Below are 114,102 nucleotides of genomic sequence, written 5' to 3' on the forward strand. Positions count from 1 at the left end.
CCATCCCACAGACCAGCCCCGCGGCACCCGCCGCCGACAACACGACCTTGACCGGCGCCGAGATCAAGCGCATCCAGGACAAGAGCACACCCAAGCCCGCCTGGAAGATCGCACTCAGGTTCGCCATGCACAAACGCGGTATCCCGTACGTCTGGGGCGGGACCAGCGACCGAGGTTACGACTGCTCGGGGCTCATGCTCAGGGCGTACCAGCGAGCCGGCATCAGCCTGCCGCGCGTCACCAACGACCAGTACGCGGCGTTCTCCAGGAAGATCTCCTGGCAGCACCTCAAGCCTGGCGACCTCGTGTTCTTCAGCAACCTGGGCCATGTCGGAATGATCTCCAAGCCCGGGTACATGGTGCACGCGCCGCGATCCGGCGACGTCGTGAAGGAGGAGAAGCTGTCGAGTTGGCGCAGGCAGTCCTTCGTGGGCGCGGTACGGCCCGACGCCAAGGGCGTACGTCAGTGGTCCAAGGTGCTCAAGAAGCGCAACGAACCCGCCGAGACGTCGTTCACCGCGACCCTCTGAAAACCCCGGCCCTTCTGAAACCTCGACCCGCTGTTACCGCGGCCTTTCGAGACCGCGGCCCCTGAAAGCACCGGCCCGCAGCGCGCCGAGTGCCGGAAGACCACGAGCGGGCCCCGCGCGTCCCCTGCGGGGTCCGCTCGTACTCGTCGAGTTCCGGGCGGGCGCTACCGGCCCGGGTACTGCGGGGCGCCGCCGTTGTCGCGGCGGTCCAGCGCGGTCTGCAGCGCCTCGGCCGCCTCGTCCTCGTGCTCCTCGGCGCGGTTCCAGGCATACATGTCGTACATGTGACTCATCTCATTTCGCGGACGTCGTTTCCTGAAGGAAGCCGGACTCCGGTCGCGAATCCGATCGGGGCCGATCTCGCCGGCCCGGGTCACGAACCGGAACGAATGGGACTTACTGGCCGACACGAACGCCGCACTCCGCGGCGGGTCGTCGACCTGCCCTAACAGGCCCCGCCGCGGCAGGCAATGAGTACGAAGACCTGGCGCATCAGCAGCCACAGTACCCGAGCATTCTGCTTGGATGTCCTACTATCTCGCATCGTGAGACACAAAAGGGCCGCCACCCGGACGGGTGACGGCCCCTTCGAACGCTCGGGAGGTCAGTCCTCCAGGTCCACCGAACGGCCGCTCTCGGCGCCGATCTCGGCCCCGATCTGCTCGACGACCTCAGCCGGGATGGCGGAGTCGACGGTCAGCGCGATGAGCGCCTTGCCGCCCTTGACGTCCCGGGCCACCTGCATCGAGGCGATGTTGATGCTGTGCTCGCCGAGCAGGCGGCCCACCACGCCGACGATGCCGGGACGGTCGGCGTAGGTGAAGAAGCACAGGTGGGCCGTCGGCTCGATCTCCATCTCGTAGCCGTTGACCTCGACGATCTTGGTGATCTGGCGGGGGCCGGACAGCGTCCCGGAGACCGAGACGGTGCGGCCGTCGGCGAGCACGCCGCGCACGGTCACCACATTGCGCCAGTCGGGGCTCTCGGAGCTGGTAATCAGCTCGACGGTGATGCCGCGGTCCTTGGCCAGCAGCGGCGCGTTGACGTAGGTGACCTGCTCCTCGACCACGTCGGCGAAGACGCCCTTGAGCGCGGCCAGCTCGACCACGCGCACGTCCTCGGCGGCGATCTCGCCGCGTACCTCGACGTCGAGCTTGGTGGCCACCTCGCCGGCCAGCGCGGTGAACACGCGGCCGAGCTTCTCGGCCAGCGGCAGGCCCGGCTTGACGTCCTCGGCCACCGCGCCGCCCTGGACGTTGACGGCGTCCGGCACGAACTCGCCCGCCAGCGCCAGCTTCACGCTCCGCGCGACCTGCGTGCCGGCCTTCTCCTGGGCCTCGTGCGTGGAGGCGCCCAGGTGCGGCGTGACGACGACCTGGTCCAGCTCGAACAGCGGGCTGTCGGTGCACGGCTCCTTGGCGAACACGTCGAGGCCGGCTCCCGCGACCCGGCCCTCCTTGACGGCCGAGTAGAGCGCGCCCTCGTCCACGATGCCGCCGCGCGCCACGTTGACGATGCGCACGCTCGGCTTGACCTGGTGCAGCTCCCGGTCGCCGATGAGCCCGATCGTCTCCTTGGACTTGGGCAGGTGCACGGTGATGAAGTCGGCCTGCTTGAGCACCTCTTCGAGGCTGAGCAGCTTGACGCCCATCTGGGCGGCCCTGGCCGGCGGCAGGTAGGGGTCGTAGGCGATCAGCTCGACGCCGAACGGCTGCAGCCGCTGCGCCACGAGCTGGCCGATCTTGCCCAGGCCGAGGATGCCGACGACCTTCTCGTCGAGCTCGACGCCGGTGTACTTGGAGCGCTTCCACTCGCCGTTCTTGAGCGCGGCGTGGGCCTGGGCCGTGTTGCGGGCGCTGGCCAGGATGAGGGCGACCGTCTGCTCGGCGGCGCTGGTGATGTTGGAGGTCGGGGCGTTCACGACCATGACACCGGCCTTGGTGGCCGCGTCGACGTCGACGTTGTCGAGACCGACACCCGCGCGGGCGACCACGCGCAGCTTGGGCGCCGCGGCGATGGCCTCGGCGTCGACCTGCGTGGCGGAGCGCACGATCAGCGCGTCCACGTCGGCGAGTGCGGGCAGGAACTGGGAACGGTCGGCGCCGTCGGTGTGGCGGACCTCGAAATCAGCACCGAGTACGGCGAGGCCAGCCTCGGACAGCTCTTCTGCGACCAGAACGACGGGCTTGTTCACGTCTGTGCATCCTTTAGGCACGGCGGGCTTGGGGGGACACCGTCCACGGATCCCCCCGGCGGTCCCACAGAGTGTATCCGCAGCTTGTGAACGCATTCACGAGGGGCCACCATGTGAGACGGCCGCCGTTGTACCCAGCCGACGGCAAACTCATCCAAGCTGGGCCCATCTTTGTCTTGATCGGGGGATTTATTCGCCATTAGCCTGATAAGCCGTGACCGACTACCTATGGTTCGTCATATGAGCATCGGGAATCCTGCGCTTGCCGACGTGCTCGCACAGCATGGCACGCCACATCGCCTGCTGAGCGCTCTAGCCGACGGCGGAGTCCTGGTGGCAGTGCGACCAGACCGTTCCGTCGTCCTCGGGACGACGCAGGCCGGCGACCGCGTCCTGCTCGGATACACGAGCGCGACCACCTACGCCCGGCACCGTGGCAGCCATTCCCTGTCGGCCTGCGACGCCGACACCATCCTGGACATCCAGCGCGTCACCGGGGTGCGCGAAATCGTGATCGACGCGGCCGGACCAGCCGCCGCGGCCGTGCCGATCGACGATCTCCAGCGCTTCATGACCACGACCCGCACCGGGCCGACGCCCGTGCTGTCGGGGACGGTCCCGGCCGCCTACGCGACGGGCGCGATGGCCACCGTGTCGCGCGGCGCCGCGGTGGCCCAGGTGGCGCCCCCGAGCCCGCACGCCCCGTCGCTGCCCTGGGTCCCCGCGCCCCGGCCGCACCTGTCGGGGCCGATGCAGCAGGTGGACCCGGGTTACCGGCGCTGCGCGCATCCCATCCTGCCCGCGCTGCGGCAGGCGATCGGGTACCTGCTCGTGGACTTCCCGCTCGTGCACCACGTCTGGATCTCCGAGGCCGGCACGGCGTCCGGGGCCACCGGGATCATGCTGCACGTCAAGGTGCACATGTCGGCCGCCGAGGACGTCGTGCGCGACCTGCACCGCCTGGTGCGCGCCCGGCTGCCGCAGTTCGCCGCCTCCGGGGCGCCGATCCTCATGGCCCGGGTGGCGGACACCCGTAGCGAGCAGCGGATGATCGAGATCGGCGCGCACGTCGTGTGCGCCAGCGTCTCGGACTGAGCGTGCCGGGAGGGCCCTCCGGGAGCGATCCGGGAAAGTGGGCCCTCCCGCACGGGCCGCCGCTCGGCTGTAATGAGGGGATGATCACATCGGCGGCGAGCATGGCCACCGTTCCCAGAGGCGTGCGCTTCGGCTACGGGGTCGGCTCGTTCTGCACGGCCACCTTCAACGGCGTGCCCGGGCTGCTGCTGCTGTTCTACATGACGAACTTCCTGGCCGTGCCCGCGTGGCTGGCCGGGGTGGTGGTCACCGCGCCGAAGGTCTGGGACCTGTTCGTCAACCCCCTGGTGGGACGCTGGTCCGACCGGACCGTCTCGCGCTGGGGGCCGCGGCGGCCGTGGCTGCTGGCCGGGGCGTGCACGCTGCCGATCACGTTCTTCCTGGTGTTCGCCGGGCCGCCGCTGACCGGGGTGCCGGCCGCGCTGTACGTCGGGGCCTGCTTCCTGGCCGCGGCGACCGCGTACGCGCTGTTCGAGGTGCCGTACAAGGCGATGCCCGGTGAGATGACGCACGACTACCACGAGCGCACGTCGCTGCTGCAGTGGCGGATGGTGTTCGTGGGGGCGGCGACCGCGATCATCGGGGTGCTCGCGCCGATCATCGCCACCAGCGAGGGCGCGGAGGGCACACTCGGCAGCTACCGGCTGATGGCGCTCACGATCGCGGTCATCCTGCTGGTCGCCATGCTCGGCTCGTTCTTCGGCACCGCCCGCGCCCCCATGACCGGCGCCCCCGAGCCGGACCGCGGCGGGTGGCGCGAGCAGTTCGCCGCGATCAAGGGGGACTCGGCGTTCCTGTGGCTGACGGTGCTGGCCTGCGTGCAGATGCTGGCCGTCAGCATGATGCTGGCCGCCGCGCCCTACTTCGCCACGTACACGCTGGGCTCGGCCGCGGCCACGCAGACGCTCTTCGCCGCGCTGGTCGGCCCGATCCTGCTGACGATGCCGGTGTGGGTGCGGGTGGCCAGGCGCTTCGACAAGCGCGGCGCGATGCTCCTCGCGGTGCTGCTGTTCGGGGGCGGCACGACGGCCGCCATGGCCACGCCGCTGTTCGGCCCGGTCTGGGCGCACTGCACGATCCTGCTGGTCGGCGTCGGGTACGCCGGGCTGCAGCTCATGCAGTTCTCCATGCTCGCGGACGTGATCGCGGTGGACGCGGCCAGGACGGGCAAGCGGCGGGCCGGGGTGCTGACCGGCCTGTGGACGGCCATCGAGAGCGGCGTCAGCGCGTTCGGCGCGCTGATCTTCGGGATCATCCTGTCGGTCGGCGGCTTCATCGAGTCCGACCCGAGCAGGATGGTCGAGCAGCCCGACAGCGCCCTGACCGCGGTGCTCATCGGCCAGACCGCGATCCCCGCCGTGATCATCTTCGCCTCGGCGCTGATCACGCTGAAGTATCGGCTCAGCTCACCCGTCGCACCGGATGCCCGTGCCTGATCGCCATGGATGCCGAGTATGCATACCGAGCAGCCCCGGGGCACCCCGATCGCCGTATTCTGGACACGCACCGAGGTTGAGGCCGATACTCGCTCTATGAGCTCCACGCATCCGCCCTTTCGCGCCTCAGATGGGGAACGTGACCGTGCGATCGACGAGCTCAAAGAGCGGGCGGTGGAAGGCCGGATCTCGCACGACACCTTCGTGGGCCGGGTCGACCAGGTGCTGCGCGCCCGCAACCAGAACGAGCTCGACGATCTCGTGGCCGACCTGCCACGACGCCAGTCGCTGCGGCAGCGGCTGACCGACGCCGTCTCCTCGGTCTCCGAGTTCACCACCCGGTTGCAGTCGGCCTGGCGGCGGCCCCGCCTGCCGCGGCTGGCGCTGCCCGCCGACGACCGCCTGCGGTACGTGGTGGGCCGGGGCTCGGCCTGCGACCTCGTCCTGTCGGATCTGACGGTCTCCCGCGTGCACGCCGAGTTGCGCCGGGAGGGCGACGGCGGCTGGATGCTGGTGGACCTGGGCTCGCTCAACGGCACCCGGCTCAACGGGTGGCGGCTGGTGGGGCCGATGCGGGTGAAGTCGGGCGACGAGGTCTCGTTCGGCGACTGCGGGTTCATGGTGACCTCGCAGCAGCCGATCTGAGCCGGCTCTCGCCGGGCCGGTGCGGCCGTTCGGCACGTCTGGCGTGCGACTTCACCGCCCGCTTAGCCCCTATAAATACGGATATTTGCGGATCACAGGCCGACTGTACTGATCCATGCTCTCATGCGATCCCCCAGTCACTTGGAGACCCCATGCGGCGCACCTCAGCCTCCCTCGTCGCGGGCACGCTCGTCGCGGCCCTCGCGTGGGCGTCCGGACCCTCCGCTCCCGCCATCGCACTCGACCCCGCCGTCGGCGTGGCGGACCTGACCCAGGACATCAACCAGATCCTCAGCGACTCACGCCTCACCATCGCCAGAGCGGGCGTCGTGGTCAAGAGCGCCCGGACCGGCGAGGAACTCTACGCCACCGACGCCGGCAAGCTGCTCCTCCCGGCCTCCAACACCAAGCTGTTCACCTCGACGGCGGCGGTCGAGACGCTCGGGCTCGACTACCGCTTCCCTACCACCGTGCTGAACACCGGCCGCAAGGCGGGCTCGGTGCTGGCCGGCGACCTGGTGCTGCGCGGCACCGGCGACCCGACCATGCTGGCCGAGGACTACGACGCGCTGGCCGCCGAGGTGGCCGCGTCCGGCGTCAAGGTCGTCACCGGCAAACTGGTGGCCGACGACACCTGGTTCGACGCCCAGCGGCTCGGCAACGACTGGTCCTGGGACGACGAGACCGCCTACTACGCCGCGCCGATCTCCGCGCTGACCGCCTCGCCCGACCGGGACTACGACGCCGGCTCGGTGATCGTGGCGGTGGCCGCCGACGGGGACAAGGTGAAGGTGTCCACCACGCCGGAGACCGACTATCTGAAGATCGTCAACAAGGCCACGGTGGGCGCCGAGACCGACGTGCTCATCGAGCGGCAGCACGGCACCCGCACGGTGGTGATCACCGGCACGGTCGCGGACCCGTACCAGGAGTGGGTGGCCGTGGACGACCCCACGGCGTACGCCTCCGCGCTGTTCCGCGCGTCGCTGGCCAGGCACGGGGTCAAGGTGCTCGGCCAGACCGTCACGGGGGCGACCCCGTCGGGGGCCAAGGAGCTGGCCGCGCACGAGTCGATGACGCTGGGCGAGCTGCTCGTGCCGTTCATGAAGCTGAGCAACAACATCCACGCCGAGATCCTCACCAAGGCGATGGGGCGCAAGGCGTCGGGCCAGGGCACCTGGTCGGCCGGGCTCAAGGTCAGCACCGACTTCGCCAAGGCCAACGGCGTCCAGGTGATCAACATGCGGGACGGCTCGGGCCTGTCGCGCCGCGACGGCTTCTCGCCGGGCTCGATCGTGCAGCTCCTGTCGGCCGTACGCACCAAGCCGTGGTTCACCACCTGGTACGACGCCCTGCCGATCGCGGGCAACGCCGACCGCTTCACCGGCGGCACCCTGCGCTCCCGGATGCGGGGCACGCCGGCGGAGAACAACGTGCACGCCAAGACCGGCTCGCTCACCGGGGTCACCGCGCTGTCCGGCTACGTCACCGGCGCCGACGGCGAGCCGCTGATCTTCTCCATCATGCTCAACCAGTACCTGTCGGGCTCGCCCAAGGACATCGAGGACAAGATCGCGGTCCGGCTCGCCCAGTTCTCCCGGAACTCGGCCGCGGGCGACGCCGCCCAGCTCCGTGTCCCGGCCGCGGGCGCGACGGGCGACCTGGAGTGCTCCTGGACGAAGCCCGCGGAGTGCTGACCGCCCGCCGATCGTGAGATCGCGGCCCCCTGACGCTCAGGGGGCCGTCACGGTTTACCGAGATGAGCGCGATTGGTATGACGATTCAGCAACTTGGAGCTCCAAGTTCACCTCTCAATTTCCGTACATAGCCGACTTGAGGGGACCAGAATGCGGATTCGACGCACTGTCGAGCCCCTCGACCGGAGGACGGAATGCACGAACAGCCCCAGGCTGTGATCCGCCCCGGACGACCGGGGTCCGCCAGCCGCTGAACAGGACTCCCCCGACCAAGGGAGCGTCGGGCTTTCACCGGCCCCACCCCGAGCCGGTATCCCACCGCACGCCCACACGCTCCCCTCCGGGCGGACCCGGCCGCGCCTCCCCCCGCACACAGGACCGCGGCCGGGTCCGCACACCTCCGGACCCGGACCACGCCGTCAGGTCACCCGGGACGCCGGTCGGAGAACCGGGCCAGGACGAGCGCCTCGACGACGCCGACGGCCGCGTACGCCAGGATGGACACCCCCGTGACCACCACGATGTCCGCCCACACCTCGTCGTAGCGGAAGCCGCCGATCGCCCGCAGGATCTCGGCCCCGATGCCCTCACCGGTGGCCAGCCACTCGGCGATCAGCGCCCCGATGATCGACGCGGGCACGGAGATCCGCGCCGAGGCGAACACCGACGGCATCGCCGTCGGCACCGCCACCTTGCGCAGGACGGTCAGCCGGGTGCCGCCGTACGCCCTGACCAGGTCCGTGGCCTGCGGCGAGGCCGAGCGCAGGCCGAAGGCGATGGTCACCAGCGCGGGGAAGAACACCACGACGCCGCCGATCACCGCCACGCCCAGCAGCTCGCGGCCGAAGACGAGCGTGATCAGCGGCGTCATCACCACGAGCGGCACCGAGCGCAGCAGCATGGCGACCGGCATGAACGTCTGCTCGACGGTCCTGAACAGCACGAACGCGACCGCCACGGCCATCGCGGCGACCATCCCGGAGACGAAGCCGATGGCCGCGTCCCTGATCGTGATGCCCAGCGCGCCGAAGACGGCCTCGCGGTGCGCCTCCGACGACGTCAGGTACTCCCAGACCTGCGGCGGGCGCTTGCCCACCAGCGGGCTGATCCCGAACGCCTCCAGCGCCAGCCACCACGCGGCCACCACGATGACGACCGACGGCACCAGCGGCCCGACGATCCGCGCGACGGTGCGGCCGATCACTGGGCCTCCCCTCTCGACCACGGGGTGACCACGCGGGCGACGAGCGCGACGACGGCGTACCCGAGGCCCGCGATCAGGCCGGACACCAGCGCCAGCCCCCAGGTGCGCGGCACCTGGAACTGCTGCTGGGAGATCATCAGGGACACGCCGAGGCCCTGGTCGTTGCTGCCGAGGTACTCGCCGATGATGGCGCCGAGCAGCGCGGACGGGGCCGAGATCCGCAGGCCGGCGAACGTGCTGGGCAGGGCGGAGACGATCTGCACGTAGCGCAGCCGGGCCAGGCGCCCGCCGCCGTACACGGTGATCAGGTCGAGGCTGGCCCGGTCGGCGGAGCGCAACCCGAGCAGGGCGCCGATGAGCGTGGTGAAGAAGACGGAGATGGCCGCGAGGAACACCACGGTCGCGTCGCCGCCGAAGACGACGAGCACGATCGGCCCGATGGCCAGCAGCGGAATGCAGTAACTGATCACGGCGAGCTGCGTGGCGACGGCTTCGAGCCTGGGCACGAGCAGCACCAGCAGCGCCACGCCGATGGCCAGCCCGTTGCCCCACAGGAAGCCCTGGACGGCGGCGGACAGGGTGGCCGAGGCGTTGGGGCCGTAGAAGGCCCAGCCGTCGCGGCCCATGGAGTCCAGCACCGCGACCGGGGTGGGCACCGCGCCGCCGTCGGCGAACACCGTCACGGCCAGCAGCCACCACAGCGCGACGAGGGCGACGACACCGGCCAGTCCCTGGAGCCGCCTCATGCCCCGTGCCCGAACAGCAGGTCGCTGAGGTGGTCGTGGATGGCGTGGAACTCGGGCGTACGCATCATCTCGGGGGTGCGCGGGCGCGGCAGGCCGATCTCCACCATCTCGACGACCCGTCCGGGACGCGGGCTCATGACCGCCACCAGGTCCGACAGGAAGATCGCCTCGCCGATGCCGTGGGTGACCATGAGGGTCGTGGCGGGCTTCTCCGTCCAGATGCGCAGCAGCTCCAGGTTGAGCCGCTGACGGGTCATGTCGTCCAGCGCCCCGAACGGCTCGTCCAGCAGCAGCACGCTGGGCTTGACCACCAGGGCGCGGGCGATCGAGACGCGCTGGCGCATGCCGCCGGACAGCTCGGCGGGCCGCGCCTTCTCGAAGCCCTCCAGGCCGACCAGCTTGATCAGGTCGTCGATCACGCCGGGCTCCGGCTTGATCCCGGCCACCTCCAGCGGCAGCCGGATGTTGGCCGCGACGCTGCGCCAGGCCAGCAGCGCCGAGTCCTGGAAGGCGATGCCGAGATGGTGGCTCCTGCGCAGTTCCTGCGGCGTCTCACCGTTGACCCGGATCTCGCCCGTCGTGGGCTCCTCCAGGCCGGCGAGGATGCGCAGCACCGTGGACTTGCCGCAGCCGGACGGGCCGAGCAGCGACAGGAACGAGCCCTTCGGCGTCTGGAGGTCCACGCCCTCGACGGCGGTCAGGCCCTTGCCGAAGGTCTTGCTCAGTCCGGAGAGGCTGATCCCGCTCATGAGAGCTTGAGGCTCGGGTCGGCCTGGTAGATCTCGGTCAGGATCGACAGGTCGAAGAGCTGCTCGGCCTTGATGTCCAGGCCGGCCTTGGCCAGCGAGGAGATGTTCTGCTCGATCAGCTCGGGCGTCATCGTGAACAGGCCGTTGGCCTTGGCGTCGTCGGTGACGACGAGCTCGTTCTGCATCTTGGCCTCCTCGGTCTGCTCCTTGACGTCGAGGTTCTGGTCCTTGCCGTAGACGGTGGCGGCCAGTTCGGCGGCCTTGGCCGGGTCGGCGACGGCGTCCCTCCAGCCCTTGATCTCGGCGGTCAGGAACGCCTTGAGCTTGTCGCGCTCGTTGTCGATGGTCTGCTGCGTGACGGTGAACGTCTCGGCGACCAGCGGCAGGCCGGCGTCGGCGAGCAGCAGGTACGCCGGGTCGTGCCCCTTCATGCGCAGGTTGACCGGGCCGCTCGTGACGAAGCCGACGTACCCGTCGAGCTGTCCGGAGGTGAGCATCGACGGGTCGGACTGGAACGGCACCCTGGTCACGTCGGCGGCGTCGATGCCGTTGGCCTTGAGCAGCGCGTTCCAGACCAGCTCGTTGGAGTCCTGGACGCCGATCTTCTTGCCGACCAGGTCCGCGGCCTTCTCGATCGGGTTCTTGCTCAGGGAGATGACGGCGAACGGGTTCTTCTGGAACGTCGCCCCGACGATCTTCAGCGGCGCGCCCTGGAGCACGGCGGGGGCGGTGATGGTCGGCGCCGACAGGCCCGCCCAGCAGCGGCCCGTGGCCAGGCCCGACTCGACGGAGGTGCCGGAGCCGCCGCCGGACAGCAGCTCGACCTGGGTGAACCCGGCCGCCTTGAAGTAGCCGTTGGTGTCGGCGAAGTACTCGCCGGCGAACTCGACGTTCTTCTTCCAGGAGAGCTGGAGCTTGACCGACCCGAACCCGCCGCCGCCACCGCCGCCGCCGGACGCGGACGTGGGTGCGCCGTCGCTCCCGCAGGCGGCCAGACCGAGCGCCAGACCGGCCAAGCCGGAGGTCCGCAGGAACGCGCGACGGTCGAGGGTAGCCATAATTCTCCTTGAACGGCCGTGAAAATGCAGGTCAGGACGGTATCCATCGATTATTACCATCGTGTGACGATGGTTTCGGACAGTGCGACCGGGAGAGGGGGCGCACACCCGAAGACCGGCAAAACCGCTGGCGGCCCCTGTAGGTCCCTACGAGAGGGCCGCGCGAGGACCGTAGATCCCTCCAGCCGCCCAGGGGCTCGGGTAGCGTCGAGCCCGAGATGAGACTTGACGGAATCCCCCTTTGGGACGGTACCGAATTCCGCGGCCCGGTCGATCTGACCTGGGAGCCGGACCGGATCACCGAAGTCAGCCCCGCCGCGACGGCGCGCCACGGTGACCTGTGCGTGCTGCCCGGCCTGGTGGACACGCACGTCCACCTCGTCGGTCACGCCGGTTCCGGCGACCCGCCCGACTTCGCGACCTGGCCGCTCACCACCACCCGCGACGAGCAGGTGCTGCACGGAGCCGCGCACGCCCAGCAGGCCATGCGGCACGGCGTGACCACCCTGCGGGACCTGGCCGGCGACGAGGCGCAGATCGCGCTGCGCCGCGTCTTCGACGCCGGGGTGCTGCCGGGGCCGCGCATCCAGGTGCACGGCGTGGTGGGGATGACGGCCGGGCACAACGACCTGTTCGTGCCGCCGGCCTTCCCCATCAGGAAGCCCACGGCCGACGGGCCGGACGAGTGCCGCAAGCTCGTCCGCACCTGGGCCAGGGCCGGCATGGACGGCATCAAGCTCACGACCAGCGGCGGCGTGCTGTCCATCGGCGACAAGAACGTCTGGCGCAACTACACCCGCGACGAGATCAGGGCGGTCGTGGACGAGGCCCACGCGCTCGGCATGCTCGTCGCCTCCCACGCCCACTCCGAGGACGGCATCCGCGTGGCCGTCGAGGAGGGCGTGGACTCCATCGAGCACGGCACGCTCATGAGCCGGGACCTGGCCGAGACGCTGGCCGCCCGCGGCACGCCCGTCGCGCCGACGCTGCTGATCAACGAGGCCATCGCGCAGGGCCGCGTCCCTGTCACGGCCGAGGCGATGGCCAAGGCCGCCGAGCTGGTCGCCACCCGTGACATGCTGCTGGCCCAGGCCGCGGCGCTGGGCGTGCGGTTCGTGCTGGGCACCGACGCCAACGGCCACCACGTGCGGTTCGGCGACCAGCTCGCCGAGGTCGTGCACATGACCCGGATCCTGGGTCTCGGCGCGGAGGCGGCGCTGCGCGCGGCCACCTCCGACGCGGCCGACTCGATCGGCATGCCCGTGGGCCGGGTGCGGCCGGGGCTGGGCGCCGACCTGGTCGTGCTGCGCGGCCGGCCGTGGGAGCGCATCGAGGACCTGGCCACGGAGAACATCGTGGCCGTCGTCTCACGTGGCCGGGTCGTCGCGGGCCGCCTGCCCTGACCGCAGCGCCAGGTACAGGTCGGTACGGTCGCGCATCGACGACATCCGCCGCCCGGTGAGCTCCTCGATCCGCTGCATCCGGTAGCGCAGGGTGTTGACGTGCACGTACAGCTCGTCGGCCGTGCGCTGCCAGGATCCGCACGTCTCCAGGAAGATGTCCAGGGTGCGCAGCAGCTCCGAGCCGTGCCGCGCGTCGTACTCCTCCACGGGGCCGAGCAGGTGCTCGCGGAAGGAGCGGCGCACGCTCGACGGGAGCGCGGCGAGCAGCAGGTCGAAGCTGTCGATGTCGGCCACCGACATGATCGACACGGGCCCGAGTCCGGTGCGCGCCGACTCCATGCCGCGCCTGGCCGTCTCCAGCGCCTCGCCGAGTTGCGACACGCTGGCCGCCATCTCGCTGATCCCGGCCGCGATGCTGGTGCCCCGCCTGTCCGCGACCAGGCCGCGCAGTTCGTCGGCCAGGCTCTTGCGCGAGGCCCGGCCGTTGACCAGCACGATCGCCTCGCCGGGGGTGCCGCCCACGACCAGGTGGCGGCCCTTCCTGGACAGCCCCTCGTGCAGCAGCTCGGGCAGATCGAGCTCCGGGCCACCGGTCAGGGTGACCGCCATGGCCGCGGTCGGCAGGCCGGGGTCGGCGCCGAGCAGCCGCAGGTGCGCCGAGACCTCGCCGGGCGGGATGCGGCCGAGCACGTCGAGCAGCGTCTGCGCCCTGACCCGCTCGGCCCTGCGCTGCTCGGCGGCGAAACCCTCGGCGGTCACCACCTCGCTGATCGCGCCGAACGCCTGGTCGGGCGCGGCCAGCAGCAGCGGCAGCCGCCTGCGCTCGCACGCCTCGACCAGCTCGCGCGGCAGCTCGCCCAGCACGATCAGGCCGATCACCAGGCCGGCGACGTCGGCCGCCCACAGCGCGTCGGCGAACCGCTCGCAGTCGGACGGGCGGGCGTACCAGACGCCGCTGGTCAGCACGAGGTCGCCGGTGCGCAGGTAGCGCCGGGGGTCGGGCAGGTCCGTCGGGTACGCGCGCCGGACCTCGCGGTCGAGCTCGTCGGCGCCCGTCACCAGCGTCAGCCGTAGGTCCTCGCGGGCCAGCAGATCCGACAGCCTCATGAAATCTGATGTTATGCCAGCTCAGCGGGGGAAGGTTCAGAGGTTCGCACGATACCTCCGTGCTCCGGGGTCCGGTTTACTCGATGCATGCGTCCCAAAGCGGAACTCCACCTGCACATCGAGGGCACTCTGGAGCCCGAGCTCGTCGTCGAGCTGGCCCGGCGGAACCGGATCGACCTGCCCACCTTCGACGTGGAGGCCATCCGCGCGCGGTACTCCTTCGCGAACCTGCAGTCGTTCCTGGACGTGTACTACGAGAACATGGCCGTCCTGCGCACCGAGGAGGACTTCCACGACCTGGCCGCCGCCTACCTGCGGCGAGCCGCCGCGCAGGGGGTGCGGCACGCGGAGATCTTCTTCGATCCGCAGGCCCATCTGAGCCGGGGCGTGCCGCTGGAGACGGTGTTCGACGGGCTGTCGGCGGCGCTGAAGGGCAGCGACGTGTCGGCCGCACTGATCTTGTGTTTCCTCCGTGACAGGGGCGCGGAGGAGGCCGAGCAGGTGCTGCGGGCGGCGTTGCCGTACCGGGAGCGGTTCATCGGGGTGGGGCTGGACTCGGCGGAGGTGGGGTACCCGCCGTCGTTGTTCCGCCGGGTCTTCGAGATCGCCGCCGCCGAGGGGCTGCGCCGGGTGGCGCACGCGGGCGAGGAGGGCGGGCCCGACTACGTGTGGGAGGCGCTGGACGTCCTGCGCGTGGAGCGGGTGGACCACGGCATCAGGGCGATGGAGGATCCGCAGCTCGTGGCCCGGCTGCGGGCCGAGCGCATCCCGCTGACCGTGTGCCCGCTGTCGAACGTGCGGCTGCGGGCGGTGCCGTCCCTGCGTGACCACATCCTGCCCGCGATGCTGGACGAGGGCCTGGTCGTGACCGTCAACTCCGACGACCCCGCCTACTTCGGCGGCTACGTGGAGGACAACTACCAGGCGCTGCGGCGGGAGCTGGGGATGACCGAGGAGCAGCTCGACCGGATCGCGCGCAACTCCTTCGACGCGTCCTTCGCCTACGCGCGCTCCTAGCCCTGCCCGGGTGGTCAGACGAAAAGGGCCCGCCCTCACGGGCGGGCCCCTTTCAACACGTCTCGTCAGCCACTCAGGACCGAGCTCAGCAGCTCGTTCAGGAGGTCGAGGTCGAGGATGTCGTTGTCCTCGCCGAAGTTGTTCCACTTACCGAAGTCCCAGTCCGCGTCGTCGTGACCATGGTTGGGGCCGGGCAGGATGCGCGACTCGGCGGTGACGCTGGGTGCCGCGGCGAGCGCGGTGCCCCCGAACATGACCATCCCGCCGACGAGCCCGGCGAGGACGAGTCCGTTTCTGTACATAGTGATTTCCCCCTGATACTTCTCGACTACTCTCCGTAGCTATCGCAGGAAGATCTCCCCCCCGCCCTTCTTCGACAAACGCTCGCAATTTTGCTCTTGACCTGGGGGAACACCGGGCCTGGACGAACGGATGACCAAGATCGGACGGCTTGACGCGCAGGTGTGCGCGGATGGCCGGCACCCGACCCGATCCTGCCCGTCCCATGACCGCGAATCAGGGCCCCGAAGATCCCCGAGGCCCTCCGGCGGCCTAGGGGAGGGTCAGGATGACCGGGCCGTCCTCGGTGATCGCCACGGTGTGCTCGACGTGTACGCTCCTGCTCCCGTCGGCGGAGCACACCGACCAGCCGTCGTCGGCCATGTGGTAGCCGTCGTCGCCGCCGGCCATCAGGCTGGGCTCGATCGCGATCACCAGCCCCCTGCGCAGCCGCAGGCCCCGCCCGGCGCGGGCCTCGTTCGGCACGAACGGTTCCTCGTGCATGGCCCGGCCGATGCCGTGGCCGCCGAAGTCGTTCTGCATGCCGTAGCCGGCGCCGCGCCCGACCGTGGACATCGCGTGCCCGATGTCCCCCATCCGGCCGCCCGGCACGGCCGCCTCGATGCCCGCCGCGAGCGTCTCCTCCGCGACTCTGATCAGCTTGAGGTCCTCCGCGCGCGGCTGCCCGACGGCGAAGCTGACCGCGCCGTCGGCGTGCCAGCCGTCGACGTGGGCGGCGCAGTCGACGCTGATCAGGTCACCGTCGCGCAGCCGGTACGGCGACGGCAGCCCGTGCAGCATGACCCCGTTCACCGAGGTGCAGATCACGCCCGGATACGGCGTCGCCCCGAACGACGGGTGGTAGCCCAGGAACGACGGCTTCGCGCCGGCCTCCGCGATGACCGTCCTGGCCACCTCGTCCAGCTCCTTGAGTGACACGCCCACGGCCGCCGCCTCCCGCGTGGCGGCGTGGACGGCGGCGACGACCCTGCCGGACTCGCGGATCGCGGCGATCTCCCCGGCTGACTTGTACTCGAACACGGCCCCTCCTCGGCGATAACTATACCGGTATTATTATCACGGATCATGGCGCCGGAGCGACATGGAGGGCCCCGTGCCCGGTTCAGTCCATCCCCCTCCTGCCCGGGGTCCAGAAGGGTTTGGTCCGCACGTCCCCGCGCGACCAGCCGCGCTCCCCGACCAGATGGGCGCGCACCGCCTGGATGGTCCGCGCCTCCCCCGCCAGGTAGGCCACGCCCGGCCCGTCGGGCAGTTCCAGCTCCCTGACCGCGTCCACCAGCACCTGCGACCGCGCGGCGGACGCGCCGCCCCGGCACACCTTGACCAGGCCGCCGGGCAGGTCGAGATGGTCACCAGGCTCGCCCGCCTCCACCACGCCGTGCACGCCCGCCCCCGCGGGCAGGGCCCGCACCATCGCGCCGAACGCCACCGACGCCGTCTCCTCCCCCGCGAACAGGTGGTACGGCGCCTCCTCCCGCACCACGAAGCTCCCCTCGGGGCGGGTGAAGGAGACCTCCTGGCCGGGCCGCGCGTTCCTGATCCACGCGACGCCCGGGGAGTCGCCGCCGTGGTCGTAGCCGATCAGGTCCACGACCCCCCAGGTGGGGTCGTACCACCAGATCGAGTACGTACGCAGCACGCCGCCCAGCGGCCCGCCCGCGCCGACCAGCAACCGGACGTGCTGGCCCGGCGTCCAGCGCAGCTCCCCGAGGTCCTCCCCGGCGATCCGCACCCGGCGCATCCGGGCCGTGATCTGCTCGGCCTCCACCACCTCACCGGTGCGGAACAGCCGATCGAGCAGCCTGCGGGCGATGGTCCGCCGCACCTTTGCCTCCCTATCTCCATCTCTTGGAATCGAGCCGCTCGATCCGCTGACGGGCGTCGACGAAGATCTCCTGGATGCGCTCGACCACCCGGGGGTCGCCGTGGGCGTGGGCGAGCGTCTTCACGGCCGCCTTGACCAGGCGCAGCGCGGGGCCGATGATCTCGGCAGCCTCGGGCTCGCGGAACATGCCCCACTCGCCCCTGCTGGCCGCCCGGCCCCACAGCCGCTCGATCTCGTCGGCGTGCTCCGCGCTCACCCGGCGGCCCTCGTCGGTGATGTGGTGCACCTTGCGCCCGTCGGCGGGCTCGACCCGGACGAGGCCCTCGTCCTCCAGCAGTTGGAGGGTGGGGTAGACGGAGCCGGCGCTCGGCTCGTACGTGCCGTTGAAGCGGTCGGCCAGGCGGCTCATCACCTGGTAGCCGTGGCCGGGCTGCTCGGCGATCAGGGCGAGGATCGCCAGGCGCAGTTCGCCCGGCCCGAAGAAGCGGCCCGTGGGGCCCATCCCGCCCGCGCCCGGGTTGCGGCGTGCGTTCATCATGTGTCGGATGCTATATCGAACGATACACGTAGGTAAAGACGTACTATCGCGTTCTCCGGGCCATACGCCGCCGGAGCACGGGCGGCATCCTCCCTCAGGCACCGTCCGGGCGGCATGACCTCCGTCATGGCCGCATGGGTCTGCGGCCCGATGTGCGCGTGACCGGTCGCCGCCTAGCGTCGGACGGTATGCGAATCCTGGTTGCCATCCTGGTCCCGATCGCGATCCTCCTCGCGGTCCAGTTCGGCGTGAGCGCGGCCATGAGCCCGCTGCCCGAGGCCGCCGCGAACTTCGGGGGCCCGCCCCTGGTCACCCTCGGCGTCCTCGCGCTGCTCTACGCCTACCGGCGGCTGACCGGCCGCCACCCCTGGGCCGGGCTCGGCCTCACGCGTACCTGGTGGGCGCTGCCGCAGGTGCTGCTCGGCGCCCTGGCGGGCCTGGCCGCGCTGTTCGCCGGGTGCGCCGTCACCGTGTGGGCCGGCGCGGCGGCCTGGGGATCCGCCGCCACCTCGCCGGAACCCCCCGCCATGTACGTCCTCGCCTTCACGCTCGTCGTGTTCCAGGCGTGCTTCCCGGAGGAACTGCTGTTCCGCGGGCACCTGTGGGACGTGCTCTCCGACCGGTTCGGGCCGCACGGCGTGCTCGTGGTCACCTCCGTGTCGTTCGGCCTGCTGCACCTGCTCTCGCAGAGCCCGGCGACGGGGGCCGGCGAGCGGACGCTGTTCATGGTGCAGGCCGTCGCGCTCTTCCTGCTGTGCGGGGCCACCAGGCAGCGCACGGGCGCGATCTGGACGGCGGTCGGCGTGCACCTGTCGATCTACCTGGGCACGCTCATCCCGATCACGGCCGCCGACTACGGCGTGCAGCTCGCCTTCCAGACCATCATGCTGGCCCTCGCCGCCGCCCTCGTCCTGTTCGGCCCCACGCTCCGAACGCACCGGCCGGCCCCGCGGGCGGTCCGGGCGGACGCCCCGTCGCCGTCCACGGGGGCGTGAGGCCGGCGGCGGTTCACAGGGTGATCACCACCTTGCCTCTGGCATGGCCGCGTTCCACGTGCGCGATCGCCTCGGGGACCTCGCTCAGCGGGTGGGTCCGCCCGACCACGGGGGCCAGCCTGCCCGCCTCGATCAGCTCACGCAGGGTGACCAGGTCGGCGGCGTTCTCGCGGGTGACGAAGGAGGGCAGGGCGTGGCGGACGACCAGGTTCAGCGCGTTCAGGCGGATGATCCGGCCCATCGGGCCGAACCAGCGGCCTCCTGAGCCGCTGTTGTGCAGGTAGGTCCCGTCAGGGGTGAGCAGGCGGCGGCAGTCGGCGACCGGGCGGTTGCCGACGTTGTCGAGGACGACGTCGTAGCGGCGGCCGGTGCGGGTGAAGTCCTGGCGGGTGTAGTCGATCACGTCGTCGGCCCCGATCGAGCGGACCAACTCGACGTTCCCGCCGCCGCACACGCCGGTGACCTCGGCCCCGTACGCCTTGGCGAGTTGCACCGCGAACGTGCCGATCCCGCCCGCGGCCCCGTTGACCAGCACCTTCTGCCCCTGCGCGAGCCGCCCCTTGTCGCGCAGCGCCTGCAGCGCGGTCAGCGCGGAGGTGGGCACGGCCGCGGCCTGCTCGAACGTCAGCCCGGCCGGTTTCCCGGTCACCGGGCCGCTCTCGGGGACGGTGACGTACTCGGCGAACGAGCCGGGGGCGCAGCCGTACACCTCGTCGCCGGGCGCGAACCGGGTGACCTCCTTGCCGACGGCCTCGACGACGCCCGCGAAGTCGGCCCCCAGCCCGTGGGCCTTCGGCCGGGTCAGCCCCGCCACGGCGCGGAAGACGTACGGGCTGCCGCGCAGCAGGTGCCAGTCGCCCGGGTTGACCGAGGCGGCCCGCACGCGGACGAGCACGCCGTCGTCGCCGGGCTCGGGCCTGCCGGTCTCCTCCAGGGAGATGACCTCAGGCGGGCCGTACGCGTAGTACCGGATGGCCTTCATCGCAGCCTTTCTGACACATGAAAGGTTTTGCTGACACATGAAAACCATACCTCCACGCAACGAAAAACGGGCGGGAGGACGAACCTCCCGCCCGCCACGTGCGGACCCTCAGGGGCGAACTCAGCCCTTGAGCCAGCTCATCATCGGACGAAGCTCGGCGCCGGTCTTCTCGATCGGGTTCTCGGCCAGCTCGTCACGGTAGCGCTGGAACTCCTTCTGGCCGCCGTCGAACTCCTCGACGAGCTGGCGGGCGAAGGTGCCGTCCTGGACCTCGGCGAGAATGCGGCGCATCTCCTGACGCGACTCCTCGTTGATGACGCGCGGGCCACGGGTGTAGCCGCCGTACTCGGCCGTGTCGGAGACCGACCAGTACATCTTCGAGATGCCGCCCTCGTACATGAGGTCGACGATGAGCTTCATCTCGTGCAGGCACTCGAAGTAGGCCACCTCCGGCTGGTAGCCGGCCTCGATCAGAGTCTCGAAGCCCGCCTTGATCAGCTCGGAGACGCCGCCGCACAGCACGGCCTGCTCGCCGAACAGGTCGGTCTCCGTCTCCTCCTTGAACGTGGTGCGCAGCGCGCCGGCGCGGGTGCCGCCGATGCCCTTGGCGTAGGAGAGCGCGAGGTCGAGCGCCTTGCCCGAGGCGTCCTTCTCGACGGCCACGAGACACGGCACGCCGCGGCCCGCCTCGAACTGGCGGCGGACCAGGTGGCCCGGACCCTTGGGAGCGACCATGCAGACGTCGACGCCCTCGGGGGCCTCGATGAGGCCGTAGCGGATGTTCAGGCCGTGGCCGAAGAACAGCGCGTCGCCCTCGACCAGGTTGGGGGCCACGTGCTCGGCGTACAGGTGGCGCTGGATGTGGTCCGGCGCCAGGATCATCGTGAGGTTGGCCTCCTCGACCGCCTCCGACGGGGTCAGCACGCGCAGGCCGTCGTTCTCGGCCTTCTCCCGGCTCTTGGAACCCTCGGGCAGGCCGACGCGCACGTCCACGCCGGAGTCACGCAGGGAGAGAGCATGGGCGTGGCCCTGGCTGCCGTACCCCAGCACGGCCACGTGGCGTCCCTGAATGATCGACAGGTCGGCCTGGTCGTCGTAGAAAATCTCGGTCACTTGCTCAAAACCTTTCAGGCGGTACGGTCCAGTGCCCTGAGGGACCGGTCGGTGATGGAGCGGGCGCCGCGGCCGATGGCCACCATGCCCGACTGGACGAGTTCTTTGATCCCGAACGGCTCGAGGACCTTGACGAAGGCCTCGAGCTTGTCGGGGGTGCCGGTGACCTCGATGGTCACGGCGTCGGACGCCACGTCGACGCAGCGGGCCCGGAAGAGGCTGACGAGTTCCAGCACGTGCGAGCGACTCTCGGCGTCGGCCTTGACCTTGATCAGCATCAGCTCGCGCTGCACCGCCTGCGACGGGTCGAGCTCGACGATCTTGAGCACGTTCACCAGCTTGTTGAGCTGTTTGGTGACCTGCTCGAGCGGCAGCTCCTCGACGCTCACCACGATCGTCATGCGGGAGATGTCGTCGTGCTCGGTGGGCCCGACGGCCAGGGAGTCGATGTTGAACCCCCTGCGGCTGAACAGCGCCGACACCCGCGCGAGCACGCCCGGCCTGTTCTCGACAAGCACAGACAGCGTGTGTCTACTCATCCTCGTTCTCCCACTTCGGCGCCATGTCACGGGCGATCTTGATGTCGTCGTTGCTGGTGCCCGCCGCGACCATGGGCCAGACCATGGCGTCCTGGTGGACGACGAAGTCGACCACCACAGGAACGTCGTTGATCTCCATGGCCTTCTTGATCACGGCGTCCACGTCCTCGGCGCGTTCGCAGCGCAGGCCGACACAACCATAGGCGTCGGCCAGCTTGACGAAGTCCGGGATCCGGCGCGCCGTCTGCAGGTTGGTGTTGGAGTAACGCTCGTCGTAGAAGAGCGTCTGCCACTGCCGGACCATGCCGAGATTACCGTTGTTGATGACCGCCACCTTGACCGGCACACCCTCCAGGGCGCACGTGGCCAGCTCCTGGTTGGTCATCTGGAAGCAGCCGTCGCCGTCGATGGCCCACACGACGGAGTCGGGGCGGCCCATCTTCGCGCCCATCGCGGCCGGGACGGCGAAGCCCATCGTGCCGAGGCCGCCGGAGTTGATGAACGTGCCCGGGTTCTGGTAGCCGATGAACTGCGCGGCCCACATCTGGTGCTGCCCGACCCCGGCCACGTAGTACGTGTCGGGGCCGGCGATGGCGCTCAGCCGCTCCATGACGTACTGCGGGGCCAGCGAGCCGTCCTCGAACGTCTCGTAGCCCAGCGGGTAGGTCTGCTTGTAGCCGTTGAGCACCGTCCACCAGTCGGCGTAGTCGCCCTGCTGGCCGGACGCCTGGATGGCGGCGACGAGGTCGGTGATGACCTCCTTGCAGTCGCCCACGATCGGCACGTCGGCGTGGCGGTTCTTGGAGATCTCCGCCGGGTCGATGTCGGCGTGCACGATCTTCGCGTACGGGGCGAAGGACGACAGGTCGCCGGTCACCCGGTCGTCGAACCGCACGCCCAGCCCGATGATCAGGTCGGACTGCTGCAGCGCGCCCACGGCCGAGACGCTGCCGTGCATGCCGGGCATGCCCATGTGCTGCGGGTGGCTGTCGGGGAACGTGCCGCGCGCCATCAGGGTGGTGATGACGGGGATGTGCGTCAGCTCGGCCAGCCGCAGCAGTTCGGCCGAGGCGCCCGCCTTGTGGACGCCGCCGCCGACGTACAGGACCGGCCGCCTGGCCTCGGCGATCAGCTTGGCGGCCTCGCGGATCTGCTTGGAGTGCGGCCTGGTGACCGGGCGGTAGCCCGGAAGCTGCATCGTGGGCGGCCAGACGAAGGTGGTGTCGGACTGCAGGGCGTCCTTGGAGATGTCCACCAGGACCGGGCCGGGACGACCGGTGGAGGCGATGTGGAACGCCTCCATGATCGTGCGGGGGATGTCCGCCGGATCGGTGATCAGGAAGTTGTGCTTCGTGATCGGCATGGTGATGCCGGAGATGTCGGCTTCCTGGAAGGCGTCCGTGCCGATGGCCTTGCTGGCCACCTGCCCGGTGATCGCCACGATCGGCACCGAGTCCATGTAGGCGTCAGCGATCGGCGTCACCAGGTTCGTGGCCCCCGGGCCGCTGGTCGCCATGCACACGCCCACCTTGCCCGTGGCCTGCGCGTAGCCCTCGGCCGCGTGACCGGCGCCCTGCTCGTGCCGTACAAGCACGTGCCGGACCTTGGTCGAGTCGTAGAGAGGATCGTAGGCCGGCAGAATGGCACCGCCCGGGATCCCGAACACGGTGTCGACTCCAACGTGCTCCAACGCCCTGACCAGGGCCTGTGCACCTGTCATCCGTTCGGTCATCGGCTCGTTCCTTGCGTGGCTACTCGCTTAAGGACATAAAAAATGCCCCGTCCCACCAGGAGGCGGGTCTGGGGCGGCGCGCAGGTCGTCGTGCTTCGCTATCGGCCTGCGCGCCGGCGAAGTACTACGAGAATCTCACTGCGAAGCATGGCCTCCACCATAGCCGCTCGGAAGGCCCTGGTGTCAACTTCGTGGACACTTGTCTCAAACAGTGAGACTCGTACGCATCAGCGAGTCGACCCCGCGGGCCGCCATCGGCCGCGCCACCAGGAACCCCTGCCCCCTCGTGCACCCCATCTGCTTCAGCAGTTCGAGCTGCTCGGGACGCTCGATCCCCTCCGCGACCACGATAAGCCCGAGGTCGTGCCCGAGCCGCACGATCGTGCGGGTGAGCAGGGTCAGCGTGTCGTCGCGGCCGAGCCCCGACACGAACGACGGGTCGATCTTGATCATGTCGACGGGGAGCTGCCGCAGGAACGCCAGCGAGGCGTAGCCGGTGCCGAAGTCGTCGATCGCCAGCCGCACGCCCAGCGCCCGCAGCTCGGACAATCGCTTGATCGTCTCCTCCGCGTCCTCGACCAGCATCTCCTCGATCACTTCGAGGGTGAGCACGGAGGCGGGCAGCCCGCTCTCGGTCAGCGCCTGCTCCACGGTCTCGACGAACCTGGGCGCCATGATCTGGCGCGCCGACAGGTTCAGCGACAACCCGATGTCCCAGGACGAGGCCCGCCAGGCGGCCACCTCGCGGCACGCCTCGCGCAGGATCCACTCGCTCAGCGGCACGATCAGCCCGGTGTCCTCGGCCGCGCCGAGGAACTGCTCCGGCGGCACGAACACGGAGCCCCGCCACCACCGCACCAGCGCCTCCACCGCGGTCACCCGCGACGTGGCGAGGTCCACCACCGGCTGGTACTCGATCGCGAACTGCTGCTCGATCAGCGCCCGCTGCAGGTCGGCGGCCAGCTCCAGGCGGCGCATCACGTCGGCGTGCATCTGCGCGGCGAACACCTCCACCCGCCGCCCGCCCAGCTCCTTGGAGCGCGCCATGGCCACATCGGCGTTACGCATGAGGTCGCCCGCGGGCATGTCGTCCTCGGTGAAGGCGACGCCCACACTCGCGGTCAGCGCCACGTCGCGGTCGGCGACCCGGAACGGCTCCTGCGAGACCGCGCGCACCAGGCGCTCGGCGAGGTCCACCGCGACCTGCGCGTCGCCGCCGGTCTCCACGAGCACCGCGAACTCGTCGCCGCCCCACCGGGCGAGCGTGTCGTCGGCGCGCACCGCGCCGCGCAGCCTGCGGGCCGCCTGCCCGAGCAGGTAGTCGCCGCTGGCGTGCCCGACGGAGTCGTTGACCGAGGTGAAGCCGTCGAGGTCGAGGAAGATCACCGCGACGTTGCCGGTCGTGCGCCCCGGCAGCACCTCGCGGGTGCGCTCCTCGAAGTAGGCGCGGTTGGGCAGCCCGGTGACGCCGTCGTGGAAGGTCAGGTGGGCCACCTGGTTGCGCAGCGCCTCCTCGTCGCTGATGTCGCGGGTCGTCACGAGCATCAGGTCTTCGCCGCCCGCGTGCCGGGTGGCCACGGACTCGGTGGGACGCCAGGTGCCGTCGGCCGCGCGCACCCGGCAGGCGATCAGGCAGGCGCCGGGCGTGACGTCGTCCTCGTCGAGGTTCATCGCGCGCATGGCGGCCTGGATGGCCGGCACGTCCTCCGGGTGGATGTAGTCGAAGATCGAGCCGCCGGTCACGTCGTCGGGACGGTAGCCGTAGGTGACCTCGACCCCGGCGCCGATCTCGTGTACGACGCCCTGGTAATCGCAGGTGAACACCACGTCGCCGGTGCTCTCGGCCAGCTCGCGCAACTGGCGCTCGCCCAGTTTGACCAGGCCGCGCAGGCGCACGTTGGCCGCCCCGGTGGCGAACAGCCGCACGAGCAGCAGCAGCACCACGGAGACGGCGATCACCACGATGCCGGTGACGGGCGGCTCGGCACGGCCACTGGCCTGCTGGACGAGCAGCGTGCACGCGGCCACGGCCACCAGCGCCAGGGGCACGAGCGCGACGACGTGGTTGACCGCGGAGCGGCCCGCCGGCCCGGCCCGCGGCCCCCACACGACCGCCGCCAGCAGCAGGAACGCCACCGGCGCGAGCATGACGCTCCAGAGCTGCGGCTCGCCGTCGAGCAGCCGCGCCACCGCCGCCGCCACCCCGGCCACCGTCATGGCGGCCAGCGTGACCAGCCCGGCCAGGCTCAGCGGCCAGGACGGCGCCCTGCTGATGAGCACCGACGGGATCACCGCGCAGGTCACCAGCAGCACGAGCATCGGCGGCAGCATGACCAGCGTGAAACCGGCCGGATCGGCCGTCTCGGCGTAGACGTGGCGCAGCGCGGTCATCCAGCCGATCAGGAAGAGCGAGGCGGCGCAGAGGTAGGCGTCGGTGAGATGCCGTAATGCCACCCCGGCCGGGAACCTGCGGTCGGCGGCGATCACCGCCCCGCCCGCCGTGATCACGGAACCGAGCAGCATGAACATGTCGGCGAAGCTGACGACGAAACTCTCGGCGAACGGCCGCAGCGCCACCCCCGCCGTCCAGATGACGGCGCCGCCGCCCATCCAGCGGGCGCTCATGGACGTCGGGCGGTGCGTGGCGGCCTGTCGTACCGAGGCGATCAGCAGGGAAGCGGCGGCGACCAGCGCCGCGAGCGCTCCCGCGACCGCTCCGGTGACCAGAGCCGGGCTCTCCAGCAGGAGGGCGGCGGCGAACGCCACCGCTCCGGCCGCCAGCGCGGCGGCCGGCGGCACCCGGGGGTCACGCCAGCGGATCACAGTCGTTGCCCATCCCGTCTCGAACTCTGCACCGATGACCGCCGAAGCCCGGTCGGTCACTTCGCCAGTGTGTGCTGTCGTGGGTGCGCGGGTGGTGACAACGGCGATGTCGTCACCGATCTGATAACCAGACAGACCTTTTGCCGCCAAGAGTTCCTTGACTACCAGTCAGGAACTCCCGGCAAACGTAACCGTACGCACCGAAGGTCACGGACCAGCCACGTTCCGGGATCCTCTCAGTATGAGTCGGTGATGACGTTCGCCAACCGCTCCCCGGCCAGGTACTTCGCCACCTGAGCGCGGACGAGACGGAGCGTGCGCCGCAGCGACGCGGGGGTGCTGCCGGCGATGTGCGGGGTGATCAGCACGCCCGGCGCGCTCCACAGAGGGTGACCATCGGGCAGCGGCTCGGGCGCGGTCACGTCGAGCGCGGCGCGCAGGCGGCCGGTCTTCAGCTCCGCGACCAGCGCGCCGGTGTCGACCACCCCGCCTCTGGCGGCGTTGACCAGCACCGCGCCGTCCTTCATGCGGGCCAGGAAGGCGGCGTCCACCATCCCGGCGGTGGCGGCGGTGGCCGGGACGAGCAGCACCACGACGTCCGCCTCCGGCAGCAGCGCGGGCAACTCGTCCATGGCGTGCACGCCGTCGCGGGCGCTCCTGGCCACGCGGACGACGTCCACCTCGAACCCGGCGAGCCGCCGCTCCAGCGCGGCGCCGATGGAGCCGTGGCCGACGATCAGCACGGTGGAGTCGGCCAGCACGCCGGTGTGGCGGTAGGTCCACGCGCCCGCCCGCTGCGCGTCCACGAACTGCGGGAACTCCCTGAGGACCGCGATCATCGCGCCCACCGCCCATTCGGCGGTCCCCGCGTCGTGCACGCCGCGCGCGTTGCACAACACCGCGCCCTCGGGCATGTGCGGCCGGTACGGCTCCACCCCCGCGGTCACCGTCTGCACCAGCCGCAACGAGCGCATCCTGGCCAGCGTCCCCGGCACGTCGGGCACGGTGACCAGCGGAGGGATCCACACCTCCACCTCGTCCACGCCGTCCGGCATCGAGGACGTGCCGTCGTATACAGCACATTCGACGCCAGGAAGGTCGGACAGCGCATCGGCCACAGAATCGGACGGAACCCAGGTCTTCATGCCGAGAACCTTACGACCGCGAGGGAAGTATGGAACATATGCCGAAGCTCCGGATGATCATGCTCCTGACCGCGCTCACCGCCTGCTCCGTGCTCACCGCCTGCTCCGAACGCGGCGGCGCGGTCGCGCCCACGACGGCCGTGCCCGCGGGGCCCGCGCCGGGCGCTCCGAAGGACGTGGTGACGGGGCTGTCCGTGCCGTGGGGCATCGCGTTCCTGCCCGGCGGCGACGCCCTCGTCACCGAACGCGACACCGCCCGTCTCCTGCGGGTGACCCCGGCGGGCCGGGTGAGCCAGGTGGCCAGGATCGAGGACGCCCGCCCCAAGGGCGAGGGCGGCCTGATGGGCGTGGCCGTCAAGGACGACCTGGTCTTCCTCTACTACACCGCCGAACGCGACAACCGGATCGTCCGTCACCGCCTGACCGGCGGCGGCCTCACCGACCGGCGGATCCTGGTGCGGGACATCCCGAAGGGCGCCGTCCACAACGGCGGGCAACTCGCGATCGGGCCCGACGGCCTCCTGTACGCCGGCACCGGCGAGACCGGCGACCGCCCGCTGGCCCAGCGGCGCGACTCACTCGCGGGCAAGATCCTGCGCGTGACCGTGGACGGGGCTCCCGCGCCCGGCAACCCGTTCGGCACGCCGGTCTACAGCTACGGCCACCGCAACGTCCAGGGCCTGGCCTGGGACCGCTCCGGCCGCCTGTACGCCTCGGAGTTCGGTGCCAGCGCCTACGACGAGATCAACCTGATCAGGCCCGGCGCCAACTACGGCTGGCCCGAGGTCGAGGGCCGCGGGAACGACCGGCGCTTCGTCAACCCGATACTCACCTGGCCCACCGCCGAGGCGTCGCCGTCGGGGATGGCGTACGCGAACGGGTCGCTCTGGGCGGGGGCCCTGCGCGGCGAGCGGCTGTGGCAGGTCCCGCTCGGCGCGGACGGCTCGGCCGGGACACCGGTGGCCCACTTCACCGGCCGCTACGGCCGCCTGCGCGCGGTCGCCGCCGCCCCGGAGGGCACGCTGTGGGTCGGGACCAGCAACAAGGACGGCCGCGGCTCCCCCAGGCCGGGAGACGACCGCATCATGACCGTCACCCCCGCCTGACCGGTCGGCCCACCGCCGCGCCCGCCGGGGGCGCGGCGGGCTCAGCCCGGGACCGCGGCGGTACAGGTCAACTGGGCCTGCGGCCGGTACTCCGTGGTCAGCTTCTCGTCCTTCTTGACGATCTTGCCGTCGTCGTGGAACACCCGGGTCACGTCGATGGTGAACCCGCGCTCCCCCACCGTCGGCAGGCAGTTGGCCGCGGAGCTGGTCTCGCGCCGGAACTCCGTGAAGTCCCGCCGCTCCGACTCCACCGCCTCGATCTTGTCGTAACGCTTGGTGCTCCACAGCACCACGGTCACGGACGTGTCGGTGAAGGCGGTCTTGAGCAGCACCCCGTGCTCGGAGTCGTTGCGCCACTTCAGGTCCACGTCGGGATGCAGCAGGGCCACGTCCCGGCCGGCCGGGTAGCGCGGCGCGTAGTACTCCATCGGCTGGTGCGCGACGTCCTCGAAGCCGCCGAAGTACATCGCGTTGTACAGGGTGGTCGCGAACTGCGAGCCGCCGCCGCCGACGATGCCGACCATCCGCCCGCCGACGATCTGCCCGGCCTCGACGTACCCGTCCTCGACGGTGCGCTCGCCGAGCGTCCCGTTGAGCGAGAACGTCTCGCCGGGCTTGACCACGTGCCCGTCGAGCTCCTGCGCCATGCGCTGGATGTTCTTCACCCGGGTCTGGCAGCAGTCGAACGTCGTGGTCATCTCGGCCACGACCTCCTTGATCCCGAGCCCCTGGACCTGCGAGGTCTGCACGGCCGGCGCGACGGTGCCCAGCCGGACCGGGATCGTGCGCTGCCCGCTCGAGGCGAACACCCGCTCGGCGTCCCTGGCCAGCAGCTTGTCGTTGACCCCGCGACCGGCGCGGGCGGGCACCAGGACGGGGCTGCCGTTCACGATCTCGTACGTGGCGTCGCGCGGCTGCTGCGCCGCGTCCACCAGGCTGCTCTCCACGGGGACCAGCGCCTTCTCGGCGTCGAACGCGGGCGTGAGGCCGCCGTCGCCGTCGGAGACGTACGTCAGGTTCGCCGCGATCAGCGCGGGCGAGAGCTGCGCCTGCCTGGTCCCGAGCGTCAGCGTCAGCGGGGTGGCCACCGCCGCCTTCGCCTTGGCCAGCGCGGCCGTGACGGCCTCCGGGGTGGTGGTGGGCTTGGCCGGCCTGAGGGTCAGGACGACCGAGCCGCCCCCGCCCAGGAAGGCGTCGTTGATCTTGCTTACGGCGTCGTCGCGGTCGAGCAGCACCCCGTCCTCGGGCTGCCGGGCCCTGGGCTGCAGCCCCATGAAGGCCACCCGGCCCTCGACGGCGCGCTTGTCGACGCTCTCCGCCAGCCCTTCGACGGTCCTGGTGAGCTGGGCGGAGTCGACGCTGATCCGGGGCTGGAGCTCGGTGGTGCCGGTCAGCCCGCGCCACACCTCGATCGGGCTGGGGAAGCCGCTGGGCGCCTGCCCGATGGTGCCGACCACGTCGAGATCGAGCCCGGCCTCGTCGGCCTGGATGGTCTCCTTCTCGCCGCCGATGTCGGCCACGACCGGCTTGCTGAGCCTGCTGCCCAGCTCGGTGCGCAGCTTGTCGGCCGCCTGCGTCACGGTCAGCCCGCCGATGTCCACCCCGCCCACGCGCGTGCCCCGCAGGACGGAGCCGGACATGAGCACGGCGGGCACCACGTACGCCAGCGCCGCCAGCGTCAGCACGACCACGACGAGACCGGGCAGCAGACGGCGTCGGCGCGGCGGCTCCGGCTCGTACACCACGGGCCGCTCGGGCATGCCGAACGCGGTGACCGACTGGCCCGACGGCTCTCTCTCCGAGGCCACGGGCCAGGGTTGGGCGGGCTGGGCCACCGGCGGCAGCGCGCCCTTCCCCGACGATCCGCCCTGGTCGCTCGGGCCTTGGTCCTGCCGGGGCTCCTGGCGGTCCGGCGGGCCGAAGATGTCCCGGGAGACCCCCGGGGGCAGTCCTTCGATCCGCGGCCTCCTGGTGACGGCCGACGTCGGTAACGGCACCGAGGCGAACGGGTCGGTCGGTGATTCGATCGGTCCGGCGTTTCGCACGCCTCAATCTCCTCCCGGTCCGCAGCCAATTCTCAGGCAACAGTAAGGCACGCGGATCCGCATATGTCACGGGAAATGGCTACGGAAGTGTGTCAACCTAGCCACCGGTAGCGATGTTCCGGCCTCCCGGCGGTGCCGTACCGGGGCCGGAGTTCGGCCTGCCCCGCCGCGCACAGGTACTCCAGGTAGCGGCGGGCGCTGACCCGCGACAGGCCCGTGAGCTCGGCGGCCTCCGCGGCCGACAGATCGCGGCCGGCCTCCCGCAGGGCGTCGGCGACCAGCGCGCACGTGGCCGCGGACAGCCCCTTCGGCATGGGCGCGGCGGTCCGGGGCGAGACGCCGAAGAGCCGGTCCACGTCGTCCTGGCGGGCCTCGGGGCCGATGGCGGTCAGGCGTCTGCGAGTGTCGGCGTACTGCTGCAGGCGCTCGGTCAGGGCGACGGCGGTGAACGGCTTGATGAGGTAGTTGACCGCGCCGCCGCGCATGGCCTGCCTGACGGTGGGCACGTCGCGGGCCGCGCTGATCATGAGCACGTCCACGTCACGCAGCGCCTTGAGCACCTCCAGGCCCGACATGTCCGGCAGGTAGACGTCGAGCAGCACGAGGTCGGGACGCAGGTCGGCGACCGCCGCGAGCGCGCCCGCCCCGTTGTGCGCGACGGACACGACGTCGAAGCCCGGCACCCGGCTCACGTAGCCGCTGTGGATGCGGGCCACCATGAAGTCGTCGTCCACGACCAGCACCCGGATCATGACCCCGCCTTCGCCGGCAGCAGGGCGGTGAAGACCGCCCCGCCCGCGTTCCGCACCCGTACCCAGCCGCCTCTGCGCAGGCACGCCTGCCGGGTCAGCGCCAGGCCCAGCCCGCGCGGCCCCGCCTTCGCGGCCTTGGTCGTGAACCCCTCCCTGAAGACCTCCTCCACCAGGTCGGGCGCGATGCCGGGGCCGGAGTCGCCGACCCGCACCCGCAGCCCGTCGGCGTCGGCCCGCACCGAGACCTCGATCGTGCCCTGCGCGCCGTCGAGGGCGTCGATGGCGTTGGCGACCAGGTTCCCCACCACCAGGACCGCGTCGCGGGGGTCGCCGAGCAGGCCCTCGGGCACCGAGGAGTCGTCGGCGAGCACCAGTTCGGCCCCGCGTTCGGCCGCCTCGGCGGACTTGGCCAGCAGCAGGGCGGCGAGCGTGGGGTCCTGGATGCGTTCGCGCAGGTCGGTGGCGTAACCGCCGTAGGTGGTGCGGGTGATGAAGCTGACGGCCGCCTCGTGCTCGCCCAGTTCGAGCAGGCCGACGACAGTGTGCATGCGGTTGGCGAACTCGTGCGCCTGGGCCCGCAGCGCCTCGGTGGCGCTGCTGGTGTCGTGCAGCTCGCGGGCCAGCCGGACCAGCTCGGTGCGGTCGCGCAGGGTCACCACCCAGCCGCGGTGGCGTCCGCGTACCCAGACGGGGGTGCGGTTGAGCACCAGCACCCGCTCGCCGTGCAGCACGACGCGGTCCTCGCCCGGGTCGGCGCCGCCGAGCACGTCGCGCATGCGCTCGGAGACCGGCATCTGCGTCAGGTCCGCGCCGACGTCACCGAGCAGCTCGCGGGCGGCGTCGTTGACCAGGGTCACCCTGCCGCCCAGGTCGAGCGCGAGCACGCCCTCCTTGACGCCGTGCAGCACGCCCTCGCGCTGCTCCAGCAGCGCGGCGATCTCGCGCGGCTCCAGCCCGAACGTCTGCCTGCGCACCCGCGCCGTGATCAGCGCGGCCAGGGCCAGCCCGGCCAGCAGCACGGCCAGCGCGGTCCACATCAGCGGCGGCAGGGCCTGGAAGAGCTGGCTCATGACCGTGGTCTCCAGCACGCCGACCGAGACCAGGCCGATGATCTCGCCGTACTCGTCGCGGATCGGGGTCTTGCCCCTGACCGTGGTGCCGATGGTGCCGGTCTCGGTGCCCACCCAGCTCCGGCCCGTACGCAGGACCGCGCTGCCGTCGGTGGACAGCCGCTTGCCGATCAGGGAGGCGTTGGGGTGGGCGTAGCGCGTCTGGTCGGTGTTGGCGATGACGACGTAGTCGGCGCCGGTCTCGTGCTGCACGCTCATGGCCAGCGGCTGCAGCACGCTCTGCGGGCGTTCGAGCGCGAACGCGGCCCTGACCTGCGGCAGCCCGGCCACCGACTGGGCGATCGCGAGCGCGCGCTGCTGGTGCAGCGCGTCGAACTGGTCACGCGTGTGCTCGGCCCACACGCCTCCGGTGCCTCCGACGGCGAGCAGCACGATCACCATCTGGAGGACGAAAAGCTGGGTCCCGAGGGAGGCGTCACGCACCCGTCTCACCCGGCCCATGGAAACAAACCGAGGTCACGTCCAGGTCGCGACCAATACGACCACTACGACGCCAAGCGTGCAAAGCCTCGACGTGCGGCGGCGAGAGGCTCACCATGCCAGTTCGATAACGGTGAAATCCCCCCAATGGAGTGATCATGCGCTTGCGCGTACTCGCCGCCCTCGCGGCACTCTCCCTCGGCGCCCTGACGGCCTGCGGCAGCGGATCAGGCACCTCCGCCAGCGCCTCCTTGCGCATCATGGCCCCGGCCGCGCCCGGCGGCGGCTGGGACCAGACCTCCCGCACGGCCGAGCAGGCGTTCAAGTCGTCCGAGCCGCAGCGCAAGGTCGAGGTGTTCAACGTGCCGGGCGCCGGCGGCACGATCGGCCTGGCGCAACTGGCCGGCGAGAAGGGCAACGGCAACCTGCTGATGACCATGGGCCTGGTCATGGTGGGCGCCATCGAGCAGAACAAGTCGAAGGTGACGCTGGCCGAGACCACGCCCATCGCCAAGCTGACCGAGGAGTACGAGCTGGTCGTGGTGCCGGCCGAGTCCCCGTTCAAGTCGGTGGCCGACCTGGTGGCGGCCTGGAAGGCCGACCCGGCGAAGGTGTCGATCTCCGGCGGCTCGGCGGGCGGCACCGACCACATCGTGGCCGGCCTCATGGCCAAGGCCGCGGGCGTGGACCCCAAGCAGGTCAACTACATCGCCCACTCGGGCGGCGGCGAGGCGCTGAACGAGCTGCTCGGCAACAAGGTCAGCGCGGGCATCTCGGGCGTGGCCGAGTTCGCCGAGCACGTGAAGTCCGGCAAGCTGCGCGCGCTCGGGGTGACCTCCGGCGAGCGGGTGCCCGGCCTGGACGCCCCCACGCTCAAGGAGGCCGGGCTGGCCGTCGAGCTGGCCAACTGGCGCGGCTTCGTCGCCCCCGGCGGGCTCTCCGACGCCGACAAGAAGGCCCTGACCGACGCGGTCACCAAGATGCACGACGCCCAGCCGTGGCAGGACGCGGTGGCCAAGAACGGCTGGATCGACTCCTTCCAGACCGGCCAGGAGTTCGCCGACTTCCTCGCCGCCGAGCAGGAGCGGGTCAAGGGCATCATCGCCGAGATGGGGCTCGTGTCCTGATGATCGGCCGTTGGTGGCGGCCCGAACTCGGGCTGGCGGCCGTGGTGCTGGTGCTGGGCGTGCTCGTCGTGATCGGCACGCTCGACGTGTCGGCGGCGGCCTCCCAGCTCGGCGTCGGGCCGCGCTTCTTCCCCATGCTGGTGGGCGGCGCCATGGTGCTCATCGGCCTGTTCTACGTCGCCGACGTCCTGCGCGGCGGGCGCGGCGACCCTGAGGAGAGCGAGGACGTGGACGCCGAGGCGCCCACCGACTGGCGGGGCGTGCTCCTGGTCAGCGGCGTCTTCCTGGCCTTCGCCGCGCTCCTGGACGTGCTCGGCTGGATCATCGGCGCGAGCCTGCTGTTCTTCGGCGTGTCGGTGGCGCTGGGGGCCGAGCACCGGCTGCGGGCGGCCGTGGTCGCCGTGGTGCTGGGCGTGACGACGTACCTGCTGTTCGTCAACGGCCTCGGCGTGACGCTGCCGGGCGGGGTGCTGGCGCGATGACCTCGTTGCAGCTCCTGCTCGACGGCTTCGCCGCCGCGCTCACCCCGGTCAACCTCATGTACGCGCTCATCGGCGTCACCCTCGGCACGCTCGTCGGCGTGCTGCCCGGCATCGGGCCCGCGATGACCGTGGCGCTGCTGCTGCCGATCACCTTCACGGTGCCGCCGGCCAGCGCGTTCATCATGTTCGCCGGGATCTACTACGGCGGCATGTACGGCGGCTCGACCACGTCCATCCTGCTCAACACGCCCGGCGAGTCGGCGTCGATGATCACGGCGCTGGAGGGCAACAAGATGGCCCGGCGGGGCCGGGCGGCCCAGGCGCTGGCCACGGCCGCGATCGGCTCGTTCGTGGCCGGCACCATCGCCACGGCGCTGCTGGTCGTGGCCGCGCCCGCGGTGGTGGAAGTGGCGATCGCGTTCGGCCCCGAGGACTACTTCGCGCTGGCCGTACTGGCCTTCACGGCGGTGTCGTCGGTGTTGTCGCGCTCGGTCGTGCGCGGGCTGGCCTCGCTCGGGCTCGGCCTGGCGATCGGCCTGATCGGCATCGACCAGCAGACCGGCCAGGCCCGCCTGACGCTCGGGATCCCGCAGTTGCTCGACGGCATCGACGTGGTCATCGTCGCGGTCGGCCTCTTCGCGCTCGGCGAGGCCCTGTACGTGGCCTCCCGCCTGCGGCACGCCGCTCCCGAGGTGGCGCCGGTGGGCCGGGCGTGGATGGGCCGCGCCGACTGGCGGCGCTCCTGGCGGCCCTGGCTGCGCGGCACCGCCCTGGGCTTCCCGTTCGGCGCGCTGCCGGGCGGCGGGGCCGAGATCCCCACGTTCCTGTCGTACGCGGCCGAGCGGCGGCTGGCCCGCGGCGTGGCCCGTGAGGAGTACGGCAAGGGCGCCATCGAGGGCGTGGCGGGCCCCGAGGCGGCCAACAACGCCTCCGCGGCCGGCACCCTGGTCCCGCTGCTCACGCTGGGCCTGCCCACCTCCGCGACGGCGGCGATCCTGCTGGCCGCCTTCCAGCAGTACGGCCTGCAGCCCGGACCGCAGCTCTTCGACCACAACCCGGCGCTGGTGTGGGCGATGATCGCTTCGCTGTTCATCGGCAACACGATGCTGCTGGTGCTGAACCTGCCCATGGCCCCGCTCTGGGCACGCGTGCTGCGCGTCCCCCGCCCGTACCTGTACGCCGGGATCGTGCTGTTCGCCGCCCTCGGCGTCTACGCGCTCAACGGCAGCGTGGTGGACCTGTTCGTGCTGTACGTGCTCGGCCTGCTCGGCTTCGCCATGCGGCGCTTCGGCCTGCCGGTCGCGCCCGCGGTGATCGGGATGATCCTCGGCCCGATGGCGGAGATCCAGCTCCGGCGGGCGCTGGCAATCGGGGCGGGCGACGTGAGCGTGCTCGTCCGCAGCCCGATCGCGGCCGTGCTGCTGGTGCTGTCGGCGCTGGCGCTGCTGGCTCCGTTGGTCAGGAAGCTCCTGGCCCGGCGCGGGCGCGCGGCGGCGCCCGCGCGGGAGGAGTAACGACGGCCCTGGCCGGGAACCTCCATAAGCGGTTCTTGGCCGCGCGGCCCCGCCGGTGTGTCCGGATCGGCGGGGCCCGCCGGGGTCACTCGCTGACGCCGAGCTTGTCCAGGATGAGCTGCCGGGCCCGGCCCGCGTCGGCCTTCCCCTTGCTGGCCCGCATCACGCCGCCGACGAGCGCGCCCGCCGCGGCGATCTTCCCGGACCGCACCTTCTCGGCCGCGTCGGCGTTGTCGGCGAGCACCTGGTCGATGATCGCCGACAGCTCGCCCTCGTCGTTGACGATGCGCAGCCCGCGCCGCTCGACCACCTCGTCGGGCGTGCCCTCGCCGGCGAGCACGCCTTCGAGCACCTCGCGCGCCAGCTTGTCGTTGAGCGCGCCCGAGGCCACCAGTTCGGTCACCCGGGCGATCTGCGCGGGCGTGATGGGCAGGTCGGCCAGCGGCGTGCCGCTCTCGTTGGACTTGCGGGCCAGCTCGCCCATCCACCACTTGCGCGCGTCGGCCGCCGGCGCGCCGGCCGCGACGGTGGCCTCGACCAGGTCGAGCGCGTCGGCGTTGTACATGGCCTGCATGTCGAGGTCGGACAACCCCCACTCGGCCTGCAGCCGCTGGCGCCGGACCGACGGCATCTCGGGCAGGGCCGCCTTCAGCTCGGCCACCCACGCCATGTCGGGCGCGATCGGCACCAGGTCGGGCTCGGGGAAGTAGCGGTAGTCCTGCGCCTCCTCCTTGGAACGGCCGGACGTGGTGCCGCCGGTGTCCTCGTGGAAGTGGCGGGTCTCCTGGATGATCTTCCCGCCCCCGGTGAGGACGGCCGCCTGCCGCTCGATCTCGCTCCGCACGGCCCGCTCGACGCTGCGCAGCGAGTTGACGTTCTTGGTCTCCGTGCGGGTGCCCCACTCGGAGGCGCCCCGCGGCATGAGCGAGACGTTGACGTCGCAGCGCAGCGAGCCCTCCTCCATGCGCACGTCGGAGACGCCCAGCGAGCGCATGATCTCGCGCAGCTCGGTGACGTACGCCTTGGCCACCTCGGGCGCGAGCCGGTCGGTGCCGGGGATGGGCTTGGTCACGATCTCGACCAGCGGGATGCCGGCGCGGTTGTAGTCGACGATCGAGTAGTCGGCCCCCTGGATGCGCCCGGTCGCGCCGCCCACGTGGGTGGACTTGCCGGTGTCTTCTTCCAGGTGCACCCGCTCGATGCCGATCCGCACGGTCTGGCCCTCGATCTCGACGTCGAGGTACCCGTCGAAGCAGAGCGGCTCGTCGTACTGGGAGATCTGGTAGTTCTTCGGCATGTCCGGATAGAAGTAGTTCTTCCGGGCGAAGCGGCACCACTCGGCGATCGAGCAGTTCAGCGCCAGGCCGATGCGGATCGTCGACTCGATGGCCTGGGCGTTGGCCACCGGCAGCGACCCCGGCAGCGCCAGGCAGGTCGGGCAGACCTGCGTGTTGGGCGGGGCCCCGAAGGCCGTCTTGCACCCGCAGAACATCTTCGACCTGGTGCCCAGCTCGACATGCGTCTCGAGACCGAGCACCGGCTCGAACCGCTCGAGCGCTTCGTCGTACGGCATGGTCCCTGCTGTGTCAATCACGGATCAACCTCAGTTCTTTCAAAGCCTCGCGCGTCTCGGCCAGCCAGAGACGATACGAGGGCACGCTTTCCAGGTAATCCAGGCTCATCGACTCGGCGATGAGCGTGAGGTAGTCGCCCGCTTCCCGGCCCGCTCGGCGACGACGCCTGCCACTCGCGACGATGTCCTTCAGTGTCCGCTTCGGATCGGAGAGACACTCCACGCGTGGGAGCCGATCGCCTTCGAAGACGTCCCTGGCACCCCACGCCGACCCGGTGACCTCGCGCAGCACATCCCGGTCACTCAGCGCCCAGCTCTCCATCTCGCGGATCGGGACCACTCTCACCAACGGCCGTCGCAACCTGTGCTCGTTCCACGCCTGTCGTAACGGAGCCCAGTATTTCCGCTCGTCGCGGTCCGGAGCCGCCGAACCGTCATAGTGGTAGAAGAGCAAGGTCATCCCGGCCACCGCCGACCGTGCCGCCCGGCACACCGCCTCATGGCGCGACTCCTGGTCCCGCACGGATACCCGCAGGACCTGAACCTGAGCCACGCCGAGGTCGTACGGAAGGCACATGCGGTTCAGCGCCCTCTCCAGCAACACCGGCAGGAAATCGTAGTCGGAGTTCCCCTCGGCGGTCAGAAAGGCGTTGACCTCGATCACGAGGCCTCCTCCAGCAACTGCCGGGCCTCTTCCTTCGAGATGGCGGAGAAGGCCCGCCGCTCGGGCCCCGAGACGACCAGCCCGACCTCGTCCAGCGGGGGCGTTCCGTGCGGCGTGCTCGGCACCAGACGCCGGGCGCGTGAGACACGGCTGCCGACACCGGACGCACCGCTGTCCGGCACGGTGATCCAGTCCATGACCAGGAGGTCCTTGGAATCCAACGCCACGAGCATCAGGGGCGAGTGGCTGCTCATGATGAGCTGCGCGAGAGGCTCCTCCTCTTCGACGACCCGAGCCGGATCGGTGACGAGCTTGCGGAGGTGCCGTACGAGTTCGCGCAGGCGCTGCGGGTAGATCCCGTTCTCCGGCTCTTCGAAACAGATCAGCCCCCGGTGGGCCGGGTCGTAGAGCGCCGCCAGGAGGGCCAGCACGCGCAACGTGCCGTCGGACGCGACGCGGGCACTCACCCTTCCCTCGTCCCGCGTTCGGAGGTAGATCTCCCACTGCTCCTTGGCGAGGTTCTCCTCCACCTCGATGCCGGCGAACCCGCGGACGACACGCGCCATGTCGGCGGCGATCTCGTTCAGCGAGGAGCCGAACTCGTCCGCGGTCGTCTGCTCGATCCGGCGCAGGACCTTGGCGAGATTCGCGCCGCTCGGGTCAAGCTGCTCCCCTCTTTGGTGACGGGAACTCGGCATTCGCAGTGAGGCCGGGTCGAGCTGCAGGAAACGCCAGGACGCGATCTCCTTCCTGAGCGCGTACAGCAGCGGGAACTCGCCCGCCGACGTGATGCTCGAAAGGACGGTGGCCTCCGCGGCGTGCGCCGCGAGCTCTCGCTTGCGCCCCTGTCTCCCCTCCTGCGCGATCCGGAAGACTCGACGGCCGGCGTCGTCCACGGTCGTCTCCAGGAGAGGGGACTGCCGTTTGTAGCGCAGGAACGAGGCTCGGAAGTCCTTTCCGGCCTGCTGATCACGCACCCAGGCGTCATCGGCCGAACGGATGGGACGTGCTTCCTCCCGCGCCACGTAAGGCCGTACGAAGCCGTCGTCGCTCCGGCGCTGGACGATCTCGAGCTCGTAGCGGATGCGGGTGTGCGACACCTCGAACTCCGCGCCGAACTGATCGACCACCTTCGGGTCGAGAAGGACTTCGATCGCGAAGGTCATGCCACCCACGAAGCTGCCGTCGCCACGCCGCCTGAACAACTCGCCGAGGTCACCCCGCGCCTCGGCGAACGCGTCATAAAGGCTGGGGGTGTCCACGAGCCGGCGAAGTAGCTGAACGCCATCGAAAAGGTTGGACTTCCCGCTGGCGTTCGGACCGATCACCACGAGGAACGGCGGCACGTCCAGCTTGAAGTTCGCGAACGACTTGAAGCCGTCGATCTCGATGTGCGTGAGCATGCCGCCGTCCCTCCTGCAGCCCTACAGTTCCGGCGCCTTGGACAGCAGGCCGGCGCCCCAGCGGGCCTCCAGCGCCTGCTCCACGGCGGCGCCGACGCGGTAGCAGCGGTCGTCGGCCAGCACCGGCGCCATGATCTGCAGGCCCACCGGCAGGCCGTCCTCGTCGGCCAGGCCGCACGGGACCGACATGGCCGCGTTGCCCGACAGGTTGGACGGGATCGTGCACAGGTCGGCGAGGTACATCGCCATCGGGTCGTCGGCCCGCTCGCCGATCGGGAACGCCGTGGTCGGCGTGGTCGGCGAGACGAGCACGTCCACCTGCTGGAAGGCGGCCTCGAACTCCCTGGAGATGACCGTGCGCACCTTCTGGGCCTGGCCGTAGTAGGCGTCGTAGTAGCCGCTCGACAGCGCGTACGTGCCCAGCATGATGCGCCGCTTGACCTCGGGGCCGAAGCCGGCGGCCCGGGTCAGCGCCATGACCTCCTCGGCGCTGCGGGTGCCGTCGTCGCCCACGCGCAGGCCGTACCGCATGGCGTCGAAGCGGGCCAGGTTGGACGAGCACTCCGAGGGCGCGATCAGGTAGTAGGCGGGCAGCGCCGTCGTGAACGACGGGCAGGAGATCTCGACGACCTTGGCCCCGAGCGACTCCAGGAGTTGCACGGCCTCGTGGTAGCGGGCCAGCACGCCCGGCTGGTAGCCGTCGCCGGCGAACTCCTTGACGACGCCGATCCGCAGGCCGGCGACGTCGGGGTTGCGCGCGGCCTCGACCACGGACGGCACGGGGGCGTCGATCGAGGTGGAGTCCATCGGGTCGTAGCCGGAGAACGCCTCGTGCAGCAGCGCCGCGTCGAGCACGTTGCGCGCGAACGGGCCCGGCGTGTCGAGCGAGCTCGCGAACGCGATCAGGCCGTAGCGGGAGGAGCCGCCGTAGGTGGGCTTCATCCCCACGATGCCGGTCACCGAGGCGGGCTGCCGGATCGAGCCGCCGGTGTCGGTGCCGGTGGACAGCGGCGCCTCGTACGCGGCCACGGCCGCGCTGGAGCCGCCCGACGACCCGCCGGGGATCCTCGTCAGGTCCCACGGGTTGTGGGTGGCGTGGAAGGCGGAGTTCTCCGTGGAGGAGCCCATGGCGAACTCGTCGAGGTTGGTCTTGCCCAGGATGACCAGCCCGGCCTCGCGCAGGCGGGCGGTGACCGTCGCGTCGTAAGGGGGCCGCCAGCCTTCGAGGATCTTGGAGGCGGCCGTGGTGGGCATGTCGCGCGTGGCGAAGATGTCCTTGTGCGCGATCGGCACCCCGGCCAGCGGCCCGAGCCGCTCACCGGCCCTGAGCCTGGCGTCGACGGCCCGCGCCTGCTCGAGCGTGGTCTCCTGGTCGACGTGCAGGAACGCCTTCACCTTGGGCTCGACCTCGGCCATGCGGTCGAGATGCGCCTGCGCCACCTCCACGGCCGACACCTCGCCGGCGGCGATCGACGCGCCGAGTTCGGCGGCGGTCTTGCGGATCAAGCTCATGCCTCCTCCCCGAGGATGCGCGGCACCCGGAAGCGGTCGTCCTCGACGGCGGGGGCGCCGGCGAGCGCCTGGTCGGGCGTCAGGGACTGTCGCACCTCGTCGGCACGGAAGACATTGGTCAGCGGAAGCGCGTGCGACGAAGGCGGCACGTCCTCGGCGGCGACCTCGGCCACCTTCGCGACCGACTCGATGATGGCATCGAGCTGGGTGGCGTAGTGATCGAGTTCGTCGTCGGTCAGCGCCAGCCTGGACAACCGGGCCAGGTGTGCGACCTCGTCGCGGGTTATGGCGGACATGAGTCGTTGAACCCGTTTCGTGGATGGAGTCTTTGGACAGTGCCATCCTAGGGGGCTTGACGTCGCAGCCCCGAACCATTAACCCACCGGCAACATCCGCACCTGTCAGGCCGGGCTGCTGACCTCAGGCTGGTACCCGTACTCGGCCGCGCCCCCGGCGCGATCGCGCAGCCACGCGGCGGCCTGCGCGGCGGGCATCGGGTGGCAGAACAGCCAGCCCTGCCCGACGTCGCAGCCCATCTCCGCCAGCCGCATCGCGACGTCGTCCGACTCCACGCCCTCCGCGACCGACCGCAGCCCGAGCGAGCGGACGAGGTCCACGATGGAGCGGACGATGCGGTAGTCGTCCTCGGACTCGGCGATCCGGCGGACGAAGGAGGCGTCGATCTTGACCTCGGACACCGCCAGCCGCTGGAGCCGGATCAGCGAGGAGTAGCCGGTGCCGAAGTCGTCGAGCGCGAGCGGCACGCCGAGCGTGGCCAGGGCCTTGATGGTCTCCTGCGTGTACGCCTGGTCGCCGGTCAGGATGCGCTCGGTGACCTCGAGCTGGATGGCCGCGGGCGGCAGGCCGTACCGGGCCAGGCCCACTTCGAGCTGCTCGGGCAGGGCGGAGGCGAGCAGGTCGCGGGCCGAGATGTTGACCGAGATCTGCACCCGCAGCCCCGAGTGCCACCAGGCGGCGGCCTGCTCCAGCGCCTCCTCGATCACGTACGCGGTGAGTTGCCGCATCAGGTACGACTGCTCGGCCAGCGGCACGAACTCCGACGGCGCGATCATCCCGTGCGCCGGATGCCGCCAGCGCAGCAGCGCCTCGACGCCCTGCACGTCGCCGCCGGCCAGCCCGACCTTGGGCTGGTAGTGCAGGCGCAGCTCGCGGTTGTCGATGGCGCGGCGCAGGTCACCGAGCAGGGACAGGCGCTCGGGCGAGTTGCGGTCCTTGTCGGCCTGGTAGAGCTCGACGCCCGTACGGCCCTCCTTGGCCAGGTACATGGCCACGTCGGCCCGCTGCAGGAGCAGTTCGAAGTCGGGGGCGTGGTCGGGGTAGAGCGCGATGCCGACGGAGGCGTCGAGGTCGAAGGTCATGCCCTCCAGGCGCACGGGCTCGGTGAGCGCCGCCCGCAGCCGGGCGGCGACCTCCCTGGCCGCGTGCGCGTCCCTGATGGAGGGCAGCAGCACCGCGAACTCGTCGCCGCCGAGCCTGGCCACGACGTCGCCGGGCCGTACGGAGTGGGTGAGCCGGTGCGCGATGAGCTGCAGCAGCCGGTCGCCCACCGGGTGCCCGAGCGTGTCGTTGACCTCCTTGAACCGGTCGAGGTCGAGCAGGAACAGCCCGACGCGCTCGTCCTGGCGCGCCTCGGCCAGCGCCTCCTCGGTGCTGACGATGAGCAGCTTGCGGTTGGGCAGGGCGGTCAGCTCGTCGTGCATGGCCTGGTGGTCGCGGCGCATGGAGAGGGTGGCGGTGAAGTAGACGGCGGCCAGCGGCGCGACGAACAGCGGCACGAGGCCGGGCGAGTGGCTCATGACCACCACGACCAGGGGTGCCAGGCCCAGCAGGCCGGTGTAGACGAGGCTCTGGGGGCCCACGGTGGCCCTGAGCACCCGCATGATCGAGCGCCGCTCGTGCAGCGCGACCGCGCCGGTGACCAGGGTGGCCCTGGTGACGAAGTACGCGATCCCGGACAGCGCGATCGCCGCCAGGTCGCCCCCGCCGGGCATCCAGGGCATGGCGGGGCTCGGCACGATGCCGAACGTCCCGAGCACCACGGCCGCGGCGGTGAGCGCGAGGGTGGACTGGGCGATGTTGAACATGACCCGGTGCCACGACCTGCGCGTCACCACGCCGTTCATGACGACGGCGACCGCCTGCATCAGCACCGCCACGGGCAGCCCGAGGTGCAGCAGCACGGCGAATGTGAACATGGTGGACGGGTACGTGCCGCCCACGACCGTCGCGGACGACACCATCACGGGCCTGAGCTCACCCAGGATCACCAGCACCGCGAGCATCCAGAACAGCGGCGTGCGGGCGAGCCCGGCCAGGCCGGCCGCGTCCAGCCGCAGCATGGCCACCACCAGGGCGGTGAAGCCGATCACGGTGATGCCCGCGAGATAACCCCACAGGGGGCTGCCGGCGCGTGGGCCGGTGTCACGGGTGTCGGTTGGGTCAGTCATCGGTAACAGAACCCCCATTAGGTCACTATGGGAGGGTACGACCTTCACCCCACTTCGCGAAACCAAGCGCGTACGTTCCGTCACTTCTCCTATCCGACATATACCCAAAAAGCACCCTCAGTAGCAAACCGTGCACGCAACGACGAAGGGGCCCGCCCGCACCCGGCGAACGAACCCCTGCGAAACGCGGGCCTAACCCTCCGGCCTGACCGCCACCCCGGCCGCCGCCTCCGGCCCCTCGCCGAGCAGCACCGCGAACCCGGCCCCGTCGAGGATCGGCACCCCGAAGCCGACGGCCTTGTCGTACTTGGACCCGGCGTTCTCCCCCGCCACCAGGAACGAGGTCTTCTTCGACACCGAGCCGGACACCTTCCCGCCCCTGCTGGTCAGCGCCTCGGCGGCGGTATCACGCGTGTAGCCGTCCAGCGTGCCCGTCACCACGAACGTCAGCCCCTCCAGGGTCTGCGGCCCCTTCTCGGGCGCGGGTTCGTCCTCCATCCGGACCCCGGCCGCCCGCCACCGCTCGACGATCTCCCGGTGCCAGTCGACCTCGAACCACTCCCTGATCGTGGCCGCCACCCTGGGCCCGATGCCCTCGACCTCGGCCAGCTCCTCCTCGGAGGCGTTCATGACGGCGTCGATCGAGCGCAACGCGCCGGCCAGGGCGCGGGCCGTGGGCGGGCCGACGTGCCGGATCGACAGGGCCACCAGCACCTGCGCGAGCGGAACCTGCTTGGCCTGCTCCAGCTCCTCCAGCAGGCGCAGGGCGTTCTGGCTGGGCTCGCCGCCGACGTTGGAGAAGAACGAGACGACCTTCTGCTCGCCCGTCTTGGGGTCGATCTTGGGCAGGCCCTGGGCGTCCTGGTCGCGCACCACCGACCTGATCGGGATGAGCTGCTCCAGCGTCAGGTCGAACAGGTCGGCCTCGGTGCGCACCACCGGCTCCTGCGGCGGCAGCGGCTGGGTCAGCGCGGCGGCGGCGACGTAGCCGAGCCCGTCGATGTCGAGCGCGCGCCGCCCGGCGGCGAAGAAGACCCGCTCACGGATCTGGGCCGGGCAACCGCGCGCGTTGGGGCAGCGCAGATCGGCGTCGCCCTCCTTCTCGTACGCCAGCTCCGTGCCGCACTCGGGGCAGTGCGTCGGCATGACGAACTCCCGCTCCGACCCGTCGCGCAGCGCCACCACCGGCCCGACGATCTCGGGGATGACGTCGCCGGCCTTGCGCAGCACCACGGTGTCGCCGATGAGCACCCCCTTCTTGACCACGACCGCGGCGTTGTGCAGCGTGGCCCGCTCGACGGTCGAGCCCGCCACCGTGATCGGCTCCATCACCCCGAACGGCGTGACCCGCCCGGTGCGCCCCACCCCGACCTGGATGTCGACCAGCTTGGTGTTGACCTCCTCGGGCGGATACTTGAACGCCATCGCCCAGCGCGGCGCCCGCGAGGTCGAGCCCAGCTCCCGCTGCGTGCGGAAGTCGTCGATCTTCACCACGACCCCGTCGATCTCGTAGGGCGGGTCATGCCGGTGCACGCGGTAGTGCTCGATGAACTCGTCGATCCCGGCGGACCCCGGCACCACCTGGTACAGGTCGCTCACCGGCAGCCCGAACTCGCGCAGCCGCTCGTAGACGTGGGACTGGGCGCGCGGCTCGGGCGCGCCCTCCCACAGGCCGATGCCGTGCACCAGCATCCGCAGCGGACGCTGCGCGGTGACCCGCGGGTCCTTCTGCCGCAGCGTGCCCGCCGCGGCGTTGCGCGGGTTGGCGAACGGCGCCTTGCCCTGCTCCACGAGCTGCTCGTTGAGCTTCCTGAAGTCGTCGACCGGGATGTAGACCTCGCCGCGCACCTCGACCAGGCTCGGGACGTCGTCACCCGTGAGCCGGTGCGGCACGCCCTTGATCGTGCGGACGTTGGCCGTCACGTCGTCACCCGTGCGCCCGTCGCCGCGGGTCGCGCCGCGCTCCAGCCTGCCGTCACGGTAGACCAGCGCGATGGCCAGCCCGTCGATCTTCAGCTCGCACAGGTACGGCCCGGGGTCGCCCTCGGCCAGCCGCTCGGCGCGCGCCTGCCAGGCGGCCATGTCGTCGGCGTCGAAGGCGTTGTCGAGGCTCTCCATCCGGTTGAGGTGCAGCACCTTGGCGAATTCGCCCGACACCGGCGCGCCCACCTTCTGGGTGGGCGAGTCGGGCGTGCGCAGCGTGGGATGCGCCTCCTCCAGCGCGAGCAGTTCCCTGAACCACTCGTCGAACTGGGAGTCGCTCACCGTGGGCTGGTCGAGCACGTAGTAGCGCATGCGGGCGTCCTCGACCAGCTCGCTCAGCTCGGCATGCCGCTTGAGCGCCGCCACCGGCACACCCTCAACCTCACTCACGGGGTCTCTCCTTCCGTCCGACGACCTGTGCAAACGCTACCGCCGAGGGCCCCGGCCGACACGCTTCAGCCCGCCCCCGGGTCGTCCCTGAGCACCTGCGCCGCCTTCCGGCAGGCCGCCAGCGCGGCCCGCGCGTACGAGGGAGAGGCCCCCGCGAGCCCGCACGCCGGCGACAGCACCACCTGGGAGGCCAGCCGGTCCGGTTCGAACCCCAGCCGCCGCCACAGCTCCACCGCCGGCCTGGCCACCGCGCCCGGCCCGGCCGGCCGCGTGCCCCTCCCCGGCACGACGCCCATGAACAGCACCGTCCCGGCCTCGAACAGCTCTCCCAGCGCGTCCTCGTCCCTGCGCCGCAGCAGCGCGGCGTCCACCGACACCCCCCGCACCCCGGCCCGGCGCAGCAGCCCGAACGGCACGCCGGGCGCGCAGCAGTGCACCACCGGGGCGTCGAACGAGCGCAACGACTCCTCCACCCGCCACTCCTCGACGGCCGCGAGCCGCCCGAACCCCGACGCGGTCGGCACGGTGCCCGCCAGCACGCCGGGCAGCCCCGGCTCATCGAGTTGCAGCACGATCTCGGTCACGCCGGGCAGCCGCCGCCGCACCTCGGCGCAGTGCTCGGCCACGCCCTGGGCCAGCGAGGCGGTCAGGTCGCGGACGGCCCCGGCGTCGGAGAGCATCTTGTCCCCGTGCTTGAGCTCGATCGCCCCGGCCAGCGTCCACGGCCCGCAGACCTGCAGTTTCAGTGGCCCCGCGTAGTCGTGGGCGATCTCCTCCAGCCCGTCGAGGTCGCGCCGCAGATGATCGACGGCCCGCTGGTGGTCGCGCCCCGGCCGGTCGGTCAGCCGCCAGCCGGAGGGCTGAACCTCGACGGACAGCTCGACCAGCAGCGCCGCCGTCCTGCCGACCATGTCGGCGCCCACGCCTCTGGCGGGCAGCTCCGGCAGGTACGGCAGCCCCGGCACCTCCCCGAACACGACCCTGATCGCCTCTAGATGATCCTCACCCGGATGCGAACCGACTCCGGTGGCTTCCCACGTTGACATGGGCACAAGCGTAGGCTCTGGCGAATGAAGCTCACGAAGTACGGCCACGCCTGTGTTCGCGTGGAGAAGAACGGCAAGGTCCTGGTGATCGACCCGGGCGCGTTCACGGCCGATCCGGTGCTCGACGACGCCGACGCGGTGCTCATCACCCACGAGCACTTCGACCACGTGGACGTGGCGAAGCTCAAGGCCGCCGCCCCCGGCCTGGAGATCTGGACCTGCGAGGCCGTCGCGGCCGGGTTGACCGAGGTGCCGGGCCGGGTCCAGGTGGTAGGCCACGGTGACGACTTCGAGACGGCCGGGTTCCGCGTGAAGGCGTTCGGCGAGTGGCACGCCGCGAACCACCCCGACGCTCCCATCGTGCAGAACGTCGGTTTCCTGGTCGACGACGAGCTGTTCTACCCGGGCGACGCGCTCACCGTCCCCGGCGCGGAGGTGGGCACGCTGCTGGTGCCGACCGGCGCGCCGTGGCTGAAGCTGTCGGAGACGGTGGAGTATCTGCGGACGGTCCGGCCGGCGCGGGCGTACTCCACCCACGACGGCCTCTACAGCGAGGCCGGCCTCGGGCTGGTGGACAACTGGCTGCGCATGGAGGCCGACAAGCAGGGCGCCGACATCCGCCGCCTCGCGGTCGGCGAGTCGGCCACGCTGAGCTGACCCGCCCGCGCCCGCCGGCGGCGAGGAGTCAGCGGGCCGAGACGATGGTCGCCGAGCCGATCACCGTCTCGCCGGAGTACAGCACCGCGGCCTGCCCCGCCGCGACGCCGGTGGCGGGCCGGTCGAGCTCGATCGTGAGCCCGCCGTCGTGCTCCTCGAAGCGGCACGCGTAGACCTCGCCGTGCGCCCTGAGCTGCACGGTCAGGTCGTGCTGGGCGGACGGCCCGTTCCACACCGGCGCCCCGCAGGTGACCGTGGTGACCTCCAGCGCCGCGCGCGGCCCGACCGTCACCGTGTTGGACACCGGCTCGATGGACAGCACGTAACGCGGCCTGCCGTCGGCCGCCGGACGGTCGATGCGCAGGCCCTTGCGCTGCCCCACCGTGAACCCGTGAGCCCCCTGGTGGCTGCCCACGACCTCGCCGCTCTGATCGACGATGGGGCCCTCGGCCGCGCCGAGCCGCCCGGCCAGGAAGCCCCGGGTGTCGCCGTCGGCGATGAAGCAGATGTCGTGGCTGTCGGGCTTGTCGGCCACGGTGAGACCGCGCCTGGCGGCCTCCTCGCGCACCTCGGCCTTGGTCGAGTCGCCCAGCGGGAAGATCGCGTGCCCGAGCTGCTCGCGGGTGAGCACGCCGAGCACGTACGACTGGTCCTTGCCCTGGTCGACGCTCCTGGACAGCACCCCGCCGGCCAGCTTGGCGTGATGGCCGGTGGCGACCGCGTCGAAGCCCAGCGCCAGCGCCCGGTCGAGCACCGCGGCGAACTTGATCTTCTCGTTGCAGCGCAGGCACGGGTTGGGGGTACGGCCCGCGGCGTACTCGGCCACGAAGTCCTCGACCACGTCGCGCTGGAAACGTTCGGCCATGTCCCAGATGTAGAAGGGGATGCCGATCACGTCGGCGGCGCGGCGCGCGTCCCGCGAGTCTTCGATCGTGCAGCAGCCCCTGGCTCCCGTGCGATGGGATTGGGGGTTGGCCGAGAGCGCGAGATGGACACCAGTGACGTCGTGACCGGCCTCGGCGATCCGAGCGGCGGCCACGGCGGAGTCGACGCCGCCCGACATGGCGGCAAGTACACGCAGTCCCATGACCGTTCCAGCGTACTGTCCGGCCGGGAGTGCGCGACCATGCCCTCGGTCTGGAAGTATTCGACCATGCGACTGTTCGGGCGCAAGGACGCAGACGAAGTGGCCGGTGGATCGGCCGAGGCCATCGCCGGTTTCTGGGCATGGTGGCAGGAAAACAGGCCGGGTCTCGACTCGCTGGTGGCCGCGGGCGCGGGCGAGGAGCTGGACGAACGGCTCCGCCCGGCGGTCGCCGCGATCCACCCCGGGCTGGTCTACGAGGTGGCCCCAGGCCGGCAGGCCGCGCACGCCCTCGTGGTGACCGCGGCGGGCGACGCCGAGCTGCGCTCGCCGGCCCACCGCTGGGCCGGGGCCGCGCCGCCGTCCGACCTGCTGTGGGAGTTCCACCCGTCGCGGCAGGCCAACCCGCTGGCGATGGACCTCACGCTCGACGTGGGCGGCTTCGAGTTCGCGCTCGACAAGCTGACCCTCGGCCTGCGCGTGCCGCCCAACCAGCCCCGGGTGGATGTCTCGGTCCACCATCCGATCTTCGCCGACCTCGACGAGGACACCCGGACGGAGGCCGCGCTGCTGGCCCTCGACTGGCTGCTCGGCGAGGACGACGTGGCCAGGTGGGTGGGCGAGATCACGGCGGTCACGTCCGACCCGATCGACTCCGTGGCCGCCGCGCACCTGCCGGCCGTGGTCGCCGACGTGGCCTCGGGGTACACCGAGGAGGAGTGGGTGCTCCTGGAGGGCCGTACCGGCACCGGCGCGCCGCTGGTCGCCACCGCCCGCCACCCGCTGCGCCCGGTCGACCATCCGCTCTTCGACCAGCACATCGCGATCACGCTCCCGTACGCCCACCGCGACGAGAACGGCCTGCCGGTCGGCGACTCCCTGGCCGCGCTGCGCGACTTCGAGGAGCGGCTGGCGGCCCGGCTGCTCAAGCTCCGCGACGACGCCGTCCTGGCCGCGCACCTGAGCGCCGAGGGCCACCGGATCATCCACGTGTACGCCGATCCGACGGGCGACGCCGCCATCCACGCCAAGGAGCTGATCGTGGGCTGGGAGGAGGGCGAGCCGCGGGTGGACGTGGGCGCCGACCCGGCCTGGACCGCGGTGGCCCCCTTCCTGACCTGACGCGGCCCGCGGGCGGCGCTCAGCCGAGCCCGGCGCGGCGGGCGCGTTCGACGGCGGCGGGCAGCACCTCGATCAGCCGGTCCACGTCGTCGGGCGTGGAGGTGTGGCCCAGCGTGAACCGCAGCGAGCCCCGGGCCGCCGCGGCGTCCGCGCCCATGGCCAGCAGCACGTGCGACGGCTGCGCCACCCCCGCCGAGCAGGCCGACCCGGTCGAGCACTCCACGCCCTTGGCGTCGAGCAGCATGAGCAGCGCGTCGCCCTCGCAGCCGGGGAAGGAGAAGTGGGCGTTGCCGGGCAGCCGGTCGTCGGGGTCTCCGTTGAGCACCACGTCGGGCACCGCCGCGCGGACCCGCCGGATGAGCTCGTCACGCAGCGACGCCAGCCGCGGGGCCAGTGTCTCGCGTTCGCGCACGGCGCTGCTGACGGCGGCGGCGAATCCCGCGATGGCGGGCGCGTCGAGCGTGCCGGAGCGCACGTCGCGCTCCTGCCCGCCGCCGTGCTGCACGGAGACCGGTGTCAGCCCTCTGGCCAGCAGCAGCGCCCCCACCCCCATCGGGCCGCCGATCTTGTGGCCGGTGAGGGTGAGCGCGTCGGCCCCCGAGCCGGAGAACGACACGGGCAACTGCCCGACCGCCTGGACCGCGTCGGTGTGGAACGGGATGCCGTGGTCGTGCGCGATGGCGGCCAGCACCCGGACCGGCTGGACGGTGCCGACCTCGTTGTTGGCCCACATGACGCTGATCATGGCCACGTCGTCGGGGTCGCGCTCGATGGCGGCGCGCAGCGTCTCGGGGTGCACCCGGCCGTGCTCGTCCACCGGCAGCAGGTCGACCTCGGCGCCCTGGCCGTCGGCCAGCCACTGGGCGGGGTCGAGCGCGGCGTGGTGCTCCACCGAGCTGATCAGGACGCGCCGCCGCAGCCGGCGGGCCCAGTAGAGCCCCTTGATCGCGAGGTTGTCGGCCTCGGTGCCGCCGGAGGTGAAGACCACCTCGCTGGGCCGGGCCCCGAGCGCGCCGGCGATCGTCTCGCGTGACTCCTCGACCACTCTGCGCACCTGCCGGCCGGCGGCGTGCAGCGAGGAAGCATTTCCGACGCGTTTGAGTTGTTCCGTCATCGCCTCGATCGCTTCGGGCAGCATGGGGGTGGTAGCCGCATGATCAAGGTAGGCCGACGGTCTCGTCACGTGCTCAGGGTATCTCGTTTGCAACTGTACCGTCCGGACGGTACAGTCATCCCATGCGAAGGGACGAGCTGTTGGACGCGGCAGAGGACCTCCTCTGCGACCAGGGCTCGACCGCGCTCACCCTGGCCGCCGTGGCGGACCGGGCGGGCGTGAGCAAGGGCGGCCTGCTCTATCACTACGGCTCCAAAGAAGCCCTGATCAAGGGCATGGTGGAGCGGTTGATCGAAGACTTCGACGGGCTGCTGGCCGCCCAGCCCGGTGACACCTATACCGAGCGCTACCTGAGCGCCACCCTGGCCGCCGTGCGATCGGGCCGCCTGCGACGATGGGCGGTCGTCACGGGGGCGTCCGGCAACCTCTTCCTGCTCGCGCCGCTGCGCGAGGCCATGGCGCGCTGGCATCGCGAGGAACTGGCCAACGAGCCCGACCCGGTGGCCGCGCAGATCGTCCGGCTCGCGTGCGAGGGGCTCTGGGACGTGGCCAGCCACGACCCGGAGCTGAACTCGGAGGACGACCTCCAGGCCCTCGACCGACGCCTCAGAGCGCTGATCAAACCCGAATCCGCGTAACCCCCTCCCTCCGGGGAAGCCGGGCCCGGCCCTGCTTCCCCGCCTGTCCGCGCGTCCCCGTCACCACGTGGCGCCGACGCGCGCTCCGGCGCGCCCCCCTGCGGACGCGCCCCCTTCTTCGACCCATCCCGGGCTCGGGCCCGCAAGGCACCCCCGCCTGCCCGATTTCCCGCAAAGAACTACTTCAGTGAGGTGTGGACTCATGACCCGCGAGCTGAGGAGCGCCCGTTACGGGGCGGTCCTCACCTTCGTCCTTGCCGGCCTGATGGTGGGCACGATGACCGTGCGCATCCCCGCCCTGACCGACAAACTCGGCCTGACCGAGGCCATGGTCGGGACGATCCTGCTGGTGTGGGGTCTGGGAGCGCTGGTGACGATGCAGTCCATGCGGCGCGTCATGGCGCGCGTGGGCAGCCGGACACTGCTGCGGGCAGGCGGTCCCCTGACGGCGCTCGGCCTGCTCGGCCTGGCGCTGGCCCCCGACCTGCCCCTGCTCATGGTGGCCGTGGCGATCTTCGGCATGGCCTTCGGCACCGTGGACGTCGCCATGAACGCCCAGGGCTCCGCCGTCGAGCAGGCGTACGGGCGGCCGCTGATGAACGGCATGCACGCCGGCTGGTGCGTGGGCGCGATCTCGGCGGGCGCGCTGGGCAGCCTGGCGATCGCCGCCGGCCTGTCGTTCACCGCGAACGTGGCGCTGGTCGCGCTCGTCTCGCTGCCGGTCATGCTGCTGGTCGGCCGCACGTACCTGCCGGAGCCCCCGGCGGCGGCGAGCGCGGGGACCGGACGCAGGCGGCTGCCGCCGGTCGTCTACCTGCTCGGCACGATCATGTTCTTCGCCTTCATGGTGGAGGGCACGGTGGCCGACTGGAACGGCCTGTACGTGCGCGACGAACTGGGCGCGCCCGAGGCCGTGGCGGCGCTCGGCTACCCGGTCTTCGAGCTGGGCATGCTGATCGCCCGGCTCACCGGTGACCGGCTGCGGGTCAGGTTCGGGGTACGCGGGATGCTGGCGGTGTCCGGGGTGGCCACGGCCGGGTTCTTCGCGGTGGTGCTGATGGCGCCGGTGGCGTCGGTGGCGGTCGCCGCGATGTTCTTCGTGGGCCTCGGGGTGGCGACGATCTCGCCGCTGACGCTGTCGCTGGCGGGCACCGCCACCGGCACGCCCGGACCCGCGATCGCCCAGGCGGGCGCCATGGGCTACGCGGGGCTGCTGCTCGGGCCGGTGGCCATCGGCTTCCTGTCGGACGCGACCTCGCTGCGCACGGCACTCGGCATCGGCGTCGTGCTCGGCGTCCTGATCGCCCTGTCCTCCCGCCTGCTCCCCCGTACAGAGCCCTCCCCCGACCACCCGTCCCCACTGCCCGCCAGGGAACACGTCGAGGCCGCCGCCTGACACCATCAGCCGATGAACACCGAACGGAACGTCCCCTTCGACGTCGACGCCTACACGGCGCGGGCGAGGTCCCGCCCCTGCTTCATCTGCGCCGTGGCCGCCGGGCACCCCGACTACGCCCTTGAGCAGATCGTCTACGAGGACGATCGGCACCTGGCCTTCCTGGCGCGCTACCCCACCCTGCCCGGCTACCTGCTGGTCAGCCCGAAGCGGCATGTCGAGCACGTGGTGCGCGACCTCGACGAGGACGCCTACCACGCGCTGATGGGCGTGGTCAGGAAGGTGGCGCTGGCCGTGGAGTCGGTGGTGCCGTCGGAGCGCACGTACGTGCTCTCGCTCGGCAGTCAGCAGGGTAACGCGCATCTGCACTGGCACGTGGCCCCGCTGCCGCCGGGCACCCCTTACGAACGGCAGCAGTTCCACGCGCTCATGTCCGAGAACGGGCTGATCTCCTGGAGCCAGGAGCAGGCCGAGGAGCTCGCCGCCCGGTTGCGGGTGGTGCTCGGGTGAGCGGGGTGGTGGGCGGCAGGCTCAGCGGGTGAAGTCGCCGTAGGTCGCGTCGCCCACCGGCTGGTAGACGTTGACGACGCAGCCGCTGCCGGTCGTCCTGGATTCGAGCAGGCGCAGCGAAGTGGCCTTGCGGCCCGGCTCGAACAGCCGCCTGCCGCTGCCCAGGACGACCGGGTAGTTCCACAGCCGCAACTCGTCGATCAGCCCGGCGTCCAGCAGCGACTGGGCGAGCGCGCCGCTGCCGTGGATCTGCAGTTCCCTGCCCGGCTTGGCCTTCAGCTCGGCGACCTCCTTGAGGACGTCGGAGCCGATCAGCGTGGCGTTGTGCCAGCCGACCGCGTCCAGGGTCGTCGAGACGACGTACTTGGGCAGGGCGTTCAGACGGGCCGCGACCGCGTTGCCCGGGTCGGTCACGGTCGGCCAGTGCGCCGCGAAGATCTCATACGTCCTGCGGCCAAGGAGGAACGCGTCGGCCTCGGCGAACCACTCCGTGGTGAAGGTCTCCAGTTCCTCGTCCGCGAAGGGATGCTGCCAGCCGCCATGCGTGAAGCCGCCGCGGAGGTCCTCGCCGGGCATTCCCGGCGCCTGCATGACTCCGTCGAGCGACAGGTACGTCGCCAAGGTGATCTTCATGAACGTGCTCCCATCGGTTGCCGCGACTGTACCGATGGAGACCGTTCCCGCGCCCGGAACTCACCGCCCTCCCGCCCGGACGACCGCCGTCAGGCGACGGTGAACCCGCCGTCCACCGGCAGGATCGAGCCGGTGACGTAGGGCGCGCCGATCACGTACCGGACGGCGGCGGCCACGTCCTCCGGACGGCCCACGCGGCCCGCGGGGATCGTCTCGGCGACGGCCCCGAACTGGGCCCGCCGCTCCTCCTCCGGCAGGAACGACCACCAGGCCGTGTCCACGACCCCCGGCGAGACGGCGTTGACCCGCACGGGGGCGAGTTCGGCCGCCAGCGGGGACACGATCCGCTCGATCGCCCCGTTCACGGCGGCCAGGGTGGCGGTCCCCGGCAGCCCGGCGCGGGCGCTGCCCGCCGACACCATGGTGATGGAACCGGTCACCCGGGCCCGCTGGACGGCGTACAGGTACGCGAACAGCTTGCCCTCGAACGCCGCCCGCAGGGCGTCCGGTGTGACGCCCGGCAGCGGCCCCATGCCGACGGCCCCGGGGCTGAAGGCGAGCACCAGGTGGCCGAACTCCCCGACCCGCTCGAAGAAGGCGGCCACCTCCTCCTGGGAGGTGCCGTCCACCTGGTCGGCCGCCGTCACGCCGCCCTTGGCGGCGGCCAGCCGCTCCGGGTCACGGCCGGTGACGATCACCTCGGCGCCGTCCTCCGTCAGCAGCCGGGCCGTGGCCAGCCCGATGCCGGCCGTACCGCCCATGATCACTACACGCATGCTCAAGCCTCTTTTCTAGACGTGTCGTCTCGTTTTTATACGAGACCACAAGTCTTGTAAAGTGGCCGGCATGACAGGCGAGCGACGGCTGGGACGACCACGCAGCGAGGCCACCCGCACCGCGATCCTCACCGCGGCGCTGGAGGAGCTGGACGAAGGCGGCTACGCCGCGCTCACCATCGACGGCATCGCGCGCCGCGCGGGCTGCGGCAAGCAGACGATCTACCGGTGGTGGCCGTCCAAGGCCGACGTCGTCCTGGAGGCGCTGCTGGAGCGCGCGGAGACCACGATCGAGATCCCCGACGAAGGCTCGCTCCCCGCCGACCTGGCGGCCTTCCTCCAGGCCACCTTCCGCCAGTGGGGGCAGCGCCCCACCCTGGTCGGCCTGATGGCCCAGGCGCTGCTCGACCCCGTCTTCGCGACCGCGTTCAAGGAGAAATTCCTGTTCCGGCGGCGCGCCGCGCTGCGGGTCGTCATGACCAGGGCGGCCGAGCGCGGCGAGATCGCCCCCGGCACCGACGTCGAGCTGCTCCTCGACGTCGTCTACGGCGTGCTGTGGTACCGCCTGCTGCTCGACCACGCGCCGCTCGACGAGCGCGCCGGGGAGCAGCTCGCCGCGCTCGTCGTACGGGCGACGCGCTGACCCTCCGGCCCTACTTGTGCTGCGCGATCTGGATGAGGTTGCCGCAGGTGTCGTCGAGGACGGCGGTGGTCACCGGGCCCATCTCCACCGGCTCCTGGGTGAAGCGCACCCCGAGCCCGCGCAGCCGGTCGAACTCGGCGCGCACGTCGTCCACGGCGAAGGAGGCGGCCGGGATGCCGTCGGCGGCCAGCGCCGTCCGGTAGGGCCCCACCGCCGGATGGCCGGAGGGCTCCAGCAGCAGCTCGGTGCCGTCGGGGTCCTCCGGCGAGACCACGGTGAGCCACCGGTCCTCGCCCAGCGGGACGTCGGTCTTCTTCACGAAGCCGAGCACGTCGGTGTAGAAGCTCAGCGCCTTGCCCTGGTCGTCGACGAAGACGCTGGAAAGGTGGATCCTCATGAGGTTCCCTCCGATTTTTCGGGTTTGAGCCACCGCGTCACGATGTGCTCAAGAGGTTCGGTGTTCAGGTCGTGGAACTTGTAACGGCCCTGACGCCGCGAGCGGACCAGATCCGCGGCCTCCAGCACGGCCAGGTGCTGGCTGACCGCCTGGCGGGAGAGCGCCAGGCCGTGCTTGGACATCAGCCGCGCGCAGATCTCGAAGAGGGTCTGGCCGTCCCGTTCCACCAGCTCGTCGAGGATGCGCCGGCGGGTGGGATCGGACAGTGCCTTGAAGATGTCTTCCGCCACCACGCCAGCATAGGCAAGTAGTGACTTGCCTATCAAGAGGCAAGTGACGACTTGCCCGACATGGGAACGTTCCAATCGGCCGGCGACATGACGGTGGGGCCCGGAGCCGTGCCCCGAACCCCACCGGCAGCCGAACAGAAAGGCCCTACTTGCGCTTGTCGATCTCCTCGGTGAGCTGCGGCACCACCTGGTGGAGGTCGCCCACCACGCCGTAGTCGGCCAGCTCGAAGATCGGCGCCTCGGGGTCCTTGTTGATGGCCACGATCGTCTTCGCCGTCTGCATGCCGGCCCGGTGCTGGATTGCGCCGGAGATGCCGGCCGCGATGTAGAGCTGCGGCGAGACCGTCTTGCCCGTCTGGCCCACCTGGAACTGGTGCGGGTACCAGCCGGCGTCCGTGGCGGCGCGCGAGGCGCCCACGGCCGCGCCGAGGGCGTCGGCGAGGCCCTCGATGACCGAGAAGTTCTCGGCCGAGCCGACGCCACGCCCGCCGGAGACCACGATGGCGGCCTCCGTCAGCTCGGGACGGGCCCCCTTCTCCTGCTTGACCCGCTCCACGACCCTGGCGGCCTTGGCCACGTCGGAGAGCTCGACCGCGACCTCCTCCTCCGCGCCGGCGCCCGCGGCGGGCACGGGGGCGGTGGAGTTGGGACGTACGGCGATGATGGGCGTGCCCTTGCGCACCCGGGAGTGCACGTTGACGCCACCGCCGAAGATCGACTGGTCGGCGACGAAGCCCTCGCTCAGGCCGACGGCGTCGGTGATGACGCCGGAGTCGGTCTTGACGGCGAGGCGGCCCGCGACCTCCTTGCCCTCGGCCGTCGCGGCCACCAGCACCGCGGCGGCCGACTTGCCGGCCACGAGCTGGGCGAGCAGCTCGGCCTTGGGCGCGACCACGTGGTCGACGATGTCGGCGGAGCCGGCCACGTAGATCTTCTCGGCGCCGTACTCGGCGAGCCTGGCCTTGGCCTCGGCCGTGATGCCGGGGCCGGCCCAGACGGCGGCGGGCGTGCCGAGCGAGCGGGCCAGGGTCAGCAGTTCGAGCGTGACCTTCTTGACCTCGCCTTCGGCATGCTCCACGAGAACGAGAATGTCCGACATTTCAGTAAACCCCCGTTCTCAGATGAACTTCTTGGACGCCAGGAAGTCGGCCGCCTTCTCGCCGCCGTCGCCCTCGTCCTTGACGATCGTGCCGGCCGTGCGCGGCGGGGCCGCGGCGAAGTCGACGACCTCGGACCAGGCGGCGCCCAGGCCCACCTGCTCGGCGTCGATGGCGGCGTCGGCGATGGCGAGCGTCTCGACCGGCTTCTTCTTGGCCGCCATGATGCCCTTGAACGAGGGGTAGCGCGGCTCGTTGATCTTCTCCACCACGGAGACGACGGCCGGCAGCGTGGCCTGGACCCGGTCGTAGCCGTAGTCGGCCAGGCGCTGGACCGTGATGGCGCCGCCCTCGACCTCGACCTTGTTGGCCAGCGTGAGCTGCGGCGTGCCGAGCCGCTCGGCCAGCATCGCGGCCAGCATGCCGGTGCGGGCGTCGGTCGACTCGGAGCCCAGGATGACCAGGTCGAACCCGATCTTCTTGAGCACCTGGGCCATCGCGTACGAGGTGGACAGCGCGTCGGAGCCGTGCAGCGCGTCGTCACTGAGGTGGACGGCCTTGTCGGCGCCCATCGCCAGCGCCTTGCGGATGGTCTCGGTCGCCCTGCCCGGACCCATGGTGAGGACGGTCACCTCACCGCCGTGGGCCTCCTTGAGCTTCAGGGCCTCTTCGACCGCGTACTCGTCAAGCTCGTTGACCACGCCGTCGGCGGCGTCGCGGTCGAGCGTGTTGTCATCGGACCGCAGCTTGCGCTCGGTCGCCGTGTCGGGGACCTGCTTCACGCAGACGACGATGTTCATGGCCGGTGGCCGACCTCCCGTAGTTCGCGTGCGCCCCCGCCTCGCTGCGGTGGGCGCCGAAGTGCATCTGTCCAGACTGCCAGGTGCCCCGGGGGCATCCGACAGAGGGTCTGCCGTGGTTTTCGCGGTTATGTTACCCATCGGTAGCTTACGTGCAAACCCGCCCGCTGACGCGATCGACCCGGCACCACTACCGATGCCCACAATACCGAACTTTATTCGGTCGTCCGCTACGCGGACATCAGGAACACGACCCCGACCACCAGCGCCGTACCCGCGAACAGCGCCAGCGTGGCCGTGCTGAACAGCGACGCGAGCCCGAAACAGAGCCCGACCGCCCCCGCCACGCTCGCCACGTCCGCGATCATGCGCACGCGCCGGAAGCGCCCGCGGGAGAACAGCGCCACCCCGGCGTCGGCGACGACCCCCAGCGCGTACGCCGCCAGCAGGAACAGCGACACCTCCGGCCACGGCTCCCGGGCCGCCGCCGCCAGCAGCGACACGAACAGCCCCGAGCCGATCAGCCAGCGCCGGCGCACCTTCTCCCGGTGCCTGGCCCTGGACTCCTCCACCGAACCGCGATAACGGTCCTTGCCCGGCCGCCACTCCCTGGTGCTCTCGTCGTCGGCGACCGACCGCGAACGCGCGAGCGGCCGGACCGGCGGCGGGTACGCGGCGGGCGCGACGTCCAGCGTGGCGCAGAGCCGCTCAGCCGTGGGCCGGGCCGCGGGGTCGGTGGACAGGCACTCGCGTAACAGCGTGCCGAGCCACTCGGGGACGCCTTCCAGGTCGGGCTGGTGGTGCACGACCCGGTAGGCGACCGCGGAGGCCGGGCCCTGCCCGTACGGCTGCCGCCCGGTGGCCGCGTACGCCAGCGTCGCCCCGAAGGAGAACACGTCGGCCTCCATGCCCGCGGCCCGCCCTTCGAGCACCTCGGGGGCCAGGTAGCCGGGCGTGCCCACCACCGCGCCCGAGGCCGTGACGGACAGCGAGTCGAGCGCGCTGGCGATGCCGAAGTCGATCACGACCGGCTCGCCCTCGGTCATCATCACGTTGGCCGGCTTGAGATCGCGGTGCACCACCCCGGCCGCGTGCATGGCCCGCAGCGCGTCGGCCAGCCCCGAGGCCAGCCGCCGCAGGCCGGTCACCGGCACGGGCACGGAGCTGAGCGGACGGCCCTGCACGTACCGGGTGACCAGGTACGGCCTGCCGCCCTCCAGCGAGGCGTCGAGCACCTCCGCGACGTGCGGCCCGCCGACCATGCGCATGGTCTCCACCTCGCGCGCCAGCCGGGCCAGCGCCCCGCCGTCGGCGGCCACGTGCGGATGCAGGACCTTGACCGCGACCGTGCGCCCCTCGGCGTCGAGCGCCAGGTGCACCTCGCCGAATCCGCCGGCCCCGAGCCGGGAGAGAAGCTCGTACGGGCCGAGGTGCTCGCTCATACTTCGATTTCTCCCCCGGGGAGGCGGCAGGGACACTCAGGACCAGGGATTGAGCCGATCCAGCCAGCCCAGCCCCAGACCGTCGAGCAGGCTGCCGATCAACCCGGTGATCAGGCCGATCGTGCTCTGCTTCGCGTCGCTGGCCAGATCGTTGATCACCGACTCGGGCGCCCGCCACGGGGCCCACGTCGGGTCCTGTCCCAGCGCGAACATCACCGAGAACAGCGCCGCGGTGCCGACCAGCACGACCGCGACCAGCGCGGCGCCGGGGCTGCGCAGCACGCCGGTGAGCGTGCGGGTGACGGTCTTGCGGGGCGCGCCGCCGCCCGGCAGCACGAACAGCCCGGCCGCGAAGGCGCCCGCCGCGTACGCCGCCGCCTCGTTGACGCCCATCTGCCCGGCCCAGTAGAGCACGCCCCAGACGCAGATGCCGAACAGCAGTGCCAGCGGCACGTGCACCGCCGTCACGAGCGCGGACTTGACCAGCGCCCACGGCGTGCCGAGCAGGGCCAGCAGCGGGTCGGCCGCGCTGCTGCCGCGCATCTGGCGGCGCTTGACCAGGTCGCCGAACAGGTACTCGCCGATGCGCAGCACGAGCGCGAGCGCAACGGCCACCGCGCCGGCCATGACCGGCATCATCACGGTCAGCGCCACCAGCGTGACGAGCAGCAGCAACCCGACCACCTGGCTGCCGAACAGGTACCGCTTGCGCTCCGACGGCGGGGTGTACGGCGGCGGCGTGTACGGCCGCGCCGGCGCCGGCGAGGTGGGCGCGGGCACCACCCGCCGGTCGGGCGGCGGAGGACCGGCCACGCGCTGGTCGGAGTGCGGCACCGGCCGGTCGTGCATGGGCGCGGGCACGTAGGGCGGCGGGCGCTCCTCGCGCCGCGTCGGGTTGCGCGGCTGCGGGGGCGCGGGCGGCGGCGCGGCCTGGCCGTACTCGACCGGCGGCAGCAGGTCGGAGAACGTCTCCATGGTCCGGGTGCGGTCGCCCAGCCGCTTGGTGCCGGTGGGCCCCTCGTTGAACGTGGTCACCGACGGGTCGAGCGCCCTGGCCAGCCGCAGCAGCTCCTGGGCGCCGGGCCGGACCGACGGCTCGACCTGCAGGGCCCGGTTGAGCCAGCCGCGCAGCCAGACGGGCGCCTTGTCGAGCTGGGCCCGTCCTTCCATGATGTTGAAGCAGACCGACTCGAACGTGCCCGTGCCGAACGGCGGCGTGCCGGTCGCGGCGAAGAACACCGTCGAGGCCAGCGCGTGCACGTCGGCCGCCTGGATGGCCACCAGCGCCTGGCACAGCCCCTGGGCCAGCCCGATGACCTCGCGGGCCGCCAGCGGCCCCTCGGCCAGCACGGTGTCCTCCAGGGTGCGGCCGGGCGCGAAGCGGGTCACCACGTACGGCTGGCCGCCGACCAGCTCGGCGTCGAGCACCTCCGCCACGAACGGGCTGCGTACCCGCCGCATCGTCTCGACCTCTCGGGTGAGCCGGTCGCGCGCCTTGAGGTCGGCGGCGACATGCGGATGCAGCACCTTGATGGCGACTTCCTGCCCCTCGCCGTCGAGGCCGAGGTGGACGACCCCCATGCCGCCCTCGCCGATCTTCCTGACCAGGCGGTACGGACCCAGGCGTTCTGGTGCTTGGATGCTCATCGCCACCTTCCCCGCGTCATCCCCCGGAATTCCCCCCTAGCTGGTCGAGCTGCTGTGTCACTGGTACGACGTTCAGCGGAGTCCATACGGCCCCCTTTGGTTCGTCCCCGAACGTGCTGAAGGCGAGGATCAGCGAGAGCGCGGCGCCCACCGCGAGCGCTCCCGCCATCACCATCGCCGCTGTTCTCGAGGGTACGAGCGATGAGAGCGTTCTGCGCATCTGTTTGCCAGGTCCTTCGACTCCGGGACCTGCGCATACCGTCCACAGCGCGATCGCCGCGCCCCAGGCCAGGGCGTTGGCGGAGGTCATCTTGGCCACCACGGTGAGCAGCAGAGTCACCGGGAGGCCGAGGATGAGCGCGTAGAGCACCAGGGCCAGCGTGATGCCCGCCGACTTGGCCAGCGCCGCCGGGTAGGCGAACACCCTGAGCACGTCGAGCGCCGCCGCCCCCGCCGGCCTGCGGCCCGCGAGCTGGGGCTGGGCCAGGTCGGCCGCGCGCAGCAGGATCGCGATCGGGATGGCCACGGCCGAGACGAACACGGGCGCGAGCACGGCCGCCACGATCATCATGACCAGCAGCATGCCGCCCGCCAGGCCGTACGCCTTGGAACGCTGCAGCACGTTGCCCGGCTGCACGCCCGGGACGTACGGCTCCCGCTTGGTCCGGATCGGGTCGGGCTGCGGCGGCGGGAACTGCTGCTGCGCCGGGATGTACGGCGGCGGCTGCGCCGGGACCGGGCCGGGCCGGCCGTAGTCGGGCACGTCGGGGCCGGCGAGCGGCCTGCCGGGGCCGGAGCCGGGCTGGGCGCTCAGCCTGCGGTAGTCGGGAGAGTCGGGGCGCACCCGCCTGGTGGGCCCGTCGATCTCGCCCTGCGGCGCGGGGGCGTTGTGGCCGGCCGGCGGGGCCTGCGGCGGGTAGGCGCTGGCCGCCTCGCGCTGGATCTGCCGCAGTTCCTCCGGCGAGACCCGGCGGGTCGGCCACGGGTCGGGCTGGTTGGGCAGCAGCGAGACGTACTGCTGCTCCTGCGGCGGCGGGGCGGGCCGCTCCTGGTCGTCGAGCAGCCGCCGGGTCGGCACCGGCGGCGTGGAGACGTCGTACGACGGCCGCTCCGTCACCCGGGGCGGGACCGGCTCGGGACGCGGCACGGTGGGGATCTCGTCGGGCGTCGAGGAGGCCGGACGGGCCTGCCGGGGCAACATCCGGGCGGTCTGCTCGGCCAGGTCGGCCGCCGTGGGCCGCTTGCCGGGATTGCGCTGGAAGGCCGCCTTGAGCAGCGGCCGCAGCTCGGCCGGGGCGGCGCTGATGTCGGCCTTGCCCGCGGTGATGTTGTAGAAGATCATCTCCAGCGTGCCCTTGCCGAAGGGCGGCTGGCCCGTCCCCGCGAACAGCAGGGTGCCGGCCCACGCGTGGATGTCGACCTCGGGGCCGGCCTCCTGGCCCTCGATGATCTCGGGGGCGAGGTAGCCGGGCGTGCCGATGAACATGCCGGTCTGCGTCAGCCGGGTGGCGTCGACCGCCTGGGCGATGCCGAAGTCGATCAGGACCGGCTCGCCGTCGAGGATCAGCACGTTGCCGGGCTTGAGGTCGCGGTGGATCACGCCCACGGAGTGCACGACGGCCAGCGCCGAGGCCACCCCGTGGGCGATCCTGAGCAGCGCGGGCAGGCCGAGCGGCCCGTCGTTCTTGACGATCTCGTCGAGCGGCGGACCCGGGACGTAACGCGTGACGATGTACGGACGATGACCGGTGACATCGGCGTCGATCACCTCGGCGATGTACTGGCTGCGCACCCGGCGCATGGTCTCGACCTCGCGTGAAAGCCGCCGCCTGGCGACCTCGTCACCGGCGACCTCTCCGCGCAGGACTTTGACCGCCACCTGCCGCCCCTGAGGGTCGACAGCGAGGTGGACAACGCCCATCCCGCCTTCACCGAGCCGCCTGAGCAGCCGGTAAGGGCCTAGTCGGTCATCGTTCATGGCATGAAGCACCATACCGGCTTAATCCCCGCCCACGAGATGAACCATGAGGCCACATTCCCACTCGTACAACGTCCAGAACGGCCTCACCGGTTTCCCATCCAACGGTCTCGAATCGGCCTCAGTTTTCCTTCATCCGGTCAGCGAGAGCACCTCGGCGCCCTTCAGCCCGGCCAGCGTGGCTCCGGAGACGGCGAGCTTCGACCTGCGCACACCGCTGCCGATCACCACCCGCGCGTGCTCCGCGACGTGCGCGTCCACCAGGATCGGCCACTCCCCGGGCAGGCCGAGGGGGGTGATGCCGCCGTACTCCATTCCGGTCAGCTCGACCGCGTCCGCCATGGGGGCGAAGCTGGCCTTGCGGGCGTCGAGGTGCTTGCGCACCACGCCGTTCACGTCGACCCGCATCGTCGCGAGCACCATGCACGCGGCGTAACGCGTCTCGCCGCCCCGCTTGGCCGCCACGACGACGCAGTTGGCCGACTCGTCGAGAGTCACGCCGTACTGCTCGCAGAACGCCGCGGTGTCGGCCAGACCGGGGTCGATCTCGGCCACCTCGACGCCCTCCAAGTTCGCCACGGCGCCTGCCACCGGATCGGCCAGCAGGTCGATCCGGTCGGTCGCGGGCACCCAGTGCAAGGTCATTCCATCTCCTCGATCGCCTCTCCCAGGAGCCTACTTGCGCTCCCGGGAACGGCGGGCGGCGTCACGGGGACTGCAACACTCGCTGGTGCAGTTTGGTGACGGCGTCGCGGGCGGACTCCATGGCGCCCGCCTGCCATGCGATCAGATGGGTCAGCCAGTCACCCGCGAAGTAGACCCTTCCTGCGGGGCGTTGCAGAAGAGTGAAGGACGAATCAAAGGACGGCCAGCGCATCCAGGCACCCTGGATGTGCTCCTGGCGTTCCCAGGCGATGGACGCGCTGGACAGGACGTTCTGGCGGTACTTCTCGCCGTGGATCTTCTTGCCCTGCGTGAGCGCCCGCCGCCTCCTGTCCTCCGGGGTGAGGGCGGCGTACAGCTCGGCGGCGGCGTCGGTGTTGTAGTAGCCGACGAGCAGGCCGCGCTCGGCGTGGTAGTCGTGCGACGGGTACCAGATGTGGGTGAGGTCGAGGTCGGTCTCGGTGACGCCGCCGTAGACGCGGTCCTCCAGTTCCCACCAGCGCCGGCCGTACTCCAGGCCGATCTTGCCGGCGGAGACGGGGACGGGGGTCCTGAGGGCGGCGGTGACCTGGGCTCCGAGGTTGTGCGGGATCCGGGCCAGCAGGTGCGGCGGGAGGGTGGCGACGCAGTAGTCGGCCTTGACCGTGCCGCCGGCGTAGGAGACCTCGACGCCGTCGTCCCGGCTGGTGATCCCGGTGACCTTGGCGCCCGTCCTGATCCGGTCCGGGCCGACGGCCTGCCGGAGCTTGGCGACGATGGCGTCCATGCCGCCGACCGGCTGGAACATGGGGGTGGCCTGCTCGTGGCCGAAGTCGTTGGTGATGGCGCGGCCGGTGCCGGCGGCGAGGACCTGGTGGAGGGTGCCGGGGGCGGCGAGGGGCGTGCCCGCGCCGACGGCGGGGTAGGTGGTGAAGCCGCGCCGGGCGGAGCCCTCGTAGTCGAGCTTCGGGCCGAGGTCGCCGAAGCGCCGCAGGAACTCCAGCAGGCGTTCGCCGTCGTCCTTGGTGAGGACCCGGTCCAGGGCTCCGAGGTCGGTGGCCTTGGCCAGGAGTTCGGCGACGTAGCCGTACATGTCGGCGCGGGCGGTGCGGGCCCTGACCGTGTGGCCGTTGGTGTGGACGTAGGCGGAGGCGTTGTTGTTGACGAACGTCTCGATGGGGACGCCCAGCTCGCGGCAGTAGTCGAGGGCCACCATCCACTGGGCGATGCGGCCGGGGCCGGCGTTGAAGTAGACGCCGGGGCCGAACGTGACGTCCTGGGCGGGGCCGTTCAGCTCGGTCAGGCGGTCGCCGCCGCGCAGCGTGAGGTTCCGTCCGCCGGCCTGCCGCCGGGCTTCGAGCAGCGTGCAGTCGTAGCCGGCCTTGCCCAGCTCGTACGCGGCGGTCAGCCCCGCCACTCCCGCGCCGAGGATCACGACCTTGGCCGAGGCCCGGCCGCTCAGCGTGAAGTCGCCCTGGCGCGGGGCGGTGAACGCCTTGTCCTGCTCCGTGGGCGCCAGGCCGAGCGCGCCCATGGCGGCGTACATGGCGCCGGCCCCGCCGGCCGCCCCGATCCCGACGAGCAGCCCCCGCCGGGTCAGCCTGCCCGCCCTGCTCCCCTTCGCCGGTCCTTCGGGCTCCGCGCTTGGAGGGTCGGTGCTTTCGGGTTCCGTGCTGTCAGGTTCCGTGCTGTCGGGCTTCGTGCTGTCAGCCATAGGGGCCGCTGCCGCAGGCGACCTGGCCGGCGATGCTCGCGAAGAGGCCGAACAGGGCCATGATCTGGTTGAAGTCGCCGGTGGTGAACTCCGTGTGGCGCGGGCCGGCCGACTTCGCCCCGGGGATCAGCGACACGGCGGCGGCGATGGCGGTCGAGTTCCACTCCACCCCGAGCGTGTACGGCGCCTGCACCACGTACGGCGTGAAGTCCGTCAACCGCCCCAGCGCCCGCGTCATGGCCTCACGGATCCGGGCCTGGGCGACGACCGGCGGCAGCAACTCGGCCGAGAACTTGTCGATCCCCTTCTTGACCGCGACGGTCTCGACGTCGCCGAGCAACTCGCGGGCCTCGTCGCCGACGGCCTCGTCACCGGTCACCAGCACCACCGGCACCCCGTGGAACCCGGCGCAGGCCGCGACCAGCCGGGTCTCGCCGCACAACTCGCCGTTGAGGTAGACGTTCTGGATCTCCTTGCCCATCCACGTGTGGTTGAGCACGCCGTGCGGGACCCCGGCGCGGGCGTGGTAGCCGACGAAGCCGGCGGCCTGGAACGACCCGTCGAGGCCGTGCGCCATGCGCTGCGCCTTGCCGGGCCCCCTGATCAGGCTCGTCCTGGGGTCGAGCAGGTCGATGCGCAGATTCTTGGTGGAGCCGTGGGCGTCGTTGACCAGCACGCCGCTCGCCCCGGCCGCGAACGCGCCCTCGACGGCCGCGTTCGCGTCGCCGGTCATGAGCTCACAGCCGCGCTCGTAGCCGCGCTTGCCGGCGTGCATCTCCTCGGGGTCGGTCAACCCCGTCACGCCCTCCATGTCGACCGACAGATAGACCTTCACGCGTTCCCCCATGACTCGACCTTGGCTACCTCGGACTCTGTCATCAGCCCGACGTTCGCCTCGACGAACGCCGCCGCCTCCGCGCGCCACGGCTGCGGGATCTCGTCGAGGGCCGGCGGGTAGCAGCGCTCCAGCCAGCTCGTGGCCGCCTCCGAGACGTCGAAGTGGTCGAGCACCGGGGCGAACAGCGTGTCCTCGATGCCGGGGACGCGCGCCAGCCCGTACTGGATCATCTCCTGGCCCCCGTACGGCGGCTTCTGGAGGTACTTGCGGGCCTGGGGGCGGTCGGCGGTGATCGGCGTGTCCAGCGGGCGGCGCTCCACGGCCGCCTGGATGAGCTCCTTGTACAGGCACTTGGCGCAGGTGCGGCACGGGCCGTCGGTGCCGCGCAGGCACCAGCGCACCTGGTCCCTGAGCGGGGAGCCCAGGGCCACGCGCATGGTCACGGCCTCGCTCACGCCGCCCACGGGGAGCACGATGTGCACGCCCGCCGCCGCGAACAGTCGGCCCCACCTGCCGTGGGGGGACCACATGGGGTTGTCGGGGGTGAAGCGCCACAGGTACCGGCCGCCGCCGAGCCAGCGCGAGCCCATCTCGTAGCCGAAGCCCAGGCCGCCGAGGTCGAGCCGGTCGGCCAGGAGCAACGCCCCGGCGGCCACCGCGTGGTGCTCGGGGTAACCGGGGCGGGGCTCGGCGAGGGTGTACTCCAGGTCGGAGGTGACGACGCTCAGCTCGCGTCCGGTCTGGGCGGCCAGCTTGGCCAGCACGTCCGAGCGGTAGTGGGGCCAGCGGTTCGGGACGCGCGGGTGGGCGACCCGGCGGAAGTGCACGAACGGGGCGTCGGGGAAGATCGTGGCCGCCGCCACGGAGTCCGCGCCACCACTGTAGGAGATCGCCAGCCTGGACCCCGGCGTGCGGGGCTCGGCGCCCACCGGCCCGGCCTCGACGCCCCAGCCGTCGTGCAGCGCCCGCGCCACCTCCGCCGAGACGGCCCGGTCGAAGGTGATCCGCTTCCTGGTCCAGGGGGCCACGACCGTCCAGGCGGCGACGGCGAACAGGTCGGGGTGCGCGTCGTCGGGGACGCCGCCGACGGAGCAGGAGTTGATGGCCAGCTTGATCGGGTACTCGTCGGAGGCCCGGCCGGTGATCTCGTCCTCCGGGTCGAGGCGGAAGCTCAGGCTCGCGCCGGGAGCCCAGGTCACGCGCACGGTTGCCCCTCGGGCCGCTCCCCCGGCCGGCCCGGCTCGTCGCGCCGGTCGCGCAGGCCGTCGATGGCCTGCCAGACCAGGACCTCGTTCTGCAGGACGCCGTCCAGCGCCTTGGCCGTCTCCTGGGCCAGCCGATGGGCGTCCTCCACCTTCGCCTTGAGCGCGGGGTCAGGCTTGGCGGGGGCCGCCGGGCGGGCCTTGCGCAGCCGTTCGACCTCGTTCTGCAAGGTCGCCATCTCCCGCCTGAGTGTCTGGACCTCCCACAGCGCGTCCCGGATGTCCTGGCGGTGATCGGCGATCGAGATGTAGCGGGAGTCGAACCACGTGCGCACGGCCTTTCTGAGCCGGGCAGGGACGGGGGCGCGCATCATGGAAGGCCACCATAGTGGCAAACCCCTATGGACATGGACGAGCCATCACGAATGCGTTGGCTTCTCATTCTCCCCGTGAGCCCGGCCTATCGGCGATACCTATCTCCGGAAAGATCGAGCACAGAGTGTGCGTGCCTGATAACGTTCCGCGACATGCCCTCCCCCGAGCGCGATGCGTTGAACGCCCTGTTTCACGCCCGGCCCTCACTCGCGGTCGACCTGCTGAACGACGTGTTCGACATCGAGCTGTCCTCCGACACCCTGGTCGAGGTGACACCGGCCGGCGAGTCCGGGCCGCTCCCCCTGGCCTGGGGCGAGCCGGAGCACGGCGTCATCGTGGAGTTGCAGCGCACCGTGTCCGAGGAGGACCGGCAGGGCTGGGCGCGGCGCAGCGCCGCGTTATGGCTGCGGCTCAAGCGGCCGGTGCTGGTGCTGGTGCTCGCCCCCGACGCCTGGATCTGCGACTGGGCGGCCCAGCCCGTCGTCACGAGCCTGCCCGGCTACGTGCTGCATCCGCTCGTCGTCGGCCCCGAGCAGGTGGCGCCCATCGCCGATCCCGCGCAGGCCGCCGAGTGCCTGGAGCTGACCGTGCTGTCGGTGCTGGCCCACGGGAGCGAGGAGGGCGTCGTGGAGACGTTCCTCGCGGCGCTGTCGAAGACCGAGGAGAGCCGCGGCACCCGCTACTACGAGTACGCCTACCGCCTGGCCTCCACCGGCGTCCGGCGGGCCCTGGAGGAGATCATGTCGTCCGACGCGTGGCCGGTCCACAGCCCCTTCGCCCGCGAACACTTCAGCCGGGGCCGCCTGGCCGGGCTCTGCGAGGGTAAAGCGCGGGCCGTGCTGGCCGTGCTCCGCGCGCGGGGCGTCAGCGTGTCCGACGACGCGCTGACGACCATCACCTCGTGCGTCGACCAGGAGCAGCTCGACCGGTGGGCACACCGCGCGGCCACCGCCCTGACCGTCGACGAGCTGTTCGCCTGACCCGCCCAGCGCCCGGGGCCCGCCGGAGCGCGGCGGACCCCAGCCGGTCAACGGCCGGTGAACCTGGGCTTGGACTTCTCCGCGAACGCCCGCAGCCCGATCCTGGCGTCGTCGGTGGCGAACAACCCGGAGAACTGCAGCCGCTCGATCTCCAGCCCCGTGCCGAGATCGGTCTCCAGCCCCTGGTCCACGGCCCGCTTGGCGGCGCGCAGCGCCACGGCGGGCCCGCCCACGAAGGTCGCCGCCCACTCCAGGGCCGCGGTGTAGACCTGCTCGTCCGGCACCACGCGATCGACCAGCCCGATCGCCAGCGCCTCGGCGGCGGGCACGTGACGCCCGGTGAAGATGAGGTCCTTGGCACGGGCCGGCCCGACGAGACGGGGCAGCCGCTGGGTGCCGCCCGCCCCCGGGATGATGCCGAGCAGGATCTCCGGCTGCCCCAGCTTCGCCGACTCGCCCGCGACCCTGAAGTCGGCGCACAGGGCCAGCTCACAGCCGCCGCCCAGCGCGTAGCCGGCGATGGCGGCGATGACCGGCTTGCCGATCCCGGCGACCGCGGTGAAGCAGCCCTGCAGCGCGCCGGAGTGGGCGGCCATCTCGGCGTACGACATGCCGGCCAGCTCTTTGATGTCCACGCCCGCGGCGAACACCCGCTCCCCTCCGTACAGGATCACCGCCTGCACCTGAGGATCGGCGTCCACGATGCCTGCCGCCTCGGCCAGTTCCGCCTGCACCTGGCCGTTGAGGGCGTTCATCTTCGGCCGGTCGAGACGGATCGTGGCGATCTGGTCGGCCACCTCGACGCTCACAAACTCACCCATGTGATCGAACCTAACAGGCGATCACCGTGTCGCGGCGGACCTGACCGCCTCCACCGGTTTCCGGCCGCGCGCGACCGGGGCCGGGGCGGCCGGCCGCCGGAGTTTGGGCCCCCGGACGCGGGGGAGGCGGAGTGCCTCGGACAGGAGAAGGAGCAGGTCATGCTGACATTGACCGACAACGCGGTGATCGCCATCCGTGACCTCATGGGTGGCGAGGGCGTGCCCGCGGAGGCGGGCCTGCGCATCTCGCCGAAGGCCGACGAGGCGGGCGCGCTGGAGGTCGCGCTGGCCAGCACCCCGCAGGCCGGTGACCAGGTGGTGGTGCACGAGGGCGTGCGCGTGTTCGTCGCCGAGGACGCGGTGCGGATCCTCGACGACAAGTCGCTGGACGCCCTGGTGGGCGGCACCGGGCAGCCCGCGTTCCGCCTCGACCGGCGGGCCTGACCGGCGGGCCTGATCAGCGGGCCTGGTCAGCCCTGGTCGGAGTCGCTCTCGGGCGGGCGGGTGTCGCCGAGGCCGAACAGGCCCACCAGCGTCCCGTCCGAGCGGGTGACCACCACGTGGTCCACCTTCGCCCGGTCCATGCGCCGGACCAGGGGCTGGAGCTCCTCACTCGGCCGCACCGTGGTGGCGCCGACCCGCATCGCGCTCTCGGCGGTGTCGTCGAGGTCGACGCCCTTCAGCTCGCGTGAGCCGATGACGCCCTGGACGACGTCGTCCTCGTCCACGATGACGGCCAGCCCGGCGGGGTCGGCGATGATGCGCTCGGTCAGCGCGCCGAGCGGGTCCTCCAGCGTGGCGGTGATCGGGTCCCTGCGCACGTTCCTGGACACCAGGGCGGCGTGTCCGTCGTACGGCAGGTCGGCGGACAGCCAGTCCATCTTGCCCGCGCCGTAGTCGTAGACCTCGGCGAACCCGAGCCGGTCGAGGCGGTGCGCGGCGCGCGGGCTCAGGTCGCAGAGCGCGTCGTGGCAGTAGACGATGACCGGGCGCCCCGGCTCCAGCCCCGCCCCGCCGTCGATGCGGCCCAGCGGCAGGTTGACGGCGCGCGGCAGGTGCGCCCACTCGAACTCGCGTTCCGGCAGCACCTCGACGAGCTGCGCGCCCTGTTCGGCGAGCAGGTCCTGGACGGCCTCGCGGCCGATGATTGTGGCCATGACCTCCTCGTACCCGAGATGGGGGGACACAGCGGACGTTTCATGTCACGATGACGGCGCGTCCTCTTCAGGGAGTATCCGATGTGTGACGATGTGCTACTACCGCCCGCCGTCGCCGCCGCTCTGGCGGAGTACCGGGCGCTGCGGAACGCCTACGACGTCCGCTGGGGCGAACCGCCCCTGAGCTACGTGGTCCAGGCCAGGGCCACCGTTTTCCTCGACAACCGCTACGGCTACTGGGCGGCGGGGCTGCGGCAGGCGGCCGAGCTGCACCCGGAGACGGCCGAGGAGGACCTGGAGGACCATCTCGGCGAGGTGGACCCCGACCGGGTCGTGCGCGACGCCCTCGACGGCGACGTACTGGACAACCTGGCCGCGCTGCGGCTGACCCCCGAGGGGACCCGGCTGGCGGCCGACACGCGGGTGGTGCTGGGCGACGGCCCGTTCCGCACGGCGCTGCTGCTCGACTCCGGCAGGGACGAGCCGGTCACCGTGGTCGTGGACGGCGTCCCGTACGAGGTCGGCCCGCGCGGCGCGAAGATCGTCGAGGTGGCGGAGTCCGTGGTGGTGGACGGGCGGCCGGTCGATCTGTCCCCGCTGAGCAGGCGGGCGGAGCCGGCGACGCTCAGGGTGCGGGCCGGGTTCCCGTGCCGGTGGAGCGTCACCGGGGCGAACGGGCAGGGCTGGTATCCCGACGGCGCGCCACCCAAGCGGGACGCGCACCGGCGGCCGTACTTCCACGGCGACGACCTCGTGCTCACCGTGCCCGCCGAGCCGGTCACCGTGACCGTGACGAGGGGCATGGAGTACACCTCCGCCGAGATCGCGCTGACCCCCGAGGCGGGCGCGGAGAGCCTGGTGGAGCTGGCCCCCGAGCGGCTCTACAACGCCGCCGCGCGTGGCTGGTACGGCGGCGACCTGCACGTCCACCTCAACTGGATGGGCGAGGAGCCGGCCGCGCCCGCCCTGGCCGCGGCGGCGCAGCACGGCGAGGACCTGCACGTGCTCAACCTCGTGGCGGGCAACGTGTCCGGCGAGCGCGTCTACGACGTGGAGGCGCTGGAGCACTGGGCGGGCGAGGACCTGCCGTGGTCCGACGAACGCCACCTGGCCAGGCTCGGCGTCGAGTACCGCAACGACGTACTCGGCCACTGCACCGCGTTCGGGCTGCGCGAGCCGCCGGGCCGCTACCACACGGGTTTCCACGGCACGGCCGACTGGCCGCCGAACTCGGTGGCGCTGGCGGAGTTGCGCGAGCTGGGCGGGGTGACGAGTTACGGGCACCCGTTCCACACGCCGTTCGGCGACGACGACCCGCCGGATGTGGTGCTCGACCGGGGGCGCTCCTGCGCGGCCAGGGAGATCGTGGCCGACGCCGCGCTCGGCCTGATCGACACCCTCGACGTGCTCAACCACTCCTCGATCGCGGGCACCGCCGCCGTCTACCGCCGCCTGATCGGCGCGGGGAACAGGCTGGCGGTCACGGCCGGGACCGACGCCGTGCTGTCGTTCTGCCGCCGCGGCACCGCCTCCAGCCCGCCCGGCTGGGAACGCGTGTACGCGAACGTCGCCGGCCCGCTCACCGCCGAGGCGTACGCCGAGGCGATCCTGCTCGGCCGCACGTTCGCGACCACCGGGCCGTGGCTGGAGCTGACCGTGAACGGGCACGGCCCGGGAGAGACGCTGGAGCTCGCCCCCGGGCAGCGGGTGGAGGTCACGCTCTCCTCGGTCGGGCCGGAGGTCGAGACGCTGGAGCTGCGTACCGCGGACGGCGTGCTGGCGCAGGGACCGCCCGGCCGGCTGACGGCGTCGCTGGCGGTGGACCGGCCGACGTACGTGGTCGCCGTCGCCTCCGGCGGGCCGCATCCGCGCAGCATGCACCGCACCGGCGCGCACGCCCACACCAGCCCGGTCTACCTGGACGTCGCGGGCTCGCACGTGGCCAGGCGGGAGGACGTGCTCTGGTGCCTGGCGTGGCTGGACCGGCTGGAGGTGCTGCTGCGCCGGTTCGGCACGTTCGAGGCTCCTGAGCAGCTCGAAGACCATCTGGAGCTGTACGCGCGGGCGCGGGAGGTCTATCGGCGGCGGCTCACGCCGTGACCGCGCACGCGGATCGGCTCCGTGCACGGTCAGGGTTAGGCTGCTGTGAGGAAGCCGATGGACAAGCAGAGGGAAGGCGGCGAGCGCATGAGCGCGCCGGGCCATCTGACAGCGCAGACCGGAAGGAACCAGGCACAGGCCGGAGCGGACCAGGGGGTGCGGCCGGCCGACGCGCTGGATCGCATGATCACCCTGGCGCGGGAGGCGCGTTCGGAGGAGACCTGGGCGTACGACGCGCTCAGCCGGTTCGTGGCGGGGTGCGCGGAGGGACGGCTGGATCCGCTCGTGGCCGTCGCGGAGGGCTCCGGCGTGGACGCCGCGCGGGGGCGGCTGCTCGAGGTGCTCGACCAGATCGTGCACGCCGGTCATGACGAGGGTTCGCTGCGGGCCGACGTCGGCACGGGTGACGTGGTGGGAGTGGTCGGGCTGCTCGTCAGGGCGTTGCCGACGGTGCCCGCCGGGGTGGGCGAGGAGTTGCGGGAGCGGGCGGTGCGGCTGGTGCTGGCGGGCATGCGCGCCCATCCGGCCCCGGTCCCGCCGGGCGAGCCGCTGACCGCCGACGCCCTGACCCGCCGCGCCACCGCCCCGCACGACCACTGACCGAGGCATCCGCTGACCGACCCCCGGCGGGCTCTGACCCGGGCGGATGCCGGCTCAGGTGGATGTTGATCGAGGTGTGGGGGTCCCGGAGATGTGAGACGGCCCCGGCGGATGTCGCCGGGGCCGTTTTCCGGGTGATGGTCAGGTGGGCAGGCCGAGCCCGACCAGCCCGTCCGGCATGCCGCGCCGCACCGCCTGGACGATCTCCTCGTGCAGACCGGGCCCGGGATCGGCGGAGCCGCCCAGGGGGCTGCCCTCGATCTCGTACCACTCGTCGGCGTCGAGGTACTGCACGCGTACCGTGATCTGGTCCCCGGTCACCACGGTCCGCACGGTCACCTCACCGGTGATGACGCCGACCTCCTCGGTCATCACCCCGCCGGGACCGGCGACGACGCTGCTCTCGTAGGTCTCGGCGCTCACTCACTCACCGCTGGCCTCGTAGCAGGTCCCCACCATCTCGCCCAGCGCGTCGCGCTCGGCCTCGGTGACGGTGAGCTCGTAGCGGGACTTGACGTCGATCCAGGCCCGGCTGTACGTGCACCAGTACGACCGCAGCGGGGGCCGCCACTGGTCGGGCGACTGGTCGCCCTTGGACCGGTTGGAGGACGCCGAGACGGCCACGAGCTGCGGACCTTCGAGGTCGTTGGCGAACTGCCTGCGCCGGGTGTCGGTCCACTCGTTGGCGCCCGAGCGCCACGCCTGGGCCAGCGGCACCATGTGGTCGATGTCGAGTTCGGAGGCGTTGGTGAAGTCCTTGCCGTCGTACTCGCTGTGCCAGGTGCCGCTGATGGCGCGGCAGCTCTCGTCCTGCTTGACGTCGGCGCCGTCACGGGCCAGCACGATCTCGCGGGTGTCGCAGGAGCGGCCCTGCTGCGCCCAGTGCGGGAACCGGGCGCGGCTGTAACCGGCCATCGAGCGGGGGTCGGCGACGGTGAGCTGGGCGAGCTGCGCGTAGGCGACGGAGGCGGAGATCGGTGTCGGGAGTTCGGCGGGAGAGGCGCCCGCGCCGGCGGCCGGGACCAGGGACAGGAAGGTCGCGGCTGCGGCGAGCGTGGGCCATGATCGCAATGAGAACATGGCCCACGACTACAGCGACGATTACGCTCCGTAATCGCAGGCGCGCAGAGCTTGTCACTTACGGTGACAAGCATGAGGTCGCCTTGGGCTCCGGCTGTCAGGCGGTGCCGGAGAGCCGTTCCACGCCGCGCAGCAGGGCCGAGTGGTCGAGCGCGCCGTCGCCGTTCGCGTCGGCCGCGGCCATGAGCTGGGCCACCAGCGCTCCGAGGGGCAGCACGACGCCGGCCTCGCGGGCGGCCGAGGTGACGATGCCCAGGTCCTTGTGGTGCAGGGCGACGCGGAAGCCGGGCTCGAAGGAGTGGCCGATCATGTTGGCGCGCTTCTGCGCGAGCACGGCCGAGCCCGCCAGGCCGCCGCCGAGCACCTCCAGCGCCGCCTCCAGGTCCACCCCGTACGCGCGCAGGAACACCACCGCCTCCGCCAGCGCCTCGATGTTGGCCGCGACGATGAGCTGGTTGGCGGCCTTGACCGTCTGGCCGGAGCCGCTCGGACCGACGTGCACGACCGTCTTGCCGACGACGTCGAACAGCGGCCTGGCGGCCTCGAACGCGTCCGCCTCGCCGCCCACCATGATCGACAGGGCCGCGTTCCTGGCGCCGGCCTCGCCGCCCGAGACGGGCGCGTCGAGGTGGCGCAGGCCCCGGCGGGCCGCCTCGCCGGCCAGCTCGCGCGTGACGTCGGGGCGGATCGAGGAGAAGTCGATGATCAGCGTTCCGGGGGCGGCGTGCGCGAAGACCCCGTCCGGGCCGGTCAGCACGTCCTGGACGTCGGGCGAGTCGGGCACCATGAGCGCGACGACCTCCGCGCCGGTCACGGCGTCGGCGATCGAACGCGCCGCCCGCCCGCCGGCCGCCGCCAGCGGCGCGGCCTTGTCGGGGGTGCGGTTGTAGCCGGCCACGGCATGCCCGGCCTTGACCAGGTGGACGGCCATGGGGCTGCCCATGATGCCGAGACCGATGAAGGCGATGGCGGTCACGTCGGTGATCCTCCCGTGTCGAGGTGGTCGTGCGTCGGCGGTCATCCGGCGCGCTGTTCTCTGGGCAGCCAGGCGAACGCGTCGGGGCCGTCGGCCCGGTATTCGAGGCTGACGTGCCCGTCGTAGCCGGCCGCCCGCACGTCGTCGATCCACTGCCGCAGCGGCAGTTCCCCGGAGCCGGGCGCGCCCCGGCCGGGGGCGTCGGCGATCTGCACGTGGCCGATGCGCGCGGCGTGCCGCTCGATGACGGCGGGCACGTCGTCGCCGTTGACGGCCAGGTGGTAGAAGTCGGCGAGCAGCCGCGCCCCGGGCACCCGGTCGAGCACGGCCACGACGTCGGCGGCCGTCAGCAGCGGGTAGCGCGGCGCGCCGCTGACCGGCTCGACCAGCACGGTGCCCGGCAGCCCCGCCACGCACGCGGCCAGCATCTCGACGGCCAGCTCGTCCTGTTCCTCGGCGGCGGCCCCTTCGACGCGATTGCCGTAGAGGGCGTTGAAGGCCGGGCAGCCCAGCCGTTCGCCGATGGCCGCGACGACGGGGAGGTTGTCGAGCAGCTCGCGCGAGCGACCCGGCCACGACACCACCCCGCGCTCGCCCGCGGGCATGTCCCCGGCGAAGAGGTTGAGCCCCGTGAGCCGGACGCCGGCCTCCTCGACCGCCCGGACGAAGGCGTCCACGTCGCGGTCGTCCGGCACCGCCACGGGCCACGGCCACCAGAACTCCACGGCGGCGAACCCGTCGGCCGCCGCCGCGGCCGGGCGTTCGAGCAGCGGCAGGCCGGTGTAGAGGATGGAGCAGTTGACGGTCCACTTGGTCACGCGGGGGCCTCTTCCGATCGTTCGCGGTGGAGCTGGCTCAGCAGGCGACCCTGCGCCTGGTCGAGATGGTGGGCCAGGAGCCGCTGGGCCTGCTCGGGGTCGCCGTCGCCGATGGCCTTGAGTATGTCGTCGTGCTCGTGCACCACGTTCATCGGGTGTGTGGTGCGGTGGGCCTGGAACTGGCCCATGGTCAGGTGCACCTCGCCGAGGATCACCTCGTGCATCCGCGACAGGCGGCGGCTGCCGACGGCGGCCACCAGCGCCGAGTGGAAGGCGATGTCGGCCTCGACCTGGCTGGCGAAGGCCCCGTTGGCGGCGGTGTCACCGGCCGCCGCCTTCATCGCCGCCTGCGCCCGCACCGCCTCGGGGGGCACGGTGGCGGTGCGGGCCAGGGTGGCGACCGCCGCGCGTTCGACGGTCTCGCGGCTGAAGTACAGGTCGCGGATGTCGTCCTCGTCGAGCTTGGGGACGACGGCGGTCTTGTGCGTGCTGCGGCGCAGCAGTCCGAGCGCGGTCAGCCGCTCCAGGCAGGCTTTGGCGGTGGGGCGGGCGACGCTGTACTCGCCGGCGATGCGGATCTCGGTGAGCTTCTCCCCCGGGGCGATCTCGCCGTTGACGATGCGCTTGCGGACCGACTCGTAGAGGGCTTCCGTCAGTGACGACGGTCCGAGAGGAAAGCTGGTCTGCCCGTCCATGAAACCCCTCCCAGAAAGCGACAAAATCGTCAGACAAGTATACTCGTCCTCTCAATATCCGGCGGCCTTGTCGACGATGTTGCGCAGCGGCTCGTCCCGGGCGAATCGGCCCAGGTTGTCAAGGAGGATGTCGAGGCCGCGGCGGGCGGTCTCGCGGGTGGTGGCCCCGTTGTGCGGGGTGACGATCACGTTCGGCAGCGTCCAGAACGGGCTGTCGGGGGGCAGCGGCTCGACGCCGTGCGCGTCCAGGCCCGCTCCGGCGATCTCGCCCCGCCGCAGCGCGTCGAGCAGGGCCGCGTCGTCGGCGATGCCGCCGCGCGAGACGCAGACGAAGCCCGCCGTCGGCTTCATCGCGGCGAACGCGGCCCGGTCGAACCGCCCGGCGGTGGCGGCGGTGAGCGGCGCGGTGACCACCACGTAGTCGGACTCCGCCAGGAGGCGGGGGAAGTCGTCCTGGCCGAGCAGCTCGTCCACGTGGTCGGCGGGGCGGCCGGAGCGGCGCAGGCCGAGCACCCGCATGTGGAACGCCTTCGCCTTGGCGGCCAGGTCGAGCCCGGAGTGGCCGAGCCCGTACAGGCCGATGGTCTTGCCGGCCAGTTCGCCGTGCACGTAGCGGTCCCAGCGGCGCTCGGACTGGGCGCGCAGCCAGCGCGGCACGTCCCGGTCGAGCATGAGCACCAGCAGCATGGCCTGCTCGGCCAGCGGGATCGCGCCGTTGCCGGTGGAGGAGGTGAGGGTCACCTCACTGGCGAGCAGCGCGTCCGACAGCACGGCGTCCACGCCCGCGGACGGGCTGTGCACCCAGCGCAGCCGACCCGCCCTGGCCAGCAGCGGATCGGGCACGTCGCCCACGACGGCGTCGGCCAGCTCGATGCCCTCGGCGGCGGCGTCGAACTCGACGCGGGCGGCCCCGGCGGCGCGGCGGATGCGGTGGCGGGTGGCCTCGTCGTGCGCACCCCTGACGATGATCCTCATTTGAGCCCCGTGGTGGCGATGCCGCGGATGAGCTGTTTCTGGGCGACGGCAAAGAAGATCAGCACGGGCAGCAGCGACACGAGCGACATCGCGAACAGCATGCCCACGCCGCTCTGCGACTCGGAGTCGACCATGGAGTTCAGCGCCACGGGCACGGTGAACATCTTCGGCGAGGTGAGATAGATCAGCGGGACGAAGAAGTCGTTCCAGGTCCAGATGAACGTGAAGATCGTCGTGGTGACGAGGGCGGGCCGCATGAGCGGCAGGATCACGTACCAGAAGGTGCGGAACGGGCCCGCGCCGTCGATCCAGGCCGCGCGGTCGAGGTCACGCGGGATGGTCCTGATGAACTGCACCATCAGATAGACGAAGAACGCGTCGGTGGCCAGGAACTTCGGGATGAGCAGCGGATAGTACGTGTTCACCAGGTCGAGCTGGGAGAAGAAGATGTACTGCGGGATGACCAGCACGTGCATCGGCAGCATCACCGACGCGAGCGTGATGCCCAGGTACACCCTGCGCATCCGGAACTCCAGCCGGGCCAGCGCGAACGCGGTCAGCGCGCAGGAGAACAGGTTGCCGGCGATGGAGCCGACGGTGACCAGCAGCGAGTTGAGGAAGAAGACGGTGAAGGGACGGTTGAGCGCGTTCCAGCCCTCGGCGAAGTTGTCGAAGGTGATCTCGCTGGGGATGAGACCCGTCTCGGTGAGGATCAGGTGGTCGGGCTTGAGCGCGCTGACGATCATCCAGATCAGCGGATAGAGCATCAGCAGCACGAACGCGCCGAGCGCGAGATGCCTGAACAGGTCCCGCCGGCCACGGGCGCGGCGGCCGGCGGACTCGGAGCGGGCGCGGAGGGAGGCGGCGGTCGCGGAGGTCATCAGTCGTCTCCGTAGAAGACCCAGTACTTCGACAGGACGAAGTGCACCGCGGTCACCAGGCCGATGGCCGCCATGAGCACCCAGGCCAGCGCGGAGGCGTAGCCCATGTCGAAGTTCGTGAATCCCTGCTGGTAGATGTAGAGCGTGTAGAACAGCGTCGAGTTGGCGGGGCCTCCGGTGCCGCCGCTGACGACGTGGGCCTGGGTGAAGGTCTGGAACGCGCCGATCGTCTGCAGGATCAGGTTGAAGAAGATGATCGGGGTGAGCAGCGGGATCGTGACGCGGGTGAACTGGCGGACGACGCCGGCCCCGTCCACCTTCGCGGCCTCGTACAGTTCCTCGGGGATCTGGCGCAGGCCGGCCAGGAAGATGACCATCGGCGAGCCGAACGTCCACACGTTGAGCACGATCAGCGTCGACAGCGACAGGCTCGGGTTCTGCAGCCAGCTCCCGAGCTCCAGACCGAAGACCGACAGCGCCCGGTCGACGAGGCCGTCGTCGCCGAAGATCTGCCGCCACAGGATCGCCACGGCGACGCTGGTGCCGAGCAGCGAGGGCAGGTAGAAGGCGCTGCGGTAGAAGGCCAGGCCGCGCAGCCCGCGGTCGAGGATCAGGGCCAGCAGCAGGGCGAAGCCGAGTTGCAGCGGGATGGAGATCGCCACGTAGACCAGCGTGACCCGGACGGCGGCCCAGAAGTAGCCGTCCTGGAACATGCGCTCGAAGTTGGCCAGGCCGTTGAACTCGGGCGTGCTGAGGATGTTGTAGTCGGTGAAGGCCAGGTAGAGGGAGGCGAGCATGGGCACGGCCGTGACCAGCACGAGCCCGAGCCACCAGGGGATGAGGAAGACGTGGGCGGCGGCGCCCTGACGGTGCGGCCTCGACATGCTAGGCGGCCCTGGTGATGCCGGCGCCGATCTCCTCCAGCAGCCGTCTGGCCCCGTCAGTCGTCCGCAGCCGGCCGAGCGCGATCTCCTCGGCGGCCCTGCCCATGGCGGTGCGCCAGGTGTTGGTGCCCGGAGGCGCCTCGAAGCGGGGGCGGCGCTCGGCCTCCCGCCCGGCCTGTACGACGGTGAGCGTCTCCTTCGCGTCCCCGGTCGCGCTGTCGAGCGCCTGCTGGAAGACCTTGGGGTTGACCGGCGCGCCCATGGTGAGGCCGACGGTCGCGATCATGGCGGGGTCGTTGGTGTTGTAGCCGACGAGCTTGCCCGCGGCCTCGACCTTCTCGTCGTCGATGCCCTGGTAGATCGCCATCCGCGGGTAGTAGAGGAACGCGTGGCCGGCCTGGGCGTCCTTGGCCACGGGCATGCCGCGCAGCCGGAAGGTGTGGTCGGGGAACATCCTGGCGTCGTCGATGAGGTGGTTGGAGTTGCCCACCTTGGCCAGCACCTTCTTGCCGACCACCGCCCAGTCGGGGCCGATGCCCTCCTGCTCGCTGAGCGACATCACGGCGCCGGCCTTCTGCAGCCGGTCCCACCAGTCGAACCAGGCGGCCAGGCTGTCGGCGGTGAAGCCGGCCTTGCCGTCCTGGGTCCAGAGCTGCTCGCCGCGCTGGCGCAGCCAGGACTCGAACGGCAGGTCGGCGTCGGCTTCGTACGGCATGCCGATGCGCTTGTTCGGGTTGTCCTTGGCGTAGTCGACGAGGAAGGCCGCCCAGGCGTCCCAGTCGGCGTCGGCCGGCGGGAGTTCGGCGGCGTCCTCCTCGGCGAACGTCTCGTTGTAGCGGATGACGGGCACGAAGACGCCGAACGGCATGGTGTTGAGCTCCCCGCCGATCTTGAACGACTCCAGGTCCTGCTTGGAGTAGTCGGCCAGGTTCAGCGTGGGGATGTCGTCGAGCCGGCGGTAGATCTTGCTCTTGTGGTACGTGAGCACCTGCGGCGAGGCGATCCAGAAGATGTCGGCCACGTCGCGGGCGGCCATCTGGGTGGTCATGCGCTCCTGGAAGGCGGCGTAGTCGGCGAACTCCGGCTCGACCTGGACGCCGGGGTTCTTGGCGGCGAACTCCTTCAGGGCCTTGGTGTAGTTCTGCTGCCGGATGTTGTTGCCCCACCAGGCGTATCTCAGCGAGGTGCCGCCACCGCTGTCGGAGCCGTCGCCCGCGCCGCACGCCGTGAGGCCGGCCCCCAGCGCGCCTGCCGCCGCCAGCTTCAGGAAACCCCGCCGATCGAGTCCGCTCATCACATCCACTCCCGTCGTTCTCACCGGGAACCGGCTATCCCGGTGAGAAGCAAGTGTTCATTTGTATGACGAGACCGTCAATAGGTCATGCATACTTGTTTGACAATTTCAGGACTTCGAAGAGGCCGAGCTCGGGCAGGCGGATCCGGCCGCCCTCGACGTCCAGCACGCGTCCCGCGCGCAGCGCCCGCACCTCCCACTCGCCCGGCCACGGCGGCTCCAGCCACGAGCCGGCGATCGGCAGCGGGCGACGGAAGCGCTGGTCGGCGTCACCCGAGCGGTTGAGCAGGTGGATCACGCGCGTGTCGCCCGAGCGGGCGGGCACGATCTCCACCTGCTCCGGCAGCCCGGTCCGGACGGACAGACCGGGGTCGATCAGCCCGGCGAACAGGTCACGGTGCGCGCTCAGCCCCGTCTCCCGGTAGCCGCGGCCGACCGTCCACGGCAGCAGCACGCCCCTGCCCCGGCCGTAGGGGGCGCTCAGCAGGCCCGGATGGGTGGTGGCGCGGTGCCCGTGGCACTTCTCCGGCGGGCCGTACCTGGCCCTGGACAGCGCGAACAGGCCCGCCTCCGCCCCCCGCGCGGGCTCGACCACGTGGAAGGAGCCGATCACCGGCACCGCGCCGCGCTCGCCCGGCAGGTGCAGCGAGCGCACGGACTCCTCGGTCGTCCAGCTCGCCAGGCGGCGGGCCACGGGCAGGCAGGCCAGGCGCATCTCGCCCGCCTCGAAGCCGCTGGAGCCGGTCGCCAGCACCGTCCCGCCCGCCTCCGCGTACGCGTCCACCGCGCCGGGAGACGACAGCGCGCCGAGATCGGGCAGCACCACCAGCCGGTACCGGGACAGGTCGGTCACCGCCAGCTTGGCCTCGGGCAGCACGTCGAACGGCACGTGCCGCTCCAGCAGGGCCAGATACAGCCCCTCGAACTCCGCGCGACCCTCCCCCGCCGGGCGGACGAGCAGCGTGCGCGCCTCGGAGACCAGGTCGCGGTAGACGTCGGCGTGGTCGCGGTGGAAGCGGGTGATCTCGCCCCCCAGCTCCAGGCACGCGTACGGGCTGTCGTCGGGCGTCCCCATGACGTACGTGGACGGGATCGCCCCCCGCGAGAGCGCCTGGAGCAGATACTGGGCGAAGTGGTACGGCTCCTCCCCCGCCATCCGGTACGGCATGTCCACGAACCCCACGGAGTTGACCAGCACGGGCACCTCCGGCCGGTACGCCTTGGCCGCGCTGACGTGCTCGCTCGTCCGGTGGTGCCAGAGCGGCCGGCCGACGGCGTTGTTCGCCTCGTGGAAGACGATGTCCGCGTGCTCGCCCAGGATCAGCGCCGCCTGCGGCCGGCGTCCCGAGATCTCGGCCCGGATCCGGGCGTTGAGGTCCTCCAGCGTGTCGCGCGCGAACTCGCGCCACCGCGGGGTCGGGCGCTCGGGCAACTCGCCGGGGAACCGACGGACGCAGGCCGCACAGTGGCACACACCCCAGTCGCGACGGCTGTAGTCGACCTCGTTGAACGACATCCAGTTGAGGAAGAAGCCGTCGATCTCGTGGCGGTCGAGCACCTCCCCGATCACCTCGAACAGCTTGACCTGGTAGTAGTCGCCGCTCGGGCACACGCTGACCAGCCCGTTGTAGACCTGCTGCGCCCCCGACGCGGACACGAAGCACCACTCGGGATGCTCCTCGGCCCGCCGGTGGCCGATCTTGGAGAAGTCCATGCGCGCCAGCACCCGCACGCCCCTGCGGCGGGCCGCCGCGACCGCGTCGCCGACCAGGTCGCCGGACGGCCGCCGGTCGAGGTGCGGGTTGCGGGTCTGGAAGTCCAGGCCGGTCGGGTAGTTGGACAGGATGCCGCCGACGCTGATCAGCCAGGCGTTCGCGCCGTAGTCCTCCAGGTGGTCGAGGACCCGCTCGACGTCCAGGCCGGCGTCGATCTCGCGGAGGTTGGTCTGGAACATCCGGAACGGCTCGCGCCACCACGGCCGGCTCATCGGCGCTCCCACAGCAGGCGCACGACCTCGATGAGCCCCACCCCGGACAGCTCCACCTCCACCCGGCCGTCGCGGACCGTCGTGGCGGCCTCGGCGTCCGCGACCAGCAGGCGGGCGGTGGCCCCGCGGGCGTGCGGCGGCAGCGCGACGCTGACCGTCTGCGGAGGCAGCGGCAGGGTCTCCCTGATGGCCCCGCGCATGGCCATGGGGTTGGTGAGGTTCACGACCGTGACCGCCACGCCGTCGTCGTCGCGGCGTACGGCGAGGTCGGCCAGGCCGGGGCCGCGTACGGTGGCCTCCGGCTCGCCGCCGAGCGCCCACCGCACCGCGTTGGCGATCAGCCGGCCGTGGTCGGCCTGGAGCGCCTCCCAGAAGATCGCCCCGATGTCGAACGGGAAGTAGACGACCCGCCCGGGGCTCTCCCGCGTGACGACGGCCGGGGCGTCCGGGGCCTCCCGGGCGTACAGCTCCTCCATGGGCAGGTCGGGGAAATCGGGCACGAAGCGGAACGGCACCCGTGTCCCCTCCCTGTCGCGCACGCCGAGCAGCCGGGTGCCGCCGATCAGCCGGTTCGCGCCGCCGAAGCCGGCGTTCACCGGGTGCTCGCCGGTCAGGGCGATGTAGTTGTTCTTCACCGGGCCCCTGAGCGGCCGGACCAGGTCGGCGCCGAAGACGTCGGCCAGGCCGAAGTTGGCGCGCGGGGCGCCGTGCTCGTCGTACAGGGAGGACTGGTGCGCGGCCACCAGCCCGCCGCCGGCGGCCACGAACTCGCGGATCGCCTGGCACTGCGCGTCGCCGAGCTGCTCCGCGTTCGCCAGCACGAGCACCTTGTACGCCCCCAGCCGCTCGGCCGACAGCGCCTGGTCGGCGACGAACTCGAACGGGATGCGCGCCTCCACCAGCGCCTGGTAGAACCCGTCCTCGTCGGGGAAGGTGTGCGCCGCCCCGCTCCTGACCTGCCCGGCCCGGCTCGGGTCGAGCAGCGCGACCTCGGCGGTGACCGGCATCGGCGACAGCACCGGCTCCAGCCGGGCGTGCAGCCGGAACGCCTCCACCACGGCGGGCACCCAGCGGGGGTCGGAGACCGTGGCGTTGAACTTGGTGAACCACGGGAACGCGCCCTGCGCGAACCCGTCCACGATCCACGTGCGCGTCTCCTCGGGCGGCGCGACCGAGTCCTTCCACCGGTGCTGGTGGTGCTCGGGCCCCACGGAGGTGATCAGCCCGATCGGCCGGTCGGGGAACAGGCCGCGGCTGCGCTTGGCCACCCGCCCGGCCGCCCACGGGGCCTCGATGCCGGAGCGGCCCTGCTTGTCCACCACGAACATCGGGTAGACCCGCCGCACCAGCTCAGGGTCCAGGTCGCGGGCGGCGAAGGCGCCCAGGTTGGGGATGAAACGGGCGTGCGGGCGCAGGTCCTTGACCGCCGCGTCCCAGACGGCGACCAGCTCGCCGAGCCTGCGCCGCCGCCAGGCCACGTACGCGGGCCAGGCGGGGTCGGACTCGTCGTTCTCGCGGGCGGGCAGCTCGTACCCGGTGTCGTCGTGGAAGGAGCGGCGCGCGGCCTCGCTGTAGGAGATGCCGTAGTGGCCCTCCCAGCGGTTGGCGAAGATCGCGTCCACGTCGTACTCGCGCACGATCTCCCGCGCCACCTCCGTGATGAACTCCCGGTGGTAGTCGGTGAAGGCGCAGGTCAGCCAGATGCCGGGATAGGACCAGTGCGGGATGGGCGCCCCCTGCGCGTCGCGGGCCAGCCACTCGGGATGCGCGCGGGCCGCGTCGTCGTGCACGGCGTGCGGATCGACCCTGGCCATGACGTGCATGCCCAACCCTCTGGCCGCCTCGACGAGCGCGCCGAACGGGTCGGTGTCGCCCAGGTGCACGCTGCGGTGGTGGTGCGGGACGCGGGTCGGATAGTAGGCGATGTAGCCGCCGGCGCTGATGCAGACCGCGTTCGACCTGCTCTCGCGCATCACCGAGGTCCAGAAGTCGACATCGAGATGCGCCGGGTCGTCCTCGGCCAGCGTCAGTTGCGTCCAGCGGGTCGCCGTGCGGGGCCAGTCGGATGTTCGCATCGTGACACACCTCTCGTCAGGCACATTGTCAGACTCGAAACATTGTTATACAAGAATGCAAGACCAACAAGAGTCCGGTGTGTCGTACGGGCAACATGAAGCCTGGGCGGGTCTATGATGTTGGAAAATAAAGCGGCGGGAGGTCGGCATGCGGATGTCCCAGTGGGCCCACGACACGTTCGGGCAGCGCGTCCCCCTGATCAGGCAGGGGGTGGCGGAGGCCCTGGCGGTGGCGCTGGAGAACGCCCGCGACGCACAGAAGATGGCGCAGACCGGCCATCTCCATCCGTTCGGGTTCACGCTCATGTCACGCAAGTTCGAGGCGCTGGCCGAGGCGTTCGAGGACATGGGCGACGTCCGCGTGGTCAAGCCCGGCGGCTCGCAGCACGAACTGGTGGTGCTCGACGGCAAGCTGCTGTTCCCCTTCCGCTACGCCAAAGACCGCTCGGTCGGCGTGCTGAGCGCGCGGATCAGCGACGGGCGCGCCTCCGCGCTGGTCCAGGCGCTGTTCAACCGGTTCGGGCCCGAGCCGCGGATGCGCCAGCTCGCCCTCGACGACGTGGCCCCGCAGGCCGCCCCGATCACCTCGCCGATCACCGAGGCACTGGGCGACCTGCCCGAGGACACCAGGCTCGTGCTGATCGCCTACGCCGCCAACGCGCACGCCGGGCTGCTCGACGCCTGGTGGGGCGAGGCCGAACTGCTCGACCGCACCGGCAACCTGAACTGGCACCACGTCGAGGAGATCCCGCTGACCCGGGAGACCGCCGCGCCCGCCGGGAGCGGCGGCGGCGCGGCCGCGTTCGACCAGGGCGTGCTGCCCGCGCCCCAGCTCAACCCGCGCACCGCGGCCGACCGGCGCGCCGCCCCCGCGGGCGGGCCGACCCCGATCAAGCCAGAAGCCGCCAGCGGTGCGTGACAACAAACCGGGCGGGCCGACCCCCCAGGCCGTCGCCGACGCGTTCGACGCCACCCGCCTCACCCAGGCCCGTCACCTGGCCGCGCTCACCAAGAAGGAGGTGGCCGAGCACCTCGGCGTCTCCCCCGCCGCGGTCGGCCAGTACGAGTCCGGCGTCACCCGGCCCCGTCCCGACCTGATCCCCCGGCTGGCCGAGGTGCTGTCGGTGCCGACGGCGTTCTTCCTGCCCGGCCGCCCGCACGGCAAGCTCGACGGCTCCATGGCGCACTTCCGCAGCCTGCGCTCCACCCGCGCCTACCAGCGGGCCAAGGCCGTCGCCTTCGTCGAGCAGGTGTGGGAGCTGACCTACGCCCTGGAGAAACGCGTCCAGCTCCCCGCCGTCGACCTGCCCGGCTTCGCCGGCGGCGAGACACACTCCGACCTGCCCCACGACCCGGCGGGCGCGGCCCGCGCGCTGCGCGCCCACTGGGGGCTGGGCGGCGGCCCGATCAGCCACCTCATCCGGCGCATGGAGGCCCACGGCATCGTCATCGCCTTCCCGCGCCACGACCCCGACGCGGTCACCGTCGACGCCTTCTCCACCTCCAGCCTGCCGCGGCCGATCGTGGTGCTGACGCCCAACAGGTTCGACGACATCTACCGCCACCGCTTCACCGCCGCCCACGAGCTGGGCCACCTGGTCCTGCACGGCGACACGGCGGCGGGCGACACCCAGCAGGAGCGTGAGGCCGACGCGTTCGCCGCCGAGTTCCTCACCCCGCGCGACAGCATCCTGCCCCGGCTCCCGCCGCGCGCCGACCTGCGCCGGCTGGCCGAGCTGCGCCAGACCTGGGGGGTCTCGGTCGACTCGCTGCTCTACCGGTGCCGGGAGACCGGGCTGCTGTCCGACTCCGCCGCCGGCCGCGCCTACCAGCGGCTCAACGCGCTGCGCGACCAGCCGGGCTTCACCAACGAGCCCGTCTCCGGCTATCCAGGCGAGCAGCCGGTGCTGCTGGGCCACGCCTTCGAGCTGGCCACCAGGGAGAGCGGCCTGAGCGCCGCCACGCTGGCGCGGGAGCTGGCCTGGCCCATCGGCCGCGTCCGCGAGCTGATCGGCCTGCCCGACCAGCGGCCCTCACTCACCCTCGTCCCCTGAGCACACCGGCCGGCCCAGCGGGCGAACCGGTGGTCGGTGCGGCGGTCAGTAGGTCACTCGGCCCACGGCGTCGCCGGTCTCCGTGCCGAGGTAGAGCGTGCCGTCCCGGTCGGCGACCGCGCTCACCGCCGAGAAGGCCCCCTCGCCCGGGTCCTGGAGGTTCGCGGTCACCTGCCCCTGCCCGTCCACCCTGATCACGAAGCCGATCGGCGCGGGCTCCGGCAGCCACGTGTACGGCAGGCGCGTGATGGCCCGGCGCAGCCCCGGCCAGCCGCCGAGGCCGTCGAGCAGCGGCGAGCGCAGCGACATCAGCGCCACCCAGTGACCGCCGCCGGCCGCCGGGGCGATGTCGTTCGGGTAGCCGGGCAGCCCGTCGATGAGCGTCTCCGACGCCCCCGCGCGCGGGCCGGACAACCAGTGCCTGATGACGCGGTACGCGCCGGTCTCCGACACCAGCAGGTACGTGCCGTCGGCCGACACGACCACGCCGTTCGGCAGTTGCAGCCCGTCGCGCACCACGCGGGTACGCCCGGTGGCCGGGTCGTAGGCGTGCACCGCGCCGTCGCCCGCGTGCTCCAGCGCGATCCACCGGGAGCGGTCGTAGTGGAAGCGGGAGGAGGACTCGGTGAAGTACACGGTGCCGTCGGCCGCCACGCTCACGTCGTTGACCAGCCGCAGCCGCCGCCCGTCGACGCTGTCGGTGAGCACCTGGGCGGGCCCGCCGCCGGGCGGGACGCGCAGGATCGCGCCGCGCGGCTCGTTGGCGGCGATCAGCGCGCCGTCGGGGGCGAAGGCCATGCCGGTGGGCCGCCCGCCGACGTCGGCGAACACCTCGAGGCCGCCGCCGTCGGCGGCCATCCGGTAGATCCGGCCGTCGGCCGAGCTGGTGTAGAGGCTGCCCTGCCGGTCGAACAGCACGGCGTCCGGGGAGCTGACCCTGCCCTGGGCGAGCCTGGCGACGCCCGACAGGCGGTCGTTGGCGGCGTACGGCCCGGTCAGGCCGGGGTCGGCGGGCGGGTCCCAGGCGACCGGCTCGACCGGCGTGGGCCAGAGCGCCAGATAGCCGGCGAGCAGCAGCACCGCCGCCAGCCCCGCCTGGAGGATCCTGCGCATCTTTAACTCCTCAAACTAGATATTTCTTATATTGAGTTCACGCGAAAAAAATCAGCTACCCCGGTGCAGGTCGGCGATCGTGGTGCCGGCCAGGCTGGCCTTCATCGCCTCCTCGGCCCGCCGCAGGTTGTCGGCCACCCGGCGGCGGATCACGTCGGGCCGCCCGCCGGGCAGCGCGTGGTCGATGTCGGTGCGGAACAGCGGGCGCTCCTGCTCGCTCGCGCGCAGCACGTCCAGCAGCGTGATCCGCTCCGACGGCCGGGCCAGCCGGATGCCGCCCCTGGCGCCCTCCCGGGTCTCGATCAGCCCCGCCCTGGCCAGGCTCTGCACGATCTTGGTGGCCGTCGGCGGCGCGATGCCCAGCGCCGCCGCCAGTTCCCTGGTCGAGATGAAGTCGGTGAAGCCCTCCTCGACCTTGACCGCCACATAGACGACGACCGCGATCGCCTGCGTGAGGGTGAGGGGATATGCCACAACTCAATATCTAGTGGAGGTAGTCAAGGGGCGTCAACGACCCGTGTACCGCAGGATCCACACGCCCTGGTTCTTGTCGGAGACGTAGATGTAGCCGCGCCGGTCCACCACGACGTCCTCGCTCTGGGCGACCAGTTCGCCCTCCGGCATCGGCCCGTATCTCCTGACCGGGTCCGGGGGCACGAAGTAGCCGACCTCGCGGGGCAGTCGGGTGTTGGAGACGTCGTAGATGCGCAGCCCGGCGTTGAAGTGCGCGATGTACAGAAGGTCACCCTGTTTCTGCACGTCGGGGTGGTGCTGGTGGTGGTTGATGTTGTGCGGGCCGCTCCAGCCGCCCCGTCCGGAGAAGTCCGCGTACGGCGCCCCGGGCGGCGGCTCCGGCGTCGGCAGCAGCGACAGCAGGAACGGCGCGGCCGGATCGGAGATGTCCACGATCGAGGCGTGCGGAGCGGCCCCCTTGCCGTAGGAGACGTCCTCGGAGTTGGCGAAGGCGATCTTCCGCTCGGGGACGGGCAGCACGCCGTGCACGCCGAAGCGGGAGTGGAAGGGCGGGCTGAAGCTCAGGCCGCCGACGGGGCGGGGCGCGCCGACGTCGGAGATGTCCAGCACGACCAGGCCGGCCGCGCCGTAGGGCAGGTAGACCAGGTCGCCCACCACGTACGGCGGGCCGTGCAGGGAGACGTCCGCGCCGTTCGCGCAGCAGAAGCCGTGCGTGTGCGGCTGCCGGTCGGCGGCCGGGACGACGCCCTGCTCCCCGTCCCGCTGCCCCGGCACCCACCAGCGGCCCGCCTCCACCGGCCGGGCGGGGTCCCGGATGTCGACGACGGTGTAGATGTTGCCGGTGAAGCCCTTCGCCCCGGCGGCCACGTGCACGTACCCGCCGCCGGGATAGAGGTTGCGGTGGGTGCCGGTGCCGCCGGTGGCGTAGTGGCCGAGGCGGCGCGGGCGTACCGGGTCCTTGATGTCCCACAGGTACAGGCCCTCCTCGAAGTCGGCCTCGGGGTCGCCGCCGAAGTTGGGGAAGATCTGTTCCAGGGCGGTCACCATGAGGTCGCCGTGCAGATCGACCTGCAGCGTCCAGGTGTCGGCCGGCCCCGGCACGAACGCCGCGACCTCCGGCCGTCTCGGGTCGGTGACGTCCACGACGCTCCAGCCGGAGTCCCAGAAGTGCCCCGTGTACAGGTACCAGCGGCCCGCCCGCTGCCGGATCGCCATCTTGAAGGCGGGGCGGTGGTCCATGTCGGTGTAGCCCACGACCTCCACGTTGCGGGCGTACTGCCCGCGGGGGCCGGCCGAGACGGCCTCCGCCTGGGCCGGCGCGGCGCCCGCCCGCGTCGCCGCCAGGGCCGAGGCCGTCGTCAGCGAAACCCGCAGCGCCTGGCGCCGGGACACGTCCGCCACGATCTCTCCTCACGTCAGGTGATCAAGAACAGTGACCAGCCAAGCGAGGGAGAGGTGAAATCCAGCGAAAGATCATCTTTATCCGGCTTTGCCGGGCGGGCCGGAACCCGTCACACCGGGTCTGGGGCGGGCGGTCAGCGTGAGGCTTCCGGGCAGGGCCGCCACGGCGTCGTGGACCCGCGCGGCCAGGTCCGTCACGGACGGCGCGCCCGCCGCCGTGACCGCCCAGCCCTCGACCGCGAGCCGCCAGGCGGCCACCAGCAGGTCGCCCGCGAGCCGGGTGCGCGGATCGTCGGGCAGGTCGAGCCGCCGGTGCAGCACCGCCACCACCGAGCGCAGGGTGCTCTCGCAGAAGTGCAGGTTGTGCGCGTCCATGGAGGACGTCTCCTGCGACAGGCGGAAGCTGAGCGCGGCCCGCCCGGCCCACGCCTCGTCGGCCACCCGGTCCAGCGCGGCCAGCAGGGTCGCCTCCATCAGCTCCAGCAGCGGACGGCCGTCGGCGGGCGCCGTCTCCAGCTCTTCGAGGAAGGCCCGCCACAGGTCGTGCAGCGGCGCCATCGCGACCTCCTCCTTGCCGCCGAAGTAGCGGAAGAACGTGCGCTTGGACACCTCGACCTCGTCGCAGAGCTCGTCGAGCGTGACCCCGCCGAAGCCGCGGGCGGCGAACAGGGCCAGGGCGGCGTCGATCAGCGCCTGCCGGGTGCGCTGCTTCTTGCGCTCGCGCAGCGGCGGCGGTGGCGGTGCGGTGGTCACGGACCCGAGTGTAGCCGAGCGGCAAACGCCACTTGCGCGCTTACGCCACCGAGTGGCATAAAGTAGCTCTCGTTCCCGACTGGAAGGCCGGCACACCATGCGTGCTCTGCTCATCGACCACTCGACCGCTTCCGGCCTGCGCCTCGGCGAGAGCGCCGACCCCGTGCCCCGACCGCACGAGGCCCTGGTCCGCGTACGTGCCACCTCGCTCAACTTCGGCGAGGTCAAGCACGCCATCGCCGACGCCGGGGACGGTGCCGTGCTGGGCTGGGACGCCGCGGGCGTGGTCGAGCGCGCCGCCGCCGACGGCTCCGGCCCGGCCGCCGGCACCCCCGTGATCACCCTCGGCCTCGACGGCGCGTGGGCGGAGCTGCGTGCCGTGGACACCGCCACGCTCGGCGTCGTCCCCGCCGGAGCCGACCTCGGGGCGATCAGCACGGTTCCGGTCGCGGGCGCCGGCGCGCTGCGCGCGTTGCGCCGGATCGGCCCGCTGCTGGGCCGCCGGGTGCTGGTGACGGGCGCGACGGGCGGCGTGGGCCGCTACGCCGTGCAGCTCGCGCGGCGCGCCGGAGCCCACGTCGTCGCCTCGACCGGGAACCCCGCCGAGCACGGCGACGGGCTGCGCGCACTGGGCGCCCACGACGTGGTCGCCCACCCGGAGCAGACCGGCGACCCGGTGGACGGGGTGATCGACAACGTCGGCGGGCCCCAGCTCGTGGCGGCGTTCGGCAAGCTGGCGGCGCACGGCACGCTCGTCTCCGTCGGCCACGGCACCGGCCAGGCCGAGACGTTCCCGTTCGGCGCGCTCTTCGGCCACGAGGGGCGGCACGACCGCTCCCTCGTCACCTTCTACCTGCTGGACGGCGCGGACCTGGTCCCCGACCTGACCTGGCTGGCCGCCCGCGTCGCCGGCGGCGACCTCGACCCGGGCATCGCCTGGCGCGGCGACTGGAAGCAGGCCGACGAGGCCGTCTCCGCCCTGCTCGACGGCCGCCTGCACGGCAAGGCGGTGCTCGATCTCGGCTGAGCGGTTGACCTCAAGCGTCGTTGAGGTTGCATCCTCGTAGGGACTGCCGATCTCTGAAGGAGAACATCATGCACGCCGCCGTCCTGCACGCCTTCGGCCCCGCCGAGAACCTCAGCTACGAGACCGTCCCCGACCCCGAGCCCGGCCCCGGCCAGGTGCGCATCGCCGTCAAGGCGGCGGGCGTGCACCTGGTGGAGACGGCGATGCGCACCGGGCTGGCCAGTGACACGCTGCCACCGCGGCCCACGCTCCCGGCGATCTTCGGCAGCGAGGTGGCCGGCCGGGTGGACGCCGTCGGCCCGGAGGTGGACCCGGCCTGGCTCGGCCAGGACGTGGTGACGTCGGGCGGACGGTCCGGCGGGTACGCCGAACTGACCGTGGCCGACGTGACGAGCCTGCACCGCGTGCCCGGCGGCCTGAGCCCGGAGGCGGCCGTCACCATGGTCGTCACCGGCGCCACCACGATGTGCTTCCTGGACGTGGCCGCGCTGACGTCCTCGGACGTGGTCCTGGTGACCTCGGCGGCGGGCGGGATCGGGCGGCTGGTCGTCCAGCACGCCCGCCGCCTCGGCGCCACGGTGGTCGGCGCGGCGGGCGGCCCCGCCAAGGTGGCGGCCGTCCGCGACCTGGGCGCGGACCTCGCCGTGGACTACGACGTGCCGTCCTGGCAGGAGGAGGTGGCCGCCCGGCTCGGCGGCAGGAAGGTCACCGCCCTGCTCGACGGGGTGGGCGGCGACAAGGCGCGGGCGGCGTTCGAGCTGCTGGCCGACGGCGGCCGGTACGTCACCATCGGCAACGCCTCCCAGGGTGGCTTCGCGCCGGACCCCGGCGAGTTGGAGGAGCGCGGCCAGAGCGCGACCAGTGCGCTGCTGGCCCTGCTCAGCGCGCCGCAGGAGCGGCCCGGCTACGAGGTCAGGGCGCTGGCCGCGGCGGCGGAGGGCACGCTCGTGCCGCAGGTGCAGGCGTTCCCGCTGGCGCGGGCCGCCGACGCCCACGCCGCGCTGGAGTCGCGGCGGACCACGGGCAAGGTCGTCCTCATCCCGTGACCGCGGGCCCCGGCCTCCGGGTCGTGGGTCCGTCCTCGGGGGCCCGCGACCGGCCGGGCGGGCCCCCGTCAAGGGCTGAAAAATATCTTCGCAAAGATCTCGCCTGCGAAGGAAAATGTTGAGACGCTGACTGCACCACGCGCCCCCAGCCCGAGGAGTGTCCATGCGCAGACTACTGGCGATCTCGCTCGTAGCCGTGCTCCCGTTAAGCAATATCAGTGCGGCGCACGCACAGGAACCCGCCGGCCGGCAGGAGGCGTTCGCCTCGGCCGCCGCGGAGTTCAAGGTGCCGCAGAGCGTGCTGCTCGGCGTCTCCTACCTGGAGTCCCGCTGGGACGCCCACGCCGGGCAGCCCTCCAGCGACGCCGGGTTCGGCCCCATGCACCTGACCGACGCCGCCGCGTACACCTCCGCCAATCACCACGACGGCGAGGAGGACGCCCGCGGCGACGACTCCCGCCCGCTGCCCGCTCCCGCCGAGCGGCCCGCCCCGGCCGACCTGCCCGCCTCGCTGCGCACCATGGAGCGGGCCGCCGCGCTGACCGGGGAGAGCCACGAGCGGCTGCGCACCGACGACGCCGCCAACATCCGCGGCGGCGCGGCGCTGCTGGCCGACTACCAGAAGGCACTCGGCGCGCCGCTCAGCGACGACCCCGGCCAGTGGTACGGCGCGGTCGCCCGCTACTCGGGCGCGGAGGAGGCGGGCGCGGCCAAGTTCTTCGCCGACGAGGTCTTCTCGGTGATCGAGGAGGGCGCCGAACGCACCACCGGCGACGGCGAGAAGGTCGCGCTGAAGGCCGTGCCCGGCCTGGAGAAGATCGAGAAGTGGCTGGAGAAGCTCGGCCTGCGCGGCACGCGCCCCGACGGCGTCGAGTGCCCCGCCTCGATCTCCTGCGAGTGGATCCCGGCCGCCTACCAGGAACTGCCGGACGACGACTACGGCCACTACGACCTGGCGAACCGGCCGGTGAGCCAGAAGGTCGACTACATCATCATCCACGACATGGAGGGCTACTTCCTGCCCTCCATCCGCCTCAACCAGGACCCGAACTACGGCGCGAGCTGGCACTACTCCGTCCGCTCCACCGACGGCCACATCGCCCAGCACATCAAGACCAAGGACGTCGGCTGGCAGGCCGGCAACTGGTACATCAACGCCAAGTCCGTCGGCATCGAGCACGAGGGCTTCCTGGCCGAGGGCGGCACCTGGTACACCGAGGCGATGTACCGCTCGTCGGCCCGCCTGGTCCGCTACCTGGCGCTCAAGCACGGCGTGCCGCTGGACCGCGCCCACATCCTGGGCCACGACAACGTCCCTGGCACGCTGCCGACGACCGTGCGCGGCATGCACGAGGACCCCGGGCCGTTCTGGGACTGGGCGCACTACTTCCAGCTCATGGGCGCTCCGCTGCACGGCATCGGCGGCCCCCGGTCCGGCTCGGTCATGATAAAGCCGGACTTCGCCACGAATAAGCCGTACTTCTACGGGTGCGACCGCAAGAACCCCGAGGCCGCCTGCCCGCCGCTGCCCTCCGGCACCGTCTGGCTGCGCACCGAGCCGCGCGACGACGCGCCGCTGGTCAAGGACATCGGCAAGCACCCGACCGGCGAATCCCTCTACAGCGTGTACGACCACAGCGCCCGCGCGAGCACCGGCCAGCGCTTCGCCGTCGCCGACCGCCAGGGCGACTGGACGGCCATCTGGTACCTGGGGCAGAAGTCGTGGTTCCACAACCCGGCCGCCGCGCCGACCGCGGTGCCGTCGATGGGGCTCGTCGTCACGCCGAAGCCGGGCAAGGCGACCGTCCCGGTGTACGGCCGGGCGTACCCGGAGCAGGAGGCGTACCCGGAGGGCGTCCCGTACCAGGCGGTGACGCCGCTGCAGTACACGTTCTCGGCGGGCGAGAAGTACACGCTCGCCGGACCGGCCGCCACGGAGTACTACCGCGCGGTCACCTTCGACCTGGCCGACCACACCGTGGTCCGGGGCAAGACCAGGTACCTGCAGATCCAGTTCGGCCACCGCGTGATGTTCGTCAAGGCTGACGACGTGCGGGTGACGTTCTCCGGGTGAACTCCTTGACGGCTCGCCTGGTGCTCTCGAGCGCCTCCTGAGAGGAGTCGAACGTGCGCTGGGCGACGCCGACGAACACGCAGTCGACCACGAGGAGCTGGCTGATCCGGCTGGCCAGGGCGCCGGGGCGGAACTCCGTCTCGCGCCCGGCCGAGATCAGCACGTGCTCGGCCAGCTCCGCGATGGACGAGCGGGGGTTGTTGGTGATCGCCACCGTGGTGGCCCCGGCCTCCTTGGCCCGGCCTAACGGCTCGATCACGTCGGGGGTCTCGCCCGAGGTGCTGATGCCGATGGCGACGTCGCCGCCGCGCAGCAGCACCGCGCTGGTCAGCGCCAGGTGCGCGTCCTGGAAGGCGTGGCTGGACAGGCCGATGCGCAGCAGTTTCTGCGCGACGTCCTCGGCCACCAGCCCGGACGCGCCGACCCCGTAGGCGTCGATCCGCCGGGCCCCGACGATGGCGTCCACGACCAGCCCGAGCCGCTCGGAGACGAGCTGGGCGACGGTGTCGTTGATCGCCTCGGACTCGGCGCGCGCCACCTTCTGGATGACCTCCGACAGCGGGTCGTCGGGGGCCAGGTCGCCGGGCACGAGCCGGTCGGGCTGCGCGGCGGCCGCCGCCAGAGCCAGCCTGAGCTGCGGATATCCGGCGAAGCCGAGCAGCCTGGCGGTACGTACGATCGTGGCCTCGCTGGTGCCGGAGGCGGCGGAGAGCTCCGTGATGGTGCTCCTGGCCACCGTCGCGGGGTCCTCCAGGATGAGGCGGGCGACGGTCTGGGCGGCGGGCGTCAGGGAGGGCAGCACGCCGCGGACCGTGGCCACCAGAGTGTCAGCCCGCAGGCCGTTCCCGCTGTCGTCCACGGTCCTGATTATGCCGCCTGCGCCCGATACGCGAGCCGCCCTTGCTTGTTCCGGCGCGAGAGGGCTAGCGCAGGGTGCCGTTGGTCATGCCCGCCGGCTCCTCGGGAACGGCGATCAGGCCCAGCTCGGCCGGAGTGGCGAGCAGCCGGTGGAACGGGACCACGCGCACGGTGTAGCCGAAGGCGCCCGTGCGGTCGAGCGGCACCGAGCCCGTGTAGTGGGCCCGCCCGTCGTCGTCCACCGAGCGCACCACCAGCTTCGCGTACGACGGGTGCGCCAGCTCGTCGTGCGGCCCGACCTTGCCGTAGGCGGCCTCGACCAGCACGTCGTCGGGTTCCAGGTCGCCGAGCGCGACGGTCGCGTGCAGTTCGGCGGTGGCCCCGACCTCGGGGGTGTCGCCCACGCCCGCGGACTCGACGTGCTCGACCCGCACCCCGGGCCACGCCCTGGTCACCCGCACCCGCCAGGCGGCGAACGCCTTGGCGGGCGCGTAGTGGTCGGCACTGAGCGCGCGGGCCGCCGCGGCGGCCGGGTTGTACAGCTCGACGACGTAGTCGCGCAGCATGCGCCCGGCCAGCACCTTCGGCCCCAGCGAGGTCAGCGTGTGCTTGACCATCTCCATCCAGCGCCGTGGCGGGCCGTCGAGCACGCGGTCGTAGAACCGGTCGGACACCTCGTGCTCGATCAGGTCGTAGAGGGCGGATGCCTCCAGCTCGTCACGCCGGTCGGGGTCGCTCACCCCGTCGGCGGTGGGGATGGCCCAGCCGTTGGTGCCGTCGTACCACTCGTCCCACCAGCCGTCGCGGATCGACAGGTTGAGCCCGCCATTGAGCGCGGACTTCATCCCCGACGTGCCGGACGCCTCCAGCGGGCGCAGCGGGTTGTTCAGCCAGACGTCGCAGCCCTGGACCATGAGCTGCCCGAGCGTCATGTCGTAGTCGGGCAGGAACACGATGCGGTGCCGCACGTCCGCCCGGTCGGCGAACTTGACGATCTGCTGGATCAGCTTCTTGCCGCCCTCGTCGGCGGGGTGCGCCTTGCCCGCGATCACGATCTGCACCGGCTTGTCGGGGTCGAGCAGCAGCTCGGTGAGGCGTTCGGGGTCGCGCAGCATGAGCGTGAGCCGCTTGTAGGACGGCACCCGCCGGGCGAACCCGATCGTCAGCACGTCGGGGTCGAGCGCGTCGTCGATCCAGCCGAGCTCGGCGTCGGAGGCCCCGCGCCCGCGCCACGATTCGCGCAGCCGCGCCCTGGCCCCTTCGACCAGCCGCCGGCGCAGCTCGCCGCGGATCGCCCAGATGTCGGCGTCGGAGATCTTCTGGATGCTCTCCCAGCCGCGGGCCCGCTCCAGCAGCGCGGGCACCTCGCGCCCGGCCAGCTCCATGAACTCCCTGCCGACCCAGGTGGGCGCGTGCACGCCGTTGGTGATCGAGCCGATCGGCACCTCGTCGAGGTCGAATCCCGGCCAAAGAATTTTGAACATCTCCCGGCTGACCTCGCCGTGCAGCTCGGACACCCCGTTGACCCGCTGGGCCAGCCGCATACCCATGACGGCCATGTTGAACCGCCCGGGATCGCTCTCCGCGCCCAGTGCGAGGATGCGCTCCACCGGGACGGTCGGCCAGGAGCCCGGCCCGCCGAAGTGCCGCGCGATCATGTCCACGGGGAAGCGGTCGATGCCGGCCGGGACGGGCGTGTGCGTGGTGAACACCGTGCCCGCGCGCACCGCCTCCAGCGCCTCGTCGAACGTCAGCCGCGCCTCGGTCAGCTCGCGGATGCGCTCCAGGCCGAGGAAGCCGGCGTGACCCTCGTTGGTGTGGAAGACCTCGGGCTCGGCGTGTCCGGTGATCCTGCAGTAGGCCCGGATCGCGCGCACGCCGCCGACCCCGAGCAGCAGCTCCTGCATGAGCCGGTGGTCGGTGCCGCCGCCGTACAGGCGGTCGGTGACGTCGCGCGCGGCGGCGTCGTTGTCGGCCACGTCGGAGTCGAGCAGCAGCAGCGGGACCCGCCCGACCTGCGCCACCCACACCTGCGCGTGCAGATCGCGGTCGTCGGGCAGGGCCAGGCGGATCTTGACCGGCGCACCCTCGGCGTCCTTCAGCAGGCTCAGCGGCAGGCCGCCGGCGTCGAGGGACGGGTAGTGCTCGAGCTGCCAGCCGTCGGGCGACAGCGACTGCGTGAAGTAGCCATGGCGGTAGAGCAGACCGACCGCGAGGATCGGCACGCCCAGGTCGCTGGCCGCTTTGAGGTGGTCTCCGGCCAGGATGCCGAGACCGCCCGAGTACTGCGGCAGCGCGGCGGCGATGCCGTACTCGGGCGAGAAGTAGGCGATGGCCCGCGCGCCGTCGGGCAGCGTCTGGTACCACCGCGGCGAGGTCATGTACTCGCGCAGGTCGTCGGCGGCGTCGGCGAGCCGGCGCAGGAAGCGGCGGTCGGCCGCCAACTCGCTCAACCTGCTCGGCGCGACGGCGCCGAGCAGCGCGACGGGATCGTGCCCGACCCGCTCCCACAGCTCGGCGTCGACCTCCGCGAAGAGGTCCAGCGTCTCCGGGTGCCAGGACCACCGGAGATTGTGGACGAGCTCGCCGAGGGCGGCCAGCTCCGCGGGCAGGACGGTGCGGACGGTAAACCGGCGGATAGCTCTCACGTTTCTGCACCCTACGGGCTAGGAGGGACCTCTGAGTCCTTCACCCTCATGAAGGCCGTTCAAACCACTTCCGAGAACAAGCATGAAGAGGGACTTTTGGGGCAACTTTCCAGGTTGTTGGACCTTCCTACACACACTCTCGGGAGGTCTATCCGCTGCTGTCCACAATTTACATGCAAGGATCGTTCCTGCCAGGGAAAGCCTCCGGCGGTACCGGGAGTACCGCCGCAAACTCTCGAATGCGATGATCGGACGAATTCCCATCACGGACATCTCCCCCGTCGTCGACTGCGGGCAATGGCCCGCCAAAGCGGTCGCCGGCGAGACCTTCCAGGTCTCGGCGACCGTGTTCAGAGAGGGCCATGACGCCGTGGCGTCGGGCGTGGTGCTCACCGCGCCCGACGGCCAGCGGGGCCGCCTGAAACCCATGCGCGAACTCGCCCCCGGCACCGACCGGTGGGGCGTGGACGTGTGCCTGCCCGCCGAAGGTGACTGGTTGTTCCGCGTGGAGGCGTGGAGCGACCCGATCAGCACCTGGTTGCACGACGCCGAGATCAAGATCCCGCGCGGCATGGACGTGGACCTCATGTGTGAGGAGGGCTCACGGCTGTTCGAGCGGGCCGCCAAGGCCGTGCGCGCCGCCGACTGCCCCAACGGCCCGCCCTCCGGGAGCGGCAGGAGCGGCAAACGCGGGCAGAACGGCAGCGGCGAAACCGCCTGCGGCCACCGCGCGGCGCTGCTGTCGGTCTCTGCCACGCTGCGCGACGAGGAGCTGGATCCCCGGGCCCGGCTCTCGATCGTCCAGCTTCCCGAGACCGGCGCGCTGCTGGAGGCGCATCCGTTCCGCGAGCTGGTGACCAGGTCGAAGTCCCACAAGGTCAGGGTGGACCGGCGCCGGGCGCTGTACGGCTCCTGGTACGAGTTCTTCCCCCGGTCGGAAGGGGCGGTGGTCACCGAGCAGGGCATCTCCAAGTCCGGAAATTTCCAGACAGCGGCGAAGCGCCTGCCCGCCATCGCCAAGATGGGCTTCGACATCGTCTACCTGCCGCCCATCCACCCGATCGGCACCACGTACCGAAAGGGACGCAACAACACGCTCAGCCCGGAGCCCGACGAACCCGGCTCGCCCTGGGCGATCGGCTCCGAGGACGGCGGCCACGACGCGGTCCACCCCGACCTGGGCACGATCGACGACTTCGACGAGTTCGTCGGCCGCGCCAGGGAGCTGGGCATGGAGATCGCCCTCGACTTCGCCCTGCAGTGCTCCCCCGACCACCCGTGGGTCAAGGAGCACCCCGAGTGGTTCACGATCAGGGCCGACGGGTCGATCGCGTACGCCGAGAACCCGCCCAAGAAGTACCAGGACATCTACCCGATCAACTTCGACAAGGACCCCGAGGGGATCTACACCGAGGTCAGGCGGGTGCTGCGGCACTGGATGGAGCACGGCGTACGGGTGTTCCGGGTGGACAACCCGCACACCAAGCCGGTGGCGTTCTGGGAGCGGCTGCTGGCCGACATCCACCGGACCGACCCCGACGTGATCTTCCTGGCGGAGGCCTTCACCAGGCCGGCGATGATGCGCACGCTGGCCAAGGCCGGCTACCACCAGTCGTACACGTACTTCACCTGGAAGAACTCCAAGGCCGACGTGGAGAGTTATCTCACCGAGCTCGCCCGGGAGACCTCCGGTTACCTGCGGCCGAACCTGTTCGTCAACACGCCGGACATCCTGCACGAGTACCTCCAGCACGGCGGCGTGCCCGGGTTCAAGATCAGAGCCGTGCTGGCGGCGCTCACCTCACCGGCGTGGGGTGTCTATTCCGGATATGAACTCGTGGAAAATGTCCCGGTACGCCCGGGAAGCGAGGAATATCTGGATAGTGAGAAATATCAATACAAACCACGCGAGTGGGCCACGGCGGAACGTGAAGGGTGGAGCCTGGCTCCCCTCATCACTCAACTGAATTTGTTCCGAAGAGCACATCCGGCGCTTCAGGAATTGCGTAATCTACGGTTCCACAGGGTCGATCAGGCGGACATCGTCTGCTTCTCCAAACGACTCCCGGGCGCCTATGACACGGCCACACGAAGGCACGGGCTGGGCGACGTCGTCGTGGCGGTGGTCAACCTGGATCCGCACCGAACCCACGAAGCGACCGTGGATCTCGATCTGTCCGCCCTCGGTCTCGACTGGAACGCCGAGTTCGTCGTGGACGACGAGCTGTCCGGTGAGTCGTACCGCTGGCGACAGCGCAACTACGTGCGCCTCGACCCCCACATCCAGCCTGCCCACATTCTCACCGTACGAGCCGCGCCACGGTAGAACTGAATTCAGCGGGGAGTCTTCAAACGTGTGTGAAAGCGCCTCCCTCATGAGCCCCCAGCGGGGCGGCTCATGAGCTCCACACCCATTCCCAACACCTTTGACGAGGAAAAACCACGCGATCCCTACTGGTACAAGCGAGCGGTTTTCTACGAGGTCCTGATCAGGGGCTTCGCCGACTCCAACGGCGACGGCACCGGCGACGTCAAGGGCCTCATCGGCAAGCTCGACTACCTGCAGTGGCTGGGCGTCGACTGCCTCTGGCTGCTGCCGCTGTACGAATCACCGCTGCGTGACGGCGGCTACGACATCGCGGACTTCATGAAGATCCTGCCCGAGTTCGGCGATCTCGGGGACTTCGTGAAGCTGGTCGACGAGGCACACAAACGCGGCATGCGTGTCATCGCCGACCTCGTCGTGAACCACACCAGCGACGCCCACCCCTGGTTCCAGGCGTCCCGGCACGACCCGGAGGGGCCGTTCGGCGACTTCTACGTCTGGTCGTCCACGGATGAGAAGTACCAGGACGCCCGGATCATCTTCATCGACACCGAGACGTCGAACTGGACCTACGACCCCGTGCGCGGCCAGTACTACTGGCACCGCTTCTTCCACCACCAGCCGGACCTCAACTACGAGAACCCGGCCGTGCAGGAGGCGATGCTGGAGGTCCTGCGGTTCTGGCTGGACCTCGGCATCGACGGGTTCCGGCTGGACGCGGTGCCGTACCTCTTCGAGGAGGAGGGCACCAACTGCGAGAACCTGCCGAAGACGCACGAGTACCTCAAGCGGATCAGGGCCGACGTGGACCGGATCTACCCCGACCGGGTGCTGCTCGCCGAGGCGAACCAGTGGCCGTCCGACGTGGTGGAGTACTTCGGCGACCCCGTCGGCGGCGGGGACGAGTGCCACATGGCCTTCCACTTCCCCCTGATGCCGCGCATCTTCATGGCCGTGCGCAGGGAGTCGCGCTACCCCATCTCCGAGATCCTGGCCCAGACGCCGAAGATCCCCGAGCACTGCCAGTGGGGCATCTTCCTGCGCAACCACGACGAGCTGACGCTCGAGATGGTCACCGACGAAGAGCGCGACTACATGTACACCGAGTACGCCAAGGACCCCCGCATGCGCGCCAACGTCGGCATCCGCCGCCGCCTCGCGCCCCTGCTGGAGAACGACCGCAACCAGATCGAGCTGTTCACCGCGCTGCTGCTGTCGCTGCCCGGCTCCCCCGTGCTCTACTACGGCGACGAGATCGGCATGGGCGACAACATCTGGCTCGGCGACCGCGACGGCGTGCGCACCCCCATGCAGTGGGACCCCGACCGCAACGCCGGCTTCTCCGACTGCGATCCCGGCCGGCTCTACCTGCCGGTCATCATGGACCCGATCTACGGCTACCAGGCGATCAACGTCGAGGCCCAGCAGAAGAACGCCGGCTCGCTGCTGCACTGGACACGCCGCATGATCGAGATCCGCAAGCGGCACCCGGTCTTCGGTCTGGGCGGTTACGCGGAGCTGAACTCCTCCAACCCCAGCGTGCTCGCGTTCGTCAGGGAACTGGGCGACGACCGGATGCTGTGCGTGAACAACCTGTCACGCTTCCCGCAGCCGGTCGAGCTCGACCTGCGCAGGTTCGTCGGAGTCTCTCCCGTGGAGACGATGGGTGGCGTCCCATTCCCGGCAATTGGCGAACTTCCGTATCTTTTGACGCTTCCCGGGCATGGGTTCTATTGGTTCACACTCCCGCCGGCTATCACCCAGGAGGAGTAGGACGTGCTTGACGAGCTCCTTGCCGCATGGATCGGCCGCCAGCGTTGGTTCGGCGGCAAGGGGCGCCCGATCGACGAACTGTCGATCGACTCGGACGTCGAGCTGACCCCCGGGCTCAGGCACCTGATCGTCGCCGTCTGGCAGGAGGGCTCACGCGACCGGTACCAGCTCCTGCTCGGCGAACGCACCGAACTGCCCGACCGGCTCACCCACTCGTTCATCGGCACCACCGGCGACCGGCACCTCTACGACGCCGTGCACGACCCCGACCTCACCGGCTGGCTGCTCGACGGCATGGCCCACGACGAGACCCGCAGCGGCCTGCGCATGCGTCACGTGTCCGGCGTCACCATCGACACCGCTCCGCGCAGCCTCGTCCTGGGGGCCGAGCAGTCCAACACCTCCCTGGTGTTCGGGGACTCCTACATCTGCAAGCTCTTCCGCCGGCTCATCCCGGGGGTGAACCCCGAGCTGGAGATCGTCACCGCCCTGGCGGCCAGGAACGCGCCGCACATCGCGCGGCCGTACGGGTGGATCGAGGCCGACCTCGACGGCACCGACACGACGCTCGCGATCATGCAGGAGTTCCTGACGCCCGCCAACGACGGCTGGGGCCTCGCGCTGGCCAGCGTGCGCGACCTGTACGCCTCGCGGCCCGAGGTGCCGGCGGGCGAGGTGGGCGGCGACTTCGCCGCCGAGTCGCTGCGGCTGGGCGACGCCACCGCCCGCGTGCACCACGAGCTGGCCTCGGCCTTCCCCACCGACGTCGTGGAGATGCACGAGATCAAGCGCATGGCCGAGACCTTCAGACGCCGGCTGGGCCGGGCCGTGGCCGAGGTACCCGAACTCCGCCGGCACGTGACGGCCATCGAGGACGCCTACCACCGGGTGGAGTTGCTCACCAACGAGGTGCCTGTGCAACGCGTTCACGGCGACTACCACCTCGGGCAGGTGATGCGCACGCCGACGGACTGGGTCGTCCTGGACTTCGAGGGCGAGCCCGGCCAGCCGCTGGCCGAGCGGCGGGCGCTGTACTCGCCGCTGCGGGACGTGGCCGGGATGCTGCGCTCGTTCGACTACGCGGCCCGGCACCTGCTGGCCGACCACCCCCAGGCCGGGCAACTGGAGTCCAGGGCGCAGGAGTGGGCCGACCGCAACCGGGCCGCCTTCCTCGACGGGTACGCCGAGGGCGGCGGCGTCATCACGGGGGCGGACGCGGCGTTGCTGCGGGCGTTCGAGCTGTCGAAGGCGGTCTACGAGGTCGTCTACGAGGCCCGCAACCGGCCCTCGTGGATCCCGATCCCGCTGGCCGCCTTCCGCCCCCGCGCCGCCTGACGCCGGCACTTCACAGAGACCGGCGCTTCACAGGGGCCGGCATGATCGCAGCCAGGTTCGCGGCGGGCAAACGAGATCGTCGGTCTCAACTAAGCCCAAGAAGAATTCCTGTTTTTCGCACTTGCCGTGATTGTGGCGGTGAAAGCGGGCAGTGCCTGGGATGGACGGGTCATCATAAGGCAGGGTTGGGAGCATGCCGATGAGGACAGAGCTCGACCGCCTGGCGGGCGGTGCACACCACGATCCCCACTCCGTGCTCGGAGCGCACCCTGCGAGCGGTGGGGTGGTCTTCCGCGCGCTGCGCCCGCTGGCCGAACGCGTGCGCGTGGTGCTCGACGACGGCTCTGCCCATGACATGAAACATCAGGCCCACGGGGTGTTCGAGGTGACCGTCCCGGGGCTGGACAAGGTGCCGGGCTACACGCTGAGCGTCAAGTACGCCGGCGCGCAGCCGTACGAGGTGCGTGACCCCTACCGTCACTGGCCCACGCTCGGCGAGGTGGACCTGCACCTCATCGGCGAGGGGCGGCACGAGCGGCTGTGGGAGGTGCTCGGGGCGCGCGTCATGGAGCACGAGGACGTACCGGGCACGGCGTTCGCCGTGTGGGCCCCGAACGCGCGTGGCATCAGGGTCGTCGGCGACTTCAACCACTGGGACGGCGTCGCCTACCCGATGCGGTCGCTGGGCCGCTCGGGCGTGTGGGAGCTGTTCGTGCCCGGACTGGGCGCGGGCGAGCGGTACAAGTACCAGATCCTGGGCGCCGACGGGGTGTGGCGGGACAAGGCCGACCCGATGGCCCGGCGCACCGAGGTGCCGCCGCTGACGGCCTCGGTGATCGAGAAGTCCGACTACGGCTGGCAGGACGACGCCTGGATGGTCGACCGGCGCGAGTCCCGGCCGCAGACCGGGCCGATGAGCATCTACGAGGTGCACCTGGGGTCGTGGCGACCCGGCCTGTCGTACGTGGAACTGGCGGAGGAACTGTCGGACTATGTCGCCGACCTGGGCTTCACCCACGTGGAGCTGCTGCCGGTGGCCGAGCACCCGTTCGGCGGGTCGTGGGGTTACCAGGTGACCTCGTACTACGCGCCGACGTCCAGGTTCGGCACGCCCGACGAGTTCCGCCATTTCGTGGACCGCCTGCACCAGCGCGGCATCGGCGTGCTGCTCGACTGGGTGCCCGCGCACTTCCCGATGGACGAATGGGCGCTGGCCCGCTTCGACGGGACGCCGCTGTACGAGCACGCCGACCCGGCCAGGGGCCAGCATCCGGACTGGGGCACGTACGTGTTCGACTTCGGCCGCAGGGAGGTGCGCAACTTCCTGGTGGCCAACGCCCTGTACTGGCTGAGGGAGTTCCACATCGACGGCCTGCGGGTGGACGCGGTGGCCTCGATGCTCTACCTCGACTACTCGCGGCGCGAGGGCGAGTGGACGCCCAACGTGTACGGCGGCCGGGAGAACCTCGACGCGGTCGAGTTCCTCAAGGAGATGAACGCGGTGTGCTACCGGGAGGCTCCCGGTATCTCGACCGTGGCCGAGGAGTCGACCGCCTGGCCGGGGGTCTCGCGTCCGGCGCACCTGGGCGGGCTCGGGTTCGGGTTCAAGTGGAACATGGGGTGGATGCACGACACGCTTGAATACCTGCGCCACGAGCCGATCTTCCGCCAGTACCACCACCATCAGCTCACCTTCTCGCTGCTGTACGCCTACTCCGAGAACTACGTGCTGCCGCTGTCCCACGACGAGGTCGTGCACGGCAAGGGCTCGCTGCTGGGCAAGATGCCGGGCGACGAGTGGCAGCGCTTCGCGCAGTTGCGGGCGCTGCTGGCGTTCATGTGGGCGCATCCGGGCAAGCAGTTGCTGTTCATGGGCGGCGAGTTCGGCCAGGGCTCCGAGTGGTCGGAGGGGCGCGGGCTGGACTGGTGGGTGCTGGAGTTCGACGGGCACCAGGGCGTGCAGCGGCTGGTGCGCGACCTGAACCGGATCTACCGCGAGACGCCCGCGCTGTGGGAGCAGGACGCCAAGCCGGAGGGGTTCCGGTGGATCGACGCCGACGACGCCTCGGGGAACACGTTCTCGTTCGTCCGGTACGCCGACGACGGGTCCGCGGTGGCGTGCGTGGTGAACTTCAGCGGCGGGGCGCACGAGAACTACCGGCTCGGGCTCCCGTACGCGGGCCGGTGGTCGGAGGTCGTCAACACCGACGCCTACGACTACTGGGGCAGCGGCGTGGGCAACCTGGGCGGGGTGGAGGCCGACGGCGAGCCGTGGCACGGGCTGCCGTACTCGACGACGCTGCGGGTGCCGCCGCTGGGCGCGGTGTGGCTGGCGCACCAGGACGGCACGCTGAACGATTGACGGGAAACCGCTGAAAATTCGGTGAGAAACCGCCCAGAGGTCTGTGACTCCTGGGCAAATCGCCCTAAACTCCGAGATCATCCCCCTCGGAGGACGCGTGCGATTCCGCCCCCTGATCGTCAGCACGATCGCGCTGGCCCTGCTGCCGCTGTCGGGTCCCGCCCACGCGCAGGACCCGGCGCCGACTCCCGCGCCGGGCGTGACGCAGACGCCGACGGAGCAGCCCCCGGCCGAACAGCCCGCCACCGAGCCACCCTCGACCGAGCCATCCTCGACCGAGCAGCCCGCCGAGGATCCCGCCGATCCGGCGAGCAAGGTCGAGGAGGGCTTAGGCGTGGACGGCGGCACCGCACGGGCCATCGTCGAGCTGACCGACGCCGCCGAGACCGCCCCGGTCGCCACCCAGGCCGCGGCCGGGAGCGTGGACGTGCTGCTGCAACCGCGCAGCCAGCCGTTCATGGTCGTGGAGGGCACCGCGGAGGAACTGGCCAAGCTGGCCGAGGACCCGCGGGTCGCCTCCATCCACCGCGACCGGACGTACTCGCCGGCCGAGGTCTCCCAGAACCTGTCGCTCATCGGCGCCGACAAGGTGCACGCGGCCGGCAACGCGGGCGCCGGCCAGGTGGTGGCCGTGCTCGACACCGGCATCGACGTGGACCACCCGTGGTTCGCGGGCCGGATCGTGGCCCAGGCGTGCTTCTCCGCCACGGAGGAGAGCGGGGTCGAGTCGCTCTGCCCCAACGGCCTGAACGAGCAGACCGACGGCGACGCGGCGTCCGCGACGACGGAGAAGTGCCTGCTCGACGGCGTGAACCTGTGCGACCACGGCTCGCACGTCGCGGGCATCGCGGCCGGCACCGGAGGCGTGGCCCCCGGCGCGGGCATCATGGCGGTGCAGGTGTTCAGCCGGATCAACGACGAGGGCGTGTGCGGCGAGCCCGCCTGCCTGATGGCGTACGAGTCGTCGCTGCGCCAGGCCCTCGACTACGTGATCGGCTCCACCCAGCCGATCGCGGCGGTGAACATGAGCCTGGGCGGCATGCTGTACGACACGAGCTGCGACGGCACCGAGGAGGGCGCGGTCTTCAAGGAGAAGTTCGACGCCCTGCTGGCCAAGAACATCGCGACCGTGGTGGCCGCCGGCAACGAGTACTACGAGGGCCTGGCCCACCCGGCGTGCGTCTCGACGGCGGTGGCCGTGGGCGCGAACGACAACTCCGACGTCATCGCGGAGTGGTCGAACCGGGGGCCGCTGCTCGACCTGTTCGCGCCGGGTGTGGACATCGAGTCGTCGGTGCCGGACAACGCCACCGTCGTCTACAGCGGCACCTCGATGGCGACCCCGCACGTGGCGGGCGCGCTGGCGCTGATGAAGGCGGCCGCACCGGCGACCCCGATGGCGAGCCTGATCGACACGTTGAAGAGCACCGGCAGGCCGTACGTGTACGACGTCGCCGGCGCCCAGGTCACCACGCCGCGCCTGGACCTGGCGGCGGCCCTGACCGGCGCGGCCGTGCAGCCGCCCGTCACCCAGAGCCCGGCCCCGGTGCAGGACGACACCGCCCCCGAGCCCGACACCAGCGAGAGCAGCGGCCCGACCCCCGAGCCGGACGAGCCCGCGCCGCCGTCCACGCCGGTCCCGCTGCCGACGGTGACGGTCACGGTGACCGTGACGGAGACGGCGAGCCCGGCGGCTCCGGCCACGGTGTGCACGCGCGGCACCGCGGCCCAGAAGCTGACGGTCAAGAAGTGGGCCGTGGAACTGCACCGCGGCAGCGGCACGATCCCGGACGACACGCTCGCCTGCTACCTGAGGCTGGCCGGCAAGTCGAGCAAGGTGTTCCCCGAGCTGACGAAGGCGTCGTCGCTGGGCAAGGCGTACCGGGTGCTGAAGAACACCGGCACCCGCAAGGCCAAGCTGGACGGCGCGCTGCTGGCGGCCTGGCTGAACTGGGCGCACGGCACGAACGGCACGACCGCCCTGGTGGCGGCGGAGAAGGTCCGGCTCAGCGGCAAGCCGTCCGCGGCGGCGTTGAAGAAGGCCACCGACACCATCCTCAAGACCGTCAACTAACCGAAACATCCGAAAAGGGCCGGTGACTCCACACCGGCCTTTTTCCTGTGTCGCTTTACTGCAAAAACGCCTCCAACGTTTCCCTGGGTTGCATACGTCACTGACATCACAGTTGTCACAGCGGGGAGGGTTCCGGGCAGTACGCAGCCGGGAGCCGGGGACGCTTCACGGCTCCAGCCTCCAGGAGGTAGCAGTGCGGCTTCGGTCTCTCCTCGTCGGCGCGACGATGCTGGCCATGGCATCGGCGGCGCTCTGCGCCGGTCCGGCGATCAACGCGGAAACCAGTGACGCCGGTGATCCGATCATCAACCCCACGCTCGTCTCGGAGATTCGGGAGAAGAGCACGGTCCGCTCCATCATCCAGCTCAAGCCCGGCCAGAGCGTCAAGGCCGTGGCCGCCGACGTCGAGAAGGCGTCGGAGGGCGGACGCGTCCTGGAGGCGGCGCGCTCGCCGCACTTCTTCGTCGCCGAGGTGGACGGCGCGACACTGGCCAGGCTCAGGCGCGACACCCGCGTCCAGTCCGTCTACAAGGACGAGTTGAGCGTGCCCTTTCTCGACAACAGCACCAGGGTGATCCGCTCGGTCGAGGCCAACCGGGCCGGCTGGAACGGCACGGGCACCACGATCGCCGTGCTCGACACGGGGATCGACCGCGACCACCCGTTCTTCGCCGGCCGCATCGCGGACGAGGCGTGCTTCTCCTCCTCCAACAACCAGGACGGCTCGGTCTCGCTCTGCCCGAACAACCAGCCCAGCCAGACGGGGCTGGGCGCGGCCGACGCCGAGACCGCGCAGTGCCTCGTGGACGGCCGGAACGCCTGCTCGCACGGCACCCACGTGGCGGGCATCGCCGCGGGCAAGATGGTCACGGGGGCGCCGGCCAACGGCGTCGCGCCCGAGGCCCGCCTGCTGCCGATCCAGGTGTTCAGCCGCATCGACAACGCGGCGACCTGCGCGGCCGGCGGGGCGAGCGCCCCCTGCTTCCTCAGCTACACCTCCGACCAGAAGCTGGCGCTGGAGTACGTGGCACGGGTGGCCAGGACGCTCAACATCGCGGCGGTGAACCTGAGCCTGGGCTCCGGCCGCGGCTACACCGAGGCGTGCGACACCGACCCGTCCGCCGCGGGGGTCAAGCCGGAGTTCGACGCGCTGGCGGGCCTGGGCGTGGCCTCGGTGGTCGCGGCCGGCAACGCCGGCCTGCCCAACGCCGTCTCCGCCCCCGCCTGCATCTCCACGGCGGTGACCGTCGGGGCCACGGACGACAGGGACGCGATCGCCCCGTTCAGCAACCGGGGCAGCCTGCTGGACCTGTTCGCGCCGGGGGTGGCCATCATGTCCTCGGTGCCGGACGACGCGTACGGGGAGAAGAGCGGCACGTCGATGGCCGCGCCGCACGTGGCGGGGGCGTTCGCGCTGCTGCGGCAGGAGTACCCGAACTTCACGGTCGTGCAGAGCCTGCAGCGGCTGCAGACGACCGGCACGCCCATCCGGTTCAACGCGTCGGGCACCGCGGTGGCCGTCTCCCGGATCGACCTCGAACGCGCCACCGCCACGACGCGCGCCCCCGCCGACCCGCGCGTCTGACCGCACAGGCGGCAGAAGGGCCGCCCGGCCTTTCGTCCGTCCGCTTCGGCTGCACAGGCCGGTGGAAACGGTTGTCTACCAGAACAAGAAGCTATAACGAACCCCCCTCCCCCTCTGACATCAGTTGTCCGATTACTACACTTCTGTCAACAAAAGCCCCCCGAACCCCCGGAGGAACGGTTGAGACTCTCGTCTCTGCTGGCCGGCGCCATCGCGTTAGCCGCCACCTCGGCAGCGCTGGTGGCCACACCCGCTCTCGCCGACCCCGAGTCCAAGATCGACCCCGCGATCACGGCGAGCGGCGAGCACCGCGCCATCGTCCACGTGCGGCAACCCGCACAGGTCGCCTCCGCCCTGTCCACGGCGGAGGACGTCAGGCGTGACAGGAGGAACGTCGAGGCCGAGCCGCCCGCCGAGGTCGCGGGCAAGCTGGACTTCTTCGTCTACCGCGGCACCCGCGCCGAACTGGAGCAGGTCGCCCAGCAGTCCGACGTGGTCTCCATCCGCAAGGACAAGCTCAACGAGCCCTCGCTGCTGGAGAGCATCCCGCTGATCGGCGCGGACAAGGCGCACCGCGCCGGCTTCACCGGCAAGGGCACCGCCGTGGCGATCCTCGACTCCGGCATCGACAACGACCACCCCGCCTTCACCGGCCGCATCGTGGCCCAGGCGTGCTTCTCGGCCGCCGACCCGGTGGACGGCTCCTCGCCGCTGTGCCCGAACGGCAGCCAGTTCCAGATCGGCGACGGGGCCGCCAACGCCGAGACCGAGTCGTGCATGGCGGGCGCCCCGCAGCCGCAGTTCGGCCTGTGCTACCACGGCACCCACGTGGCGGGCATCGCGGCCGGACAGCGCACTCCCGAGTTCGCCTCCAGCGGCGTGGCCCCGAAGGCCAAGATCGTGCCGGTGCAGGTCTTCAGCCGGTTCGACAACTCGCCGTACTGCCTGGGCCGCCCGGTCTGCATCCTGGCCTACGACTCCTCCATCCTGACCGGCATGGCCTACGCCGACCTGCTGGCCGACCAGTACAACATCGCCGCGGTGAACCTGAGCCTGGGCGGCGGCATGTACGGGGAGTCCTGCGACGCGGCCGACGGCGCCGACTTCAAGGCCGAGGTGGACAAGCTGCTCGCCAAGGGCACCGCGACCGTGGTCGCCTCGGGCAACAACGGCTTCGAGGCGTCGGTGTCGTGGCCCGCGTGCGTCTCCAACGCCGTGGCCGTGGGCGCGACGGACAAGCAGGACGCGGTCGCGGCCTTCTCCAACCGCGGCACCCTGATCGACCTGTACGCGCCGGGCGTCGCGATCACGGGGGCCATCGCCGGCAACACGTACGCGACCCTGAACGGCACCTCCATGGCGGCCCCGCACGTCGCGGGCGCGTTCGCGCTGCTGCGCCAGAAGCGCAAGCACGCCTCGGTGGAGCAGATGCTGAGCGCGCTGCAGCGGACCGGCAAGCCGATCACCTACACGAGCGCGGGCACGGAGGTCACGACGCCCCGCATCGACGTCTGGACCGCCCTCCGCAGAGGCTGACCCCGCCGGGGGCGCCCGGCCCACCCGGCCGGACGCCCCCGCGATCACCGAACCCCGCCTCACCGGGCGGGCCGGTGCGGCGGGAGCCGTACGATGTTGGCGTGCAGGGCCTTCTCCGCTCACTGTGGGACGAGCCCCGCCCGCCCGGGGCTCCCCGCCGGGTGTGGCGCGACTGGGTGCTCGTGGGGCTGCTCGCCGTGGCCGTCACGCTGGAGGCGCTCCTGCGGACCGACCTCCAGTGGCGGCCCCTGTCGGTGATCTTCACCTTCGCGATGCTGCCCACGCTGTTATGGCGGCGCACGCGACCACTGCTCATGCCGGCGATCCCGATCGCCGTCACGGGCCTGATCCAGCTCCTCACCGGCGCCGACCCCGCCGAGCTGGGCGCCACGGCCTACCTGCTGATCCTGCTGTACGCGCTGTCACGCTGGGGGTCCGGCCGCGAGGCCGCCGGCGGGCTGGCGCTGATCACGGCCGCGATCCTCGGGTCCGTCCTGGCGGGCCGCCTCGCGATCCCCGGTGACGTCCTCGGCGCGTACACCGTCGTGTTCGCGGCGATCGCACTGGGCGGCACCTTCCGCTACCGCACCAGGGCCAGGATGCGCGAAATCGACCAGATCAAGCTGCTCGAACGCGAACAACTGGCCCGCGACCTGCACGACACCGTCGCCCATCACGTCTCGGCGATGGCGATCAGGGCCCAGGCGGGCATCGCGACCGCGGGCTCCGACCCCGGCGCCGCCGTGGACGCGCTGCGGGTGATCGAGGCCGAGGCGTCGCGCACGCTCGCCGAGATGCGGGCCATGGTCCGCGTGCTGCGCCGCGACAGGGGGCCGGTGCCGGTGGAGCTGGCGCCCAACCCGCACCTCGCCGACCTCGAACAGCTCGCCGGGCAGGCGCGCGTCGGCCCGGCCGTGCACGTGCGGATCGACGGCGACCTCGACGGCGTGTCCGCGTCCGTCGGGGCCGCGGTCTTCAGGATCGCCCAGGAGTCGGTCACCAACGCGCGGCGGCACGCCCGGCACGCCAGCCGGATCGAGGTCCACGTGGCCGCCGGCGACACCTCCGTGCGCCTGCGTGTCAGCGACGACGGCGACAGCACCGCCGGCCGTCCCGTCGCGTCCCCCGGCTACGGGCTGCTCGGCATGATCGAACGCGCCGATCTGCTCGGCGGCACCTGCGAAGCAGGACCCAACCCCGGTCGCGGCTGGACCGTGACCGCCGAACTGCCCCGGACGGGAGCCGCCACATGACCACCGACGACCGGACCGTCCGGGTGATCGTCGCCGACGACCAGGAGATCGCCCGTACCGGCCTGCGGATGATCCTCGACGCGCAGCCCGGCATCGAGGTCGTCGCCGAGGCCGCCGACGGCCGCCGCGCCGTCGAACTGGCCCGGCGGCTGCGTCCCGACGTGTGCCTGTTCGACATCCGCATGCCCCGCTGCGACGGCATCGAGGCCACCCGCTCCCTGGCCGGGCCCGACGTGGCCGACCCGATCGCCGTCGTCGTCATCACCACGTTCGACCTCGACGAGTACGTCTACGAGGCGCTCAGGGCGGGCGCCCGCGGGTTCCTGCTCAAGGACGCCGGGCCCGCCCTGCTCGCCCAGGCGATCCGGGCCGCCGCGAGCGGCGATGCGATCATCGCCCCGAGCATCACCGCCCGCCTGCTGTCCGCGTTCGCCGGCAACGGGCCCGCCCGGCCGCGCGTGCAGCCGATCGAGCCGCTCACCGAGCGGGAGGAGGAGATCCTGCTCACCGTGGCGCGCGGGCGCACCAACAGCGAGATCGCGGGCGAGCTGCACATCTCGCTGAGCACGGTCAAGAGCCACGTGGCGAGCCTGATGACCAAGCTCGGCGTGCGCAACAGGGTCGAGATCGCCATGTGGGCGTACGAGACGGACCGCGTCAGGCAGCGCTGACCCGCCACCCCCGCCGGCGGATGATCAGCTCGGCCACGACCACGTTGATCACCCAGCCCAGGGCCAGCAGCAGCGCCCGGGCGAGCGGGCCGGGCGGGCCGCCGCCGCCCAGCAGCCACGCCGCCTGCGTCAGCGCCTGGGTGCCGGCTCCGAGGCCGATGGCGTACGCGCGGATCATCCAGGCGCGGTGACGGCGGATGTCGCGCCGGCGGACGGCCAGGAAACCGAGCACCAGCGACCCGAGCATGGCCGTGCCCGCCACCCAGCGGAACACGGTCAGCAGCCCCTCGTCACCGGGCGGCAGCGCCGAGAACGTGGTCATCCACAACCCCGACAGCGCCGCCACGAGCCCGCACCCGACCAGCACCCGCCCCGCCGCCCGGTGCCAGCCCCGCCTGCGCCGCCGGAACCGGGCCGCGAACTGGAACGCCCCGCCCGCGGTGTAGGCGGTGACGCCCACGACGTGCGCGACGATCGGCACGGGCGCGGCGAAGAACCGGGCGTTGGCCGCGGTGATCTCGGCTCCGCCGGTCAGCTCGGTGAGCCGGACGGCCCCGGCGAGCAGCGGGACGAAACCGAGGGCGAGAAGTCCGGCGGGCACGAGCCGGCCCGTCCTGCGGGCCTTGCGGGCAGTGCGGTCAGTGGGCATGCCTCGATGGTGTGCGCCGGGGCCGCCCCCGCTCATCGCCTGAACGGCCCGGCCCTGATGAGCCGATCGGCCGGTCGGGAGGTCGTACTTTCGGCCGTTGAGCCGCCGCGCGGGCCGCGCTCACACTGGGGCCATCGACCCCCCGGAAGGAGAATCCCATGAAGGCGTACGTCCTGCGCTCGTACGGCTCCCCCGACGTCCTGGAGCTGAGGGACATCGACCGGCCGGCCCCCGGGCCCGGCGAGGTGCTGGTGCGGGTCCGCGCCGCCTCCGTCCAGCCCGCC

General features: G+C 71.5%; 100 protein-coding genes (1 of these 100 only partly in view). 37 read left to right on the forward strand and 63 right to left on the reverse strand.

The genetic code is table 11. The annotated features are described in order from the left end of the window. A partial coding sequence (locus FAF44_RS12350; RefSeq protein WP_237103235.1) for a C40 family peptidase occupies positions 1-530 on the forward strand: 530 nt, incomplete at its 5' end. Positions 531-1,134: 604 nt separating this feature from the next. On the opposite strand, the gene serA is transcribed toward FAF44_RS12350, so the two are convergent. After that, positions 1,135-2,724: a phosphoglycerate dehydrogenase gene (gene serA, locus FAF44_RS12355; protein WP_237103236.1), complete on the reverse strand. Its 1,590-nt coding sequence runs from the start codon at positions 2,722-2,724 to the stop codon at positions 1,135-1,137. Between the two features lie 333 nt (positions 2,725-3,057). Between serA and FAF44_RS12360 the strand changes: the two genes are divergently transcribed. From FAF44_RS12360 to dacB, 4 genes are all read left to right on the forward strand, one after another. Then, positions 3,058-3,819, forward strand: a complete 762-nt coding sequence (locus tag FAF44_RS12360; protein ID WP_237103237.1) for a hypothetical protein — start codon at positions 3,058-3,060, stop codon at positions 3,817-3,819. Positions 3,820-3,899: 80 nt separating this feature from the next. Next, on the forward strand, positions 3,900-5,255 hold the full coding sequence (locus FAF44_RS12365) for an MFS transporter (RefSeq protein WP_237103238.1): 1,356 nt from the start codon (positions 3,900-3,902) through the stop codon (positions 5,253-5,255). A gap of 96 nt (positions 5,256-5,351) precedes the next feature. Next, positions 5,352-5,900, forward strand: a complete 549-nt coding sequence (locus FAF44_RS12370; protein WP_237103239.1) for a DUF1707 and FHA domain-containing protein — start codon at positions 5,352-5,354, stop codon at positions 5,898-5,900. A gap of 152 nt (positions 5,901-6,052) precedes the next feature. Beyond that, entirely contained in the window at positions 6,053-7,597 is a 1,545-nt protein-coding gene (gene dacB / locus FAF44_RS12375; protein ID WP_237103240.1) for a D-alanyl-D-alanine carboxypeptidase/D-alanyl-D-alanine-endopeptidase, read from the forward strand. A 424-nt stretch (positions 7,598-8,021) separates the two neighbouring features. Here dacB and FAF44_RS12380 read toward each other — a convergent pair whose 3' ends face one another. The 4 genes from FAF44_RS12380 to FAF44_RS12395 are packed head-to-tail and all read right to left on the reverse strand — an operon-like array spanning position 8,022 to position 11,354. After that, a complete protein-coding gene (locus FAF44_RS12380) occupies positions 8,022-8,801 on the reverse strand; it encodes an ABC transporter permease (protein WP_237103241.1) in 780 nt (259 codons plus the stop codon). Continuing rightward, positions 8,798-9,547 carry an ABC transporter permease gene (locus tag FAF44_RS12385; protein ID WP_237103242.1) on the reverse strand — a complete coding sequence of 250 codons (750 nt, stop codon included), beginning with the start codon at positions 9,545-9,547 and terminating at the stop codon, positions 8,798-8,800. The genes FAF44_RS12380 and FAF44_RS12385 overlap by 4 nt, the downstream gene beginning before the upstream one ends. Then, positions 9,544-10,296, reverse strand: a complete 753-nt coding sequence (locus FAF44_RS12390; RefSeq protein ID WP_237103243.1) for an ABC transporter ATP-binding protein — start codon at positions 10,294-10,296, stop codon at positions 9,544-9,546. Before FAF44_RS12390 ends, FAF44_RS12385 begins: the two co-directional genes overlap by 4 nt. After that, a complete protein-coding gene (locus FAF44_RS12395; RefSeq protein WP_237103244.1) occupies positions 10,293-11,354 on the reverse strand; it encodes an ABC transporter substrate-binding protein in 1,062 nt (353 codons plus the stop codon). The genes FAF44_RS12390 and FAF44_RS12395 overlap by 4 nt, the downstream gene beginning before the upstream one ends. Positions 11,355-11,572: 218 nt before the next feature. On the opposite strand from FAF44_RS12395, the gene FAF44_RS12400 reads away from it, so the two are divergent. Beyond that, the gene (locus FAF44_RS12400; RefSeq protein ID WP_237103245.1) at positions 11,573-12,757 is read left to right on the forward strand and encodes an amidohydrolase family protein; all 1,185 of its coding nucleotides are present in this window, start codon (positions 11,573-11,575) and stop codon (positions 12,755-12,757) included. Here FAF44_RS12400 and FAF44_RS12405 read toward each other — a convergent pair. Beyond that, positions 12,722-13,864 carry a PucR family transcriptional regulator gene (locus FAF44_RS12405; RefSeq protein WP_237103246.1) on the reverse strand — a complete coding sequence of 381 codons (1,143 nt, stop codon included), beginning with the start codon at positions 13,862-13,864 and terminating at the stop codon, positions 12,722-12,724. The two genes, FAF44_RS12400 and FAF44_RS12405, sit on opposite strands and share 36 nt — an antisense overlap. Positions 13,865-13,951: 87 nt before the next feature. Here FAF44_RS12405 and FAF44_RS12410 point away from each other — a divergent pair, with 87 nt between their 5' ends. Further along, a complete protein-coding gene (locus tag FAF44_RS12410) occupies positions 13,952-14,881 on the forward strand; it encodes an adenosine deaminase (protein ID WP_237103247.1) in 930 nt (309 codons plus the stop codon). Positions 14,882-14,946: 65 nt separating this feature from the next. On the opposite strand, the gene FAF44_RS12415 is transcribed toward FAF44_RS12410, so the two are convergent. The 4 genes from FAF44_RS12415 to FAF44_RS12430 all read right to left on the reverse strand — a co-directional run bounded on the left by FAF44_RS12415 (position 14,947) and on the right by FAF44_RS12430 (position 17,544). Beyond that, positions 14,947-15,183 carry a hypothetical protein gene (locus FAF44_RS12415; protein WP_237103248.1) on the reverse strand — a complete coding sequence of 79 codons (237 nt, stop codon included), beginning with the start codon at positions 15,181-15,183 and terminating at the stop codon, positions 14,947-14,949. A 250-nt stretch (positions 15,184-15,433) separates the two neighbouring features. Further along, on the reverse strand, positions 15,434-16,201 hold the full coding sequence (map, locus tag FAF44_RS12420) for a type I methionyl aminopeptidase (protein WP_237103249.1): 768 nt from the start codon (positions 16,199-16,201) through the stop codon (positions 15,434-15,436). Positions 16,202-16,283: 82 nt separating this feature from the next. Further along, a complete protein-coding gene (locus FAF44_RS12425; RefSeq protein WP_237103250.1) occupies positions 16,284-17,006 on the reverse strand; it encodes a siderophore-interacting protein in 723 nt (240 codons plus the stop codon). Positions 17,007-17,016: 10 nt separating this feature from the next. Next, complete coding sequence (locus FAF44_RS12430; RefSeq protein WP_237103251.1) at positions 17,017-17,544, reverse strand: PadR family transcriptional regulator; 528 nt, start codon at positions 17,542-17,544, stop codon at positions 17,017-17,019. 188 nt (positions 17,545-17,732) lie between these two features. Between FAF44_RS12430 and FAF44_RS12435 the strand changes: the two genes are divergently transcribed. After that, positions 17,733-18,539, forward strand: coding sequence for a CPBP family intramembrane glutamic endopeptidase (locus FAF44_RS12435; RefSeq protein ID WP_237103252.1), 807 nt, complete (start codon positions 17,733-17,735; stop codon positions 18,537-18,539). A gap of 13 nt (positions 18,540-18,552) precedes the next feature. Here the strand turns inward: FAF44_RS12435 and FAF44_RS12440 are convergent, their stop codons facing one another. From FAF44_RS12440 to FAF44_RS12465, 6 genes are all read right to left on the reverse strand, one after another. Further along, positions 18,553-19,521 carry an NAD(P)-dependent alcohol dehydrogenase gene (locus tag FAF44_RS12440; protein WP_237103253.1) on the reverse strand — a complete coding sequence of 323 codons (969 nt, stop codon included), beginning with the start codon at positions 19,519-19,521 and terminating at the stop codon, positions 18,553-18,555. A gap of 120 nt (positions 19,522-19,641) precedes the next feature. Further along, entirely contained in the window at positions 19,642-20,625 is a 984-nt protein-coding gene (ilvC, locus tag FAF44_RS12445; protein ID WP_237103336.1) for a ketol-acid reductoisomerase, read from the reverse strand. Between the two features lie 23 nt (positions 20,626-20,648). Further along, positions 20,649-21,173: an acetolactate synthase small subunit gene (ilvN, locus tag FAF44_RS12450; RefSeq protein ID WP_237103254.1), complete on the reverse strand. Its 525-nt coding sequence runs from the start codon at positions 21,171-21,173 to the stop codon at positions 20,649-20,651. Then, on the reverse strand, positions 21,166-22,905 hold the full coding sequence (locus FAF44_RS12455) for an acetolactate synthase large subunit (RefSeq protein ID WP_237103255.1): 1,740 nt from the start codon (positions 22,903-22,905) through the stop codon (positions 21,166-21,168). Before FAF44_RS12455 ends, ilvN begins: the two co-directional genes overlap by 8 nt. A 204-nt stretch (positions 22,906-23,109) precedes the next feature. Then, complete coding sequence (locus tag FAF44_RS12460) at positions 23,110-25,728, reverse strand: bifunctional diguanylate cyclase/phosphodiesterase (RefSeq protein WP_237103256.1); 2,619 nt, start codon at positions 25,726-25,728, stop codon at positions 23,110-23,112. Positions 25,729-25,964: 236 nt separating this feature from the next. Next, the gene (locus FAF44_RS12465; protein WP_237103257.1) at positions 25,965-26,873 is read right to left on the reverse strand and encodes a 2-hydroxyacid dehydrogenase; all 909 of its coding nucleotides are present in this window, start codon (positions 26,871-26,873) and stop codon (positions 25,965-25,967) included. 38 nt (positions 26,874-26,911) lie between these two features. Between FAF44_RS12465 and FAF44_RS12470 the strand changes: the two genes are divergently transcribed. Beyond that, positions 26,912-27,979: a sorbosone dehydrogenase family protein gene (locus FAF44_RS12470; RefSeq protein ID WP_237103258.1), complete on the forward strand. Its 1,068-nt coding sequence runs from the start codon at positions 26,912-26,914 to the stop codon at positions 27,977-27,979. A gap of 41 nt (positions 27,980-28,020) precedes the next feature. On the opposite strand, the gene FAF44_RS12475 is transcribed toward FAF44_RS12470, so the two are convergent. The 3 genes from FAF44_RS12475 to FAF44_RS12485 all read right to left on the reverse strand — a co-directional run bounded on the left by FAF44_RS12475 (position 28,021) and on the right by FAF44_RS12485 (position 32,347). Next, the gene (locus FAF44_RS12475; RefSeq protein ID WP_237103259.1) at positions 28,021-30,024 is read right to left on the reverse strand and encodes a VanW family protein; all 2,004 of its coding nucleotides are present in this window, start codon (positions 30,022-30,024) and stop codon (positions 28,021-28,023) included. A 92-nt stretch (positions 30,025-30,116) separates the two neighbouring features. Further along, on the reverse strand, positions 30,117-30,776 hold the full coding sequence (locus FAF44_RS12480; protein ID WP_237103260.1) for a response regulator: 660 nt from the start codon (positions 30,774-30,776) through the stop codon (positions 30,117-30,119). Continuing rightward, positions 30,773-32,347 (reverse strand): sensor histidine kinase, encoded by a 1,575-nt coding sequence (locus FAF44_RS12485; RefSeq protein WP_237103261.1) that lies wholly within the window; start codon positions 32,345-32,347, stop codon positions 30,773-30,775. The genes FAF44_RS12480 and FAF44_RS12485 overlap by 4 nt, the downstream gene beginning before the upstream one ends. 137 nt (positions 32,348-32,484) lie before the next feature. Here FAF44_RS12485 and FAF44_RS12490 point away from each other — a divergent pair, with 137 nt between their 5' ends. Genes FAF44_RS12490 through FAF44_RS12500 form a run of 3 tightly spaced genes read left to right on the forward strand, consistent with a single transcriptional unit; the run spans position 32,485 to position 35,449 of the window. Beyond that, on the forward strand, positions 32,485-33,453 hold the full coding sequence (locus tag FAF44_RS12490) for a tripartite tricarboxylate transporter substrate binding protein (RefSeq protein WP_237103262.1): 969 nt from the start codon (positions 32,485-32,487) through the stop codon (positions 33,451-33,453). Continuing rightward, positions 33,453-33,935 (forward strand): tripartite tricarboxylate transporter TctB family protein, encoded by a 483-nt coding sequence (locus tag FAF44_RS12495; protein ID WP_237103263.1) that lies wholly within the window; start codon positions 33,453-33,455, stop codon positions 33,933-33,935. The genes FAF44_RS12490 and FAF44_RS12495 overlap by 1 nt, the downstream gene beginning before the upstream one ends. After that, positions 33,932-35,449, forward strand: a complete 1,518-nt coding sequence (locus tag FAF44_RS12500) for a tripartite tricarboxylate transporter permease (protein ID WP_237103264.1) — start codon at positions 33,932-33,934, stop codon at positions 35,447-35,449. Before FAF44_RS12495 ends, FAF44_RS12500 begins: the two co-directional genes overlap by 4 nt. A gap of 85 nt (positions 35,450-35,534) precedes the next feature. On the opposite strand, the gene gatB is transcribed toward FAF44_RS12500, so the two are convergent. From gatB to FAF44_RS12540, 8 genes are all read right to left on the reverse strand, one after another. After that, the gene (gene gatB / locus FAF44_RS12505) at positions 35,535-37,022 is read right to left on the reverse strand and encodes an Asp-tRNA(Asn)/Glu-tRNA(Gln) amidotransferase subunit GatB (protein WP_237103337.1); all 1,488 of its coding nucleotides are present in this window, start codon (positions 37,020-37,022) and stop codon (positions 35,535-35,537) included. Between the two features lie 13 nt (positions 37,023-37,035). Next, complete coding sequence (locus FAF44_RS12510; RefSeq protein ID WP_237103265.1) at positions 37,036-37,686, reverse strand: DUF4276 family protein; 651 nt, start codon at positions 37,684-37,686, stop codon at positions 37,036-37,038. After that, positions 37,683-39,089 carry an AAA family ATPase gene (locus tag FAF44_RS12515; protein ID WP_237103266.1) on the reverse strand — a complete coding sequence of 469 codons (1,407 nt, stop codon included), beginning with the start codon at positions 39,087-39,089 and terminating at the stop codon, positions 37,683-37,685. The genes FAF44_RS12510 and FAF44_RS12515 overlap by 4 nt, the downstream gene beginning before the upstream one ends. Before the next feature lie 21 nt (positions 39,090-39,110). Then, positions 39,111-40,601, reverse strand: coding sequence for an Asp-tRNA(Asn)/Glu-tRNA(Gln) amidotransferase subunit GatA (gatA, locus tag FAF44_RS12520; protein ID WP_237103267.1), 1,491 nt, complete (start codon positions 40,599-40,601; stop codon positions 39,111-39,113). Then, positions 40,598-40,897 (reverse strand): Asp-tRNA(Asn)/Glu-tRNA(Gln) amidotransferase subunit GatC, encoded by a 300-nt coding sequence (gene gatC, locus FAF44_RS12525; RefSeq protein WP_043618492.1) that lies wholly within the window; start codon positions 40,895-40,897, stop codon positions 40,598-40,600. Before gatC ends, gatA begins: the two co-directional genes overlap by 4 nt. A gap of 105 nt (positions 40,898-41,002) precedes the next feature. Then, on the reverse strand, positions 41,003-43,069 hold the full coding sequence (locus FAF44_RS12530) for a bifunctional diguanylate cyclase/phosphodiesterase (RefSeq protein WP_237103268.1): 2,067 nt from the start codon (positions 43,067-43,069) through the stop codon (positions 41,003-41,005). Positions 43,070-43,261: 192 nt separating this feature from the next. After that, the gene (gene ligA, locus FAF44_RS12535; RefSeq protein WP_237103269.1) at positions 43,262-45,442 is read right to left on the reverse strand and encodes an NAD-dependent DNA ligase LigA; all 2,181 of its coding nucleotides are present in this window, start codon (positions 45,440-45,442) and stop codon (positions 43,262-43,264) included. Between the two features lie 65 nt (positions 45,443-45,507). Continuing rightward, positions 45,508-46,488 carry a methionine synthase gene (locus FAF44_RS12540; protein WP_237103270.1) on the reverse strand — a complete coding sequence of 327 codons (981 nt, stop codon included), beginning with the start codon at positions 46,486-46,488 and terminating at the stop codon, positions 45,508-45,510. A 24-nt stretch (positions 46,489-46,512) separates the two neighbouring features. Between FAF44_RS12540 and FAF44_RS12545 the strand changes: the two genes are divergently transcribed. Then, on the forward strand, positions 46,513-47,145 hold the full coding sequence (locus FAF44_RS12545; RefSeq protein ID WP_237103271.1) for an MBL fold metallo-hydrolase: 633 nt from the start codon (positions 46,513-46,515) through the stop codon (positions 47,143-47,145). A 28-nt stretch (positions 47,146-47,173) separates the two neighbouring features. On the opposite strand, the gene mnmA is transcribed toward FAF44_RS12545, so the two are convergent. Further along, positions 47,174-48,232 (reverse strand): tRNA 2-thiouridine(34) synthase MnmA, encoded by a 1,059-nt coding sequence (gene mnmA / locus FAF44_RS12550; protein WP_237103272.1) that lies wholly within the window; start codon positions 48,230-48,232, stop codon positions 47,174-47,176. 66 nt (positions 48,233-48,298) lie between these two features. Between mnmA and FAF44_RS12555 the strand changes: the two genes are divergently transcribed. Then, positions 48,299-49,351, forward strand: a complete 1,053-nt coding sequence (locus FAF44_RS12555) for a DUF695 domain-containing protein (RefSeq protein WP_237103273.1) — start codon at positions 48,299-48,301, stop codon at positions 49,349-49,351. A 19-nt stretch (positions 49,352-49,370) separates the two neighbouring features. Here FAF44_RS12555 and FAF44_RS12560 read toward each other — a convergent pair whose 3' ends face one another. Beyond that, positions 49,371-50,534 carry a cysteine desulfurase family protein gene (locus FAF44_RS12560; protein WP_308193315.1) on the reverse strand — a complete coding sequence of 388 codons (1,164 nt, stop codon included), beginning with the start codon at positions 50,532-50,534 and terminating at the stop codon, positions 49,371-49,373. Positions 50,535-50,587: 53 nt separating this feature from the next. On the opposite strand from FAF44_RS12560, the gene FAF44_RS12565 reads away from it, so the two are divergent. The 3 genes from FAF44_RS12565 (at position 50,588) to FAF44_RS12575 (ending at position 53,009) form a co-directional block, all read left to right on the forward strand. Then, on the forward strand, positions 50,588-51,103 hold the full coding sequence (locus FAF44_RS12565; RefSeq protein ID WP_237103274.1) for a TetR/AcrR family transcriptional regulator: 516 nt from the start codon (positions 50,588-50,590) through the stop codon (positions 51,101-51,103). Between the two features lie 202 nt (positions 51,104-51,305). Next, on the forward strand, positions 51,306-52,499 hold the full coding sequence (locus tag FAF44_RS12570; protein ID WP_237103275.1) for an MFS transporter: 1,194 nt from the start codon (positions 51,306-51,308) through the stop codon (positions 52,497-52,499). 12 nt (positions 52,500-52,511) lie between these two features. After that, positions 52,512-53,009: an HIT family protein gene (locus FAF44_RS12575; protein WP_237103276.1), complete on the forward strand. Its 498-nt coding sequence runs from the start codon at positions 52,512-52,514 to the stop codon at positions 53,007-53,009. 21 nt (positions 53,010-53,030) lie between these two features. Here the strand turns inward: FAF44_RS12575 and FAF44_RS12580 are convergent, their stop codons facing one another. Both FAF44_RS12580 and FAF44_RS12585 read right to left on the reverse strand, forming a co-directional pair. After that, positions 53,031-53,642, reverse strand: coding sequence for a dihydrofolate reductase family protein (locus tag FAF44_RS12580; protein ID WP_237103277.1), 612 nt, complete (start codon positions 53,640-53,642; stop codon positions 53,031-53,033). Positions 53,643-53,731: 89 nt separating this feature from the next. After that, positions 53,732-54,418 (reverse strand): SDR family oxidoreductase, encoded by a 687-nt coding sequence (locus FAF44_RS12585; protein WP_237103278.1) that lies wholly within the window; start codon positions 54,416-54,418, stop codon positions 53,732-53,734. 70 nt (positions 54,419-54,488) lie between these two features. Between FAF44_RS12585 and FAF44_RS12590 the strand changes: the two genes are divergently transcribed. Then, positions 54,489-55,061, forward strand: coding sequence for a TetR/AcrR family transcriptional regulator (locus FAF44_RS12590; RefSeq protein WP_237103279.1), 573 nt, complete (start codon positions 54,489-54,491; stop codon positions 55,059-55,061). 10 nt (positions 55,062-55,071) lie between these two features. Here the strand turns inward: FAF44_RS12590 and FAF44_RS12595 are convergent, their stop codons facing one another. From FAF44_RS12595 to FAF44_RS12650, 12 genes are all read right to left on the reverse strand, one after another. Then, a complete protein-coding gene (locus FAF44_RS12595) occupies positions 55,072-55,458 on the reverse strand; it encodes a VOC family protein (protein ID WP_237103280.1) in 387 nt (128 codons plus the stop codon). Next, entirely contained in the window at positions 55,455-55,748 is a 294-nt protein-coding gene (locus FAF44_RS12600) for a helix-turn-helix transcriptional regulator (protein ID WP_237103281.1), read from the reverse strand. The genes FAF44_RS12595 and FAF44_RS12600 overlap by 4 nt, the downstream gene beginning before the upstream one ends. Before the next feature lie 145 nt (positions 55,749-55,893). After that, entirely contained in the window at positions 55,894-56,847 is a 954-nt protein-coding gene (locus FAF44_RS12605; RefSeq protein WP_237103282.1) for an electron transfer flavoprotein subunit alpha/FixB family protein, read from the reverse strand. 18 nt (positions 56,848-56,865) lie between these two features. Further along, complete coding sequence (locus tag FAF44_RS12610) at positions 56,866-57,645, reverse strand: electron transfer flavoprotein subunit beta/FixA family protein (protein ID WP_237103283.1); 780 nt, start codon at positions 57,643-57,645, stop codon at positions 56,866-56,868. Positions 57,646-57,875: 230 nt separating this feature from the next. After that, complete coding sequence (locus FAF44_RS12615) at positions 57,876-59,087, reverse strand: serine/threonine-protein kinase (RefSeq protein ID WP_237103284.1); 1,212 nt, start codon at positions 59,085-59,087, stop codon at positions 57,876-57,878. 36 nt (positions 59,088-59,123) lie between these two features. Continuing rightward, positions 59,124-60,734: a serine/threonine-protein kinase gene (locus FAF44_RS12620; protein ID WP_237103285.1), complete on the reverse strand. Its 1,611-nt coding sequence runs from the start codon at positions 60,732-60,734 to the stop codon at positions 59,124-59,126. Positions 60,735-60,750: 16 nt separating this feature from the next. Beyond that, positions 60,751-62,727, reverse strand: a complete 1,977-nt coding sequence (locus FAF44_RS12625; RefSeq protein ID WP_308193316.1) for a protein kinase — start codon at positions 62,725-62,727, stop codon at positions 60,751-60,753. A gap of 117 nt (positions 62,728-62,844) precedes the next feature. After that, on the reverse strand, positions 62,845-63,357 hold the full coding sequence (locus FAF44_RS12630) for a YbaK/EbsC family protein (RefSeq protein WP_237103286.1): 513 nt from the start codon (positions 63,355-63,357) through the stop codon (positions 62,845-62,847). Positions 63,358-63,418: 61 nt separating this feature from the next. Beyond that, on the reverse strand, positions 63,419-65,068 hold the full coding sequence (locus FAF44_RS12635) for an FAD-dependent oxidoreductase (RefSeq protein WP_237103287.1): 1,650 nt from the start codon (positions 65,066-65,068) through the stop codon (positions 63,419-63,421). Then, the gene (locus FAF44_RS12640; protein ID WP_237103288.1) at positions 65,061-65,915 is read right to left on the reverse strand and encodes a M55 family metallopeptidase; all 855 of its coding nucleotides are present in this window, start codon (positions 65,913-65,915) and stop codon (positions 65,061-65,063) included. Before FAF44_RS12640 ends, FAF44_RS12635 begins: the two co-directional genes overlap by 8 nt. Then, positions 65,900-67,111: a DUF6395 domain-containing protein gene (locus tag FAF44_RS12645; RefSeq protein ID WP_237103289.1), complete on the reverse strand. Its 1,212-nt coding sequence runs from the start codon at positions 67,109-67,111 to the stop codon at positions 65,900-65,902. The genes FAF44_RS12640 and FAF44_RS12645 overlap by 16 nt, the downstream gene beginning before the upstream one ends. Next, a complete protein-coding gene (locus tag FAF44_RS12650; protein WP_237103290.1) occupies positions 67,102-67,482 on the reverse strand; it encodes a hypothetical protein in 381 nt (126 codons plus the stop codon). The genes FAF44_RS12645 and FAF44_RS12650 overlap by 10 nt, the downstream gene beginning before the upstream one ends. 153 nt (positions 67,483-67,635) lie before the next feature. On the opposite strand from FAF44_RS12650, the gene FAF44_RS12655 reads away from it, so the two are divergent. Continuing rightward, complete coding sequence (locus FAF44_RS12655) at positions 67,636-68,463, forward strand: hypothetical protein (RefSeq protein ID WP_237103291.1); 828 nt, start codon at positions 67,636-67,638, stop codon at positions 68,461-68,463. 47 nt (positions 68,464-68,510) lie between these two features. On the opposite strand, the gene FAF44_RS12660 is transcribed toward FAF44_RS12655, so the two are convergent. Further along, positions 68,511-69,284: an enoyl-CoA hydratase/isomerase family protein gene (locus FAF44_RS12660; protein ID WP_237103292.1), complete on the reverse strand. Its 774-nt coding sequence runs from the start codon at positions 69,282-69,284 to the stop codon at positions 68,511-68,513. Between the two features lie 159 nt (positions 69,285-69,443). On the opposite strand from FAF44_RS12660, the gene FAF44_RS12665 reads away from it, so the two are divergent. Then, positions 69,444-69,728, forward strand: coding sequence for a Fe-S cluster assembly protein HesB (locus FAF44_RS12665; RefSeq protein WP_237103293.1), 285 nt, complete (start codon positions 69,444-69,446; stop codon positions 69,726-69,728). A 26-nt stretch (positions 69,729-69,754) separates the two neighbouring features. Here the strand turns inward: FAF44_RS12665 and FAF44_RS12670 are convergent, their stop codons facing one another. Further along, positions 69,755-70,441, reverse strand: coding sequence for a rhodanese-like domain-containing protein (locus FAF44_RS12670; RefSeq protein ID WP_237103294.1), 687 nt, complete (start codon positions 70,439-70,441; stop codon positions 69,755-69,757). Between the two features lie 81 nt (positions 70,442-70,522). Between FAF44_RS12670 and FAF44_RS12675 the strand changes: the two genes are divergently transcribed. Both FAF44_RS12675 and FAF44_RS12680 read left to right on the forward strand, forming a co-directional pair. Next, complete coding sequence (locus FAF44_RS12675; RefSeq protein ID WP_237103295.1) at positions 70,523-72,541, forward strand: CehA/McbA family metallohydrolase; 2,019 nt, start codon at positions 70,523-70,525, stop codon at positions 72,539-72,541. 57 nt (positions 72,542-72,598) lie between these two features. Further along, positions 72,599-73,141, forward strand: a complete 543-nt coding sequence (locus tag FAF44_RS12680) for a hypothetical protein (RefSeq protein ID WP_237103296.1) — start codon at positions 72,599-72,601, stop codon at positions 73,139-73,141. 141 nt (positions 73,142-73,282) lie between these two features. Here FAF44_RS12680 and FAF44_RS12685 read toward each other — a convergent pair whose 3' ends face one another. The 11 genes from FAF44_RS12685 to FAF44_RS12735 form a co-directional block, all read right to left on the reverse strand. Beyond that, complete coding sequence (locus FAF44_RS12685; RefSeq protein ID WP_237103297.1) at positions 73,283-73,564, reverse strand: hypothetical protein; 282 nt, start codon at positions 73,562-73,564, stop codon at positions 73,283-73,285. Further along, entirely contained in the window at positions 73,565-74,221 is a 657-nt protein-coding gene (locus FAF44_RS12690) for an HNH endonuclease family protein (protein WP_237103298.1), read from the reverse strand. 97 nt (positions 74,222-74,318) lie between these two features. Beyond that, on the reverse strand, positions 74,319-75,197 hold the full coding sequence (locus FAF44_RS12695) for a 2-hydroxy-3-oxopropionate reductase (protein WP_308193317.1): 879 nt from the start codon (positions 75,195-75,197) through the stop codon (positions 74,319-74,321). Between the two features lie 41 nt (positions 75,198-75,238). Continuing rightward, complete coding sequence (locus FAF44_RS12700; RefSeq protein ID WP_237103299.1) at positions 75,239-76,015, reverse strand: hydroxypyruvate isomerase family protein; 777 nt, start codon at positions 76,013-76,015, stop codon at positions 75,239-75,241. Continuing rightward, positions 76,012-76,710, reverse strand: a complete 699-nt coding sequence (locus FAF44_RS12705) for a GntR family transcriptional regulator (RefSeq protein WP_237103300.1) — start codon at positions 76,708-76,710, stop codon at positions 76,012-76,014. The genes FAF44_RS12700 and FAF44_RS12705 overlap by 4 nt, the downstream gene beginning before the upstream one ends. Positions 76,711-76,761: 51 nt before the next feature. Next, positions 76,762-77,685 (reverse strand): D-2-hydroxyacid dehydrogenase, encoded by a 924-nt coding sequence (locus tag FAF44_RS12710; protein ID WP_237103301.1) that lies wholly within the window; start codon positions 77,683-77,685, stop codon positions 76,762-76,764. After that, positions 77,682-78,566: a carbohydrate ABC transporter permease gene (locus tag FAF44_RS12715; protein ID WP_237103302.1), complete on the reverse strand. Its 885-nt coding sequence runs from the start codon at positions 78,564-78,566 to the stop codon at positions 77,682-77,684. The genes FAF44_RS12710 and FAF44_RS12715 overlap by 4 nt, the downstream gene beginning before the upstream one ends. Continuing rightward, on the reverse strand, positions 78,566-79,450 hold the full coding sequence (locus FAF44_RS12720; protein ID WP_237103303.1) for a carbohydrate ABC transporter permease: 885 nt from the start codon (positions 79,448-79,450) through the stop codon (positions 78,566-78,568). The genes FAF44_RS12715 and FAF44_RS12720 overlap by 1 nt, the downstream gene beginning before the upstream one ends. A gap of 1 nt (position 79,451) precedes the next feature. Then, positions 79,452-80,744: an ABC transporter substrate-binding protein gene (locus tag FAF44_RS12725; protein WP_237103304.1), complete on the reverse strand. Its 1,293-nt coding sequence runs from the start codon at positions 80,742-80,744 to the stop codon at positions 79,452-79,454. Positions 80,745-80,829: 85 nt separating this feature from the next. Continuing rightward, positions 80,830-82,731: an alpha-amylase family protein gene (locus FAF44_RS12730; RefSeq protein WP_237103305.1), complete on the reverse strand. Its 1,902-nt coding sequence runs from the start codon at positions 82,729-82,731 to the stop codon at positions 80,830-80,832. Next, the gene (locus tag FAF44_RS12735; RefSeq protein WP_237103306.1) at positions 82,728-84,806 is read right to left on the reverse strand and encodes an alpha-amylase family protein; all 2,079 of its coding nucleotides are present in this window, start codon (positions 84,804-84,806) and stop codon (positions 82,728-82,730) included. The genes FAF44_RS12730 and FAF44_RS12735 overlap by 4 nt, the downstream gene beginning before the upstream one ends. A 148-nt stretch (positions 84,807-84,954) precedes the next feature. Here FAF44_RS12735 and FAF44_RS12740 point away from each other — a divergent pair, with 148 nt between their 5' ends. Continuing rightward, on the forward strand, positions 84,955-85,725 hold the full coding sequence (locus FAF44_RS12740) for a hypothetical protein (protein ID WP_237103307.1): 771 nt from the start codon (positions 84,955-84,957) through the stop codon (positions 85,723-85,725). Next, complete coding sequence (locus FAF44_RS55760) at positions 85,718-86,860, forward strand: ImmA/IrrE family metallo-endopeptidase (protein WP_237103308.1); 1,143 nt, start codon at positions 85,718-85,720, stop codon at positions 86,858-86,860. The genes FAF44_RS12740 and FAF44_RS55760 overlap by 8 nt, the downstream gene beginning before the upstream one ends. Before the next feature lie 45 nt (positions 86,861-86,905). On the opposite strand, the gene FAF44_RS12750 is transcribed toward FAF44_RS55760, so the two are convergent. From FAF44_RS12750 to FAF44_RS12765, 4 genes are all read right to left on the reverse strand, one after another. Further along, positions 86,906-87,973, reverse strand: a complete 1,068-nt coding sequence (locus FAF44_RS12750; protein ID WP_237103309.1) for an SMP-30/gluconolactonase/LRE family protein — start codon at positions 87,971-87,973, stop codon at positions 86,906-86,908. Between the two features lie 51 nt (positions 87,974-88,024). Next, complete coding sequence (locus FAF44_RS12755; protein ID WP_237103310.1) at positions 88,025-88,447, reverse strand: Rrf2 family transcriptional regulator; 423 nt, start codon at positions 88,445-88,447, stop codon at positions 88,025-88,027. A 33-nt stretch (positions 88,448-88,480) separates the two neighbouring features. Beyond that, on the reverse strand, positions 88,481-89,848 hold the full coding sequence (locus FAF44_RS12760; protein WP_237103311.1) for an LVIVD repeat-containing protein: 1,368 nt from the start codon (positions 89,846-89,848) through the stop codon (positions 88,481-88,483). 78 nt (positions 89,849-89,926) lie between these two features. Further along, positions 89,927-90,601, reverse strand: coding sequence for a TetR/AcrR family transcriptional regulator (locus FAF44_RS12765; protein ID WP_237103312.1), 675 nt, complete (start codon positions 90,599-90,601; stop codon positions 89,927-89,929). 97 nt (positions 90,602-90,698) lie between these two features. Between FAF44_RS12765 and FAF44_RS12770 the strand changes: the two genes are divergently transcribed. The 3 genes from FAF44_RS12770 (at position 90,699) to FAF44_RS12780 (ending at position 94,748) form a co-directional block, all read left to right on the forward strand. Beyond that, positions 90,699-91,628, forward strand: coding sequence for a zinc-binding dehydrogenase (locus FAF44_RS12770; protein WP_237103313.1), 930 nt, complete (start codon positions 90,699-90,701; stop codon positions 91,626-91,628). A gap of 68 nt (positions 91,629-91,696) precedes the next feature. Next, positions 91,697-92,674 (forward strand): zinc-binding dehydrogenase, encoded by a 978-nt coding sequence (locus FAF44_RS12775; protein ID WP_237103314.1) that lies wholly within the window; start codon positions 91,697-91,699, stop codon positions 92,672-92,674. 163 nt (positions 92,675-92,837) lie between these two features. After that, the gene (locus FAF44_RS12780) at positions 92,838-94,748 is read left to right on the forward strand and encodes an N-acetylmuramoyl-L-alanine amidase (protein ID WP_237103315.1); all 1,911 of its coding nucleotides are present in this window, start codon (positions 92,838-92,840) and stop codon (positions 94,746-94,748) included. On the opposite strand, the gene FAF44_RS12785 is transcribed toward FAF44_RS12780, so the two are convergent. Further along, on the reverse strand, positions 94,711-95,607 hold the full coding sequence (locus tag FAF44_RS12785; RefSeq protein ID WP_237103316.1) for a MurR/RpiR family transcriptional regulator: 897 nt from the start codon (positions 95,605-95,607) through the stop codon (positions 94,711-94,713). The two genes, FAF44_RS12780 and FAF44_RS12785, sit on opposite strands and share 38 nt — an antisense overlap. A gap of 64 nt (positions 95,608-95,671) precedes the next feature. Further along, complete coding sequence (gene glgP, locus FAF44_RS12790; RefSeq protein ID WP_237103317.1) at positions 95,672-98,254, reverse strand: alpha-glucan family phosphorylase; 2,583 nt, start codon at positions 98,252-98,254, stop codon at positions 95,672-95,674. 244 nt (positions 98,255-98,498) lie between these two features. On the opposite strand from glgP, the gene FAF44_RS12795 reads away from it, so the two are divergent. The 9 genes from FAF44_RS12795 (at position 98,499) to FAF44_RS12835 (ending at position 113,169) form a co-directional block, all read left to right on the forward strand. Next, positions 98,499-100,580 carry an alpha-1,4-glucan--maltose-1-phosphate maltosyltransferase gene (locus tag FAF44_RS12795; RefSeq protein ID WP_237103318.1) on the forward strand — a complete coding sequence of 694 codons (2,082 nt, stop codon included), beginning with the start codon at positions 98,499-98,501 and terminating at the stop codon, positions 100,578-100,580. Positions 100,581-100,652: 72 nt separating this feature from the next. Beyond that, positions 100,653-102,353 (forward strand): maltose alpha-D-glucosyltransferase, encoded by a 1,701-nt coding sequence (gene treS, locus FAF44_RS12800; protein WP_237103319.1) that lies wholly within the window; start codon positions 100,653-100,655, stop codon positions 102,351-102,353. Positions 102,354-102,356: 3 nt separating this feature from the next. Next, complete coding sequence (locus tag FAF44_RS12805; RefSeq protein ID WP_237103320.1) at positions 102,357-103,688, forward strand: phosphotransferase; 1,332 nt, start codon at positions 102,357-102,359, stop codon at positions 103,686-103,688. Positions 103,689-103,887: 199 nt separating this feature from the next. Continuing rightward, positions 103,888-106,050 (forward strand): 1,4-alpha-glucan branching protein GlgB, encoded by a 2,163-nt coding sequence (glgB, locus tag FAF44_RS12810; protein ID WP_237103321.1) that lies wholly within the window; start codon positions 103,888-103,890, stop codon positions 106,048-106,050. Between the two features lie 97 nt (positions 106,051-106,147). Then, on the forward strand, positions 106,148-108,124 hold the full coding sequence (locus FAF44_RS12815; protein ID WP_237103322.1) for a S8 family serine peptidase: 1,977 nt from the start codon (positions 106,148-106,150) through the stop codon (positions 108,122-108,124). Between the two features lie 193 nt (positions 108,125-108,317). Continuing rightward, positions 108,318-109,709 carry a S8 family serine peptidase gene (locus tag FAF44_RS12820; RefSeq protein ID WP_237103323.1) on the forward strand — a complete coding sequence of 464 codons (1,392 nt, stop codon included), beginning with the start codon at positions 108,318-108,320 and terminating at the stop codon, positions 109,707-109,709. Between the two features lie 180 nt (positions 109,710-109,889). Then, a complete protein-coding gene (locus FAF44_RS12825; RefSeq protein ID WP_237103324.1) occupies positions 109,890-111,245 on the forward strand; it encodes a S8 family serine peptidase in 1,356 nt (451 codons plus the stop codon). Positions 111,246-111,346: 101 nt separating this feature from the next. Beyond that, the gene (locus tag FAF44_RS12830; protein WP_237103325.1) at positions 111,347-112,498 is read left to right on the forward strand and encodes a sensor histidine kinase; all 1,152 of its coding nucleotides are present in this window, start codon (positions 111,347-111,349) and stop codon (positions 112,496-112,498) included. Then, positions 112,495-113,169 (forward strand): response regulator transcription factor, encoded by a 675-nt coding sequence (locus FAF44_RS12835; protein WP_237103326.1) that lies wholly within the window; start codon positions 112,495-112,497, stop codon positions 113,167-113,169. The genes FAF44_RS12830 and FAF44_RS12835 overlap by 4 nt, the downstream gene beginning before the upstream one ends. On the opposite strand, the gene FAF44_RS12840 is transcribed toward FAF44_RS12835, so the two are convergent. Beyond that, positions 113,156-113,818 (reverse strand): DUF2306 domain-containing protein, encoded by a 663-nt coding sequence (locus FAF44_RS12840; protein WP_237103327.1) that lies wholly within the window; start codon positions 113,816-113,818, stop codon positions 113,156-113,158. The genes FAF44_RS12835 and FAF44_RS12840 overlap by 14 nt on opposite strands. Positions 113,819-113,976: 158 nt before the next feature. Between FAF44_RS12840 and FAF44_RS12845 the strand changes: the two genes are divergently transcribed. Continuing rightward, positions 113,977-114,102 carry the start of an NAD(P)-dependent alcohol dehydrogenase gene (locus FAF44_RS12845; protein ID WP_237103328.1) on the forward strand. Its footprint extends 864 nt past the window's final position, so the window shows 126 of its 990 coding nt (coding positions 1-126); the start codon lies at positions 113,977-113,979; its stop codon lies off the right edge, out of view.

It is taken from the genome of Nonomuraea sp. MG754425, from assembly GCF_021699195.1.
Lineage (GTDB): Bacteria > Actinomycetota > Actinomycetes > Streptosporangiales > Streptosporangiaceae > Nonomuraea.

Excerpts from the sequence above, each read along its gene's own strand:
- FAF44_RS12365 (WP_237103238.1), top strand. The coding sequence starts at position 3,900 with ATGATCACATCGGCGGCGAGCATGGCCACCGTTCCCAGAGGCGTGCGC.
- FAF44_RS12370 (WP_237103239.1), top strand. The coding sequence starts at position 5,352 with ATGAGCTCCACGCATCCGCCCTTTCGCGCCTCAGATGGGGAACGTGAC.
- dacB (WP_237103240.1), top strand. The coding sequence starts at position 6,053 with ATGCGGCGCACCTCAGCCTCCCTCGTCGCGGGCACGCTCGTCGCGGCC.
- FAF44_RS12385 (WP_237103242.1), bottom strand. The coding sequence starts at position 9,547 with ATGAGGCGGCTCCAGGGACTGGCCGGTGTCGTCGCCCTCGTCGCGCTG.
- FAF44_RS12390 (WP_237103243.1), bottom strand. The coding sequence starts at position 10,296 with ATGAGCGGGATCAGCCTCTCCGGACTGAGCAAGACCTTCGGCAAGGGC.
- FAF44_RS12395 (WP_237103244.1), bottom strand. The coding sequence starts at position 11,354 with ATGGCTACCCTCGACCGTCGCGCGTTCCTGCGGACCTCCGGCTTGGCC.
- FAF44_RS12400 (WP_237103245.1), top strand. The coding sequence starts at position 11,573 with ATGAGACTTGACGGAATCCCCCTTTGGGACGGTACCGAATTCCGCGGC.
- FAF44_RS12405 (WP_237103246.1), bottom strand. The coding sequence starts at position 13,864 with ATGAGGCTGTCGGATCTGCTGGCCCGCGAGGACCTACGGCTGACGCTG.
- FAF44_RS12410 (WP_237103247.1), top strand. The coding sequence starts at position 13,952 with ATGCGTCCCAAAGCGGAACTCCACCTGCACATCGAGGGCACTCTGGAG.
- FAF44_RS12415 (WP_237103248.1), bottom strand. The coding sequence starts at position 15,183 with ATGTACAGAAACGGACTCGTCCTCGCCGGGCTCGTCGGCGGGATGGTC.
- FAF44_RS12430 (WP_237103251.1), bottom strand. The coding sequence starts at position 17,544 with ATGATGAACGCACGCCGCAACCCGGGCGCGGGCGGGATGGGCCCCACG.
- FAF44_RS12435 (WP_237103252.1), top strand. The coding sequence starts at position 17,733 with ATGCGAATCCTGGTTGCCATCCTGGTCCCGATCGCGATCCTCCTCGCG.
- FAF44_RS12440 (WP_237103253.1), bottom strand. The coding sequence starts at position 19,521 with ATGAAGGCCATCCGGTACTACGCGTACGGCCCGCCTGAGGTCATCTCC.
- ilvN (WP_237103254.1), bottom strand. The coding sequence starts at position 21,173 with ATGAGTAGACACACGCTGTCTGTGCTTGTCGAGAACAGGCCGGGCGTG.
- FAF44_RS12455 (WP_237103255.1), bottom strand. The coding sequence starts at position 22,905 with ATGACCGAACGGATGACAGGTGCACAGGCCCTGGTCAGGGCGTTGGAG.
- FAF44_RS12465 (WP_237103257.1), bottom strand. The coding sequence starts at position 26,873 with ATGAAGACCTGGGTTCCGTCCGATTCTGTGGCCGATGCGCTGTCCGAC.
- FAF44_RS12470 (WP_237103258.1), top strand. The coding sequence starts at position 26,912 with ATGCCGAAGCTCCGGATGATCATGCTCCTGACCGCGCTCACCGCCTGC.
- FAF44_RS12480 (WP_237103260.1), bottom strand. The coding sequence starts at position 30,776 with ATGATCCGGGTGCTGGTCGTGGACGACGACTTCATGGTGGCCCGCATC.
- FAF44_RS12485 (WP_237103261.1), bottom strand. The coding sequence starts at position 32,347 with ATGGGCCGGGTGAGACGGGTGCGTGACGCCTCCCTCGGGACCCAGCTT.
- FAF44_RS12490 (WP_237103262.1), top strand. The coding sequence starts at position 32,485 with ATGCGCTTGCGCGTACTCGCCGCCCTCGCGGCACTCTCCCTCGGCGCC.
- FAF44_RS12495 (WP_237103263.1), top strand. The coding sequence starts at position 33,453 with ATGATCGGCCGTTGGTGGCGGCCCGAACTCGGGCTGGCGGCCGTGGTG.
- FAF44_RS12500 (WP_237103264.1), top strand. The coding sequence starts at position 33,932 with ATGACCTCGTTGCAGCTCCTGCTCGACGGCTTCGCCGCCGCGCTCACC.
- gatB (WP_237103337.1), bottom strand. The coding sequence starts at position 37,022 with ATGCCGTACGACGAAGCGCTCGAGCGGTTCGAGCCGGTGCTCGGTCTC.
- FAF44_RS12515 (WP_237103266.1), bottom strand. The coding sequence starts at position 39,089 with ATGCTCACGCACATCGAGATCGACGGCTTCAAGTCGTTCGCGAACTTC.
- gatA (WP_237103267.1), bottom strand. The coding sequence starts at position 40,601 with ATGAGCTTGATCCGCAAGACCGCCGCCGAACTCGGCGCGTCGATCGCC.
- gatC (WP_043618492.1), bottom strand. The coding sequence starts at position 40,897 with ATGTCCGCCATAACCCGCGACGAGGTCGCACACCTGGCCCGGTTGTCC.
- FAF44_RS12530 (WP_237103268.1), bottom strand. The coding sequence starts at position 43,069 with ATGACTGACCCAACCGACACCCGTGACACCGGCCCACGCGCCGGCAGC.
- FAF44_RS12540 (WP_237103270.1), bottom strand. The coding sequence starts at position 46,488 with ATGTCAACGTGGGAAGCCACCGGAGTCGGTTCGCATCCGGGTGAGGAT.
- FAF44_RS12545 (WP_237103271.1), top strand. The coding sequence starts at position 46,513 with ATGAAGCTCACGAAGTACGGCCACGCCTGTGTTCGCGTGGAGAAGAAC.
- mnmA (WP_237103272.1), bottom strand. The coding sequence starts at position 48,232 with ATGGGACTGCGTGTACTTGCCGCCATGTCGGGCGGCGTCGACTCCGCC.
- FAF44_RS12555 (WP_237103273.1), top strand. The coding sequence starts at position 48,299 with ATGCGACTGTTCGGGCGCAAGGACGCAGACGAAGTGGCCGGTGGATCG.
- FAF44_RS12565 (WP_237103274.1), top strand. The coding sequence starts at position 50,588 with ATGCGAAGGGACGAGCTGTTGGACGCGGCAGAGGACCTCCTCTGCGAC.
- FAF44_RS12570 (WP_237103275.1), top strand. The coding sequence starts at position 51,306 with ATGACCCGCGAGCTGAGGAGCGCCCGTTACGGGGCGGTCCTCACCTTC.
- FAF44_RS12575 (WP_237103276.1), top strand. The coding sequence starts at position 52,512 with ATGAACACCGAACGGAACGTCCCCTTCGACGTCGACGCCTACACGGCG.
- FAF44_RS12580 (WP_237103277.1), bottom strand. The coding sequence starts at position 53,642 with ATGAAGATCACCTTGGCGACGTACCTGTCGCTCGACGGAGTCATGCAG.
- FAF44_RS12585 (WP_237103278.1), bottom strand. The coding sequence starts at position 54,418 with ATGCGTGTAGTGATCATGGGCGGTACGGCCGGCATCGGGCTGGCCACG.
- FAF44_RS12590 (WP_237103279.1), top strand. The coding sequence starts at position 54,489 with ATGACAGGCGAGCGACGGCTGGGACGACCACGCAGCGAGGCCACCCGC.
- FAF44_RS12595 (WP_237103280.1), bottom strand. The coding sequence starts at position 55,458 with ATGAGGATCCACCTTTCCAGCGTCTTCGTCGACGACCAGGGCAAGGCG.
- FAF44_RS12605 (WP_237103282.1), bottom strand. The coding sequence starts at position 56,847 with ATGTCGGACATTCTCGTTCTCGTGGAGCATGCCGAAGGCGAGGTCAAG.
- FAF44_RS12610 (WP_237103283.1), bottom strand. The coding sequence starts at position 57,645 with ATGAACATCGTCGTCTGCGTGAAGCAGGTCCCCGACACGGCGACCGAG.
- FAF44_RS12615 (WP_237103284.1), bottom strand. The coding sequence starts at position 59,087 with ATGAGCGAGCACCTCGGCCCGTACGAGCTTCTCTCCCGGCTCGGGGCC.
- FAF44_RS12620 (WP_237103285.1), bottom strand. The coding sequence starts at position 60,734 with ATGAGCATCCAAGCACCAGAACGCCTGGGTCCGTACCGCCTGGTCAGG.
- FAF44_RS12625 (WP_308193316.1), bottom strand. The coding sequence starts at position 62,727 with ATGGTGCTTCATGCCATGAACGATGACCGACTAGGCCCTTACCGGCTG.
- FAF44_RS12630 (WP_237103286.1), bottom strand. The coding sequence starts at position 63,357 with ATGACCTTGCACTGGGTGCCCGCGACCGACCGGATCGACCTGCTGGCC.
- FAF44_RS12635 (WP_237103287.1), bottom strand. The coding sequence starts at position 65,068 with ATGGCTGACAGCACGAAGCCCGACAGCACGGAACCTGACAGCACGGAA.
- FAF44_RS12640 (WP_237103288.1), bottom strand. The coding sequence starts at position 65,915 with ATGGGGGAACGCGTGAAGGTCTATCTGTCGGTCGACATGGAGGGCGTG.
- FAF44_RS12650 (WP_237103290.1), bottom strand. The coding sequence starts at position 67,482 with ATGATGCGCGCCCCCGTCCCTGCCCGGCTCAGAAAGGCCGTGCGCACG.
- FAF44_RS12655 (WP_237103291.1), top strand. The coding sequence starts at position 67,636 with ATGCCCTCCCCCGAGCGCGATGCGTTGAACGCCCTGTTTCACGCCCGG.
- FAF44_RS12660 (WP_237103292.1), bottom strand. The coding sequence starts at position 69,284 with ATGGGTGAGTTTGTGAGCGTCGAGGTGGCCGACCAGATCGCCACGATC.
- FAF44_RS12665 (WP_237103293.1), top strand. The coding sequence starts at position 69,444 with ATGCTGACATTGACCGACAACGCGGTGATCGCCATCCGTGACCTCATG.
- FAF44_RS12670 (WP_237103294.1), bottom strand. The coding sequence starts at position 70,441 with ATGGCCACAATCATCGGCCGCGAGGCCGTCCAGGACCTGCTCGCCGAA.
- FAF44_RS12675 (WP_237103295.1), top strand. The coding sequence starts at position 70,523 with ATGTGTGACGATGTGCTACTACCGCCCGCCGTCGCCGCCGCTCTGGCG.
- FAF44_RS12680 (WP_237103296.1), top strand. The coding sequence starts at position 72,599 with ATGGACAAGCAGAGGGAAGGCGGCGAGCGCATGAGCGCGCCGGGCCAT.
- FAF44_RS12690 (WP_237103298.1), bottom strand. The coding sequence starts at position 74,221 with ATGTTCTCATTGCGATCATGGCCCACGCTCGCCGCAGCCGCGACCTTC.
- FAF44_RS12705 (WP_237103300.1), bottom strand. The coding sequence starts at position 76,710 with ATGGACGGGCAGACCAGCTTTCCTCTCGGACCGTCGTCACTGACGGAA.
- FAF44_RS12710 (WP_237103301.1), bottom strand. The coding sequence starts at position 77,685 with ATGAGGATCATCGTCAGGGGTGCGCACGACGAGGCCACCCGCCACCGC.
- FAF44_RS12715 (WP_237103302.1), bottom strand. The coding sequence starts at position 78,566 with ATGACCTCCGCGACCGCCGCCTCCCTCCGCGCCCGCTCCGAGTCCGCC.
- FAF44_RS12720 (WP_237103303.1), bottom strand. The coding sequence starts at position 79,450 with ATGTCGAGGCCGCACCGTCAGGGCGCCGCCGCCCACGTCTTCCTCATC.
- FAF44_RS12725 (WP_237103304.1), bottom strand. The coding sequence starts at position 80,744 with ATGAGCGGACTCGATCGGCGGGGTTTCCTGAAGCTGGCGGCGGCAGGC.
- FAF44_RS12730 (WP_237103305.1), bottom strand. The coding sequence starts at position 82,731 with ATGAGCCGGCCGTGGTGGCGCGAGCCGTTCCGGATGTTCCAGACCAAC.
- FAF44_RS12735 (WP_237103306.1), bottom strand. The coding sequence starts at position 84,806 with ATGCGAACATCCGACTGGCCCCGCACGGCGACCCGCTGGACGCAACTG.
- FAF44_RS12740 (WP_237103307.1), top strand. The coding sequence starts at position 84,955 with ATGCGGATGTCCCAGTGGGCCCACGACACGTTCGGGCAGCGCGTCCCC.
- FAF44_RS12750 (WP_237103309.1), bottom strand. The coding sequence starts at position 87,973 with ATGCGCAGGATCCTCCAGGCGGGGCTGGCGGCGGTGCTGCTGCTCGCC.
- FAF44_RS12770 (WP_237103313.1), top strand. The coding sequence starts at position 90,699 with ATGCGTGCTCTGCTCATCGACCACTCGACCGCTTCCGGCCTGCGCCTC.
- FAF44_RS12775 (WP_237103314.1), top strand. The coding sequence starts at position 91,697 with ATGCACGCCGCCGTCCTGCACGCCTTCGGCCCCGCCGAGAACCTCAGC.
- FAF44_RS12780 (WP_237103315.1), top strand. The coding sequence starts at position 92,838 with ATGCGCAGACTACTGGCGATCTCGCTCGTAGCCGTGCTCCCGTTAAGC.
- FAF44_RS12795 (WP_237103318.1), top strand. The coding sequence starts at position 98,499 with ATGATCGGACGAATTCCCATCACGGACATCTCCCCCGTCGTCGACTGC.
- treS (WP_237103319.1), top strand. The coding sequence starts at position 100,653 with ATGAGCTCCACACCCATTCCCAACACCTTTGACGAGGAAAAACCACGC.
- glgB (WP_237103321.1), top strand. The coding sequence starts at position 103,888 with ATGAGGACAGAGCTCGACCGCCTGGCGGGCGGTGCACACCACGATCCC.
- FAF44_RS12835 (WP_237103326.1), top strand. The coding sequence starts at position 112,495 with ATGACCACCGACGACCGGACCGTCCGGGTGATCGTCGCCGACGACCAG.
- FAF44_RS12840 (WP_237103327.1), bottom strand. The coding sequence starts at position 113,818 with ATGCCCACTGACCGCACTGCCCGCAAGGCCCGCAGGACGGGCCGGCTC.